The 115,343-nt window shown below is 71.1% G+C and carries 97 protein-coding genes, 3 pseudogenes and 2 riboswitches; of the genes and pseudogenes, 54 read left to right on the top strand and 46 right to left on the bottom strand.

The genetic code is table 11. The features are described 5' to 3' along the window. The first annotated feature begins 19 nt into the window (after positions 1-19). From araA to mmsB (KBX34_RS12120), 7 genes are all read left to right on the top strand, one after another. Positions 20-1,522 (top strand): L-arabinose isomerase, encoded by a 1,503-nt coding sequence (gene araA, locus KBX34_RS12150; protein WP_099851814.1) that lies wholly within the window; start codon positions 20-22, stop codon positions 1,520-1,522. A gap of 337 nt (positions 1,523-1,859) precedes the next feature. After that, entirely contained in the window at positions 1,860-3,962 is a 2,103-nt protein-coding gene (locus KBX34_RS12145) for a family 43 glycosylhydrolase (protein ID WP_210925018.1), read from the top strand. Between the two features lie 415 nt (positions 3,963-4,377). Further along, the gene (locus KBX34_RS12140; RefSeq protein WP_172861988.1) at positions 4,378-5,364 is read left to right on the top strand and encodes a LacI family DNA-binding transcriptional regulator; all 987 of its coding nucleotides are present in this window, start codon (positions 4,378-4,380) and stop codon (positions 5,362-5,364) included. 208 nt (positions 5,365-5,572) lie between these two features. Further along, positions 5,573-7,219, top strand: a complete 1,647-nt coding sequence (locus KBX34_RS12135; protein WP_210793449.1) for a ricin-type beta-trefoil lectin domain protein — start codon at positions 5,573-5,575, stop codon at positions 7,217-7,219. A 308-nt stretch (positions 7,220-7,527) separates the two neighbouring features. Beyond that, a complete protein-coding gene (gene chvE / locus KBX34_RS12130; protein WP_141908591.1) occupies positions 7,528-8,670 on the top strand; it encodes a multiple monosaccharide ABC transporter substrate-binding protein in 1,143 nt (380 codons plus the stop codon). A 79-nt stretch (positions 8,671-8,749) separates the two neighbouring features. After that, on the top strand, positions 8,750-10,288 hold the full coding sequence (mmsA, locus tag KBX34_RS12125) for a multiple monosaccharide ABC transporter ATP-binding protein (protein WP_088947126.1): 1,539 nt from the start codon (positions 8,750-8,752) through the stop codon (positions 10,286-10,288). Next, the gene (gene mmsB / locus KBX34_RS12120) at positions 10,285-11,535 is read left to right on the top strand and encodes a multiple monosaccharide ABC transporter permease (RefSeq protein ID WP_088947127.1); all 1,251 of its coding nucleotides are present in this window, start codon (positions 10,285-10,287) and stop codon (positions 11,533-11,535) included. The genes mmsA (KBX34_RS12125) and mmsB (KBX34_RS12120) overlap by 4 nt, the downstream gene beginning before the upstream one ends. Positions 11,536-11,859: 324 nt before the next feature. Here mmsB (KBX34_RS12120) and KBX34_RS12115 read toward each other — a convergent pair whose 3' ends face one another. Further along, positions 11,860-13,236: a DNRLRE domain-containing protein gene (locus KBX34_RS12115; protein ID WP_210925015.1), complete on the bottom strand. Its 1,377-nt coding sequence runs from the start codon at positions 13,234-13,236 to the stop codon at positions 11,860-11,862. 222 nt (positions 13,237-13,458) lie between these two features. Here KBX34_RS12115 and KBX34_RS12110 point away from each other — a divergent pair, with 222 nt between their 5' ends. Together KBX34_RS12110 and KBX34_RS12105 are read left to right on the top strand one after the other, a co-directional pair. Next, positions 13,459-14,778, top strand: coding sequence for an MFS transporter (locus KBX34_RS12110; RefSeq protein ID WP_374223676.1), 1,320 nt, complete (start codon positions 13,459-13,461; stop codon positions 14,776-14,778). After that, positions 14,775-15,758 carry a PD40 domain-containing protein gene (locus tag KBX34_RS12105; protein WP_210925012.1) on the top strand — a complete coding sequence of 328 codons (984 nt, stop codon included), beginning with the start codon at positions 14,775-14,777 and terminating at the stop codon, positions 15,756-15,758. The genes KBX34_RS12110 and KBX34_RS12105 overlap by 4 nt, the downstream gene beginning before the upstream one ends. Before the next feature lie 48 nt (positions 15,759-15,806). Here KBX34_RS12105 and KBX34_RS12100 read toward each other — a convergent pair whose 3' ends face one another. From KBX34_RS12100 to KBX34_RS12090, 3 genes are all read right to left on the bottom strand, one after another. Next, positions 15,807-16,745: an ABC transporter ATP-binding protein gene (locus KBX34_RS12100; protein ID WP_210925010.1), complete on the bottom strand. Its 939-nt coding sequence runs from the start codon at positions 16,743-16,745 to the stop codon at positions 15,807-15,809. Beyond that, positions 16,742-19,780 carry an FtsX-like permease family protein gene (locus KBX34_RS12095; RefSeq protein WP_210925006.1) on the bottom strand — a complete coding sequence of 1,013 codons (3,039 nt, stop codon included), beginning with the start codon at positions 19,778-19,780 and terminating at the stop codon, positions 16,742-16,744. The genes KBX34_RS12100 and KBX34_RS12095 overlap by 4 nt, the downstream gene beginning before the upstream one ends. A 78-nt stretch (positions 19,781-19,858) precedes the next feature. Then, positions 19,859-20,506, bottom strand: a complete 648-nt coding sequence (locus tag KBX34_RS12090; protein WP_210925005.1) for an ABC transporter ATP-binding protein — start codon at positions 20,504-20,506, stop codon at positions 19,859-19,861. A gap of 273 nt (positions 20,507-20,779) precedes the next feature. Here KBX34_RS12090 and KBX34_RS12085 point away from each other — a divergent pair, with 273 nt between their 5' ends. Both KBX34_RS12085 and KBX34_RS33545 read left to right on the top strand, forming a co-directional pair. After that, positions 20,780-21,946, top strand: coding sequence for a peptidoglycan DD-metalloendopeptidase family protein (locus KBX34_RS12085; RefSeq protein ID WP_231927294.1), 1,167 nt, complete (start codon positions 20,780-20,782; stop codon positions 21,944-21,946). A gap of 64 nt (positions 21,947-22,010) precedes the next feature. Next, entirely contained in the window at positions 22,011-23,384 is a 1,374-nt protein-coding gene (locus KBX34_RS33545; protein WP_247671722.1) for an N-acetylmuramoyl-L-alanine amidase, read from the top strand. Positions 23,385-23,408: 24 nt separating this feature from the next. On the opposite strand, the gene KBX34_RS12075 is transcribed toward KBX34_RS33545, so the two are convergent. From KBX34_RS12075 to KBX34_RS12065, 3 genes are read right to left on the bottom strand one after another with little or no spacing between them, the layout of a single operon-like run. Beyond that, positions 23,409-23,987 (bottom strand): TetR/AcrR family transcriptional regulator, encoded by a 579-nt coding sequence (locus KBX34_RS12075; RefSeq protein WP_210925004.1) that lies wholly within the window; start codon positions 23,985-23,987, stop codon positions 23,409-23,411. Between the two features lie 54 nt (positions 23,988-24,041). Then, positions 24,042-24,707, bottom strand: coding sequence for a hypothetical protein (locus tag KBX34_RS12070; protein ID WP_210925003.1), 666 nt, complete (start codon positions 24,705-24,707; stop codon positions 24,042-24,044). 29 nt (positions 24,708-24,736) lie between these two features. After that, complete coding sequence (locus KBX34_RS12065; RefSeq protein ID WP_210925002.1) at positions 24,737-27,142, bottom strand: PEP/pyruvate-binding domain-containing protein; 2,406 nt, start codon at positions 27,140-27,142, stop codon at positions 24,737-24,739. Between the two features lie 118 nt (positions 27,143-27,260). Between KBX34_RS12065 and KBX34_RS12060 the strand changes: the two genes are divergently transcribed. From KBX34_RS12060 to KBX34_RS12050, 3 genes are all read left to right on the top strand, one after another. Continuing rightward, complete coding sequence (locus tag KBX34_RS12060) at positions 27,261-27,923, top strand: M23 family metallopeptidase (protein WP_210925032.1); 663 nt, start codon at positions 27,261-27,263, stop codon at positions 27,921-27,923. Positions 27,924-27,996: 73 nt separating this feature from the next. Continuing rightward, the gene (locus tag KBX34_RS12055) at positions 27,997-28,227 is read left to right on the top strand and encodes a DUF2188 domain-containing protein (RefSeq protein ID WP_088947139.1); all 231 of its coding nucleotides are present in this window, start codon (positions 27,997-27,999) and stop codon (positions 28,225-28,227) included. A 172-nt stretch (positions 28,228-28,399) separates the two neighbouring features. Next, positions 28,400-31,408 (top strand): fibronectin type III domain-containing protein, encoded by a 3,009-nt coding sequence (locus KBX34_RS12050; protein WP_210925001.1) that lies wholly within the window; start codon positions 28,400-28,402, stop codon positions 31,406-31,408. Positions 31,409-31,496: 88 nt separating this feature from the next. On the opposite strand, the gene KBX34_RS12045 is transcribed toward KBX34_RS12050, so the two are convergent. From KBX34_RS12045 to KBX34_RS12030, 4 genes are all read right to left on the bottom strand, one after another. Beyond that, complete coding sequence (locus KBX34_RS12045; protein WP_157743915.1) at positions 31,497-32,420, bottom strand: hypothetical protein; 924 nt, start codon at positions 32,418-32,420, stop codon at positions 31,497-31,499. Between the two features lie 76 nt (positions 32,421-32,496). After that, positions 32,497-33,042: a hypothetical protein gene (locus KBX34_RS12040; RefSeq protein ID WP_210925000.1), complete on the bottom strand. Its 546-nt coding sequence runs from the start codon at positions 33,040-33,042 to the stop codon at positions 32,497-32,499. 235 nt (positions 33,043-33,277) lie between these two features. Next, positions 33,278-34,300 (bottom strand): DUF4331 family protein, encoded by a 1,023-nt coding sequence (locus tag KBX34_RS12035; RefSeq protein WP_210924998.1) that lies wholly within the window; start codon positions 34,298-34,300, stop codon positions 33,278-33,280. Positions 34,301-34,467: 167 nt separating this feature from the next. Next, positions 34,468-35,727 carry a family 16 glycosylhydrolase gene (locus tag KBX34_RS12030; protein WP_307871379.1) on the bottom strand — a complete coding sequence of 420 codons (1,260 nt, stop codon included), beginning with the start codon at positions 35,725-35,727 and terminating at the stop codon, positions 34,468-34,470. Positions 35,728-36,109: 382 nt separating this feature from the next. Here KBX34_RS12030 and KBX34_RS12025 point away from each other — a divergent pair, with 382 nt between their 5' ends. Further along, positions 36,110-36,508, top strand: a complete 399-nt coding sequence (locus KBX34_RS12025) for a hypothetical protein (RefSeq protein WP_099851843.1) — start codon at positions 36,110-36,112, stop codon at positions 36,506-36,508. 16 nt (positions 36,509-36,524) lie between these two features. On the opposite strand, the gene KBX34_RS12020 is transcribed toward KBX34_RS12025, so the two are convergent. The 4 genes from KBX34_RS12020 to KBX34_RS12005 all read right to left on the bottom strand — a co-directional run bounded on the left by KBX34_RS12020 (position 36,525) and on the right by KBX34_RS12005 (position 41,249). Then, positions 36,525-37,991 (bottom strand): aminotransferase class V-fold PLP-dependent enzyme, encoded by a 1,467-nt coding sequence (locus KBX34_RS12020; RefSeq protein ID WP_210924996.1) that lies wholly within the window; start codon positions 37,989-37,991, stop codon positions 36,525-36,527. After that, positions 37,978-39,663, bottom strand: a complete 1,686-nt coding sequence (locus tag KBX34_RS12015) for an ATP-binding cassette domain-containing protein (protein WP_210924994.1) — start codon at positions 39,661-39,663, stop codon at positions 37,978-37,980. The genes KBX34_RS12020 and KBX34_RS12015 overlap by 14 nt, the downstream gene beginning before the upstream one ends. A 171-nt stretch (positions 39,664-39,834) precedes the next feature. Beyond that, entirely contained in the window at positions 39,835-40,668 is an 834-nt protein-coding gene (locus KBX34_RS12010; protein WP_210924992.1) for an alpha/beta fold hydrolase, read from the bottom strand. Next, entirely contained in the window at positions 40,665-41,249 is a 585-nt protein-coding gene (locus KBX34_RS12005; RefSeq protein WP_210924991.1) for a TetR/AcrR family transcriptional regulator, read from the bottom strand. Before KBX34_RS12005 ends, KBX34_RS12010 begins: the two co-directional genes overlap by 4 nt. A gap of 137 nt (positions 41,250-41,386) precedes the next feature. Here KBX34_RS12005 and KBX34_RS12000 point away from each other — a divergent pair, with 137 nt between their 5' ends. From KBX34_RS12000 to KBX34_RS11980, 5 genes are all read left to right on the top strand, one after another. After that, the gene (locus KBX34_RS12000; protein WP_210924989.1) at positions 41,387-42,565 is read left to right on the top strand and encodes an alcohol dehydrogenase catalytic domain-containing protein; all 1,179 of its coding nucleotides are present in this window, start codon (positions 41,387-41,389) and stop codon (positions 42,563-42,565) included. Positions 42,566-43,096: 531 nt separating this feature from the next. Beyond that, on the top strand, positions 43,097-44,644 hold the full coding sequence (gene mmsA, locus KBX34_RS11995; protein ID WP_099851851.1) for a multiple monosaccharide ABC transporter ATP-binding protein: 1,548 nt from the start codon (positions 43,097-43,099) through the stop codon (positions 44,642-44,644). Then, positions 44,641-45,939, top strand: a complete 1,299-nt coding sequence (gene mmsB / locus KBX34_RS11990; protein ID WP_210924988.1) for a multiple monosaccharide ABC transporter permease — start codon at positions 44,641-44,643, stop codon at positions 45,937-45,939. The genes mmsA (KBX34_RS11995) and mmsB (KBX34_RS11990) overlap by 4 nt, the downstream gene beginning before the upstream one ends. 52 nt (positions 45,940-45,991) lie before the next feature. Beyond that, positions 45,992-47,095 carry a sugar-binding protein gene (locus KBX34_RS11985; RefSeq protein ID WP_210924987.1) on the top strand — a complete coding sequence of 368 codons (1,104 nt, stop codon included), beginning with the start codon at positions 45,992-45,994 and terminating at the stop codon, positions 47,093-47,095. A gap of 169 nt (positions 47,096-47,264) precedes the next feature. Then, on the top strand, positions 47,265-48,470 hold the full coding sequence (locus KBX34_RS11980; protein ID WP_247671735.1) for an ROK family transcriptional regulator: 1,206 nt from the start codon (positions 47,265-47,267) through the stop codon (positions 48,468-48,470). A 25-nt stretch (positions 48,471-48,495) separates the two neighbouring features. Here KBX34_RS11980 and KBX34_RS11975 read toward each other — a convergent pair whose 3' ends face one another. Continuing rightward, positions 48,496-48,840 (bottom strand): hypothetical protein, encoded by a 345-nt coding sequence (locus KBX34_RS11975; protein WP_210924986.1) that lies wholly within the window; start codon positions 48,838-48,840, stop codon positions 48,496-48,498. Between the two features lie 89 nt (positions 48,841-48,929). Between KBX34_RS11975 and KBX34_RS11970 the strand changes: the two genes are divergently transcribed. Beyond that, positions 48,930-49,901, top strand: a complete 972-nt coding sequence (locus KBX34_RS11970) for an ATP-binding cassette domain-containing protein (RefSeq protein WP_210924985.1) — start codon at positions 48,930-48,932, stop codon at positions 49,899-49,901. Then, the gene (locus KBX34_RS11965) at positions 49,898-50,728 is read left to right on the top strand and encodes an ABC transporter permease (RefSeq protein WP_210924983.1); all 831 of its coding nucleotides are present in this window, start codon (positions 49,898-49,900) and stop codon (positions 50,726-50,728) included. The genes KBX34_RS11970 and KBX34_RS11965 overlap by 4 nt, the downstream gene beginning before the upstream one ends. A 130-nt stretch (positions 50,729-50,858) precedes the next feature. Here KBX34_RS11965 and KBX34_RS11960 read toward each other — a convergent pair whose 3' ends face one another. The 3 genes from KBX34_RS11960 to KBX34_RS11950 are packed head-to-tail and all read right to left on the bottom strand — an operon-like array spanning position 50,859 to position 53,163. Next, complete coding sequence (locus KBX34_RS11960; protein ID WP_210924981.1) at positions 50,859-51,848, bottom strand: ABC transporter permease; 990 nt, start codon at positions 51,846-51,848, stop codon at positions 50,859-50,861. Further along, positions 51,845-52,735, bottom strand: a complete 891-nt coding sequence (locus tag KBX34_RS11955; RefSeq protein ID WP_088947159.1) for an ABC transporter ATP-binding protein — start codon at positions 52,733-52,735, stop codon at positions 51,845-51,847. The genes KBX34_RS11960 and KBX34_RS11955 overlap by 4 nt, the downstream gene beginning before the upstream one ends. A 20-nt stretch (positions 52,736-52,755) precedes the next feature. After that, complete coding sequence (locus KBX34_RS11950; RefSeq protein WP_088947160.1) at positions 52,756-53,163, bottom strand: GntR family transcriptional regulator; 408 nt, start codon at positions 53,161-53,163, stop codon at positions 52,756-52,758. Between the two features lie 228 nt (positions 53,164-53,391). On the opposite strand from KBX34_RS11950, the gene KBX34_RS11945 reads away from it, so the two are divergent. Continuing rightward, a complete protein-coding gene (locus tag KBX34_RS11945) occupies positions 53,392-54,660 on the top strand; it encodes an Nramp family divalent metal transporter (RefSeq protein WP_210924979.1) in 1,269 nt (422 codons plus the stop codon). 174 nt (positions 54,661-54,834) lie between these two features. On the opposite strand, the gene KBX34_RS11940 is transcribed toward KBX34_RS11945, so the two are convergent. Next, entirely contained in the window at positions 54,835-55,107 is a 273-nt protein-coding gene (locus KBX34_RS11940; protein WP_099851866.1) for a hypothetical protein, read from the bottom strand. Positions 55,108-55,388: 281 nt separating this feature from the next. Here KBX34_RS11940 and KBX34_RS11935 point away from each other — a divergent pair, with 281 nt between their 5' ends. After that, positions 55,389-56,498 carry a ricin-type beta-trefoil lectin domain protein gene (locus tag KBX34_RS11935; RefSeq protein WP_210924977.1) on the top strand — a complete coding sequence of 370 codons (1,110 nt, stop codon included), beginning with the start codon at positions 55,389-55,391 and terminating at the stop codon, positions 56,496-56,498. A 121-nt stretch (positions 56,499-56,619) separates the two neighbouring features. Here the strand turns inward: KBX34_RS11935 and KBX34_RS11930 are convergent, their stop codons facing one another. After that, entirely contained in the window at positions 56,620-57,585 is a 966-nt protein-coding gene (locus tag KBX34_RS11930) for a hypothetical protein (protein WP_210793620.1), read from the bottom strand. A 146-nt stretch (positions 57,586-57,731) separates the two neighbouring features. Between KBX34_RS11930 and KBX34_RS11925 the strand changes: the two genes are divergently transcribed. The 4 genes from KBX34_RS11925 to KBX34_RS11910 all read left to right on the top strand — a co-directional run bounded on the left by KBX34_RS11925 (position 57,732) and on the right by KBX34_RS11910 (position 61,761). Then, on the top strand, positions 57,732-58,841 hold the full coding sequence (locus KBX34_RS11925) for a hypothetical protein (protein ID WP_247671721.1): 1,110 nt from the start codon (positions 57,732-57,734) through the stop codon (positions 58,839-58,841). Between the two features lie 30 nt (positions 58,842-58,871). Then, a complete protein-coding gene (locus KBX34_RS11920) occupies positions 58,872-59,921 on the top strand; it encodes a nitronate monooxygenase family protein (RefSeq protein ID WP_210924975.1) in 1,050 nt (349 codons plus the stop codon). A gap of 68 nt (positions 59,922-59,989) precedes the next feature. Further along, a complete protein-coding gene (locus tag KBX34_RS11915; RefSeq protein ID WP_210924973.1) occupies positions 59,990-61,075 on the top strand; it encodes a cellulose binding domain-containing protein in 1,086 nt (361 codons plus the stop codon). 14 nt (positions 61,076-61,089) lie between these two features. Further along, on the top strand, positions 61,090-61,761 hold the full coding sequence (locus tag KBX34_RS11910; protein WP_210924972.1) for a hypothetical protein: 672 nt from the start codon (positions 61,090-61,092) through the stop codon (positions 61,759-61,761). A gap of 42 nt (positions 61,762-61,803) precedes the next feature. Here KBX34_RS11910 and KBX34_RS11905 read toward each other — a convergent pair whose 3' ends face one another. Continuing rightward, positions 61,804-63,840 (bottom strand): glycosyl hydrolase family 28-related protein, encoded by a 2,037-nt coding sequence (locus KBX34_RS11905; protein WP_210924970.1) that lies wholly within the window; start codon positions 63,838-63,840, stop codon positions 61,804-61,806. A 219-nt stretch (positions 63,841-64,059) separates the two neighbouring features. Here KBX34_RS11905 and KBX34_RS11900 point away from each other — a divergent pair, with 219 nt between their 5' ends. The 3 genes from KBX34_RS11900 (at position 64,060) to KBX34_RS11890 (ending at position 66,349) form a co-directional block, all read left to right on the top strand. Further along, positions 64,060-65,163: a PIN domain-containing protein gene (locus KBX34_RS11900; protein ID WP_088947169.1), complete on the top strand. Its 1,104-nt coding sequence runs from the start codon at positions 64,060-64,062 to the stop codon at positions 65,161-65,163. Positions 65,164-65,442: 279 nt separating this feature from the next. After that, positions 65,443-65,664, top strand: a complete 222-nt coding sequence (locus KBX34_RS11895; protein ID WP_030335934.1) for a hypothetical protein — start codon at positions 65,443-65,445, stop codon at positions 65,662-65,664. Between the two features lie 523 nt (positions 65,665-66,187). Continuing rightward, positions 66,188-66,349, top strand: a complete 162-nt coding sequence (locus KBX34_RS11890) for a hypothetical protein (protein WP_185755252.1) — start codon at positions 66,188-66,190, stop codon at positions 66,347-66,349. Between the two features lie 370 nt (positions 66,350-66,719). On the opposite strand, the gene KBX34_RS11885 is transcribed toward KBX34_RS11890, so the two are convergent. From KBX34_RS11885 to KBX34_RS11870, 4 genes are all read right to left on the bottom strand, one after another. Next, positions 66,720-67,247 (bottom strand): DUF1062 domain-containing protein, encoded by a 528-nt coding sequence (locus KBX34_RS11885; protein ID WP_307871380.1) that lies wholly within the window; start codon positions 67,245-67,247, stop codon positions 66,720-66,722. A 247-nt stretch (positions 67,248-67,494) separates the two neighbouring features. Further along, on the bottom strand, positions 67,495-68,556 hold the full coding sequence (locus KBX34_RS11880; protein ID WP_088947171.1) for a Gfo/Idh/MocA family oxidoreductase: 1,062 nt from the start codon (positions 68,554-68,556) through the stop codon (positions 67,495-67,497). 102 nt (positions 68,557-68,658) lie between these two features. Continuing rightward, on the bottom strand, positions 68,659-69,324 hold the full coding sequence (locus KBX34_RS11875; RefSeq protein WP_088947172.1) for a response regulator transcription factor: 666 nt from the start codon (positions 69,322-69,324) through the stop codon (positions 68,659-68,661). After that, entirely contained in the window at positions 69,312-70,604 is a 1,293-nt protein-coding gene (locus KBX34_RS11870; protein WP_210924968.1) for a sensor histidine kinase, read from the bottom strand. Before KBX34_RS11870 ends, KBX34_RS11875 begins: the two co-directional genes overlap by 13 nt. Before the next feature lie 279 nt (positions 70,605-70,883). On the opposite strand from KBX34_RS11870, the gene KBX34_RS11865 reads away from it, so the two are divergent. Both KBX34_RS11865 and KBX34_RS11860 read left to right on the top strand, forming a co-directional pair. Further along, positions 70,884-71,261 (top strand): hypothetical protein, encoded by a 378-nt coding sequence (locus KBX34_RS11865; protein ID WP_210924966.1) that lies wholly within the window; start codon positions 70,884-70,886, stop codon positions 71,259-71,261. Positions 71,262-71,334: 73 nt separating this feature from the next. Next, entirely contained in the window at positions 71,335-72,102 is a 768-nt protein-coding gene (locus tag KBX34_RS11860; protein WP_210924964.1) for a TetR/AcrR family transcriptional regulator, read from the top strand. A gap of 14 nt (positions 72,103-72,116) precedes the next feature. On the opposite strand, the gene KBX34_RS11855 is transcribed toward KBX34_RS11860, so the two are convergent. Further along, on the bottom strand, positions 72,117-72,953 hold the full coding sequence (locus tag KBX34_RS11855) for a helix-turn-helix transcriptional regulator (protein WP_307871378.1): 837 nt from the start codon (positions 72,951-72,953) through the stop codon (positions 72,117-72,119). A 130-nt stretch (positions 72,954-73,083) separates the two neighbouring features. Between KBX34_RS11855 and KBX34_RS11850 the strand changes: the two genes are divergently transcribed. Both KBX34_RS11850 and KBX34_RS11845 read left to right on the top strand, forming a co-directional pair. Next, on the top strand, positions 73,084-74,025 hold the full coding sequence (locus KBX34_RS11850) for an SDR family NAD(P)-dependent oxidoreductase (protein ID WP_088947175.1): 942 nt from the start codon (positions 73,084-73,086) through the stop codon (positions 74,023-74,025). Between the two features lie 13 nt (positions 74,026-74,038). After that, on the top strand, positions 74,039-76,201 hold the full coding sequence (locus KBX34_RS11845; RefSeq protein ID WP_210924960.1) for a hypothetical protein: 2,163 nt from the start codon (positions 74,039-74,041) through the stop codon (positions 76,199-76,201). 36 nt (positions 76,202-76,237) lie between these two features. Here the strand turns inward: KBX34_RS11845 and KBX34_RS11840 are convergent, their stop codons facing one another. The 3 genes from KBX34_RS11840 to KBX34_RS11830 all read right to left on the bottom strand — a co-directional run bounded on the left by KBX34_RS11840 (position 76,238) and on the right by KBX34_RS11830 (position 78,328). Further along, positions 76,238-76,633 (bottom strand): hypothetical protein, encoded by a 396-nt coding sequence (locus KBX34_RS11840; RefSeq protein ID WP_210793630.1) that lies wholly within the window; start codon positions 76,631-76,633, stop codon positions 76,238-76,240. Beyond that, positions 76,630-77,079: a hypothetical protein gene (locus tag KBX34_RS11835; RefSeq protein ID WP_210924958.1), complete on the bottom strand. Its 450-nt coding sequence runs from the start codon at positions 77,077-77,079 to the stop codon at positions 76,630-76,632. The genes KBX34_RS11840 and KBX34_RS11835 overlap by 4 nt, the downstream gene beginning before the upstream one ends. A 370-nt stretch (positions 77,080-77,449) precedes the next feature. Further along, complete coding sequence (locus KBX34_RS11830; RefSeq protein ID WP_210924956.1) at positions 77,450-78,328, bottom strand: alpha/beta fold hydrolase; 879 nt, start codon at positions 78,326-78,328, stop codon at positions 77,450-77,452. Positions 78,329-78,465: 137 nt separating this feature from the next. Between KBX34_RS11830 and KBX34_RS11825 the strand changes: the two genes are divergently transcribed. Beyond that, entirely contained in the window at positions 78,466-81,852 is a 3,387-nt protein-coding gene (locus tag KBX34_RS11825) for an AfsR/SARP family transcriptional regulator (protein ID WP_210924954.1), read from the top strand. Between the two features lie 148 nt (positions 81,853-82,000). Continuing rightward, positions 82,001-83,575 (top strand): Na+/H+ antiporter, encoded by a 1,575-nt coding sequence (locus KBX34_RS11820; RefSeq protein WP_210793634.1) that lies wholly within the window; start codon positions 82,001-82,003, stop codon positions 83,573-83,575. 27 nt (positions 83,576-83,602) lie between these two features. On the opposite strand, the gene KBX34_RS11815 is transcribed toward KBX34_RS11820, so the two are convergent. From KBX34_RS11815 to KBX34_RS11795, 5 genes are all read right to left on the bottom strand, one after another. Next, the gene (locus KBX34_RS11815) at positions 83,603-84,346 is read right to left on the bottom strand and encodes an amino acid ABC transporter ATP-binding protein (RefSeq protein ID WP_179783018.1); all 744 of its coding nucleotides are present in this window, start codon (positions 84,344-84,346) and stop codon (positions 83,603-83,605) included. Then, a complete protein-coding gene (locus KBX34_RS11810) occupies positions 84,343-85,122 on the bottom strand; it encodes an amino acid ABC transporter permease (protein WP_210793635.1) in 780 nt (259 codons plus the stop codon). Before KBX34_RS11810 ends, KBX34_RS11815 begins: the two co-directional genes overlap by 4 nt. A gap of 39 nt (positions 85,123-85,161) precedes the next feature. Next, a complete protein-coding gene (locus tag KBX34_RS11805; RefSeq protein ID WP_210924952.1) occupies positions 85,162-86,091 on the bottom strand; it encodes an ABC transporter substrate-binding protein in 930 nt (309 codons plus the stop codon). 132 nt (positions 86,092-86,223) lie between these two features. Next, the gene (locus tag KBX34_RS11800) at positions 86,224-86,361 is read right to left on the bottom strand and encodes a hypothetical protein (RefSeq protein ID WP_210924950.1); all 138 of its coding nucleotides are present in this window, start codon (positions 86,359-86,361) and stop codon (positions 86,224-86,226) included. A gap of 32 nt (positions 86,362-86,393) precedes the next feature. Further along, a riboswitch (SAM riboswitch) is annotated at positions 86,394-86,505 on the bottom strand. An 88-nt stretch (positions 86,506-86,593) separates the two neighbouring features. After that, positions 86,594-88,552, bottom strand: coding sequence for an amino acid transporter (locus tag KBX34_RS11795; RefSeq protein WP_247671720.1), 1,959 nt, complete (start codon positions 88,550-88,552; stop codon positions 86,594-86,596). Between the two features lie 169 nt (positions 88,553-88,721). Between KBX34_RS11795 and corA the strand changes: the two genes are divergently transcribed. Continuing rightward, entirely contained in the window at positions 88,722-89,852 is a 1,131-nt protein-coding gene (gene corA, locus KBX34_RS11790) for a magnesium/cobalt transporter CorA (RefSeq protein ID WP_210793637.1), read from the top strand. Between the two features lie 15 nt (positions 89,853-89,867). Here the strand turns inward: corA and KBX34_RS11785 are convergent, their stop codons facing one another. Further along, positions 89,868-90,059 (bottom strand): hypothetical protein, encoded by a 192-nt coding sequence (locus KBX34_RS11785; RefSeq protein ID WP_141908638.1) that lies wholly within the window; start codon positions 90,057-90,059, stop codon positions 89,868-89,870. A 226-nt stretch (positions 90,060-90,285) separates the two neighbouring features. Next, a complete protein-coding gene (locus KBX34_RS11780; protein WP_210924948.1) occupies positions 90,286-90,801 on the bottom strand; it encodes a 2'-5' RNA ligase family protein in 516 nt (171 codons plus the stop codon). Positions 90,802-90,879: 78 nt separating this feature from the next. On the opposite strand from KBX34_RS11780, the gene KBX34_RS11775 reads away from it, so the two are divergent. Beyond that, positions 90,880-91,389 carry a DUF664 domain-containing protein gene (locus tag KBX34_RS11775; RefSeq protein WP_210924946.1) on the top strand — a complete coding sequence of 170 codons (510 nt, stop codon included), beginning with the start codon at positions 90,880-90,882 and terminating at the stop codon, positions 91,387-91,389. Positions 91,390-91,405: 16 nt separating this feature from the next. Here the strand turns inward: KBX34_RS11775 and KBX34_RS11770 are convergent, their stop codons facing one another. Continuing rightward, on the bottom strand, positions 91,406-92,452 hold the full coding sequence (locus KBX34_RS11770; protein WP_210924944.1) for an NAD(P)-dependent alcohol dehydrogenase: 1,047 nt from the start codon (positions 92,450-92,452) through the stop codon (positions 91,406-91,408). Between the two features lie 169 nt (positions 92,453-92,621). Here KBX34_RS11770 and KBX34_RS11765 point away from each other — a divergent pair, with 169 nt between their 5' ends. Beyond that, on the top strand, positions 92,622-93,041 hold the full coding sequence (locus tag KBX34_RS11765) for an SCP2 sterol-binding domain-containing protein (RefSeq protein WP_099857236.1): 420 nt from the start codon (positions 92,622-92,624) through the stop codon (positions 93,039-93,041). Beyond that, the gene (locus tag KBX34_RS11760; protein ID WP_210924942.1) at positions 93,038-95,098 is read left to right on the top strand and encodes a glycogen debranching N-terminal domain-containing protein; all 2,061 of its coding nucleotides are present in this window, start codon (positions 93,038-93,040) and stop codon (positions 95,096-95,098) included. Before KBX34_RS11765 ends, KBX34_RS11760 begins: the two co-directional genes overlap by 4 nt. Before the next feature lie 30 nt (positions 95,099-95,128). Here KBX34_RS11760 and KBX34_RS11755 read toward each other — a convergent pair whose 3' ends face one another. Beyond that, entirely contained in the window at positions 95,129-95,632 is a 504-nt protein-coding gene (locus KBX34_RS11755) for a DinB family protein (RefSeq protein WP_210924940.1), read from the bottom strand. A 153-nt stretch (positions 95,633-95,785) separates the two neighbouring features. On the opposite strand from KBX34_RS11755, the gene KBX34_RS11750 reads away from it, so the two are divergent. Continuing rightward, positions 95,786-96,706, top strand: coding sequence for a DUF72 domain-containing protein (locus KBX34_RS11750; RefSeq protein ID WP_210924938.1), 921 nt, complete (start codon positions 95,786-95,788; stop codon positions 96,704-96,706). A 24-nt stretch (positions 96,707-96,730) separates the two neighbouring features. Here the strand turns inward: KBX34_RS11750 and KBX34_RS11745 are convergent, their stop codons facing one another. Both KBX34_RS11745 and KBX34_RS11740 read right to left on the bottom strand, forming a co-directional pair. Beyond that, positions 96,731-97,171, bottom strand: coding sequence for a hypothetical protein (locus KBX34_RS11745; protein WP_307871377.1), 441 nt, complete (start codon positions 97,169-97,171; stop codon positions 96,731-96,733). Positions 97,172-97,260: 89 nt separating this feature from the next. Next, positions 97,261-97,890 (bottom strand): hypothetical protein, encoded by a 630-nt coding sequence (locus tag KBX34_RS11740; RefSeq protein WP_210793642.1) that lies wholly within the window; start codon positions 97,888-97,890, stop codon positions 97,261-97,263. Between the two features lie 196 nt (positions 97,891-98,086). Between KBX34_RS11740 and KBX34_RS11735 the strand changes: the two genes are divergently transcribed. Beyond that, positions 98,087-98,257 (top strand): hypothetical protein, encoded by a 171-nt coding sequence (locus KBX34_RS11735; RefSeq protein ID WP_157743920.1) that lies wholly within the window; start codon positions 98,087-98,089, stop codon positions 98,255-98,257. A gap of 42 nt (positions 98,258-98,299) precedes the next feature. Here the strand turns inward: KBX34_RS11735 and KBX34_RS11730 are convergent, their stop codons facing one another. The 3 genes from KBX34_RS11730 to KBX34_RS11720 all read right to left on the bottom strand — a co-directional run bounded on the left by KBX34_RS11730 (position 98,300) and on the right by KBX34_RS11720 (position 101,426). After that, positions 98,300-99,163 carry an alpha/beta fold hydrolase gene (locus tag KBX34_RS11730; protein WP_210793643.1) on the bottom strand — a complete coding sequence of 288 codons (864 nt, stop codon included), beginning with the start codon at positions 99,161-99,163 and terminating at the stop codon, positions 98,300-98,302. Positions 99,164-99,263: 100 nt separating this feature from the next. Next, on the bottom strand, positions 99,264-100,520 hold the full coding sequence (locus tag KBX34_RS11725; RefSeq protein WP_088947193.1) for a hypothetical protein: 1,257 nt from the start codon (positions 100,518-100,520) through the stop codon (positions 99,264-99,266). A 207-nt stretch (positions 100,521-100,727) separates the two neighbouring features. Then, positions 100,728-101,426 (bottom strand): hypothetical protein, encoded by a 699-nt coding sequence (locus KBX34_RS11720; protein ID WP_210924936.1) that lies wholly within the window; start codon positions 101,424-101,426, stop codon positions 100,728-100,730. Between the two features lie 251 nt (positions 101,427-101,677). On the opposite strand from KBX34_RS11720, the gene KBX34_RS11715 reads away from it, so the two are divergent. The 5 genes and pseudogenes from KBX34_RS11715 to KBX34_RS11705 all read left to right on the top strand — a co-directional run bounded on the left by KBX34_RS11715 (position 101,678) and on the right by KBX34_RS11705 (position 108,393). After that, a complete protein-coding gene (locus tag KBX34_RS11715; RefSeq protein WP_247671719.1) occupies positions 101,678-103,735 on the top strand; it encodes a type IIA DNA topoisomerase subunit B in 2,058 nt (685 codons plus the stop codon). 101 nt (positions 103,736-103,836) lie between these two features. Beyond that, positions 103,837-104,091, top strand: a pseudogene (locus KBX34_RS34245) (DNA gyrase subunit A); the annotation flags it as partial. A 171-nt stretch (positions 104,092-104,262) separates the two neighbouring features. Beyond that, a pseudogene (locus KBX34_RS34240) lies at positions 104,263-104,895 on the top strand (LAGLIDADG family homing endonuclease); the annotation flags it as partial. A gap of 147 nt (positions 104,896-105,042) precedes the next feature. Beyond that, the gene (locus tag KBX34_RS34235; protein ID WP_308159640.1) at positions 105,043-107,625 is read left to right on the top strand and encodes a DNA topoisomerase (ATP-hydrolyzing); all 2,583 of its coding nucleotides are present in this window, start codon (positions 105,043-105,045) and stop codon (positions 107,623-107,625) included. A 249-nt stretch (positions 107,626-107,874) separates the two neighbouring features. Continuing rightward, positions 107,875-108,393 (top strand): TrmH family RNA methyltransferase, encoded by a 519-nt coding sequence (locus KBX34_RS11705; RefSeq protein ID WP_210924932.1) that lies wholly within the window; start codon positions 107,875-107,877, stop codon positions 108,391-108,393. Positions 108,394-108,419: 26 nt separating this feature from the next. Here KBX34_RS11705 and KBX34_RS11700 read toward each other — a convergent pair whose 3' ends face one another. Next, positions 108,420-109,055 (bottom strand): alpha-ketoglutarate-dependent dioxygenase AlkB, encoded by a 636-nt coding sequence (locus tag KBX34_RS11700; RefSeq protein ID WP_210925022.1) that lies wholly within the window; start codon positions 109,053-109,055, stop codon positions 108,420-108,422. An 80-nt stretch (positions 109,056-109,135) separates the two neighbouring features. Here KBX34_RS11700 and KBX34_RS33540 point away from each other — a divergent pair. The 6 genes and pseudogenes from KBX34_RS33540 to KBX34_RS11675 form a co-directional block, all read left to right on the top strand. Next, positions 109,136-109,249, top strand: a pseudogene (locus tag KBX34_RS33540) (spore coat protein); the annotation flags it as partial. Positions 109,250-109,471: 222 nt separating this feature from the next. Next, a complete protein-coding gene (locus tag KBX34_RS11695) occupies positions 109,472-110,725 on the top strand; it encodes an acyltransferase (protein WP_210924930.1) in 1,254 nt (417 codons plus the stop codon). Between the two features lie 100 nt (positions 110,726-110,825). After that, entirely contained in the window at positions 110,826-111,176 is a 351-nt protein-coding gene (locus tag KBX34_RS11690) for a hypothetical protein (protein ID WP_210924928.1), read from the top strand. Positions 111,177-111,308: 132 nt separating this feature from the next. Then, on the top strand, positions 111,309-112,079 hold the full coding sequence (locus tag KBX34_RS11685) for a hypothetical protein (protein WP_210793649.1): 771 nt from the start codon (positions 111,309-111,311) through the stop codon (positions 112,077-112,079). A gap of 284 nt (positions 112,080-112,363) precedes the next feature. Then, positions 112,364-112,505, top strand: a riboswitch (cyclic di-AMP (ydaO/yuaA leader). A 232-nt stretch (positions 112,506-112,737) separates the two neighbouring features. Further along, positions 112,738-113,592, top strand: a complete 855-nt coding sequence (locus KBX34_RS11680) for a C39 family peptidase (protein WP_210924926.1) — start codon at positions 112,738-112,740, stop codon at positions 113,590-113,592. 133 nt (positions 113,593-113,725) lie between these two features. Then, positions 113,726-114,478, top strand: coding sequence for an alpha/beta fold hydrolase (locus KBX34_RS11675; protein ID WP_210924924.1), 753 nt, complete (start codon positions 113,726-113,728; stop codon positions 114,476-114,478). A 27-nt stretch (positions 114,479-114,505) separates the two neighbouring features. Here the strand turns inward: KBX34_RS11675 and KBX34_RS11670 are convergent. Next, on the bottom strand, positions 114,506-115,343 hold an 838-nt coding region (locus KBX34_RS11670; RefSeq protein ID WP_210924921.1), incomplete at its 5' end, for a polysaccharide pyruvyl transferase family protein.

The raw sequence follows: 115,343 nt of genomic DNA, 5'->3' as shown, positions 1-115,343 counted from the left end.
TCTCGCGGAAGGCAACCCCATGGCACCACAAACCCAACCCGAGATCTGGTTCCTCACCGGCAGCCAAGGCATGTACGGCGAGGAGACGCTCCGGCAGGTCGCCGAGCAGTCCCGCCAGATCGCGGCCGCGCTCGACGACTCGCCGCAGATTCCCGCCCGCGTGGTCTGGAAGCCCGTCCTGACCAACAGCAGTGAGATCCTGCAGGTCTGCCGGGACGCCGCCGCCCAGGGTGCCGTCGGGGTCATCGCCTGGATGCACACCTTCTCTCCGGCGAAGATGTGGATCTCCGGTCTGGACGCGTTGCAGACGCCGTTGCTGCACCTGCACACCCAGGCCAACGTGCTGCTGCCCTGGAACGACATCGACATGGACTTCATGAACCTGAACCAGGCCGCCCACGGCGACCGGGAGTTCGGGTACATCCAGACCCGTCTCGGTGTGGCCCGCAAGACGGTGGCCGGGCACGTCAGCGACCCGCGGGTCACCGCCCGGGTCGGGGCGTGGGCACGTGCTGCGCTCGGCTGGTCGGCGATGCGGTCGCTGCGCCTGGCCCGCTTCGGTGACAACATGCGCGACGTCGCGGTGACCGAGGGCGACAAGGTCGAGGCGGAGCTGCGGTTCGGGGTCTCGGTCAACACCTACGGCGTCAACGACCTGGTCGAGGTGGTCGGCCAGGTCACCGACGCGCAGGTGGACGACCTGGTCAAGGAGTACCAGGACACCTACCGCATCGGCGGCGACCTGCTGCCCGGCGGCGATCGGCACGACTCGTTGCGGTACGCGGCCCGCCTGGAGCTGGGCATGCGCACGTTCCTGGACGCGGGCGGGTTCCGGGCCTTCACCACGAACTTCGAGGACCTCGGGGGCCTGCGTCAGCTGCCGGGCATCGCCGTGCAGCGGCTCATGGCCGACGGCTACGGCTTCGGTGGCGAGGGCGACTGGAAGACGTCGGTCCTGGTGCACACGCTCAAGGCGATGTCGGTGGGCGTGGACGGCGGCACGTCGTTCATGGAGGACTACACCTACGACCTCACCCCGGGCGAGGAACTGGTGCTCGGCGCACACATGCTGGAGGTCTGTCCGACCATCGCCTCCGATGTTCCCAACGTGGAGATCCACCCCCTGAGCATCGGCGGGCGGGAGGACCCGGTCCGGCTGGTCTTCGACGCCGCGCCCGGCCCGGCGGTGGTGCTCGGTCTGGCCGACATGGGGGAGCGCTTCCGGCTCGTCGCCAACGAGATCGACGTGGTCACTCCGCCGCAGCCGCTGCGCCGGCTGCCGGTGGCCCGTGCCGTCTGGCGTCCGCGACCGGACCTGCCGGTGTCGGCGGAGTCGTGGATCACCGCGGGCGCGCCGCACCACACCGTTCTGTCGCAGGCGGTGGGGGTGGAGGAGTTGCACGACCTGGCCGAGATGAGCCGCACGGAACTGGTCGTCATCGACGCCGACACCCAGCCCCGCCGCTTCGCCGACGAGATCCGCTGGAACCAGGCCTACTACCGGTTGGCGCGCGGCTTCTGACCGATTCGCTCGGAGCGTCCGGAAACGGGTGGTACATCCCTGCCTGCGGGCCGGGGTGGCCACCCGTTCGCGCGTGGTCCTGGCAGGAACGCGGACCGACTGTGTTACGTCTTGACTAACAGCATGTTATCGCTCACAGTCTATAGCCAAGATGGTCGATGTCTTGACTGTCCGGCCATGCGCGCGTTGCACCCCCTCGGTTGCGGCACCTCGTCGCCGCGACGGTCGGGCTGGCGGTGTTAGCGATCACAAGGTCGGACGCGGGTCAACTCGGTGCCCCGCCCGGTGCCGCGGACGCCGACCCAGACCGCTCGGTTCGCGTCAGCAGAGGAGGATCATGCTTTCCATCGGTCGGGTTCCCCGAGGTGCGCCACGTCGGCGCGGGTGGCTGTCGAGACTCGCCGTCGCCGCTATGACACTGGTGGTCGGTGGCGCGGCCGTAGCCGTCGCCTCGTCGCCCGCGTCAGCGGCCACCGTCGACACCAGCGCCTGGTACGTGTTGGTGAACCGCAACAGCGGCAAGGCCGTGGACGTGTACAACCTGGCGACGAACGACGGCGCGCGGATCACGCAGTGGACGCGCAACAACGGCAACCAGCAGCAGTGGCAGTTCGTCGACTCCGGAGGCGGCTACTACCGACTCAAGTCGAGGTTGTCGGGCAAGGTGCTGGACGTCTCCGGCCGCTCGACCGCCAACGGCGCCAGCGTCGTGCAGTGGACCGACAACAACGGCACCAACCAGCAGTTCCGGCTGGCAGACTCGGACGGCGGGTACGTCCGGTTGATCAACCGCAACAGCAACAAGGCGATGGAGGTGCAGGGCGCCTCGACCGCCGACGGCGGCAACATCGTGCAGTACGACGACTGGAACGGCGCGAACCAGCAGTGGCAGCTCGTCCGCGTCGACGGCGGGACCGACCCCACGACGCCACCGCCGTCCGGCACGTACTCGAACCCGGTGGTCTGGCAGGACTTCGCCGACGTCGACATCATCCGGGTCGACAACGCCTACTACATGTCGGCGTCCACCATGCACTACTCGCCGGGAGCGCCGGTGCTGCGCTCGTACGACCTGGTGAACTGGGAGTTCGCCGGTCACTCGGTGCCCCGACTCGACTTCGGCTCGAAGTACGACATGAGCGGTGGTAACGCGTACGTCGACGGGATCTGGGCGTCGACGTTGAACTACCGGCCGAGCAACCGGACGTACTACTGGGCCGGGTGCATCGACTTCGCGCAGACCCACATCTACACCGCGTCCGCCGTCGACGGTGCGTGGAGCAAGCACACCACCATCCCGAACTGCTACTACGACGCCGGCATGCTGATCGACGACAACGACACCATGTACGTGGCGTACGGCAACGGCACCATCAGCGTGGCGCAGTTGTCCGCGGACGGGAAGTCGCAGGTTCGCGCCCAGCAGGTCTACACCACGCCGTCGAGCATCGGCACGCTGGAGGGCGCCCGGTTCTACAAGCGCAACGGCGCCTACTACATCTGGCTCACCCGTCCGGCCAACGGCCAGTACGTGCTGAAGTCCACCAACGGCCCGTTCGGCCCGTACGAGCAGCGTCAGGTGCTGCTCAACCTGCCCGGCCCGATCTCCGGTGGCGGTGTGCCGCACCAGGGTGGGCTGGTGCAGACCCAGAACGGCGACTGGTACTACATGTCCTTCGTCGACGCGTACCCCGGTGGTCGGATGCCGGCGATGGCCCCGATCACCTGGACCGGCGACGGCTGGCCGGTGCTGCAGACGGTCAACGGCACCTGGGGCACCTCGTACCCGAAGCCGAACCTGCCCGCGCCGCCGCGTGCGGTCAAACCGCTGACCGGCACCGACACGTTCGCCGGCACCACCCTCGGCCCGCAGTGGGAGTGGAACCACAACCCGGACAACAGCAAGTGGGCGGTCAACAACGGGCTGAACCTGCAGACCGCCACCGTCACCGGCGACCTGTACAAGGCGCGCAACACGCTGACCCACCGCATCCAGGGCCCCACCTCGACCGCGACGATCGAGTTGGACTACTCCACGATGCGCGACGGTGACCGGACCGGCCTGGCGGTGCTGCGCAACTCGTCGGCCTGGATCGGGGTCCGACGGGACAACGGGTCGACACGTCTGGTCATGCAGAACGGCCTGACGATGGACGGCAGTTGGAACACCACCAGCACCGGCAGCGAGGTGGCGAGCACCGCTGTCTCGGGTGGCCGAATCTGGTTGCGGGCCAACGCCGACATCAGACCCGGGTCGGGCCGGCAGGCGCGTTTCTCGTACAGCACGGACGGGGTCAACTTCACCTCGTTCGGCAACGCGCTCACCCTGGCGAACAACTGGCAGTTCTTCATGGGCTACCGGTTCGCCATCTTCAACCACGCGACCCAGGCGCTCGGTGGCGCTGTCACCGTGCGCCGATTCGACCTGACAACGCCGTGACACCAGTCACAACAGGATCGGTCTGATCCGGTGGCGTGGGCGCGCACGTGCCCGCCGGCCCGTCGAGCCCGCGCCACCGCGTGATGCCGTCGCCGGCCTGCTCCACGCTCTGTCCAGGGAGCGCAGGGCAGGCCGGCGTGGCGTCTGGCAACGACGGAGTACGCCGCTTGGCCGCGTACTTCAGGAGGGGATGCGTTGCGCGGCTCTGGCGCGTTGCGCGGACCCCCTACCGCCGTCCCGTGTTCGGGGCGGTGGCTGGCGTAGACTGTCGGCGATCCAGCGCTGGTCACCTGGGATTCAGCACCGGCGTGGTGACTGAGCGAGGGGGATCGGGCCGGGCCGCTCCAGTCGACGTCGACGGGCTGCGGGCCGGAGATGCAGCGGGGGGAGCGAAATGGCCGTCCACGGTCCCGCGATGACGGACGTTGCTCGTCTCGCCGGTGTCTCCCATCAGACGGTGTCGCGGGTGCTCAACGGGCACCCCAACGTCCGTGAGCAGACCCGGCTCCGGGTTCGCGCGGCGATCGCCGAACTCGGCTACCGTCCGAACGGCGCGGCACGCGCGCTGGTGACCGGTCGATCGCAGGTCATCGGCGTGGTCGCACAGAACACGACGCTCTACGGCCCCGCGTCACTGCTGGCGGCGTTGGAGCAGACGGCCGCCGAAGAGGGCTTCGCGGTCAGCGTCGGCAGCGTCCGCAACCTGGACCACCGGTCCATCTCGGCGGCCGTCGAGCGGCACCTGTCGCACCGAGTCGCCGGCATCGTGGTCATCGCGCCGGTCGAGTCGGCCGGTGAGGCGCTGGAACGCCTGCCGAAGGATGTCCCGCTGGTCACGGTCGACGGTGACCCGAGCCGACCGGTGCCACTGGTGACTGTCGACCAGGTGGCGGGTGCCCGGGCGGCGACGCAACATCTGCTCGACGCGGGGCACCGCACCGTCTGGCACGTCTCGGGCCCGTCCGACTGGTTCGACAGCGTCGGTCGGATCGACGGCTGGCGGGAGGCTCTGCTGGCCGCCGGGCTGGTTCCGCCACCGCTGATGCCGGGGGACTGGTCCGCGGCCTCGGGTTACCGGTGTGGGCAGATGTTGGCGCGGATGCCGGAGGTCACCGCGGTCTTCACCGCCAACGACCATCTCGCGCTGGGCGTGCTGCGGGCGTTGCACGAGTTCGGCAAGCGGGTGCCGGACGACATCAGCGTCGTCGGATTCGACGACGTGCCCGAGGCGGCGTACTTCATTCCACCGCTGACCACCGTTCGCCCGGACTTCGACGCGGTGGCGCGGGCGAGCCTGCAGATGCTGCTGAGCCAGATCGAGTCGGGCACCGGCGGGGCACTACGGCAGACCGTAGCCCCGACACTGGTCTCCCGCGAGAGCGTCGCGCCACCGCGTCGCTGACGCTCGTCCGTCGACGGACTCGGTTGGATTGCCGCAGAGCACTCCTATCGATGCTCGGCAATGCACCGAGGGCAAGGTATTGAACCTCATGAAATGTCGCCGTAACATGATGGGCGTCTCTGTTAACGCTAACAATATTGGCGTCCAGCAATAGGCCCAGCGACCCAAGATCGTAGTCAGGGGCGGGCGCCACCGACAAGGAGGCTCGATGAACCGCATAACCCGAGGTCGTCGCTGGGGGAGCGTACTGGCGGCCGGAGTGCTGCTCGCCGGCGCTCTGGTCGGCCTGCGCGCCCCCGCTGCGCAGGCACTGGACAACGGCGTGGCGCGTACTCCCCCCATGGGTTGGAATTCGTGGAACTCGTTCGGCTGCAACATCAACGAGGCGCTGATCCGGCAGACGGCCGATGCGATCGTCAGCAGCGGTATGCGGGACCTCGGCTACAACTACGTCGTGGTCGACGACTGCTGGTTCAACCCCAACCGGGACAGCTCCGGCAACATCCAGGGCGACCCCAGCCGGTTCCCCAGCGGGATGAAGGCGCTCGGCGACTACCTGCACGCCCGGAACCTGAAGTTCGGCCTGTACCAGGTGCCGGTCGACAAGACCTGCGCGCAGTACTTCGGCGCCTACCCCGGCGCGACCGGCAGCCGGGGCCACGAGGTGCAGGACGCGCGCCAGTTCGCCGCCTGGGGCGTCGACTTCCTCAAGTACGACTGGTGCTCGCCGGAGGGCAGCATCAACGACCAGGTGACCACCTTCGCCAAGATGCGTGACGCGCTGGCCGCGACCGGCCGACCGATCGTCTACAGCATCAACCCGAACAGCATCCACGCCAAGACCGGCCCGCAGCGCAACTGGGGCGACGTGGCGAACATGTGGCGAACCACCGAGGACATCACCAACGCGTGGGACACCGGTCAGAGCAACGGCTACCCGATGGGCATCCAGAACATCATCAACGTGACCGTCCCGCTGGCGTCCTACGCGAGGCCGGGTGGGTTCAACGACCCGGACATGATGGAGGTCGGCCGGGGTGGCATGAACGACACGGAGATGCGCAGCCACTTCGCGATGTGGGCGATCATGGCGTCTCCGCTGATCGCCGGCAACGACGTGCGGAACATGAACTCCGCGACGCAGACCATCCTCAAGAACGCCAACCTGATCGCGATCAACCAGGACTCGCTCGGGTTGCAGGGGACGCAGGTGTCCTTCGACGGCACCCGTCGGGTGCTGGCCAAGCCCCTCGCCAACGGTGACGTCGCCGTCGCCCTGTTCAACCAGGGCGGCTCGACGACGACGATCTCGACCACGGCCGCGGCCGTCGGCAAGTCCGGCTCGTCGTTCACGCTGGTGGACGCGTGGACGGGTGGCACCAGCTCCAGCAGCGGGACGATCAGTGCCAGCGTCCCCGCGCACGGCACCGTGGTGTTCCGGGTCAGCGGTGGTGGGACGACCACTCCGCCGCCGACCACGTCGGGAGCGTTCGCGAGCGCCGCCTCCGGCCGCTGCCTGGACGTTCCGCAGAGCAACACCACCAACGGCACCCAGCCGGTGATCTGGGACTGCAACGGCGCCGCCAACCAGAACTGGACCCTCAACGGGCAGACCCTCCAGGCTCTCGGCAAGTGCCTGGACGCACCCCTCAACGCCACTGCCGGCACCAAGGTGCAGATCTGGGACTGCAACGGGGGAGCCAACCAGCGGTGGGCGATCAACGCCAATGGGACGATCAGCGGCGCCCAGTCCGGGCTCTGCCTGGACGTCAACAACAACGCCACGGCCAACGGCACCACAGTGCTTCTCTGGACCTGCACCGGGGCGGCGAACCAGCGGTGGACGCGGCGATAGCCGATCGGGTCGGCCGACCGACCAGGTCGGGGCAACCCACCTGATCCTCGGAAGTGCCGGTGCCCGCTGACGACAGTCGTCGTCGGCGGGCACCGCTCTCTGCGGGGTCGCGCCGATGACGGTGAGTCGTCGCGTCAACCACTTCCCGCTGACCGACCGCATGACTACGCTCGCCTGGATGCTCCGTTACGAGACCGTGACACCGGTATTTCGGCTCTGGTGTTGACGTGAACTTTGTGAGCGCTAACACTACCCGAAAGATGACAGTTGGCCCCGGCAGTCGCGGGGAGTCCAGAGAGGAGAAGCCCGTGGGCAGGAAATTCCTGGTTGCTCTGGGCAGCGCGGCACTGGCGTTGAGCCTGGCGGCGTGCAGTGGCGAGGGTGCGGGCAGTAACGGCAGCAGCGGGGGTGACAAGCCCAGCGACCTGACCATCGGCGTGTCCATGCCGACCCAGACCTCGGAGCGGTGGATCGCCGACGGCAACGCGGTGAAGTCGAAGCTTGAGGCCAAGGGCTACAAGGTCGACCTCCAGTACGCCGGTGACGACATCCCCACGCAGTCGCAGCAGGTCGACCAGATGATCACCCGCGGCGCGGACGTTCTGGTCATCGCGGCGATCGACGGCACCGCGCTCAGCAGCCAGTTGCAGGCCGCCGCGTCCGCGAAGATCCCGGTCATCTCCTACGACCGGCTGATCCGCGGCAGCAAGGACGTCGACTTCTACGTCAGCTTCGACAACTACAAGGTTGGCGTCGCCCAGGGCACCGCACTGCTCGTCGGCCTCGGCCTGCTGAACAAGGACGGCTCGAAGGGCACGGCCAAGGGGCCGCTGAACGTCGAGCTCTTCGCCGGGTCGCTGGATGACAACAACACCCAGTACTTCTTCGGCGGAGCGATGGACACGCTGAAGCCGTTCATCGAGAACGGCACGCTGGTCGTCAAGTCCAAGCAGACCACCCCCGAGCAGGTCGCCATCCTGCGGTGGCAGCAGGAGACCGCGCAGAAGCGGATGGAGAACCTGCTCACCTCCAGCTACAACGACGGCTCGAAGGTCGACGGGGTGCTGTCGCCGTACGACGGCATCTCCCGGGGCATCATCACCGCCCTGCAGAACGCCGGCTACGGCAGCGGCGCGAAGAAGCTCCCGGTGGTGACCGGCCAGGACGCCGAAATCGCCTCGATCAAGCTGATCAACGACGGTGTGCAGAGCTCCACGGTCTTCAAGGACACCCGCCTGCTGGCCGACCAGGCCGTCAACGCCGCCGAGGCGTTCCTGCAGAAGAAGCAGCCGCAGGCCAACGACTCGGAGACGTACAACAACGGTGTCAAGGTCGTCCCGGCGTACCTGCTGCCGATCGCGACCGTCTACAAGGACGACATCAAGGCGACCCTGATCGACTCCGGCTACTGGACGGCGGAAGAGGTCGCCGCCGGTCAGGCCAAGAAGTAAGCCACCCGTCGGGCCCGGCGATCATCGCCGGGCCCGACGCTGTGGTGTACCGCGTCCGACCTGACAGAGGACAGTGACCATGGACGACACCATCCTGGAGATGCGCCGCATCACCAAGACCTTCCCCGGCGTGACCGCGCTGGAGGACGTCACCCTCGCGGTGCGTCGCGGGGAGATCCACGCCATCTGCGGGGAGAACGGCGCCGGCAAGTCCACCCTGATGAAGGTGCTGTCCGGCGTCCACCCGTCCGGCTCGTACGACGGTGAGATCCTCTTCGACGGCAAACCGATGCAGTTCCGGGGCATTCGCGACAGCGAGGCCAACGGCATCGTCATCATCCACCAGGAGCTCGCCCTGGTGCCGTACCTGTCGATCGCGGAGAACATCTTCCTCGGCAACGAGCGGCGTGGCCGCAGCGGGCTCATCGACTGGAACTTCGCCAACGCCGAAGCGGCGAAGCTGCTGGCGTCCGTCGGGCTGCACGAGAACCCGGTCACCCCCGTCATCCAGCTCGGCGTCGGCAAGCAGCAACTGGTGGAGATCGCCAAGGCGCTGTCGAAGAAGGTGCGCCTGCTCATCCTCGACGAGCCGACGGCCGCACTCAACGACATCGACTCGGCGCACCTGCTCGACCTGTTGCGGGCCCTCAAGGAGCAGGGCATCACCTGCATCATGATCTCGCACAAGCTCAACGAGATCACCGCCATCGCCGACTCGACCACCGTCATCCGGGACGGGCGCGCCGTGGAGACCCTGGACATGAAGTCCGACGAGGTGACCCAGCAGCGCATCATCCGGGGGATGGTCGGGCGCGACCTGGACAGCTTCTACCCCGACCGAGAGTCGTCCCCCGGCGAGGAGGTCCTCCGGATCGAGGACTGGACGGTGCGGCACCCGGTCCAGGACCGGAAGGTCGTCGAGGGCGTCGGCCTGTCCGTCCGCGCCGGCGAGGTCGTCGGCATCGCGGGTCTGATGGGCGCCGGGCGGACCGAGCTGGCGATGAGCGTGTTCGGTCGCTCGTACGGCCGTGACATCAGTGGCCGGCTGTTCGTGCGCGGGCGCGAGGTGCACGCGCGTACCGTCGCCGAGGCGATCGACAACGGCATCGCGTACGTCACCGAGGACCGCAAGCGGTACGGCCTCAACCTCATCGACGACGTGCGGCGCAACGTGTCCGCCGCCGCGTTGGACCGGCTGTCCCGCCTGGGCTGGGTGAACGGCAACGAGGAGATCAAGGTTGCCGAGGCGAGCCGCAAGGAGATGAACATCCGGACGCCGAGCGTCATGGCGGTGGTGGGCAAGCTCTCCGGCGGCAACCAGCAGAAGGTCGTGCTGTCGAAGTGGCTGTTCACCGACCCGGACGTGCTGATCCTCGACGAACCCACCCGAGGGATCGACGTCGGCGCCAAGTTCGAGATCTACACGATCATCAATCGGCTGGTGGCCGCCGGTAAGGCGGTGATCGTCATCTCCTCCGAGCTGCCGGAGCTGCTCGGGATGTGCGACCGCATCTACACCCTCGCCGCCGGCCGGATCACCGGTGAGATGCCGGTGGCCGAGGCGACTCAGGAGAGCCTCATGGAGCTGATGACCAAGGACAAGGAGCTCGTCGGATGACCAGCATCAAGACCCCTTCGACGGAGCGCCCGACGCCCCCGGACAGCACGCCCGCCGCCGCCCTGCACAGCGGGACGAGCGACCTGCGGGCGCTGGTGTTGAACAACCTGCGGCAGAGCGGGATCTACGTCGCGCTGGTCGTCATCGTCGGGCTCTTCGCGATCCTGACCGACGGGGTGCTGCTGAGCCCGGGCAACATCACCAACATCGTTCTCCAGTACTCGTACATCCTGGTGCTGGCGATCGGGATGGTCATCCTGATCATCGGCGGGCACATCGACCTGTCGGTCGGGTCGGTCGTCGCGCTGACCGGAGCGGTGTCCGCCGTCCTGGTGATCCAACAGGGCTACCCCTGGTGGGTGGGCGTCCTCGCCGCGCTCGCCGTCGGTGTCGCGGTCGGTGCCTGGCACGGCTTCTGGGTGGCGTACGCCGGCATCCCGGCGTTCATCGTGACCCTGGCCGGCATGCTGCTGTTCCGGGGCCTCACCCTGCGGGTGCTCGACAACATCTCGCTGTCGCCGTTCCCGTCGGAATACCAGCAGGTCGCGGCGGGCTTCCTCAACGGCCTGCTCGGCGGCAACGGTTTTGACGCTTTCACGCTGCTGATCGGTGCCGTCGCGGTGGCCGGTTACGCGGTGAGCGGCTTCCGCACCCGCGTGGCGCGGATCCGCTACCAGCAACCCGTCGAGTCGTTCCCGCTGTTCGTCGCCCGGGTCGTCGTGGTCGGCGCGGTCATCATGTACTTCGCCTGGCAGCTGGCGCACGCCCGTGGCCTGCCGATCGTGCTGATCATCCTCGCGGTCCTCGTGCTGGTCTACGGCCTGCTCACCCGGCGTACCGTCTTCGGCCGCCAGGTGTACGCGATCGGCGGCAACCTGTCGGCGGCGGCGCTGTCCGGCGTGAAGGTCCGGACCGTCAACTTCTGGATGTTCGTCAACATGGGCTTCCTGGCCGCGGTGGCCGGCGTCATCTACTCGTCGCGGTCGAACGGCGCCCAGCCCGCCGCCGGCAACATGTTCGAGCTGGACGCGATCGCCGCGGCCTTCATCGGCGGTGCGGCGGTCACTGGTGGTGTCGGCACCGTCGTGGGCGCGATGGTCGGTGGTCTGATCATGGCGGTGATGAGCAACGGCATGCAGCTGATGGGTATCGACCAGTCGACCCAGTCGGTGGTGAAGGGTCTCGTCCTGCTCGTCGCCGTCGCCTTCGACGTTTACAACAAGCGCCGGGCCGGCACGGCCCGCTGACGTCGCAACAGCACGACCGTGGCCCCTGCCCGCCTCTGCGGACAGGGGCCACGCGTCAATGGGTGGTCGGTAGGCACACCGTGCCCGCCTCGGCCCCGCGCCGGCACCCGGCACGCTGGTTGAGGGCTTCCCGCGCCGATGCCTGAGCCGCCCCGCGGGGTGCACCCCATCTGTCGGTGGTCCTGTAGAGCTGCCCCATATCCGGGGCAGCTCGACAGGAGTCGGACACACCCAGGGCCTGCCAGGGAAGCGACAGCGAAGCGCCGCAGGGTCGGGCGCGAGACGATCCCGCTGCGCCGCGGACGACGCAGCGGGATCACGCGGTCAGTGGCAGTTGCCGGTGCCGCTGTCGTTGTAGGTCTGCCCGGCCACCGGCACGAACTGCCAGTCGTAGCTGCCGGAGTGCAGGGTGAACTTCAGGACGCCCCACGCCGAGCTGTTGCGCGCCTCGCTGTTGGGCTGGATGGTGCCGAAGCCGTAGTGGCTCGCACCGCCCATTCCGGCGACGAAGCTGCGCATGCCCCGGCTGGCGTCCGCGCCGCCGGAGGGGTTCATCGGCGCGAACCGTTCGTACACGTGGTTGTGCCCCCACACCACGACGTCGGCGTTGTGGTCGTAGAGCGCCTGGTACAGCGGACGCGTCGACGTCGACGGCGCGTGGTTGGAGCTGGACGTGAACAGCGGGTGGTGCCAGTACGCGAGGGTGCACGGCTTGCTGTTGGCCGCCAGGTCCGCGCGCAGCCACTGCTCCTGGGTCGAGCCGGCCGACATGCTGATGTTCGAGTTGAGCGACACGATGTGCCAGTTGCCGAGGTCGAACGAGTAGTAGCCGCGGCCGCTCGGGCCGGCGGACGTACCGAAGTAGTTGTAGTAGCCGGTCGCTCCCGACGTGTTGTAGTCGTGGTTGCCCGGCGACGGGCGGGTGCGCGTCTTGTGTCGACCCCAGGTGGGCTCGTAGTAGCTGCTGAACTGCGACGCGGTGCCGCTGTCGTAGACGTTGTCGCCGGTGGTGAAGACCGTCCCCGGGATGTTGTCGAGCAGCGTCGCCGTGGCGCTGTCGCCGGCACCCGAGTCGGCGATGTCGCCGGCGCCGACGAACACCGGGTCCCCGGACGGGGGTGGCGTGGTCCCGGTGGTGACCACCAGCTGCGGGGCGTCGGCCCCGCTCTCGCGGGTGTCGTAGTAGGCGCCGTCGCCGCTGGAGGAGGTCGCACCGAAGCTGTACGTGCCGTTGCCGGTGACCGCCGCCGTGACGTCGACCTCGTACCAGGTGTTGCCGCTGACCGCGCCGACCGTGCCGAGCGTGGCCCCGTCGATGGTCGGCTGGTTGTTCCAGGTGGTGCCGGTCTCGGACCACGTCGTGTTGGACATGCGGCGGAACGTGCCACCGCCGTCGCTGCCGCTGTTGCCACTGATCGTGCGCAGTCGCAGCTTGGCGCCGGTCACCGTGCCGCTGACGCCGCTCACCGTGAAGCGCAGGAACGAGCGCCGCACCGGCGAGTTGTCGACCACGATCTGCGTTGACGTGCCGTAGTTGGTGGAGGCCGTGTCGCTCTGGACGTAGGTGTCGGCGACCGGCGTGAACGTCACGCTGGCCGCCGACGCCGCGACCGAGCCGGTGAGGACGACGGCGGCGCTGGCGACGACGAGCACCGCGGCCGTTGCCAGCGTCAGCGGTGGGCGGGCGAATCGAATGTCCATCCAGGACCCCTTCTCTGCGGGTGGAGAGCGCAAGGAATGTAGGAAGGCCGATGAACCGACGCACTGCCGCCAGATGAACAGTACGCTCAAACAGCGAAACTTCTCGATGTTTGTCACCTGTTCATCCGTCGCATGTCTGCGTGACGCCCACCGTCCCTTGCGGCCCCTCCGACCCGGTCGCCACGATGGCTGACCGTCAGTCGTCGACCCGAGGAGATGCTCGTGTACCTGTCGACCGTCTCCCGGCCGGCCGCCGAGGAACCCGGACCCGGACCCGGACCCGGACCCGGACCACGGCGCCGGCGGTTCGCGTTGGTCAGCGGCAACGTCGTCGCACTCGGCACGGTCAGCCTGATCACCGACATCTCGGCCGAGATGGTGGCCGCCGTCCTGCCCCTCTATCTGGTGCTGGGCCTGCAACTCAGCCCGGTGGCCTTCGGCGTGCTAGACGGCGTCCACACCGGCGCCACCGCCCTGCTGCGGGTCGTCGGTGGCTTCGCCGCCGACCGGTTCCGGCGGCGCAAGCTGATCGCCGGCATCGGCTACACGCTCTCGGCGGTCGCGAAGCTCGGTCTGCTGCTCGCCGGCCGGTCGATACCGGCGATCGGCGCCGTCATCGCCGTCGACCGGCTCGGTAAGGGTGTACGCAGCGCGCCGCGCGACGCGCTGATCACGCTCTCCAGCCCACCCGAGGCGCTGGGTCGGGCGTTCGGGGTGCACCGGGCGATGGACAGCTTCGGGGCGTTCCTCGGGCCGCTCGCCGCGTTCGCGGTCCTGCTGGTCGTCGGGCAGTCCTACGACGCGGTCTTCGTCACCAGCTTTTGCATCGCCGCCCTGGCCGTGGTCGTGCTCGTGCTCTTCGTCCGCGAGCGTCCGGCCGGTGAGCCGACGGAGCAGCCGAGCGACCGGACCGAGCAGCCGAGCGACCCGACGGTCTCCGTGCGCGAGGCGTTCGGTCTGCTGCGTGGCGGGCCCGCCCGCCGACTGGTGCTGGCCGCGGCGATGCTCGGGTTGGCCACCATCGGCGACGGCTTCGTCTACCTGTTGCTGCAACGCCGGGAGGACCTCGGTCTGCGCTGGTTTCCACTGCTCGCGGTGGGGACCAGCCTGGCCTACCTGCTGCTCGCCGCCCCGCTCGGCGTACTCGCCGACCGGATCGGCCGCCTGCCCGTGGTGATCGGCGGCTACACCGCCCTCGGCGCGACGTACCTGCTGCTGGCCGGTCCGGTCGACGGTTGGCCCCTGATCGCGCTGACGCTGGCCCTGTACGGCGCGTTCTACGCGGCCACCGACGGCGTGCTCATCGCGCTCGCCGGCCCGGTGCTGCCGGCGCGGCTGCGGACCACCGGTATCGCGCTCGTGCAGACCGGGCAGGCACTGGCGTACCTCGTCTCCTCCGTCCTGTTCGGTCTCGCCTGGCAGTCGTGGGGACCGGAGAACGCGATCCGCGCGGCGGCCGTCGCCGTCGCCGGGGTCCTGGTCGGCACGCTCCTCCTGCTGGCCTCCCCGTCCCGCCTGATCACCCGGAAGGTGCCCCGATGACCGTGATGTCGACCCGAGCCAAGATCGGTGTGGTGGTCGCCTCGGCCGTGCTGCTGGGCAGTGTGGCGGCCGGCTATGTGGCCATGGCGGCGGAACCTGCCCCACCGCCGCCTCCCGCCGCCGGCGACCAGGCGGTCACCCTGACACCCGGCCCGCGCCTGTTGGCGATCACCGACCGGTACGTGTCCACCGTCGCGACGGCCGACCCCGCCGGGTCGCGTACGGTCTCCGGCCTGGAATGCCTCCGGGTGTACGCCGCCGCCGGCACCGGTGTCTGCCTGAAGCCGGAGACCGCGTGGTCGTACCGGATGGTCGTGCTCGACGCGGCGCTGCGCGAGACGCGGGCGATCAGCGTGCCGGGCCTGCCGAACCGGGCCCGGGTCTCGGCTTCCGGCCGGATGGTCTCCTGGACGACGTTCGTCGGTGGCGACTCCTACACCTCCAGTGGCTTCTCCACCCGCACCGGCATCCTCGACACCACCACCGGCGCCACGGTGGCCTCGCTCGAGGAGTTCGCGGTCACCCGGGACGGCCGGAGCTACCGCCACCCGGACGTGAACTACTGGGGTGTCACCTTCACCGCCGACGACAACCGCTTCTACGCGACCATGTCGACCGGGGGCAGGAGGTATCTCGTGCGGGGTGACCTCGCGGCCCGTACGGTCGAGACGCTGAAGGAGAACGTCGAGTGCCCGTCGCTGTCACCGGACGGCACCCGGCTCGCGTTCAAGGAGGCGATCGACGCCGACCCGGCGAAGGGTTGGCGTCTCTCGGTCCTCGACCTGGCGACCATGCGGGTCACCGCGACGGCCGAGACGACCAGCGTGGACGACCAGGCGGCCTGGCTCGACGGCGCCACGCTGGCCTACACGTTGCGGCAGAGCGACGGCCGCCCGGACGTGTGGAGCGTCCCGGCCGACGGGTCAGGGGCACCGAAGCTGGTGATACCCGGGGCCGAGTCGCCGTCTCCACTCACCTGACGGAACGTGCTGCACCGACGGCAACGACGGCAACGCGTTCAACCAGGTTCAGACGGCGTGGTCAGGCTCGCCGTTTGCGCTGGCCACCCCGTTGTCTCCGCCGAGGGACGACGGGGCGGCCACGGCGCGCAGAGTGATCGACTCATCGTTGTGGTCGACCTCGAACAACGTCCCGGCCGGGAAGGCCGCCGACGTCTCGGGCGGCAACTGGATCGTCCCGTCACCGGCCACCACGGCGAAGTCCCGGCCGTTACGCCCCTCGGCGCCGACCCGGCCGTCGCGGATGGTGACCGCTCGGCCGAGCTGGGCGCCCACCTCGCCGTCGTGGGTCACCACGACCACTGTGGTGCCCCGCTCCGCGTTGACGGTGGCCAGCGCCGCGAGCACCTCGTCGCGACCGGCCACGTCGAGCTGACTGGTCGGCTCGTCGACCAGGAGCAGGCCGGGCCCGGCGGCGAGCCCCTGCGCCAGAGCGGCCCGCTGGCGCTGCCCCGGGGTCAGGTCGCCCACCCGCCGCGCGCCGGCACCGGCGAGACCGACCAGGTCCAGGATCGCCTCCGGTGGGTCGAGCCGGCGTCCGGCGAGGCGCGCCGCCGGTCGCTGTGCCAACCAGATGTTGCGCGACAGCGACAGGTACGGCAGCAGGTTGCGTTCGGCGCCCTGGAGCACGGTGCCGACCGTGGCTCCGCGCAGGGCGGCCAGACCCTTGGAGGAGAGTCGGGACAGCTCGTGGTCGCCCACGTAGACCCGCCCGGCGGAGGGTTGCATGAGCCCACCGAGGATGGCCACCAACGTGGACTTGCCGGAGCCGGACGGACCCACCAGCGCCAGCATCTCGCCGGCTGCGATGTTGAGGTCCACGCCGGAGAGCGCGACGACGTCACCTGTGGCGGTGGGGTAGATGTGGATCAGCCGGTGGCAGGTGACGGCGACACCCCCGGCCGGCTGTGCGGCGGTCACCGGCTCGTCCTGCCGCGCGGCGGTCATCGACCGCTCCGGCGGCGCACCGAGGCGGCGACGATCCGACCGAGCACGACCGCCGTGAGGGCGAACAGGATGACGGCCGGCACCGCGAACAACAGCAGCCGGCCGACGTCCGGCCAGTCGGGTAACGGGACCGGTGAGCGGCCGTCACTGAACAGACGCTGCCCGCGCCGGGTGAGGAGCCAGATCACCAGGGTGACGAGAGCACCCGACCCCACCGCGAACACGACCGGCCACCCGTAACCGCCACGCACGGCGCGTGGTGGCAACCCCTGCCGGCGGAGCGCCACCAGCATGGCCACCCGGGTGCGCTGCTCGGCGGAGGCCGTCGCCACCAGGCCGGCCGCCCCGATCAGCACCCCGGCCAGCGCGGCGAACACGTTGAAGCGCAGCGCCAACGCCGCTCCCTGCCGATCGAAGTCCTCTCGCACGCGGGTGATCGTCTTCTCACCTCGCACGACCAGACCCTGTGCGCGAAGCCGGTCGAGGACGTCTGCGGGAGCCGACTGCGCCAACCAGACCTCCTCGTTGCCGTTCTGGCTGGCGACGGCGAGTCGGTCCGCGTACTCCAGGTCGACGATGAGGCCGGAGCCACCGAGTCGCGGCAGGCGGTCGGCCAGGCCTCGAACCGACCCGTTGGTCGGTGTCCCGTCGACACCGTCGTACGGATGAGACCCGCCGAGCCCCGTCCCCTTCGACCGGGTCAGGTAGACGGGCAGCGGGAACGGCGCATCGACGACACCGACGCCGGCCGGCCTTGCCCGCCGGGCTTCGGGGATGTCGAGGACCAGCCCCGCCTTGGTCCCGCTCGCGGCGTTGAGAGACGTGTCGTTCGGATCGAGCAGCCGCCACCGTTGCAGATCGGCGAGCTGCGCGCCGGTCAGTACGACAGTCTCGCTTCCGCCGTCGGCTTCGGCGGTGCGCAGCTCCTCGAAGTGGATCTCGACTTTCCGGACCACCACGGGAGCGTCGATTTCGACCTTGACCAGTCGGCATCCCTGCGCGCACTCGGGCACCTGGAGGAAGTAGTCCTTCTGGCCGGGCTGGATGTCGTCGCGGGGGAGGACCACCCGGGTGCCGTTCCTCCCGGAGATCGTGATCGCGAGGCGGACCCGATTCCCGGCGAAGACCTCGGCGTCGAAGTCTGCGGAGAGAGCCATGATGAGCTGTCGCCCTCGCAGCTGCACGGGTGCCCCCGGTGCGGGCGGGTGGATGTCTCGGGCGATGTCCGCAAGGGACACGCCGTAGGACGGATGCGGCGCGGCCACCGTCGCCAGCCGGTCGGAGTCCACGGCCAGCAGCGGTGTGCCGGCCGCGTCGGGCGAACCCGACACCACGGCGGCCATGGCGAATCTCCCCTCGGGATCGACCGCCCGCACGGCTGTCAACAGGTGTGCACGGGAGGTCGCGTCGACCTCGACGACGCGGGGCGCACCGACCTCGACGACCGCCCGGTCGCGGTAGGCGGCCGAGGCGACCTCACTTGTCGCGACGGTGAAGGCGAGCATTGCGACGACAACGGTGAGCAGGGCGATCAGGGGTCGGAACCGCGGTTGCCGGGCCACCTGCACCAGGGCGAGGCCGACCGCCGTCCGGCCGCGCAGGAGCAGCTGCGCACCCACCGCGGCGCCGGCGATCATCGCGACCCGCGCCAGCAGCACACCTGCGGCGAGCGCTCCGGCGACCGGTGCCACCAGCGCGAGGCCGCTGGGCGATCCGCCGGAGCGTAACTGCACCACGGCGGCCACAGCGATGGACACCGCGACGACGTCACCGATGGTCGCCTTCCATCCTCGTACCCGTGCCGGCACCCGGCGCAGCAGGTCGACGACCGGCGCGGACATCATCCGAGCCTGGGCCAGCAGCACTGCGGCGAGTGCGCCGACGGCGCCGATGGTGGCGAATCCGATCGTGGTCGCGTCCACCACGACGTCGACGTGGGTCGGGAGGGTGTGCGCGGCGAGCAGTTGGGCAGCGGCCAGACCGGCCAGGCAGCCGAGGGGAATCGCGACCAGCACGGGCACGGTGTGCTCGCCGATCGCCAGCGCCCACAGTCGTCGGCGCTGCACCCCGCGGAGCAGGAGCAGGCCCTGCTCCGGTCGCCGCTGGTCGGCCGCCGAGCCGACCGCGACGAAGAGGACCAGCCAGCAGAGCAGGACGAGCAGCCCCGCGCCCAGCGCCACACCGTCGGCCAGTTGCCCGCGTTGCAGCGTGACGCGGTCCAACAGACTGGGCAGGGAAGTGCCGGCCCCGAGGCCCTCACGGCTCCCGTCGCGCTCCAGCACCGCGACCGCCGCCTGCAGGTCCTCTATCGATCGACTGTCCAGCAACTGCTCGGTGGCGTAGAGATCGGCCGTCGACCGAAAAAGGATCACCTGCTCGTCGACGAGGGGCGAGGACTCGGCACTGAAGATGGCGTCTTCGGCGCTGCCCGGGATCGACGTGCTGGTCGAGTCCGCCGGGGGTGGCCGGATGAACTCCTCGCCAAGCCAGAACGGGTCCTTCACGTCCAGCGGCTGGTAGATGCCGGCGACCCGCACCGGCACCGCGCCGAACGTGAACTGATCCCCGACGGCGACACCGAGCCGCGCCGCGGTGTGCGTGCTGACCATGACCTCGGGGAGCTCACCCCTGGAGATGGCCCGGGGGCAGGCGCCGGTCACGGTGACACGTTCGCAGACCCCCGCCCGATAGGTCAGGTTCGAGGTCACCGTGCCGGCACGACCGGCGGCGACACCGCCACTCTGGGCGCCCAGGACGACGTCGAAACCGGCCGGCGTCAACTGCCGGACCTTGCCGGCGAACACCGTCCTGGTGGGATCGCCGGCCATCCCCGGATATTCCACGGGATCGGCGAGTCGCGTCCGAAGCTCATTCGGCTGCGCGGTGGACAGTTCGTAGCGCCACAGGGCCTGCCCGGCCGCTGCGACATAGCTCGGTGCGGCCGCTGCGGCGGCGCTGGCGAGCACCGCGAGTAGCAGCACGGCCATGGCCTGTGCACGGCGGGCCGCGATCGCGCCCCAGATGACGGTCAGCATCAACGCCGACGGTATTGGCTCGGTCGCCGGCCCGCTGCCCCGTGCGGGTGGACTGAGACCTGCCGGTTATTCGGGGCCTCAGTCGCGCAGGATCTCCGCCCGGCCCTCGACGAGGTGCAGCTCCGCTTCGCAGGCGGCGGCCACCTCCGGGTCGTGGGTGGCGAACACGACGGCGGCACCCCGGCGTGCCTCGTCGTGCAGCAGATCCAGAACCCGCTGCCGATTGCCCGCGTCCAGTTCGCTGGTCACCTCGTCGGCCAGCAGCAGGCCGCCGCGCAGCGCGAGACCGCGAGCGATGGCCGTGCGCTGCTGCTGGCCGCCGGACAGTTCCTCGACCAACTGGTCGGCCTGGCCGGCGAGACCCAGCCGATCCAACATCGCTGCGGTCTGCTGGCGGGCCTCCGGCGCTGCCACGCCGCCGGCGACCAGTGCCACCTGGAGGTTTTCGGCCGCGGTGAGGATCGGGGCCAGACCGTTGTCCTGCGGGACGAGGACGATCCGCTGCGCAACCGCGTGATCACGGTCGCGTAGCGCCTGCCCGTCGACAGTCACTGTGCCGTCTCGTGGGCGCAGCAGCCCGGCCATCGCGTTGAGCAGGGTGGTCTTGCCGGCACCCGACGAACCGGTCAACGCCAGCACCCGACCCGGACGGACCGTCACCGACACGTCCCGGAGGACGGCCGGCGCGTCGCCGTAGCCGACCGACACCCGTTGAAGAGTCAACATCTGCGCTCGCCCCCTCCGGTACCGGCGTTCCGCACAGTGCCACGGCCGACCGGATCGCGCAATCCTCGTCCACGGGCCGTGCAGTGCGCCAAACCGGCCCGCACGGGCGCGAATCCAGGGATGTAGAAAACCTTCGATGGGTGCGTTGACTTCGACGATTTGCTACATAACAATCAGCGTCAATATCGACGGTTGTCTCTCGGTTGTCATCCGGAAGGAGGCACCCGTGGCGGAAACCGACGGCCCGAAAACCCATCCGAGAGTGAGGCCACGATGAGACACGGTCGACGACTGGTCGGCGGCACAGCCGCGGCCCTGTTGATGGTCACGAGCCTGATCGGGGCGGCGCCCAGCGCCGCCGCCGCGGCCGTCACCCCCGCGCTCACCGCAGCGGTGACCGCAAAGCTGCTCGGCTCCTCCCAGCTGTCCACGGCCGACGCGCGACCGGAAACCCGGATCACCGTCAGCCGCACCAGCGGCCGCTGGGCGTTCGGCACCGCTGTCGCTCTCGCGCCCCGACAGGAGGACGCCCACCCGACCGGGTCGATCTTCCTCGCCCGGTCCGAGTCCGCCGGGTGGCGGATCGCCTTCGACGGCGAGGCCGCCTTCGGCGAACTGGCCGCCGAGTCGCCCCTCATGACGGGTCAGGAGAGGAGCGTGCTTACCACCACGCCGGCCCCGATGTACGCGGGCGGCGACTACCGGACCGGGATGGCCCTGCCGTTCGGCGTCGGCCAGACGTGGACGCTCACCAGCGGCCCGCACGGCTGGGGCGGAAGCGAGTCGCCGTACAGCTCGGTCGACCTGGCCGGCGGCGACCAGGTGGTCCGCGCGGCCCGGGCCGGAACGGCGTACACGATGTGTCAGGGGTGGATCCGGGTCATCCACGACCGGGGCTACTCGACCGACTACTACCACCTGTGGAACAGCATCTCCGTCAACGGCGCAGGTGTCGGCCAGGGCGCGGTCCTCGGTAACACCGGCACCGACGTGACCTGCGGCGGCGCGGCCTACGGCCGCCACGTCCACTTCGGGCTCCGGCAGAACAGCGCGTACGTGCCGATCGCCGGCCACGACATCGGCAAGTGGGTGCTGGCCAACGGCGCCGCCGCCTACCAGGGCGGGGCGCGGCACGGGTCGGCCTGGGCCGGTGCCGGCGCGGGCCTCTACAACTACGGCGCGCTCGGCTTCAACCAGGGGGTGGTCGACGCGAACGGCGGCGGGGTGCTCACCCGACGTGCCGGGCCGGGAACCGGCTACGGCTCGCTCGGCTCGGTCGCCGACGGCGCCACCGTCACCATCTCCTGCTCCGCCAACGGCACCTCCCACACCGGGCGGTACGGCACCACGGCGCTCTGGAACCGGTTGAGCGACGGCAGTTGGGTTTCCGACGCCTACCTGTCGACCGGTGTGAACGGTCCGATCAACGGCTGGTGCTGACGAGTTCGACCACCGAGGTTGGCGGCTGACCGGCCGCCAACCTCAGTCACCGCAAGGAGAGCTGATGCCCGTTCGAAGCTTCCACCGAGGCCGGTTCCTGCTCGCCCTGACCACCGCCCTGACCGGAGTCGTCGCGGTCGCGTCACCGGCCGTCGCGGATCCCGCTGGCACGCCAGTGACGGCCGCCCCGCTGGCCGTCGCGTTCGACACCGCCGCCGCGCGGTACGACGTTCCGCGCGACCTCCTGGTGGCGCTGGGCTACGCCGAGTCGCGGCTGGAGATGCACGCCAGCACACCGAGCGCGGCGGGCGGCCACGGGCTGATGCACCTGGCGAGCAACCCCGGGGTGCGCACCCTGGACGAGGCTGCCACGCTCACCCGGCTCAGCCCGGCCGCGCTGCGTACCGAACCCACAGCGAACGTGCTCGGGGCGGCTGCCGTCCTGCGCTCGTACGCCGATCAGGCGGGCCTCACCGCCGCCGCGCGCGACGACGTGAACGGTTGGTTCGGACCGGTCGCCCGGTACGGCGGTGCCAGCGAGCCGTCGGTCGCGCGGCTCTACGCGGACACCGTCTACGACCTGCTGCGTGCCGGTTTCACCGGGCGCGGCGAGGCGGTGGCCGGGCGGCCGGTAGCGCCCCGGCGAGGTGGCCTGGAGCGGGCCGCCGTGCTCGGCGGGATCGGCACCCTCAGCACCGACTACGGGCCCGCCGCGTGGGCGCCGGCCAGCACGAGCAACTACACAGTGGCCAGTCGACCCGGCAGCCACCCGGTCACCCGCATCGTCATCCACATGACGCAGGGCTCGTACGCCGGCGCTGTCAGCTGGTTCCAGAACCCGGCCGCCCAGGCCAGCGCGCACTACACCTTCCGCTCCTCCGACGGGGCCGTCACCCAGTCGGTGCGGGAGAAGGACATCGCCTGGCACGCCGGCAACTGGACCTACAACACCGAGTCGATCGGCATCGAGCACGAGGGGTTCGTCGACAACCCCGCCTGGTTCACCGACGCGATGTACCGCGCATCGGCCGCGCTTACCCGGAGCCTCACCACGAAGTACGGCATACCCAGGGACCGGGCGCACATCATCGCCCACCGTGAGGTGCCCGGTGCCACCCACACCGACCCGGGCCCGAACTGGAACTGGACCTACTACATGCAGTTGGTGAACGGGGTCACCGGCATCGGCTCCGGCACGGTGAACACCGAGGCGTCCAGCCTCAACGTGCGCTCCGGCCCCGGTGCCAGCTATCCGGTCGTCGGCTCGGTCGCCGACGGCGCCACCGTCTCCGTCTACTGCCAGGCCGTCGGCAGCACGGTCACCGGCCCGTACGGCACGACCGCCGTCTGGAACCGGATCGGCACCAACCGCTACGTCTCCGACGCCTTCGTGCTGACCGGCTACGACGGGTACATCCCGAACGTGCCGCGCTGCTGAGGGCACACCTACGACCGTGACCGCTCAGGCGGTCGCCGACGAGCCGAAGAGCAGGTCCAGCTGGGCGTCCAGCGCGTCCAGCGCCTGCTCGGCGGTGTACTGCCCGCCCAGCAGGTAGAGGCCCAGCCCTTCCATCAGCGCGAGCAGGCCGGCCGCCTCGGCGGCGTCTCCGGTGGGCAGGACGCTGGCGATGAAACTGGTCAGCTGCATGGTGTCGGCGCGCAGGCCGGTCGCGGACGCCGGTCGTACCGCTGTGTAGGCGAGGAAGGCCAGGGCCACCCGCCCGTCGTCACGGGTCCGGTCGTCGAGCGGCAACAGCGCGGCGATCATCGTGCGCAGCAGCAGCCGGGGGGCGGGGTTCTCGCCCAGGCGCGCCAGGGCCTCGGTGACCCGGATCTGGCCGCGTTCGCGGACCACCGCCATCGCGAACGCCATCATCTCGTCCTTGGTCCGGAAGTAGTGCTGGACCATGCCGGCGGACACGCCGGCCTCGGCAGCAACGTGACGGAGGCTGACGGCCTCCAGGCCCTGATCCGCGGCGACCCGCATCAGCGCGTCCGCGATGAGGGTGCGTCGCTCCTGGTGATCGACCTTCTTGGGCATGGCCTCGATCGTTTCACAGTGGGTGACCCGGACACCCCGCCGGCGCGGCGGCGGTCACCGGCTGACGGTGGTGCTCGCGGGGGCGCCGCGCGCGCTGCGCAGGAGGCCGTCCGGGTCGTCGGCGTACAGCCGCAGCTCGTCCACGGGCGTGGACCCGGTCTTCGCCAGGTCGAAGGTCAACGGCCGGCGCAGCAGGACGTCGATGCTCGTCTGGCTGCCGACGGAGACGGACACCACCCGACGGTCGCCTTCCTGCTCGACCTGCACCGACCTGCTCGACGGCAGCGAGCGGTGACGCTTGCGCAGGGCCTCGACGTCGGTCCACGGGATGAAGATGTCGATGCCCGAGCTGAGGCGCACCCGCAGACCCCGGTCGCCCACGATGTGCGGGTGGATCGTCATGCTGGCGAACAGCCCGATCATCCAGAGCAGACCCCAGGTGCCGAGGCCGAGCACGATCCAACGGGCGGGCCGCCACGGCACCACGTGGGTGACGACGACATCGAAGATGGGGATCTCCACCACCGACAGGCCGATGAAGATGCCCAGGATCGGCTTGACCACGCCGAGGTAGCCGAACGGCTCGTCGCCGGGCTCCAGCGGCAGGGGGCGGCGCCGGGCCCAGACGTACAGGCTGCGCCAGGTCGCGGCCTCGGCCTGGGCCGCCCGGCGCAGCAGCGGGCCCACCCGCGCCCTGGTCGGTGCCGTCGTGTCGGTCATGGTCGTCCTTCTCGGTAGGGGGCCAACGGTCAGTGGACCGTGATGGTGCCGGCGCCACCGTCCACGGTGACGAGCTGTCCCGTGGAGATCGTCCGGGTGGCGTCCGGTACGCAGATGACGGCGGGAATGCCGTACTCGCGGGCCACCGTCGGTCCGTGCGCCATGATCGCGCCGGTCTCGGTGACCAGCGCAGCGGCCGTGAGGAACAGCGGGGTCCAGCCGGGGTCCGTGGTCGTTGCCACCAGGACTTCGCCGGGCTCGATGTGGGCGGTGCCCGGATCGTGGACGACCCGGGCGGGGCCGGTCACCCGGCCCGCCGACGCGCCCACGCCGGCGAGCGTCCCGTCGCCGGCGGGCCGCGCCGGCAGCAGGGTCTCCACGTCCGTGCCGTCGGAGAGCAGCGCCACCGGCACCGTCCTGCGACGCAGCTCCCGGCGGTGCACCGCCCGTCGGGCGGTCACGGTCCCGCGCGGATCCACACCCTGGTGTACGGCGGCGTGCACCTCGTCGAGGGTCAGGAACATGATGTCGTCGGGCTGGTCCAGCAACCCCGAGCCGTGCAGGTCGGCGCCGATGAGCAGCAGTTGGCGGCGCGTCTCGCGCAGTGGGTACAGCCCGGCGAACTTGCCGGCCTCGCGCAGGCCGGCCAACGACCGCGCCCGGCGCAGAAGGAAGCCGGCGATGCGGCCCCGCACCGGGCGCCGACGGCGGGCTCGCGCGACCAGTGCCGTCAGCGACGCCTCCGCTGCGGTGGCGGCCCGCTGGAAGCGCTGGTCGGGGCCCTGCCGCGGATCGGTAACCCGCAGGTAGTTGGCGACCGCGGCGAACACCGGCGTGGGGTCCTCCGCCCAGCGCGGCACGCCGAGGTCGACTTCGGCGACGCCCCGGTGACCGTAGACGTCGAGGAAGGTGGTCATGCCGATGTCGGGCAGTGTTCCGCGCAGGTGGCGCGCGGTCAGCTCGGCCGGCGGGGTGTCGAGGAGGAGCTGACGGTGGTTGCCCGCGCCCTGGGCGAGCCGCCACAGGGCCAGGTCCATCTCGATGGTGACGTTGTGCGGCATGCCGCCCAGCACGGTGTGGATCTCGTCCGGGCCGGCGACGCCCTTGAGCAGCGCGGTCGGCAGCGCGGCGGCGAGCATCCCCGCCACGATCGGCCACATGATCGCGTCGGCACTGTCGTCGGAGTCCTGCGCCTGCACGAAGCGCAGCCGGTCGGCGGCGGTCCGCAGGTCGGCGGGGGCGGCCGACCGTACCCTCATCTGCTCGATCGCCTCGAACATGCGCGTCCGTGCTGCCTCCGGGCGGGCCAGAGCCCGCAGGATCCCCACCACCGCGCGGCCGGCCGTCCGCAGCGACGCGGCACCCTGTGCCCCACCGCGCCGGGCCCCGCCGCTGGTTGGGGCGAACCGGGGGTCCGCCAGCACGTGCTGCATCACCGCCTGGGCGCGCGGCCCGAAGTCGACCGCCAGGAGCTTCACCAGTCGCTTGCGGGACGACCTGTCTCGCGCCAGGTCGCTCAGGTCGCCGTAGAGCCGGCCACCGATGTCGACGATGTCGACCCGCACGCCGAGCGCGGCGAGCATCGCGGCGATCTGCGTCCGCAGTGTCGACATGCCCATCGGGGTGACCGGTTGCAGCATGCCCTGGACGTGACCGAACTCCAGGTAGACCCGGGGGAGGGGCTCCCCGGTCCGTGGTGGGAGGGGGAACAGGCTGGTGATCGGCCGGGACTGCAGGAGCCACAGGACGTCGTCGGCGTCGATCGCCCACTCCACGTCCTGGGGGGAGCCGAAGTGGGCCTGCAACCGCTCGCCAGTGGCCCGCAGCTCGGCCAGGTGGGCGGACGTCAGGCATCCCGTGTCGTCGTCTCGTGGGACGCCGTCGAGGACGTAGTGGTCGACGGTCGCCGCGCCGTCCACCACCGTCGTCCCGAGGCCGGCAGCGGCGTCGACCGCCATCTCGTCGCGACGCCCGGTCAGCGGGTTCGCGGTGAACAGCACCCCCGCCACCGTGGGGGTGATCATGCGTTGCACGACGACGGCCATCCGCACCGTCTGATGAACGATCTGGCGGGCGTCGCGATAGGCGGTCGCCCGGTCGCTGTGCAGCGAATCCCAGCAGGTCTCGATGGCGGCGATCAGCTCGGCGGTGCCCGTGACGTTGAGGACGGTGTCCTGCTGCCCGGCGAAGCTGGCGTCGGGCAGGTCCTCCGCGGTGGCGCTGGAGCGCACCGCCACCGGCCCCGCCCCGAGCCGCTCGTAGGCGGCGACGACCTCGGCCGTCGGGATGACGCCGAGTCGGTGGGCCTCGGTGGTGACGCAGAAGCCCTCGGGGACCCGTTCACCGCGCCGGATCAGCTCGCCCAACCCGGCGGCCTTGCCCCCGACCAGGTCGAGCATCTGGGTGGTCGCCTCGGACAACGCGATCACGTGCATGGGGCCCACTCTCGTTGCAATACGACTGCATTGCATCTGACCGTACCCCGTTCACGATGCGACTGCAATGTCTCCTTCGTTCGGGCGGCCGGGAGCGGAAGCGTTGCCGGCGTCTGCCATGCTCGGGCCGGTGACGACCGGCCGCCCCGACACAGCCCGCACCCACCGCCGCCCTCGAAACCGCACTCTCCGGGTTCTCCTTGCGCTCGTCGCGGTGGCGGCCGTTCTCGGCGTCGCGCTGGTCGTGGTGCCGATGCTGCGACCGGCGGGTCCGCGCCCGCTCTTCCAGATGCCGGTCAGCTGCGGCGAGACGTGGCAACTGGGCACCTACCCCGGCCACGACGACTACGACGTCGACCTGTTCCCCACCGAGGGCGAGGCGTGGGGGCGGCCGGTGCTCGCGTCGTACGCCGGCACGGTCACGGTGGCGGGCATAAACGGGTCGCTCGGTGGGCGCACCCCGGACAACCCCGACGGCCCACGGGGACGGGGTGGCGGTTACTGGGTGAAGATCGACCACGGCGGCAAGTGGGAGACGCAGTACCTGCACATGCTCGAACCACCGCTGGTCGAGGTCGGTCAGAAGGTCGCCCAGGGTGAGCAGATCGGGCGGCTCGGCAGCACCGGCAACTCCGGCGCGCCGCACCTGCACTATGAGCAGCGACGCGGCTGGGACAAGGTGGAGACCCACTTCGACGGGGTGCCGTCGACCGTCACCACCGACGACCGCGAATACACGGTCAAGCGGACGAGCAACAACTGCCCTGCGGCCGTCTCCTGAGGACGGCAGTTTGCCCCGGTGTGCCTGGGGGCACTGATTCGGGAGACATTCAGACGCGGGAAGGGAGCCGGCCATGGCCAAGGGTGACGTCGATACCTACCAAGAGGACGGGCAGTGGAAGAACAAGCCGGAGGGCAACGAGCGGGCCAGCAGCACGCATGACGTGAAGGCCGACGCGCAGGCGCAGGGCCGCGAGATGGCCGCCGACCGTGGCGTCGAACACGTGATCAAGAAGCAGGACGGCACGATCGGGGAGAAGAACACCTACCCCCGCAGTCGTGACCCCCGTGACATCGAGGGCTGACACAGCTCGCTTTTCGTCCACTGACCTCCTCGGCATCGCCGGGGAGGTCAGTTGGCTTTCACGGCCTATTGGTCGCCGCTGGGCCGTCCGGCCATCTCCGTCGTACGGGAAATATGGGCGTTTTGGGAGGATATAGTCCAGAACGGGACTGGAGTGAAAGCTGGGAGTGGGCATGTCGTTTTGGGGCCGGCGTCGTCCGACCAGCACCGCGGCGCTGGTCGTCGTCGTGATCGCGGGGGTCCTCGCGTTCGCGCCGCAACCGGCGCGGGCGGCCGGGTCCGTCCTGTTCGACCAGCCGTTTCACAACAACACAGCGAACGGCCTCGGCGCTGTGGCGGTGCCAGGCGTGCCCGGAGCCTCCGCGACCAACGCCGCCTGTCTCAGCGCCTCCGGCAACTCGACCATCGGCCCGCTGCTGAGCTGCCCGACGGCAACCGATCCGCAGGGTTCGGGAAAGCTGCGCCTCACCCCGGCCGTCGCGAACCGGCAGGGCGGCGTGTTCGGTGCGGTGAGTGTGCCCACCTCCCAAGGACTGCATGTCACCTTCAACACCTATCAGTACGGCGGCATCAGCACCGGAGCGGACGGCGTGGCGTTTGCGCTGGCCGCGGTCGACCCCGCCAACCCGCGGTCCCCGGCGGTGATCGGCCAGTCCGGCGGATCGCTGGGCTACTCGGCGGCGTTCAACGGTGGCTCGGTGGGTCTGTCCAACGGCTACCTGGGGATCGGGCTGGACGTCTTCGGCAACTTCAGCAACAGCCTCTACCAGGGCACCGGTTGTATCAACCCGCCCTACATCTCGACCACGAACACGCGGGTCCCCGGCCAGGTGGTGATCCGCGGGCCGGGCCGCAACGGGGTCGGCTACTGCGCGATCAACAGCACCGCCACCAGTACGTCGTCAGCCGCGCTGCCGTTGCGGGCTACCACCCGCGCCGCCTCGGTGGTGCCGGTCGAGGTGGTCGCCAACACCACCTCGTCCCCGTTCACCACCGACACCGGCATCACCGTTCCGGCGGGGGAGTACCGCGTCCGGTTCACTCCGGTGGGCGGGTCGGCGCGGACCTTGGCCGGCAGCCTCCCGGTTGTGTCACCGAGTCTGTACCCGTCGCCGACCTGGCTGAACGCCAGCGGCTACCCCCGGCAACTGGCCTTCGGATGGGTCGCCTCGACCGGCTCGGTCACCGACTTCCACGAGATCGACAACGTTCGAGCGGTGAGCTTCAACCCGGTGCCGGACCTGAACGTGTCGCAGACCAGCTCGGTCGGGGCCACCCCTCAGCCCGGTGATCCCGTCACCTACTCGATCACCGCAGGGGTCGACGCCGGGACCACCGAGACGTCGCCGATCTCTGTCACCCAGACCGCACCCACCGGTGTCGTGCCGCGCGGCGCGTTCGGCTCCGGCTGGGTCTGCGGCGCCCCGTCCGGGCAGAACATCACCTGCACGAACAGCAACGGCCCCTTCGCCGGCGGAACCTCACTGCCGCCGATCACGGTCGTGGCGACCGTCACCGGCACCGGGGTGACGCCGACGCTGATCCAGACCACGACGGTGGCGACCTCGTCCTCGATCGACGCGAACCCCGGTTACTCCACCGTCGCCACGCCCGTGGTGCCGGCTACCGCACCCGGTGGCGTCACCGTCACCCCGGACCAGAGCTCGGTCTCCGGGGGAATCGCGGTCACCGTGGGCGGCAGCAACCTCACCGGAGCGACAGCGATCACCATCGGTACGGCCGCCGAACAGCAGGCCGGCACGTCGGTGCTGCTGTTGCCGTGCACCTCCGGCCCGGCCGCCGGCTGCTTCACCGTGAACCCGGGCGGCACCCTCGGCATCTCCTCCATGCCCGCCCGGTCCAGCCCGGCGACGGTCACGGTCAGCGTCGTCACCCGAGGCTCGGCAGGATCGGCGAGTTACGTCTACGCGTCCGCGCCGGGCACCCCGACCACACCGACCGCCGCAGCGGGCGTCACCAGCGCCACAGTGAACTGGACCGCGCCGCCGGACAACGGCAGCCCGATCACCGGCTACCTGATCACCCCGATCCGCGACGGGGTCGTCCAACCGACCCTCTCCTTCGACGCCTCCACCACCAGCCGCACGTTGACGGGACTGACCGCTGGCGCCTCGTACGCCTTCCGGGTGGCGGCGGTGAACGCGTACGGCACCAGCACGGCCAGCCCGCCCTCGGCGGCCGTGGTCCCGTACACCCTGCCGGGAGCACCGACGATCACCTCGGCCACGGCGGGGACCAACGCCGCCACGCTGACCTGGACCGCCCCGGCCAACGGGGGCTCGCCGATCACCGGCTACACAGTGACGCCCTACCTCGGCGACGTGGCGCAGACACCCCAGGCCTTCACCGGTACCGCCACGACCCGGATCGTCACCGGGCTGACCGCTGGCGCCACGTACACCTTCCGGGTGGCCGCGACCAACGCCGCCGGGACCGGTCCGCAGTCGACCGCCTCAGGGTCGGTCACGGTCAACGCGGCACCGACGTTGACCTTTGCCCCGCCGCCGGCCGGCAGGGCGTACGACCCGTACCAGTACCAGCTGACGGTGACCGGCGGGACGGGTCCCTTCGCCTGGGCGGTGAGCGCCGGGAGCCTGCCCGCCGGGCTGACCCTCGACCCGGTCACCGGTCTGCTCGCCGGTACGCCCACCGTGTCCGGAACATTTCCGTTCACCGTCCGGGTGACCGACTCGTTCGACCAGTCGGCGACCCGAGGAGTCGAACTGGTCATCAGCCCGCTCGGTGGGCTCTCCATCAGCGTCCCGGCGATCTCCCCGCTCGGCACCGCCAGCGCGGGCACGACCGGCGTCTCGGGCCAACTCGGCCCGGTGACAGTGACCGACGATCGCGGGCCGTTCTCCGGAAACTGGGTCAGCGTCGTCTCCAGCACGAGCTTCACCACGGGCTCCGGCTCGGCCGGCGAGACGATCCCGAACAGCAGCATCACGTACGCCTCCGGTGCCGCCCTGACCACCACCGGCGTCGGCACCTTCGTCCCGCAGGCCGGCGCGGTGCTGGACACCACGCGTACGGCCGCCAGGTGGTCCGGCCAGACCGGCGGCCCGAACTCCGTCACCTGGAACCCGACCCTCTGGGTGACGCTCCCGCCGGGGGTGGTGGTCGGCGACTACGCGGCGGCCGTGACGCACTCGGTCATCTAGGGTCCGCGGCGCCGGGGCCGGGTTCTGAGAAACATCACTGCCCGGCCGTTCCTCGGGAAACGGCCGGGCAGTCTGTGTGGACCGGAGGTCAGGCGAGCCGGGTGCGTTGTCGGCGGACGAGATACCAGCCGGCAAGGGTGACGAGCACCAACAGGGCGATCCCGCCGACCGCGTAGACCAACCAGTTCGGCCCGGCGGAGTTCGCGACCACCATCGGCGCCGCGACGGGCAGGCTGATCTTCCCGGTCGCCGTGCGTTCGACGATGCCGCTGGCCAGCTTCGCGCGCACGTCCCAGGTCCCCGCGGGCAGGGCCTGGTTGACCTCGATCTGGACCTGGCCGCTCTGGCCGGGCAGGATCGTCACGCCGTTGGTCACCTTGAACGGGCCGGCCTGGACCGCCGCCCTGGTCAGCGACAGGGTGCCGGTCATGTCCAGCGCGCGCTCGCCGGTGTTGGTGACCTTCGCGGTGATCACCGGAAACTCACCGGGTCCGGGTTCCGCGGCCAGCCCGTCGATGCGGAAGTCCGTCGGCGGCTCGCCACCCGGACCGATGTCGAGGTAGACCCGGATGCCCACCCGGTGGATCTGGGTGATGTTGCCGGTGCGCTCCTTCGCGCTGGTGACCTGGGCCCAGATCGCCCCGTACCGCTCACCCTTCGACGCCTTCCTCGGCACGGCGATCTCGACCTCGACCGGCCGTCGCTCGCCCGGGTCCAGCTCGATCCCGGAGGTCTTCAGCCGGATCCAACCGCTGAGTTCGTTGCCCGCGCGTCCCTCGGGAACGGTGAAGGCGTTGTTCTCGACCGATGCCGCCCCGGAATAGAAATCGATCTTCTGTGACTCGCCGGAGGTGTTTTCCACCTCGACCCGACGGTTGATCGTCGCCCCGGGCTTCAGGTGATCCACGATGTAGACCTGGGCCCGGGGATCCTGCACCCTGCTGGCGGGGATGTCCAGCATGCGGATGCTGATGGCGGCGTCCTCGGCGGGCTCCTGTCGCTGCTCCCGCACGGCAGCGGCTGGTGCCGCCGAAACCCCGAGCGCCACGAGGGCGACCGAGGCCAGCAGCACCAGCCGGCCGAGCGGGTCAGAACACCGAATGTGTCACCGTCCCCGTGTAGACACCTTGGACGGTGCCGACGGGCACGTTCACCACCAGTGTGGGGTTCCAGGTGGCGAAGTTGTTTCCCGTGCCGCCGGTGTGGCTCATCGCCGTCCGGGGGACGTTGACGATCACCTGCTGGGCGGCGGTGGGCTGACCCGGCGTGAAGGTGCCGCCGCCGGCGGTCGCCGTGGCGGGGCCGGACCAGTACAGGACGTTGATGTTGGGGATCGTCTCCCCGGAGCTGCCGCCGCCGGTGACGAAGTCGGTGGAGGTGACGTTGGCGGTCCAGTTGGGGGTGAGCGCTCCACGCTGGTCCAGCACGGTGACCGGGCCGAGTTGACCGGAGATGGTCGTGCCCTCCACCCCGTTGCCGATGTTCGCGGTCGCCGGCACCGTGATCGAGAGACCACCGGCGGCGTCGACGGTGAGGGTCACGACCGTGTCGCCCGTCGTGTCCGCGGCGGCCGGCCCGGCGAGCGCGACGACGGCGGCAACGCCGGCCAAGCCCGCGAGAAACTTTCTACGCATCAAGTCTCCTTGTGTCCTGAATAACCCATGGGAAGCAGTTCGAGCGTAACTACGCAAAAGCCCCATCAGGGGCTGAATGACGCAGGGTCACTCCGGCAGGCGGAGTCGATGCCCGAGCGGGTCATCTGGGGGTGGACGATCCACTCGCTCTCAGCGAAAGTCGGGGCATCCGAACGTTCCGGATACCCCGACTTCTCGGTGAGCGACGGCTCGTGTGCGGCTCGCGGATCTCCCGTCAGGCCGGGACCACGTAGGGGAAGGAGGCGGCACGGGCCGCCTTGGTGACCTCCGGGGTGAGCCCGGAGGTGGTGCCAGTGTTGAGGATCAGGGAGAACATCACCTCGGGCGCGTTGTCCGCCATGGTGCGCCCGTTGCGGATCGCGAAGCCGAAGTTCGCGGCCGTGCCGACCTTGTACGACAGCATGTCGGGGTAGAGCTGTCGGGCGACGCTCCAGCCGTACGCCTGGGGGTCCGGTGCGGTGCCGTTCGCCGCGACGACACCCGCGACGGCGTTGGCGATCTCCTCGCCGTCCTCGGTGAGGTCTTGACTGGGGTGGCGGAAGTTGGCGGGATTCGAGAAGTCGGTGTCGTGCGGCCAGAAGATCGGCCACATCATGGGGTGGCCGGCGCGGTTGATCTGGCGCCAGCCACCGGCATCGGTGGCCAGCAGCGTGCGACACCACACGCCGATCTCGGTGCCGTCGCGCAGCAACGGCTCGTCATGGGAGACCTCAAGGACTATCGACTCCACTGTCGTGCCCGCGAAGCTGTTCTTGGCCTGGTCGACGCGCCACGCTGAGCGGTCCACCATCGACCCGTCCTTCACCGCGCCGTTGATGGTGGCGAGTTCGTCGAGATCGATGAAGAACGGGTCGGCGATCCGCCCGGCCCAGATCCGGACGTTGCCGCCGGTCGTCACCTCGCCGGTGCGCCCCTCCGCGATGGGAGTGCCCATCGCGGCGTCGTCGCGGGCGTCCGCCCCGGTCAGCTCGTACAGCTGGAAGGTCTGCCTGTTGTCACCGTCGAGCTCGCCGAAGGCGAACCGGTAGGTCAGATCCTCCATCTCGGCGCCGTTGACATGGATCTTGATCTCGTAACGGCCCTCGGCGTGGAAGCCGCGCTTGATGTCGGCCTTGGTCACCGAGCTGTTGACGTCCATCACGAACACCGTGGCGCGGTTGCCGTCGAAGACGTACAGGTCGTCGATGTAGAGCTGGCCGCCCTGGGCGGCGAGGGGGGTGTCGAGGTGGTGCGACATGAGTTCACTCCCGGAGCGGCCGAATATCTGGATTAATCCGAACATAGCGGGCAGGAGACACCCTGCCGCGCCATCGGCTGAATCCGGAGTCGCCCGGGTTGGGGCCCGCACGGCGGCGGGCCGCCCGAAGCTGTGCTCGGACGGCCCACTCGTCGGTGCTGGTGTCGTCAGACGCGAGACCACTTCTGGTTGGCGGCGCCGAGGCAGTCCCAGAGGTGCAGCTTGCCGCCGTTGTTGGGGTTGGCTTCCCGCACGTCCACGCACTTGTTGGCGTTGAGGTTGACCAGGTCGCCGGCAGCGTTGGGGGTGAAGCGCTGCGCGGGATTGCCGTTGCACGTGACCAGGTTGACCTCGGTGCCGTTGGCGGTGCCGGCCCAGGCGGGGTCCATGCACTTGCCCATCGCGCGGATGGTCCCGTCCGAGGCGAAGGTCCAGGCCTGCGCGGCGGTGGTGTTGCAGTCCCAGATCTGGAGCTTCGCGCCGTCGACCGGATTGGCGCTGGGGATGTCGATGCAGCGGCCGCTCTGCGCCCCGCGGATCCGGCTGGTGCCGGGAGTCGGGTTGCCGCCACCGTCGGAGGTGTAGCTGGACACTCGGACGTAGTCGACGAGCATCTGCTGCGGGAACTGCGTGGAGCCGTCCGGGTAGCCGGGCCAGTTACCGCCGACCGCCACGTTGAGGATCATGAAGAAGGGGTGGTCGAACGCCCAGCGGTTGCCGCCGAGTCGGGCGGGGTCGACCCGGTGGTACTGCACCCCGTCCAGGTACCAGGTGATCACGTTCGGCTCCCAGTCGACCCGGTAGGTGTGGAAGTCGTCGGCGAGCGGTGCCCCGACGGTGCGGCTGCCGGTGATGCCGCCGCCGCCCGAGTAGCCGGGTCCGTGCACCGTGCCGTACACGGTGTTGGGCTCCCGGCCGATGTTCTCCATGATGTCGATCTCGCCGGCGTCGGGCCAGCCGCCGCCGGTGCCGAGCATCCAGAACGCGGGCCAGATGCCCTGACCGCGCGGGATCTTGATCCGCGCCTCGAACCGACCGTACGTCTGGGTGAAGGTGGCCGCCGACAGGAGTCGGGCCGACGTGTACTCACAGCGCCCGTAGTGGCACTGGTAGTTGCCGGGGTTGTCCCGGCGGGCCGTGATGACGAGGTTGCCCTGGCCGTCGTGGACGGCGTTGCTGGTGCTGTTCGTGTAGTACTGCCGCTCGTTGTTGCCCCAGCCGCTGCCGCCGATGTCGAACCGCCACTTGTTCTGGTCGACAGGCGTGCCGGCGGGGGAGTTGAACTCGTCCTGCCAGCTGATCGGGCCGATGGCGGCCTCGGCCCGGTCGGGATGCGGCGGGACGACTAGCGCCGCGGCGGTCGCGACGAGGGCGGCCGCCATGAGTACGAGAGGGCGGAAACGGAGTCTGGGGCGGGCTGTGAACACGGGAGGCTCCTCAGCGAGGGGGTAGCGGAGGCTGCGTGGCGGAGAGGCGGAGAGCGCTCTCTAGAATGAAGCATGTCGATATCATGACCTTCTGTCAAGACTGTTTCCAATATGCCAACCGTCCGTTACCGCCCGATGCTGCGCAGTGATCGGTGGAGTACCGGTGGGCGACCGGATCACCAGGTCGATCGATGTCTCCGAGGTGGACGGCAGTCGCCGCATCGAAGCAGGTCGCCGCGGTCGAGTACTACTCGATAGCGGTCGAATCGACCCTTCCTATTGCCGTGAGGCGTCCACCCGGGACAGGATGGCGAGGCGAGCGGGAAACCTCCCCGTAACCTGCGCGCTGCTGGTCTCTGTCACAAGGAAGTGGGAGTCAGTCATGAGCGACGCGTCGACGGCGCTGGGTGTGCGCCTCTACCCGGATCTGGTCGAGCGGGGTGGCCTGGCCCCCGCGCTCATCGAAACCGCTGCCCGTCATGGGCTCGATCTCGGCCGGGTCACCGCCCCCGAGCAGGGGCGGAGCCGGTTCACCTGCGCCGAGCTGCACTCCGAGCAGGGCGTGGTCTGCGTGAAGCTGGGTTCGCAGGCCCGATATTTCATGATCGATCTGCGGGTCTCGGGCGAAGTCCTCGCGCGCGGCGACGTCATGGACCTGTTGCAGGTCGCCAAGGTGGCGGCGGCCTGGCAGGCCGGGATGACGATCGCCGAGCTCACCGCCCAGTTCCCGTTCATGGAGGAGATCAAGCACCGCCCGGCGCCCGTGGCCCAGGTCAGCTAGCGCGCCGTCGGTCAGGTCAACACCGCAGCCGGGGCGGCAGAGCAGCCTCGACGCCGACCTCACGGTTCAGCCAGGTCGACTGGACGAAGGCGACGAAGCGTTCCGCGTCGGTCGCGGTGGAGGCCAGTCCGAACGAGACGCGGACCGCGCCGCCCGTCGGCAGCCGCAACGCGGCGAGATACTGGTCGATCGTGTCGACCCGCGCCAACAACCGCCGCCGCAGCGACTCCCTCCTGATGCCGAACGCGCCCTCACCCGCGCCCGGGTTGCAGAAACAGCCGGTACGCAGGGAAAAGCCGGCCGCTGCGGCTTCCCGTGCGACCAACCGCTCGTCGACCAGCGTGCCGTCCGGATGGCGGAGGTTGAAGGTCACCGTCGCGCCGCGCGCCGCACCCGTCGTCGGCCCGTACACCTGGACCAGCGGCCCACCGGTGTCGTGCCGCAGGGTGACCAGCCGCTCCAGCAACCATTCGGTGAGCAGGCCGACGCGGGTGTGCACGAGATCGACGCCGATCGAGTCGAGCCAGCGCAGCCCGAACTCCACGTCCGGGATGCTCAGGAAGTTGAGCGTGCCGTCCTCGAACGCAGACTCGTCATCCATCGACCGGTGCCAGTCGCCCTGCACGCTGACCGCGCGGATCGTGCCGCCGGCGAACCACGGCCGGCGCAGCCGGGCCAGCGCATCGCGCCGGGCCAGCAGCGCGCCGACCCCGGTGGGATAGCCGAAGAGCTTGTACCAGCTCAGACACACGAAATCCGGCCGGACGACGCTGAGGTCCAACCGGTTCGTCGGCGCGAAGGCGGCGGCGTCGAGCAGCACGTCGTACCCGTGCTGGTGGGCCAACTCCACCCAGCTCAGCGGGTGCTGCACGCCGGAGAAGTTGCTCTGCGCCGGATAGGCGAACAACCCCCGGCGGCCCGGACGACCCCACCGTCCGGCCAGCCCGCGCGGACCGGCGTCGAGCACCCTGGTCAGATCCGATTCGGCGACCCGCAGCTCCGGCCCGCTCAGCGGTACGTAACGCACGGCCCCGCCGGCCGCCCGGGCGTACTCCCGGATGCCGTTGACCGAGTTGTGGTTGTCCCAGGTCAGCACCAGCGACGAGGCCCGGCCGAAGTCGTACGCTTCGCCGACCAGCCGGCAGGCGCCGCTGGCGTTCGGGGTGAAGACGACCGCGTACTCGGCCGGGTCGGCGTGGAAGAAGTCGAGCACCGCGCGTCGGGCCGAGTCCACCAGGGAACCTGCCGCCGCGCTGGTGGGGTTCTCCGAGTGGGGATTGCTGTACAGCCCGGCGAGCAGCCGATCGTGGTGTTGGCGTACCTGGGCCTGTGCCGCCACCCCGGCCCCGGCGTAGTCGAGATACACCTGCCCGTCCGTGTCCAGGTGGCGGTACTCGGTGGCGCGCAGCTCGTCGATCCGCCCGGTGGCGGCATATCCCGGCAAGGCGGTCGGGGAGGTGCGCGGCGGCTCAGGTCGTTCCACGGGAGTCCCGTCGTGCCAGCACCGCCCAGGTGGCGCACAGGAAGAGCAGCACGAAACCGCCGAGCACCAGCCAGTTGACCCACACCGGCCGGGAGAAGCTGTCACCGTACGTGGCGAGCAGCGGCGGGCCGAGCGGGGAACCACCGTTACGCCAGAGCTGCTCCACCCCGGCGGTGTGCCCAAGGGCCTCGAACGCCCACCGGTTCGACATCGCGTGGCTGAGCCACTGACCGCCGGTCGCCATGGCGGGCACCGGCAGGATCGCGCCGACGAACAGCACCTGCGGGAAGCAGAGCATCGGCAGCATGAGCGTCGCCTGGGCCGCGTCGGAGACGGCCGCGGAGCACAGCAGGCCGAGGGCGAGCGCCGCCGCCGAGGAGAGCAGCAGGGTCGCGTACAGGGCGGCGAAGTCCCGGCCGCCGACCGGTGGCAGCCGGTCGATGCCGCGCAACACCCCGAGCAAGGCCAGGTCCACCAGGGCCAGCAGCGGAAGCAGCACAGCGACCTTCCCCATCAGGTACGGCGCCAGCCGGACGCCCGCCAGCCGCTCGCGGCGCAGGATCGGCAACTCGGTGCAGATTTGCAGCAGCCCGTAGGTCAGCCCGAAGAAGAAGCCGCCGAACGCGATCCAGAACAGGATCATCACGGTCACCGTCGGGCTCGGCCGGGTCGGGTCGAACGCACCTGGCCGGAACAGCAGCGCGAACATGCCGAGCACCATCAGCGGCGAACCGAGCAGGATCGCCAGGGTCAGCCGGTTGCGGACGACGATCTCCGCGTTGCGCGTGGTGAGGACGGCCCACTGACGCAACCGGCCGACCCGCCGGGGCGCTGGCGCGGAAACGTCGCACTGGTCGGTCGCGCGGACCGGCGGGCCGGCGTCGCGCTGAGCGGCGAAACGGTGGGGCCAGGCGGCCGGGTCGGGTTCCTCGTCGAGGCGCAGATGCACCTCCGCGAGGGACCGCAGGCCGAAGAACTCCCGGGCGGCGGGAGGTGTGCCGGTGAACGCCAGGCGGCCCTGGCGGGTCAGCACCACGACCCGGTCGCAGTGGTCCACGTCGGTGATCTGGTGGGTGGTGAGCACGACTGTGGTCCCCGCGTCGGCGAGGGTGCGCAGCACCCGGAGCAACTCCACGGCGATCGCCGGGTCCAGCCCGGAGGTGGGCTCGTCCAGGAAGAACACCCCGGGCCGGTCGAGCAGCTCGACGGCGATGCTGGCGCGCTTGCGCTCACCGCCGCTGAGCCGGCCCACCGGCACCGCGGCCCGCTCGGCGAGCCGCAGTTCGGCGAGCACCTCGGCGACCCGGTCGCTGATCTCGGTCGGCCCGGTCCCGGATGGGAGGCGTAGCCGGGCCGCGTACCGCAGGGTCCGGGCCAGTGGCAGCTCGCGGTGGATGATGTCGTCCTGGGGCACGAAGCCGATCGCGTGGACCGCGTCGGCCCCGTCGTGTGCCACGGTGCCCGTCGTCGGCCGTCGTACCCGGGCGAGCGTCTCCAGCAGGGTGGTCTTGCCGGCGCCGCTCACGCCGATGACGGCGACGACCTCGCCGGGCTGGATGGTCAGCGAGATGTCGTCGAGGATGCGGCGGCCGCCTGGGACGGTGCGGCCGAGACCGGTGGCCGTGATGCCGACGCCGGTACGCGGGGGAGACGTGGTCTGCTCGGTCGTCATGTCGGGTGCCCGATCCGGTCGGTGGGTGGTCCGCCTGAATATCGTGCCTCGCCGATGCTACGTCCGGTGTGGACCGTGCCGGCCCCGCCAGCTCAGTCGATGGTGATGGCCCACCACCTCGCGCCGGTGGGTGGGTCACCGGTCGCCGTCACGTCGACCCCGAGGTCTCGGCTAGGTCGCCGAGATCTCGGCGAAGAACTGCCGCAGGGTGTCGGCGACCAGAGCTGGTGCCGTCATCGTCGCGAAGTGTGACTGGCCCGGCCAGACGACGTGGCGCGCGGCCGGAATCGTGGCCGCGAGGGTGTGCGTCGTCGTGGGCATCGGCTCCCACGTGTCGGCGCCGGACAGCACGAGAGTCGGCACGGTGATCGAGGACCACCGGGCGATGTCCGTGCTGTCCCCGGCGAGGGCCTCGAGATCGTGCAGCCAACCGATCGCCGACCGCCGCGCCTCGACCGGGTCGGGCGTCCGGTCGCCGGCCGCAGCGGCGAAGGCGGCGACGACCTCAGCCGGAACCCGTGTCACGCCGTTCAACGCCGCTGCCATCGCCCCGGCGTCGTCGCGCTCGAAGGCTGCACGGTACGCGTCGAGCAGGGGTGCGACCTCCGCTCCGGCCGCGAAGAGCGGCGGCTCGAAGACGGCCAGCGAGCGTACGTCGCGCGGATCGGCCGAGGCGGTGTGCAACGCCACTGTCGCTCCGTAGGACGCTCCGACGAGATGGACCGGCTTGCCGGAGGGCTGGCGGGCCGCCGCGATGACGGCGGTCAGGTCGGCGGTCTCCTCCGCGAAGGACTTGGGGCCGGGCGGGACGTCGCTGGGACCGTAGCCGCGCCGGGCCGGCATCCACACCTCGTGGTCGTGGGCCAGGTCGTCCGCGACAGTGGCCCAGGAGTGCAGCCCGCCGCCCGAGCCGTGCACGAGGACGACGGGGTCGCCGGCACCCAGACGCCGGACCACCAGGCGGGTCCCGTCGGCCGACTCGACATGGTGATCGTGACTGGTCACTGTTGCTCCCGCGTTCCGGTCGGCCAGTTGCTCACTGTGGTGTGCACCGCGTCGAGGATCGAGTGCCAGGACGCGTCGACGGCGCGGGGATGCCCGAAGCCGTCCGCCGACTCGAGACTCACGAAACCGTGCAGGGTGCTGCGGACGAATCGCAACGCGTCGGTCAGAGCGGGCTCGTCGAGCCCGTAACCGCGCAGCATCGCGTAACTCAGCTCGATGAGGCGCAGGTGCCCCGTCGAACTCGTGCCGACCTCGGCCGGCAACGGGAGCTGGGTCGCGGCGTACTGCCCCGGGTGCGTGACGGCGAACGCGCGCCAGGCGTCGGCGAACCCGACGAGGGCCTGGTGGCCCGCCCGGCCAGCCACGGCGATCGCGAGTGCGTCGGCGAACCCGGCCGCCGCGCGGATCGCGACCTGCTCGATCAACGCGTCCCGGCTGCGGACGTGCACGTACAGGGCGGCGTCCGAGACGCCGAAATGCCGGGCGACGGCCGCGACGGTCAACCGGGACAGGCCGACCGAGTCCGCCAGCTCGGCTGCGGCGGCCGCGACGCGCGCGCTGGTCAGTCCCTGCCGTGGCATGCCGTTCCTTTGGCTGGCTAGGAAGTAACTTAGGGTACCTAAGATAGCACCGCCGCCAACCCGGTTGCCGATTCCAGCGGCATGAACGGCGCAGTCGGGGGAAGACCGGCCTTCCGCTGCCGAACAGGAGTGCCGGGATGAGAGCCGTCGTCTACACGGGCGTCCGGACCGTCGCCGTGCGGGAGGTGCCCGACGCGACGCTGGAGGCGGAGACCGACGCGGTCGTGCGGATCACCTCCGCCGCCCTCTGCGGCACCGACCTGCACATGTACGACGGACGGACCAGCGCCGAGCCCGGCCTCGTGCTGGGTCACGAACCGTTGGGTGTGGTGCAGGAGGTCGGCAGCGCGGTGCAGACCGTCCGGCCGGGCACGCGGGTGGTGATCCCCACGCACCTGTTCTGCGGGACGTGCGTGATGTGCGCGCGAGGGCTCTCGGCAGCCTGTCTGCGGGCCCGTGCCGAGGGGCCGGGCGCGGCGTACGGCTACGCCGGAATGGGTCCGTACCGGGGCGCACAGGCCGACCTGCTGCGCGTGCCGTGGGCCGACGCCAACTGCGTACCCGTGCCCGGGGACCCGGGGGACGCGTACGAGGACGACTTCGTGCTGCTCGCCGACGCGTTCGTCACCGGGTGGCACGCCGCGGCCACCCTCGCCGGGGTCGAGCCGGGTGACACGGTGGCCGTGTTCGGCGCCGGCACCATCGGTTTGCTGAGCGCGTACTCGGCGCTGCTCCGGGGTGCCCGGGTCGTGTACTGCGTCGACGGTGTCGACGCCCGGCTCGACAAGGCCGGCGAGATGGGCGCCGTGCCGATCGACTTCCGCCGGGGCGACCCGGTCGAGCAGATCCGCGCCGACCGGGCCCGGACCGGGCTGCCGCTCGGCGAGGAGAAGCTGGGCGGGGTGGACAAGGTCATCGACGCGGTCGGGTTCCAGGCCCGTGACCGGGAGCACCCCGAGCGGGAGCGTCCGAACCAGGTCATCGCCGACGCGGCCCGACTGGTCAATGCCGCTGGCGCGATCGCGGTCGCCGGTGTGTACCCGGACCGGGACCCACACCCGGGCCCTGGCGCGGACGGTCACGAGAACCTGGTCGCGCCGTGGGGAGCGCTGTTCAGCAAGGGAGTGGCGGTCCGGTTCGGTCGCACCCACGACCGCCGCTACACCGTCCTGCTGCGGGACCTGGTCGTTGCGGGCCGAGCGCGGCCCAGCATGATCGTCACCCACCACGGCACCCTTGACGACGCTCCCGATTTCTATCGCAGCTTCGACCGCCGAGAGAACGGCGTGATCAAGGCGGTGCTGCGCCCGAGCTGACCGGTCGGATCGCGGTCGACGGCCGCGAATCGGCCTTAATGGGCGTTAAGGCGCGGATCCCTCTCCTGGTGGCGGGCGTGTCACGGCGACCGTCGTCGATCCGGGCCATCCGTAGAGGCGTGGGTCACACCGTTGGTCGAGGGTCGCCGTGGCGGCTCCGAGGAGGCGTCGGCGTCGCGGTCCGATCAAGATCTTTCGATGGTGGCGGGCGCGCGGGTGGGTCGTTGTTTGTCCGGCCGCTGTGGATCACCCCTGGTGGTGGGGCTTGTCAAGGGCGGCTGGAGCCAACGGCGGCGTCGCTGCCATTTGACAACGTTGCCACCGGCGCGCGAGGGTGCCCGGAGTGACTGCGGGGGCGGCTGTGACGGGCGAAGACAGTGTGACGTCTATATTGCCGGATTGTTACATTTTCAACAGGCCCTCGCCTTGCGGATGACCCTCTGGCCGCAATACGTTGCCGTCAACAACAAAACCAAGTGAAGGTTCAACCTTCCGGAGGCAACCGATGACGTTGGCGAGGTGGTACGAGCGATGAGCGACGTGCCCATCCTCCTTGAGATGCGCTCCATCACCAAGGAGTTCCCTGGAGTCAAGGCCCTCTCCGACGTCAACCTGGTGGTTCGCGCCGGCGAGATCCATGCCATCTGCGGCGAGAACGGCGCGGGCAAGTCCACCCTGATGAAGGTGCTCAGTGGGGTCTACCCGCACGGCACCTACGACGGCCAGATCATCTACCAGGGGTCGGAGAGCAAGTTCTCCGACATCCGGGCCAGTGAGAACGCCGGCATCGTGATCATCCACCAGGAGCTCGCGCTCATTCCCGGAATGTCGATCGCCGAGAACATCTTCCTCGGCAACGAACCGCGCAAGCGGGGCGCGATCGACTGGAAGGCCGCGAACCGGATGGCGCTGGACCTGATGGCCCGGGTCGGTCTGCAAGAGGACCCGGACACCCTGATCAAGGACATCGGGGTCGGCAAGCAGCAGCTCGTGGAGATCGCCAAGGCGTTCGCCAAGGACGTGAAGCTGCTCATCCTGGACGAGCCCACCGCGGCGCTGAACGAGGCCGACTCCAAGCACCTGCTGGACCTGCTGCGTGGGTTCCGCTCCCGCGGCATCACCTCGATCATGATCTCGCACAAGCTCAACGAGATCGAGGCGATCGCGGACCAGATCACCATCCTGCGCGACGGCCGGACCGTGGAGACCCTCGACGTCAAGGCGGACGGGGTCGACGAGGACCGGATCGTGCGGGGCATGGTCGGCCGAGAGCTGAGCAGTCGGTTCCCGGACCACACGCCGAAGATCGGCGAGGTCTTCTTCGAGGTTCGCAACTGGAACGTCCGGCACCCGATCTCCGCCGACCGGCAGGTCTGCAAGAACGAGAGCTTCGTGGTGCGCCGCGGCGAGATCGTCGGCTTCGCCGGTCTGATGGGCGCGGGCCGTACCGAACTCGCTATGAGCATCTTCGGCCGCTCGTACGGGGTGTTCGAGTCGGGCACCATCATCAAGGACGGCAAGGAGATCGTCCTGAAGTCGGTCGCGGACGCGATCGACAACGGGCTCGCGTACGTCAGCGAGGACCGCAAGGCGATCGGCCTCAACCTGCTCGACGACATCAAGGCCTCGACGGTGGCGGCCAAGCTGTCCAAGATTTCGCACCGCGGCGTCCTGAGCGAGGTCGAGGAATACCAGGCGGCCGAGTCGTACCGCAAGGAGTTGCGGACCAAGGCCCCGACGGTCGACGAGAGCGTCTCCAAGCTCTCCGGCGGCAACCAGCAGAAGGTCGTCCTGGCGAAGTGGATGTTCACCGACCCGGACCTGCTGATCCTCGACGAGCCGACACGCGGCATCGACGTGGGTGCCAAGTACGAGATCTACGGCATCATCCAGCGGCTCGCCGACCAGGGGAAGGGCGTCATCGTCATCTCCTCGGAGCTGCCTGAGCTGATCGGGCTGTGCGACCGCATCTACACCGTGTTCGAAGGTGCCATCACGGGCGAGATCGCCCGGGCGGACGCCACCCCGGAAAACCTCATGAAGCAGATGACCTCGACGAAGAAGATGGCCACACGATGAGCCGATTGAAGGACCTTCAGAAGAACCTGTTCGGAGGCACCACCTCCAACGCTCGACAGTTCGGAATGATCTTCACCCTGGTGGCGATCGTCGTCCTGTTCCAGATCCTGACCGATGGCCTCACCCTGCGGTCGGACAACCTGATCGCGCTGTTCCAGCAGAATTCCTACATTCTGATCCTGGCCATCGGCATGCTCATGGTGATCGTCGCCGGGCACATCGACCTGTCGGTCGGCTCCGTCGCCGCCTTCGCGGGCATCCTGGTCGCCAAGTCGATGACCGAGTGGGATCTGCCCTGGCCCGCCGCCATCCTGTTCGGCCTCGCGATCGGCGCGGTGATCGGCGCCTGGCAGGGCTTCTGGGTGGCCTACATCGGGGTGCCGGCGTTCATCGTCACCCTGGCGGGCATGCTGCTGTTCCGCGGCGGCAACCAGTTCATCGGTAACGCGAGCACCGTCCCGGTGCCGGAGGGCTTCCGGGAAATCGGCTCCGGCTTCCTTCCGGAGTTCGGTCCGAACACCGGCTACAACAACGCCACGCTGCTGCTCGGTCTGGTCGCGGCGGTGGCGGTGGTGTGGCGCGAGATCCAGGCCCGCAAGACCCGACGGGCAATGGACGCCGACCCGGCGCCGATGTGGATCTCCATCCTGCGGATGGCCATCATGGTCGGCGTGATCGCCTTCGCGGCGCTGCGCTTCGCCAGCGGTCGCGTCGGCACCAGCTTCCCGATCTCCGGCATCATCCTGCTGGTCCTGGTGATCGCGTACTCCTTCTACACCCGCAACACTGCCGGTGGTCGGCACATCTACGCGGTGGGCGGCAACTCCCGGGCGGCCGAGCTGTCCGGCGTGAAGCTCAAGCGGGTCAACTTCTTCGTCATGATGAACATGTCCGTCCTGGCCGCACTGGCCGGCATGATCTTCGTGGCCCGTTCGGCGGCCTCCGGTCCGCAGGACGGCAACGGCTGGGAGCTGGACGCCATCGCCGCGGTCTTCATCGGTGGCGCGGCAGTCGCCGGCGGTATCGGCACCATCAGCGGCTCCATCGTCGGTGGTCTCGTCATGGCCGTGCTCAACAACGGCCTCCAGCTCATGGGTGTCGGCACCGACCGCGTCCAGATCATCAAGGGCCTGGTCCTGCTGCTGGCAGTCGCGATCGACGTCTACAACAAGAGCCAGGGGCGCTTCTCGATCGTCGGGAGCCTGATGCGGCCCTTCCGCCGCGACGACTCCGCCCCACCCGCCTCACCGCCGGACGCGGAGCGCGAGCCCGCCAAGGCAGCGGTGTCCGGCTGACGGCCACCGACCTCTCCACCCGCCTCACCATCTAGAAAGGCAAGTCCTCACCATGCGTAAATTCTTCGGCACGTCGGTGGTGGCCATCAGCGCCGCCGCCATGCTGGCCCTCGCCGGCTGCGGCTCCGGCCGTGACGGCGACAGCGACTCCGGCGGCGAGGCCGCCAAGGGCTTCGCGGCGAACTCGCTGATCGGCGTGGCCCTCCCGGCCAAGACCTCGGAGAACTGGGTCCTCGCCGGTGACCTGTTCACCAACGGCCTCAAGGAGGCCGGCTTCCAGGGTGACGTGCAGTACGCCGGCGCGTCGACCACTGTCGCCGACCAGCAGGCTCAGATCACCGCCATGGTCACCAAGGGTGCCAAGGTCATCGTCATCGGCGCGACCGACGCGGCGCAGCTGTCGACCCAGGTCGCGGCGGCCCACCAGGCCGGCGTGAAGGTCATCGCCTACGACCGGCTGATCACCAACACCCCGGACCTCGACTACTACGTCGCGTTCGACAACTTCAAGGTCGGCCAGCTCCAGGGCCAGGCCCTGCTGGAAGGCATGAAGGCCAAGAAGCCGAACGGCCCGTACAACATCGAGCTGTTCTCCGGCTCGCCGGACGACAACAACGCCGGTGTCTTCTTCAACGGCGCGATGGACGTGCTCAAGCCGGAGATCGACAAGGGCAACGTGGTCGTCGCCTCGGGTCAGAAGGACGTCAAGCAGACCGCCATCCAGGGCTGGAAGGCCGAGGGTGCGCAGGCCCGCATGGACCAGCTGCTGACCTCGACCTACGGCAACAAGGAGCTGGACGGCGTCCTCTCCCCGAACGACACGCTGGCCCGCGCCATCCTGACCTCGGTCAAGGGTGCTGGCAAGCCGACCCCGGTCGTCACCGGTCAGGACTCCGAGGTTGAGTCGGTCAAGTCGATCGTCGCTGGCGAGCAGTACATGACGATCAATAAGGACACCCGCAACCTGGTGAAGGAGACCATCAACATGGTCAAGGCTCTCCAGGCCGGTAACGCCCCGCAGGTGAACGACACCAAGTCCTACAACAACGGCAGCAAGGTCGTCGACACGTACCTGCTCCCGCCGGTCGCCGTCACCAAGGCGAACGCGGCTGAGGCGTACGCCAACGACCCGAAGCTCGCGCCGCTCACCAAGTAATCACCGCACGGTAGGCAGCAACGCCGATGGGTCCCGGATCTCCTCTTCCGGGACCCATCGTCGTCCTGACAGCCCCGCACCACCCGGCACCGACCCGGAAGGAGGTCTGACCGTGGCGTCACCCGTCCGGTCCAGGCCAGCCGGCGTCGGCCGCAACACCGACTCCCCGCTGCCGTCCGTCCCCGGCGCCAGCCAGGAGGAGATCCGGCGACAGAACCTCGGCGCCGTGCTGCGCTACGTCCACCTGCACGGGCCGACGTCCCGGGCCGAGCTCACCGGTCGGCTCGGCCTCAACCGCAGCACCATCGGCGCCCTCGCCGCCGATCTGGTGGCCAGCGGACTGGTCACCGAGGAGGCACCCACCACCGCCCGCCGCGCCGGCAGGCCCTCGCTGGTGGTCAGCCCGCGCTCCGACCGGGTCTACGCACACGCCCTGAGCATCGACGCCGACCGGCTGCGCGCCGCCCGGGTCGGTCTCGGTGGGCAGATCCTCGATCTGCGAGAGATCCCTCGACCCGGTGGCATGTCGGCGATCGACGCCGTCGGGCCTCTCGCCGACCTGGTCCGTGACATGGAACGCTCCGTGGCCCCCGACGCGCTGCTGGTCGGCGGCGCGGTCGCGGTCACCGACACCACCCGGGAACCGGACGGCAGGATCCGGATCGCCGGCGTGGACGAGACGCTCGGCACCGCGCTGGCGGCGGAGTTCCGCGCCGGCCCGGGTTTCGTGGCCGGTGACCTGGCCGACATCGCAGGCCTGGCCGAGCACGTACGGGGTGTGGCGGTGGGCATCGACGACGTCATCTACCTGCACGGCGACCGGGGCATCAGTGCCGGCATCATCGTCGGCGGTCGACTGATCATCGGCCACCGTGGCCACAGCGGCAAGGTCGGCCACATGGTCGTCAACCCGAACGGTCTGCCCTGCGGCTGCGGCTCACGCGGCTGCTGGGAGACCGAGATCTCCGAAGCCGCGTTGCTGCGGCACGCGGGCCTGGACCCGAGCGACCGTGGGGCGGTGGCCGAGGTGCTGCGCGCGGCCGCCGAAGGGGACCGGACCGCCCGGGAGGCGGTCGAGCAGGTCGCCGACTGGCTCGGCTTCGGTGTGGCCAACCTGGTCAACGTGGTCAACCCGGACGCCGTGGTGTTCGGTGGAACTCTCCGCGACATCTTCACCGCGGGTGCCGAAGTGGTACGCGATCGACTCGACACCATGCCGCTGCCGGCCTCCCGCGAGCACCTGCGGCTGCGCGCGGCGGCCCTGGGCCGCGACGCCGTCCTGATCGGCGCCGCCGAGTTGGCGTTCGACAAGCTCCTGGCCGACCCGCTCAACGTCGGTGTCGTCGGCCAGGCCGCGAGCACTGAGCCCGCGTAGCCGCGACTGCCCCGTCGGTGAACCGTCAGGGAGCCGGCACCTCCTCCACCACGCTGCTGCCGCTGCCCGGCCGGGACTCCCACGACCAGGTCTCGTGCAGCCGGACCCGACCGTCGGGCAGCACCGACACCTCCGAGACGCAGTGCCCCGAGGACGTCTGACCGTCGGTGTTGAGCTGGACGTACCGGAAGTCCAGTCGGTCGCCCGTACGGGTGCCGACCAGGTGGCCACGTCGGATGGACCCGCCTGCGTACTCGGCCCACACCTCGCCGGCCCGCTCGTGGTACGCGAACACGGTCTGCGTGCCAACCTCGCCGGCCACCACGTCCGCCAAGGCCCGGAACCGCCGACCGTCCAAGGAGATCGTCATCTGCCGAACCTAATCGAGGCAACGTTCCCGTATTCCCTACCGTATGTTGTACGGTAACGGCGGTTGGACGCCTGCGGGAGGGGAGCGCTGTGACGACGAGAGACGACGCGATAGTGGCGGAAGGGCTGCGTAAGCGATATCGGGACCGCTACGCGCTGGACGGCTTCGACCTGCGGGTGCGGCCGGGCACCGTGTGCGGCCTGCTCGGCCCGAACGGGGCCGGCAAGACCACCTCGGTACGGATCCTGTCCACCCTGCTGCGGTTGGACGAGGGCCGCGCCGAGGTCGCCGGGTTCGACGTGACCCGCCAGCCCGACCAGGTCCGCTACCGCATCGGGCTGGTGGGGCAGCATCCCGCGCTCGACGAGGCCCTGAGCGGCCGGCAGAACCTTGTGCTCTTCGGCCGGCTGTTCCACCTGGGTCGCCGCCGGGCCCGGCAGCGGGCGGTCGAGCTGCTGGAACGCTTCGGTCTCGCCGACGCGGCCGAGCAGCCGGTCAGCACGTACTCGGGGGGCATGCGCCGTCGGCTCGACCTGGCCGCCGGCATGATCCTGGCTCCCGCGGTCCTCTTCCTCGACGAACCCACCACCGGGCTGGACCCGCGTGGCCGCAACGAGGTGTGGGAGTCGGTCCGGGAGTTGGTGCGCACCGGCACCACAGTGCTGCTCACCACCCAGCACCTGGACGAGGCCGACCAACTCGCCGACCGGATCTCGGTGGTCGAGGCCGGCCGGGTGATCGCCGAGGGCACCCCGGACGACCTCAAGACCCAGCTCGGCGGCGATCGGATCGAGGTGGTCGTCGCGGCCCCGACCGACCTCGCCGCCGCCGTCGCCCAGGTGCGCCGGGTGGCCGACCGCGAGCCGACGGTCGACGCGGACCGGCGGATGGTGAGCGTCCGAATCGGCCACCAGGCCGGTGCGCTCGTCGACGTGTTGCGGGCGCTCGACGCCGTGAACGTCCCGGTGGCGGACGTCGCGCTGCGCCGTCCCACCCTGGACGACGTGTTCCTGCACCTCACCGGGCACCGGACCCGGACCGCCGAGGAGGTGGCGGCATGAGCGCGACGAGCATGCCGGCCCCGGCGGTGGACCTGACGCCCGGCCGGCCCGCACTCCTGACCGACAGCGGCACCCTGATCTGGCGCGGCCTGGCCCGGTGGCGACGTGATCCCGGCCCGCTGATCGCCTCGCTCGGCTTCAACATCCTGATCGTGCTGATGTTCGCCTACCTGTTCGGTGGCGCGTTGCAGGTGCCCGGCGGCGGCAGCTACCGGGAGTTCCTGATGCCCGGCATGTACGTGATGACCATGGTGTTCGGCATCAGCCTCACCACGATCGCCGTCGCCGAGGACCTGGAGCGCGGGGTGACCGACCGGCTCCGGTCGATGCCCGTCTCACCGCTGGCCCCGCTGGTGGCCCGGGCCGTGGCCGACATGCTGTTCGCCCTGGTCACCCTCGCGGTCCTGCTGTTGACCGGTCTCGCCATCGGGTGGCGTGCGCACGGCGGGGCCGGTGCCACGCTCGCGGCGGTGGGACTGATCCTGCTGCTGCGCTTCGCCCTGATCTGGGTCGGCATCTTCCTCGGCCTGGTCACCCGCGGGCAGACGGCCGTGGTGGCCGTGCAGACCCTGGAGTTTCCGCTCGGCTTCCTCTCCAACGCGTTCGTCGCACCGTCCACCATGCCCGCGTGGCTCGGTGCGGTGGCCGCCTGGAACCCGCTGTCGGCAACCGTCGGCGCGACCCGCGAGCTGTTCGGCAACCCCGGTTGGGGCGGTGACTCGTGGGCGGCGCAGCACTATCCGTGGCTGGCGGTGCTCTGGCCGGTCGTCCTGGTCGCGGTCTTCCTGCCGCTCTCGGTCGCCCGCTACCGGCGACTGGCCGGCTGACCCGCTCGACGAATGCGCCCCCGGTGGTCGACCCACCGGGGGCGCGGTCCGTTGGCGACGGGCCGGAATCCGACTGTGCTGACGGGTGCTCGTCGAGGCCCCCGCCCCCCGACGAGCACCCGTCGCCCCGCTAGGCGATCCGGCGGATCCGGCGCACCGCCAGATAGAGCAGGAGCACGGCGAGGGTGACGAAGACGCCCGTCTCGATGCCCTGGAACAGCCAGAACCGGTCCGCCGGTTGGTACAACTGCCAGTTGTACGCGCCCGGCTCAAGTCCCAGTTCCGCACCGCAGACCCGGCCCTCCGGCCCCTTGCCACCCGGCGGGCACTGGATCCGGCCGCCCTCGGCGATCATCGTGCCGTCGGGGTTCCGGACGCCCTGGGCGAGGATCCAGTCTCCCCGGCTCATCTCCGGTGGCCCTTCTCCCTCGATCGGGAAGGTCTGGGTGCGGGCCGGCTGGTAGTGCCGTCGGGCCAGGAGCTCCACCGCCGCCCGTACGCCGATGAACCCGGCGAGGGTGATGCCCATGGCGGGCAGCATCCGCTTCCAGACGGTGCCGGCGAAGACGCCCAGCGCCACGGCGAACAGGGTGTACCCGATCGGGACAATGCCCTGCAGGTCGAAGACGATCATGCCGAACCGGCCCTCGTACGCGGCCTGGGTGAGCGGGTCGACCCACCACGACATGCCCAACCCGTAGACCGCCGCGAGGATCACCACGGCCGCGCTCACCAGCCCGAACTTCACCAGAGCCCAGCGGGTGCGGCCGACGCCCTGGGTCCAGACGAACCGGTGCGTGCCGTGCTCCACCTCGCGGGCGACCAGCGGGGCACCCCAGAACAGGCCGACCAGCGCCGGCAGGGTGATCAACAGCACGGCCACCAGGTTGAGGCTGCCGTACTGGTTGCCGAAACGCCGGAAGCCCGCGTCGCAGGCCTCCCGGGTCGCCGTCGCCACATTGGTGTCCGCGAGCTGGCGTGCGCAGTCCGTCAACCCGAGGTCGGCGAAGGTGTGCCGCATCGCCAGGCCGATCGGCACCAGCAGAGCGGCGAGCGCCGCGAGCCCCAGCAGGGTGTAGAACGCCTGCTTGCGGTGTTGCCGCCAGGTCAGCCAGATCATGCTGCCACTCCCCACTCGCTGTGACTGGTCTGCGTGGTGCCGTCGGCCAGGTAGGCCAGCACGACGTCCTCCAGGCTCACCTCGCGGACCGTCCAGGCCGGGTCGGTGACCGGGCCGTCGGTGCGGACCAGCAGCGTGGACTGCCGGTCGGTGTGGCTGGCCCGGACCACGGCGGCGACGCCCCCGATGACGCCGCCGTCGTGCCGAGGGCCGACCAGGTGCCGGTGCCCGGCGACCAGGTCGTCGACCGTGCCGGTGAGCTGCACCTGGGCAGAGTTGAGCACGATCAGGTAGTCGCAGACCCGTTCCAGGTCGGCCAGCAGGTGCGACGAGAGCAGGACGGTGGTGCCGGAGTCCGCCACGCTGCCCATCAACGACTGGAGGAACTCCCGCCGGGCCAGGGGGTCGAGGCTGGCCACCGGCTCGTCGAGCAGCAGCAGCCGGGGCTGCTTGGCCAGCGCGAGGGCGAGCGCCACCTGGGCCCGTTGGCCGCCGGAGAGTTTGCCGACCGGTCGGTCCGGTGGGATGCCGAGCTGCGCCAGCCGCTGGCGGGCCAACGCGGCGTCCCACCGCTTGTTCAGCTTGCCGCCGGCGATGACCAGTTCGGCGGCGGTGAAGTCCCGGTACAGCGGGGTGTCCTGGGCGACGAACCCGATGTCGGCCAGGCCCTCCGTGTCGCCGTACGGGGATCTGCCGAAGACCCGGACCGCGCCCGCATCGGGCCTGAGCAGGCCGACGGCCAGGTGCAGCAGGGTGCTCTTGCCCGCGCCGTTCGGGCCGACCAGCGCGGCGATCCGACCGGCCGGCAGGTGCAGCGAGCAGTCCCGCAACGCCCAGGTGCTGCCGTACCGCTTGCCCAGCCGGTCGGCCTCCAAGACCATGTCCATTCTCTGTCCTCTCGTTCCGCTCATGCGTGCTCCTTGCGCGGGACGTCGTCGGCGAGGGTGGCGCGCAGGGTGGTCTCCACCAGGGCGATGACGTCCTCGGCCGTGAGGCCGGCGGCCTGCGCCCGGTCCAGCCAGGCGACCAGGTCGTCGCGTAGCTCGGCCTGGTTGGGCAGGGAGGCGCCGGCCAGGGTGCGCTGGACGAACGTGCCCACCCCGGGTCGGCCGCCGACCAGACCCTCGATCTCTAATTCCCGGTATGCCTTCAGCACCGTGTTCGGGTTGATCGCCAGGGATTGCGCGACGTCCCGAACCTTCGGCAACTGGTCGCCCGGCGTCAGCAGGCCGACCCGCAGAGCCTGTTTCACCTGCTGCACGAGCTGCATGTAGGTGTTCACCTTCGACCGGCTGTCCAGTACGAACTCGATCACTCGCGATGATCCTTCCTGTTGTCCTACGACAGTAGGACTAATAGACAGCTTCATCGGCGGCCGGGGCGCTGTCAAGGCCGGCGCGGCGTGTCCGCTCCGGTACGGCGCGTCACAGGCGATGTCCCCGCATGTCGACGGCGGTGGCACCGGCAGGCCAGAGGTTGGCACCGACGGGTCAGCCCGAGGGGAAAGGACCGGCAGCAATCCGTGTGGACGGGAGGGTGTGCGATGGCCACCAACGAGCTGACGACGTCGAGGGCGACTCCACTACAGGTGGCCCGCGCACGTGGGCGGGTACGCGGCCGGTTGATCCTGCTCGGCCCCGCGTTCGTCGCCGCCGTGGCGTACGTCGACCCGGGCAACTTCGCCACCAACTCCGCCGCCGGCGCCCGCTACGGCTACCTGCTGGTCTGGGTTGTGGTCGTGGCCAACCTGATGGCGATGCTGGTGCAGACACTCACCGCGAAGCTGGGTCTGGCCACCGGGCGCAGCCTGCCCGAGCTGTGCCGGGAGCGGCTGCCCCGGCCGGTGAACCGGGTGATGTGGGTGCAGGCCGAGTTGGTCGCCATGGCCACCGACCTGGCCGAGGTGATCGGCGGCGCGGTCGCCCTGTACCTGCTCTTCGGCATCCCACTGCTGCCCGGCGGGCTCATCATCGGCACCCTCGCGTTCGCCGTGCTCGCGCTGCGGTCGCGCGGATTCCGCGCCTTCGAGATCGCCATCGCGGTGGGCCTCGGTGTGATCGTCCTGGCGTTCGCGGCGAACCTGCTCGCGGCCAACTCCGATCCGGGATCGGCAGTGGCCGGCCTGGTGCCTCGGCTCCAGGGCACCGACAGCGTGCTGCTGGCCGCCGGCATCCTCGGTGCCACCGTCATGCCGCACGTCATCTACGTGCACTCCGCGCTGACCCGCGACCGCATCCCCGCCACCGACGACACCGAGCGTCGGATCCTGTTCCGTGGCCAACGCGCCGACGTGCTGCTCGCCCTGAGCGCCGCCGGCGCGGTCAACCTCGCCATGCTGCTGATCGCCGCCGCGAGCTTCCGTGGCGGCGGCCCAGGTGGCGCGGACAGCCTGGAGGGCGTGCACGCCGGGCTCGGCCAGACCATCGGCACCGCCGCGGCGTTCGGCTTCGCCATCGCCCTGCTGGTGTCCGGGCTCGCCTCCACCAGCGTCGGCACCTACGCCGGGGAGGTGATCATGCAGGGCTTCCTGCGGCGGCGGGTCCCACTGCTGCTCCGCCGGCTCGTCACCCTGCTGCCCGCTCTGGCCGTGCTCGCCATCGGTCTCGACCCGACCCAGGCGCTGGTGCTGTCCCAGGTGATCCTGAGTTTCGGCATCCCGTTCGCGCTGATCCCGGTGGTCGCCTTCACCCGCCGACGCGACCTGATGGGCAACCTGGTCAACCACCCGCTCACCACCGCCGCCGCGTCCCTGGTGGCCGTCCTGGTGGTCGCGCTCAACGCCTTCCTGCTCTGGCAGGTCGTCGCCGGTTGACCCTGGCTGGCCGGCTTCGCCGGTTGGTCGGGCGTGGCTGGTTGAGCCGAGCCTCCGGGTGCGACGTCCGCACGAGCGTGATGCCTGTGAGTCATCTTGATGACTCACAGGCATCACACGCGTTGGCGGCCCTGCCCCCCCCGGTGTGGACGGCCGGGCCGGCGGCGTGCATGGTCAGGTGCGACGGCCCTCGTCGCGGGTGGGGATTTCCTGGCGCTGTTCGAGGGCGTCGGCCGGGTTGGCGTCGGCCGGCAGCGACGTCGCCTCCTCGAGCGTGCCCGCCGGGAGCGCGCCCTGCTCGGCCAGATCCGCCTCGGACGCTTCCGGGTCGACGTCACCCGACACCCGGTCCGGCGGCCCGTAGTCGACGGCGTTCTGCCGCTGCTCTTGGGCATCCGCCTCCGGGGGCGGAAACGTGTCGCCCTGATCATCCCGGTACGTGCTCATCGGAGCCTCCTGACCGGCGGGTGTCGACATGCCGCCGGGCTGCTGCCTACCCGCCGCTGCAGCTGGCACGCCTGGGTGGAGGCGCCTCGTCAGTCAGCCCGGACTGGCCTGCGGGACCGTTCGGCGCAGCCAGCGCGACGTTCGGCTCGCGCCCGTGCCGTTCCCTGTCCCGGGCACCCCGACGATCGTCAAGCATCAATGGATGCGTCGGGGCGTTGCTGGTTCTCGGCGGACCGCACCCCTCCGAGGTCCCGGACCACCTGCGAGGAGAGGGAACACCCATGCGATGGAACGCACGACGAGCCGCTGCCGGCGGCTTCGGACTGGTCCTCGGCGCCGTGCTGGCGCTGGCACAGGTCGCGCCCGCCCAGGCCGAGTCGAACGGCGGCGTACGCGTGATGCCACTCGGTGACTCGATCACCGACGGGTACAACGTGCCCGGCGGGTACCGGATCAACCTGTGGCAGCGCCTGGCCGGTGGCGGTTACACGGTCGACTTCGTCGGCTCGGGGTTCAACGGGCCGGCCAGCCTCGGTGATCACGACCACGAGGGTCACTCGGGCTGGCGCATCGACCAGCTCGACGCCAACATCGTCACCTGGTTGCGGGCCACCGACCCACGCACCGTGCTGCTGCACATCGGCACGAACGACGTGAACCAGAACTACGACGTGGCCAACGCGCCGGCCCGCCTCTCCGGTCTCATCGACAAGATCAGGTCGACGGCCCCGGGTGCGGACATCTTCGTCGCCACCATCACACCGGAGTCCGACCCGAACCGGGAGGCCCGGGTGCAGGCGTACAACGCGGCGATCCCCGGCATCGTGGCGCAGAAGGGCAGCAAGGTGCACCTGGTCGACATGCACGCCGCGCTCACCACCGCGGACCTCGCGGACGGCGTCCACCCCAACGCCGGCGGGTACGACAAGATGGCCGCCCGCTGGTACGACGCGCTGCGCTCGGTGCCCGACAGCCTGGTCCAGGCGGGCGGGCCGCCGGTGGGCACCCCGGTCGGCCTGGTCAATCCCACCTCCGGGCGTTGCCTGGACGTCTCCGGCGCCAGCACCACCGCTGGTGCCCCCACCATCATCTGGGACTGCCACGGCAACACCAACCAGCGCTGGACCCGTACCGCCGCCGGGGAACTGCGGGTCTACGGCGACCGGTGCCTGGACGTGAACGGCGGAGCCAGCGCCGACGGCACCCGGGTGCAGATCTGGACGTGCAACGGCACCGCCGCGCAGCGCTTCACCTTCCGCACGGACGGGACGATCGTGCTCACCTCCGCCGGCAAGTGCGTGAGCGTGACCTCCGCCGGCACGGCCAACGGCACGACCACGCAGCTCCTGACGTGCAACGGCACCGGAGCGCAGCGCTGGTCCACCCGGTAACGGACGCCCGCGTCGGGTCGGTGACGGCGAACTCTCCCCGTCGCGGCCGGTCCCACGCCGTACGCCGGTGGGACCGGCCCTGGGCGGCCCGTGACCGGCGCGCGGTCGCGGCCGGCGGCGGTCAGCCGACCGGGGCGGCGGACCTGGCGTCCCGGCGGGCTCCGGCGGCCAGCCCGAGCGCCAGCAGCACGCACAGCGCGCCGACCAGGAAGAGCAACGAGGCAGCCGGCTGGCCCAGCCACTCCCAGAACGGGTGCCACGCCGGGTGCGGCTCGCCGAGGTGGTGGCGCAGCAGCTGCGGGGCAGCCAGCAGGACCGGCAGCCACCACAGCACCACGGCCACCCCGGCCAGGACGTTCACCGTGCCGCGTCGACGTCGTCCCTCGGTGCGCCGGCTGGCCCATCCGAACACCCACCAACCCGCCACCGCCCCCAGCAACGTCCCGAGCACCCCGGCGGGGACCACCAGGGGCGGTGGCGCGCGGCGCAGCTCGACCGACAGGTAGGGGGCGTCGACGGCGGTCTGCGACGAGACCGAGGCGTTCAGGATGGTGTCGCCACGCCGGGCGAGCAGTGTGGTGTCGGTGATCGCCCGCGGAGTGGCACACGTCTTGTCGGCGCAGGTCGTGCCCTCGGTCACCTGCGGGTCGTACACCTGCCAGCCGGCACCGGTCAGGCGCTGCCGGGCCACCGCGACGATCTGCTCGGTGGGCACCGGCGGCGCGCCGAGGGCGGCGGCGCTGGTGGCGCTCTCCTGGTATTCCCCGCCGTCACCCAACACCAGGGTCTTCACGGTGGTCAGACGCAGCGCGTGCCCGTAGACCACGAAGAGCGCGGGCGGAGTGTCGATCTCGCCGAGGCTGTGGCCGGGAAAGACCGTGGCCAGAACGGCGCCGGCCTCGGCCCGGTCGGGTTGCGGCCGGGAGGTCTCCCAGGCGGCCCGACTGACCAACGCGCCGGTGAAGAGGCCGCAGATGATCGCGGCGAGCGGCACCCAGGCGACGGCCGCGCCCGTGGCCGGACGGCCGAGGCGGTGCAGCGGCAGCCACCCGAACCGGCGGGCCGCGGAGGTGTCGGTCCCGGGCATGGCCACCCTCCAGATCCAGAATGAGGCGGAGCGACACTACATCCACCAGGGGTGCGGGCGCGTACCCCCGATGACCGCCGCCGGTGGCCGGGATCGGCCAGGATGGGCGGGTGGCCGGGTCGCGGCCGCGACGAGGAGGGTGGGCGATGCGGGTACGCGGGCGGTTGAGGTGGGGGCGAGGTGCCCGTGTCGGGGCGGTGCTGGCGGCCCTGCTCACCGGCGTGGTGACACCTGCCGTGCTGCTCACGCCAGGGGTGGCGGGCGCGGCGGCGGCCGGTGCGCCGGTGTGCCAGATACGCGACGACCGGCTCAAGGAGATCTCCGGGATGGTCGCCACCGACGACGGGTACGTGGTGGTCAACGACGGCGCCGACGACGAGGCCCGCCGCCGGATCTTCTTCCTCGACCAGCGCTGCGCGGTGGTCCGCACGGTGTCCTACCCGTCCCAGCCCCGCGACACCGAGGACCTGGCCATCGGCCGGGACGGCACCGTCTGGGTCGCCGACATCGGCGACAACGACCGCTCCCGCACCAGCGTCGCGGTGTGGCGGCTCGCGCCTGGGAAGGACAAGCCGGTGCTGCACCGGATGGCGTACCCGGACCGCCCGCACGACGCCGAGGCGTTGCTGCTCGACTCGGACGGCCAGCCCCTGATCGTCACCAAGGGCGGCAGCGGCACGGTCTTCCTGTACGCGCCGAGCACCGCGCTGCGGCCGGGCGCGACGACACCGCTGGCCCCGGCCGGCCAGGTGGCCCTGCCTATGACCGACACCAGCAACCCGTTCTCGTTCATCGGGCGGGGTGTGGTCACCGGCGCGGCGAACGCGCCGGACGGGCGTCGGGTGGTGCTGCGCAGCTACGCCGACGCCTTCGAGTACGACGTGCCCGACGGCGACGTGGTCAAGGCGTTGACCTCCGGCAACCCGCGGATCACCCCGTTGCCGGACGAACCCCAGGGCGAGTCGATCACCTATAGTCGCGACGGCAGGTCGTTGCTCACCGTCTCCGAATCCGCCGACCAGCCGCCGGGGACCCGCCCGACGATCCTGCGTTACCCGGCCACCGACGGGCCGGTCACCGCCGCACACCCGACGGGGTCCGCCGCCCCGGTGTTGCCCACCGCCGTCCGTCCGATCGCCGAGGACACCATCGGCCTGGGCGGCCGGACCTGGCTGCTGGTGGCTGGAGGCGGGACCCTGCTGGGCCTGCTGGCACTGGCCGGTGTGCTGCGGTGGAGGTACACCGCGCGTCCGTGAGTGGGCGGGTCGTTGCGGCAGGATGGGTGCATGTCCGTGCTGTCCACGTTGCGTCACCCGATCGTCGCCGCCCCGATGGCCGGCGGCCCGTCCACGCCGCCGCTCGCGGCAGCCGTCTCCGCGGCCGGTGGGCTGGGCTTCCTGGCCGCCGGGATGATCGACACCGGCCGGCTGGTCGCCGACGTCGCCGAGGTCCGTGCGCGCACCGACCGGCCGTTCGGCGTCAACCTCTTCCTGCCCGACCCCGGCGGCGTCGACGAGGCCGCCATCCAGGCGTACGCGCAACGGCTCGCCCCGCTGGCCGCCGAGCGCGGGGTGAGCCTGGGCGTACCGGTGGGCGGCGACGACGCGTACCCGGAAAAGCTGGCCGCGCTGCTCGCGGACCCGGTCCCGGTCGTGTCCTTCGTGTTCGGGCTGCCCGATCGGGCGGTGGTGGCCGCCCTGCGCGAGCGGGGCACCGAGGTGTGGGCCACGGTCACCCGCCCGGACGCCGCGACGGCCGCCGCGGGCCTGGGGGTGGACGCGGTGGTGGTTCAGGGCACCGAGGCCGGTGGGCATCGTGGCGGCCTGCCGGACGACGACGACTACGCGGTGCTTCCGTTGCTCCGCCTGGCCGCCGCTGGGTGCGACCTGCCGCTGGTGGCGGCGGGCGGCATCGTCGACGGCCCCGCGGTGGCCGCCGTGCTGGCTGCCGGCGCCGCCGCCGCGCAGCTCGGCACGGCGTTCCTGTGCTGCCCGGAGGCGGGCAGCTCGCCGATGCACCGGGCGGCGGTGGCCGGTGCCGCGCCGACCGCGTTGACCCGGTCGTTCACCGGCAAGCGGGCCCGTGGCGTGGCCAACGACTTCCTGCGTCAGCACGACGCGGCAGCGCCGATTGGCTACCCCCAGGTGTTGCACCTGACGCGTCCGCTGCTCGCCGCCGCCCGCCGCGACGGGGACGCGTCGGTCGCCAACCTGTGGGCCGGGCAGGCGCACCCGCTGGCCCGGGACCTGCCGGCGGCCGAGGTGGTCACCGAGGTGAGTGCCGGGGCGCGGGCGGCGCTCGCCGCAGTGCTCGAGCGGTCGACCCGCTGGGGATGACCAGGACGCCGGCAACCAGCTGTGGCGGGCCGGGGCGGGACGGACCGGAGACCCGTTAGAGTCTCGCCGTGATCGAGATCGGTGCGCAGGTCGAGCTGTCCCACCCACCCGACCGGGTCTGGCTCGCACTGACCGATCGGCAGCTGCTCGGCCGGTGGTTCGCCGACGCCGACACGGTGGAGGGCATACCGGACCGGCTCCTGCTGCGCACGGCCGGGTTGCCTGGCTTCGAGGCCAACGTCGAGGTCGAGGTGACCGAGCGGCGGGAGCCGGAACTCCTCGTCCTGGCCTGCGACGAGGCCGGCCGGCTCAGCGAGCTGACCTGTGCGGTCACCGCCACCCGGCAGGGCTGTCGGCTGGAGATTCGGGAGGTCACCACGCACGGCGCGTGGTCCGCCGAACAGCACGATCCACGCGCGCAGCAACTCCGGCAGGCGCTGACCGTACGGTTGCCGGCGATCCTCGACTGGCTCGCCTTCCAGCAGGTCGATCTGCGCCGCGGCGACGGCGGGATGACGGCGGAACTGCCGTTGGTCGGCGTGTCCGGTGGGCCCTCCCGTGCCCGTCGCCGTCGCCGGCAGGTGGCCGCCGCGCTGGTCGGGGTGGTGGCCGTCGGAGGGGTGGCGGCGTGGGTGGCGCTTCCGGCCGAATCGGAGCAGCGCGCCGCGCCGCCCGCGGCCCCGTCGCCGTCGCCGTCCGCGACACCCGTCGAGGTCGCCGCCACGCCGCGGCCGACGACCTCGGTACGCCCTTCGCGAACGGCCGCGTCGCCGACCGCCCGTCCGAGCCGGAGCCCGTCGGCGAAGCCCTCGCCGACCCTCACGTCGGCGCCGCCGCCCCCACCGCCGCTGACGGCCAGCTACGACACCGACTCCAGCCGCCTGTTCGGCTACACCGGCGAAGTGGTGCTCGGCAACCGCGCCGCCACCGCCGTGGACGGCTGGGTGGTGGTGGTCAGCCTCGCCGACGGCAGCACCGTGGACGACGTCGACGGCGCGGACTGGCGACAGAACGGGCGGTCGGTCACCTTCACCGGGGCCGCTGTGCCCGCCGGTGGGTCGCAGACGTTCCGCTTCGACGTACGCGACAACCGGCCGAAGGCCCGGGAACCGGAGACCTGCACGGTGGACGGCAACCCCTGCGCCGGCCTCTGACCTAGGCTGCGGTCATGGCACTGCTGCACCGGGCCACGCTGCGCCCCACGAAGCTCGACCTGCTGGCGGCCTGGCTGCCCAGCCAACCCTGGTTCCTCGGGCCGACCGACGTCGCTGGTGAACTGGCCGGCGTCACCGGCGGTCTGACCGGCGCCGATGTGGTGAGTCGGGGCGCGTTCCGCTTCGACGACCCGGCCGACGAGGTCGGCATCGAGACGATGCTGGTCGGCACCGCCGACGGGCCGGTCCACCAGGTCCCGCTCACCTACCGCTCCGCGCCCCTCGACGGTGCCGACGACTGGCTAATCGGCACCACCGAGCACTCGGTGCTCGGCACGCGCTGGGTGTACGACGGCTGCGCGGACCCGGTCTACGCCGCCGCGCTCGCCCACGCGATCCTCGCCGGCGGTGGCCAGGCGGAGCAGTACTTCGAGGTGGACGGTCGGCGTGAGGTGCGTGAGCCGACCGTGACGATCGCCGTCAGCGGCGCCGGGGACGCCGACGCGCCGCCGGTGGGCGCCGTGCGTCAGGTGGTCGACGAGGACAACACCACCATCGTCACCGACTCGGCCGACCTGGTCGTCGTCCGTCGGCCGGGCGCGGGCGACGCCACCGGGCCCACCCTGCTCGGCAGTTGGAACGGGCAGCCGACGAGCGTGCCGCTGGCGTACGCCAGAACGCGGTGAGCGTGCGGTGGGCGGCCCGACGAGTCGGACCGCCCACCGCGTTCACCACTGCGCCGGAGGCGGGGGCGGCGACACGGGCGGCCGGTCGTCGCAGGTGATGGTGTTGGGCAGCAGCCACGGGGCGAGCCAACCGCCGTCGTTGCCGCCGAGGTCGGTCAGTGTGAACTCCGAACCGGCCGGGGTGAAGTGGAACGAACCGCAGTTGTTGACGCCGACAGCGCCCACGTTGCGGGCGTCCACGTTGGCGAACGAGGCGGACCCCGCCGTACGGGCGCTGAGGACCGAGGTGCCGGTGCCGTCGACCCGGACGTCCCGGAACCGCACGTTGCTGATCGAGTAGAGGTCCTTCACCGGCCAGTCGCTGACCAGCATGATCGCGTTGTACGTGCTGTCGAGGTATGCGTCACCGGTCACCTGGACGTCAGCGTCGATGCTCCGGTCCAGGGCGAAGATCCAGATCGCGCCCAGCCCGATGTTCCAGTTCAGCTCGTACGTGCCGGCGCGGGCGGTGGTGTTGTTGGTGAACCGCAGGTGCCCGGTGAACGGCTCCGCGCCGAAGCGGGAACCCGCGTGGATGGCGCTGCCCTCGCGGACCGGGTCGGCGACGAGGTTGTGCGAGACGGTGGTGTCCGTGCCGCCGTAGATGGCGATGCCGTTGGCCAGCGTCGGTGACTGCACGGTGTTGTGGTCGAACGTGTTGCGCGCGTTCGCCGCCTTCTCCGACCACATCGCCAGGCCGTCGTCGCCGGTGTTGCGGACGAAGTTGTGGGCCACGACGGAGTCGGTCACACCAGTGTGGAAGTTGAGCGCGTCGGCGATCTGGTCGACGATGATGTTGTTGGTGACCCGGACGTTGCGCATCGGCCCGTCGAACCACACGCCCACCTTGGTGTGGTGCAGGTAGAGCCCGTCGATGGTCGAGTCGCTCATCGCGCCACCGATCGCGTTGACCTGGTCGGTGTCGATGCGTTCCCGGACGTCTCCCTCGATCGCGAAGCCGGAGAGGTGGACGTTGCGGCTGCCGCCGTCTGCGGCGTCGCGGCCGTAGAACCCGACGCCGGTGTGCACCGAGCCGTCCGGTGCGGGGGTCGGCAGGGCGACCTCACGGCCCTTGATGATGGTGTGCCAGTTGCCGGCGCCCTCGATGGTCACGTCGTCGACGGTGATGTGCCGGTTGACCTGGTAGGTGCCCGGCGGGATGTAGACCTTGAGGTGGGTGCGCCTGGCGAAGGCGATGGCCCGGTCCAGCGCGTCGGCGGAGTCCCGCCGGCCGGTGGGATCGGCCCCGAAGGCCAGCACGTTCGCCGCGAGCAGCCGGACGTGCGGCGGCGCGACCAACTCGGAGTCGAGCAGGTCGATGACGGTCCAGGCGGCGGCGCTGCCGGGCGGCGCGGTGAGCCGGATCTTGTCGCCGGCCCGGTAGGTGCGGCCGAGCAGGAGCCGCTGCTCGTCGTAGAACTGGCCGGGCCGGAACGGCGTGCTGATGCTCGGGGCCGGCGTGGTGGCCGACGGCACGCACTGGCACTCGGTGATCCACCAGTCCGGGTGCAGCAGCCCGGCCTGTGGGTCGTTGGTGAACGGGTACTGGTTGTAGAGCCACGAGTACTGCGACGTGAGCGTCATGGTGCGCACGTGCTTGCCGTTGACCGCGACCCGCAACGGAGCGGTGATACCGCCGCCCTGCGGCGCGTCCGGGATGCTGTACCGCACGGTGATCCCGTTGGCCGCGCTGGGCAGGACGAACTCCACGTACTCGCCGGGGGTGAGCCGGACCGCCCGGCGGCCGGAGGCCTCCGCGGGCAGGGTGTAGGCGGACCGGTCGGGGCCGATGACCTCGCCGGTGGTGCGGGCGTTCTCCGCCTCCTGCTCGACGAAGTCGACGTCCGCGCCGCGCCCGGCGACCAACGCCGTGTCGAGAGCGGCCCGGGTGACGACCGGCTGGGAGCCGGCGGACGCGGGTGGACTGGCGGTGGCCACTGTGGGCCCGGCGACCAGTACGGCGAGGCCGGCCGCGAGCGCGACAGCGGTGCCGCCGGGCCGGCCGGGGCGTCCCCGCGCCGGCATGAGGCTGCGAAACATCGGTGACCCTCCTGGGTGGGTGGTGGTGGAGGTCCGCCCGGCGTTCCCCCGACGCCCGACATTGATCGTCATGATGCAGCACCACACATCGCACTGCAAGACGTCTATCGAACAATGAAAATAACGGGCTATCAGGCCGCAAGAAATGGACGGTCGTCGAGTTGAGGTCTCGCGCGTCGCCTGCCCCGCCCAGCTCACGCCGGGCGTAGGCTGGCCCCCGTGGATCAAGAAGACCGGATCGCCCTTTTCCTCGACTACGAAAACCTCGCGTTGGGCGCACGCGACAACCGTGGCGGCGCGGACTTCGACTTCCGGCCCATCGCCGACGCGCTGGCCGAACGAGGCCGTGTCGTGGTCCGCCGTGCGTACGCCGACTGGTCGTACTTCGACGAGGACCGCCGGATGCTCACCCGGTCGCACGTCGAGCTGATCGAGATCCCGCAACGGATGGGCGCGTCCCGTAAGAACGCCGCGGACATCAAGATGGCCGTCGACGCGATCGAGCTGGCCTTCGAGCGCGACTACATCTCGACGTTCGTGATCTGCAGTGGCGACAGCGACTTCACCCCGCTGGTGCACAAGCTCCGCGAGCTGAACAAGCGGGTCATCGGTGTCGGGGTCGAGGGCTCCACGTCGGCACTGCTCCCACCGGCCTGCGACGAGTTCCTCTACTACGACCGGCTGGAGGGTGTGGACATCCCGCCGACCCGCAGCCGACGGGGCCGTTCCAGCCGGCCGGCCGGCACGGACCAGCGCCCGCCCGAGCCGGAGCAGGAGCTCGAACGGGAGCGCGAGCCCGAGGTGGACCGTCGACCCGCCGGCGAAGAGCCGGGACGGGACGTCGACGCACTCGCCGTGCTGGTCGCCCAGACCGTGGCTGGGTTGCAGGGCAGCGCCAACGGCGACGTCACCGCCTCCCGGCTCAAGCGCACCCTGCTGCGCAAGGACCCGACGTTCAGTGAGTCCGACTACGGCTTCCGCACCTTTGGGGAACTGCTGCGGCACCTCGCCGAGCAGACCGTGATCGAGCTGGCCGAGGGCCCCGCGAAGGGTGACCCCGAGGTCTCGCTGCCCGAACACGGCGACCGGGAGGTGGCCTTCGGGTTGCTCCGCGGTGTGGTGGCCGAGCTGGGCAGCAGCGGCAACCCGGTGGCGCTGTCCGGGTTGAAGAACCAGCTGCGCCGGGCCCGCCCCGACTTCAGCGAGAAGAAGCTCGGCTACCGCAGCTTCCTCCAGTTTTGCAAGGCCGCGGCCACCGGGGGAGTGGTCGATCTGCGCTGGAGCCCGGAAGCCGACGACTACCTGCTCACCACCCAGGGATGAGCACCGCCGCCGATCACTCCCTGTGATGTTCGCATCACAGATGAGGGCCGCTCGCCGCACCCGGCCCCTCGGGGCAGGGAGGGTCGGCAAGCGGCCTGACCGGTGTACTCAGCGATATCTCATATCCGCCTGATCCGCCACTCAGGGCGGGAAGGATCCGCCCTCGCGGTTCCTCCCTGTCACCAGATCGGTCGAAGTACGCCTGAATTATGGCTATCGCCCTGGTATCCACCCGCCTGCGCCGTACCCTCGACGCAAAAATTGCTATACGGTCGGCGAATGAAGGTCGAGGAGCATTGGTGGAACGGAGACACGACCCCGCGCGGGCGCCGGGACGTGTATATCCGTACTGACGGGCAGGGTTGGGAGGTCCGCGCCCAGATCGGTGGGGCGTCGGGTCGTGAGCGGGTGCAGCAGTGCCCAAGCCGGGCCTCGGCGGCCATCCTCGCCGACGCCTGGCGCGGCACCCACCCTTCCTGGCGCGAGCTAAAGCAGCGCTGATCCGGCTCCGGGCCGGGCCGGCAACGCTCCTGGGCTCCAGCCCGGCGCGCTCGCCGGCCGGCCCGGTGCTCGGTACCCAATGGTCCGGCGTTCGGCGCGCAGTGGTCCGGCGTTCGGCATCCGGTGGTCCGGTGCTCGGGCTCCGGTGGTCCGGTGCTCGGCACCCAGCCAACCCGCCTGCGGTCGGCCGCCGACGACGTCTTCACCGCTTCTGCGACATGACCTGCGCGACGTTTCCCGCAGGTGCCGGCACACAGTCACGTTGCGACCGTCCCGATCGAGGCAGCCGCCTGTTTCCTGAGGGCCGCGGTCGCCGAGGACGGTGGGTCTTCTCGGTCGGTTTGATGCGCAGTGGCGTCTGTGTACCGGTGTCCCCGCCGTCAGGCCGGGTACTCGGAGGTCCCCGATCGCGGGTGCTCGGAGGTCCCCGATCGCGGGTGCTCGGAGGCGCCCGGTCATGGGTGCTCGGAGGCACCCGGTCGAGGGTGTCGGAGGTTCCCGGTCGCGCCCGATGGAGGTCGCCATGTCGCACGGTCCCGACGAGGAGAACCCCAGGCTCGACAAGGAGGTCCGGGAGGCCGAGCGTCGGCTCGGCGACGACGCCAAGCCGTCGGACGACGCACTGACCGACGACGACGCCCGGGTGCCGGACGACGCCCCCTCCGAGCAGGACCCGGGCACCTGAGCCGGACGAACCGTCCGTGAACCCGACACGTGCGCTCCCGACCGATCCGGCGCCGGCCGCCCGCCCGTCGGCGATGCCGCCAGCCCCGCCCGTCAGACCCTCCGCCCGCCTGCCCGTCAGGCCGCCCGCCCGTCAGGCCACCGACTCTCAGGCCACCGACTCTCAGGCCATGATCGACTCGGCTTTCTTGAAATCGGGGTATCGCAGGCGGTCTGACACCGCGACTTCATGAAAACCGAGTCGATCAACCGCACGCCGGCAACCCGAGACGGGCAAATCGGGTGACGTGCTGTCGGCGGTGCGGGTGGAACGCCCACGGGCCTGCCCTGCGGAAGATGCCGGACAGGCCCGTGGTCGTAGGGAAAAGCGGTCAGTGCTTGAGGGTGAACGTGAAGTCGCCGGAGAGCTTGCCGTTCAACCGGACCGCCGAAACGAGCTTCCCCTGGACGATCAGTCTCTCGACCTCGCCTCGGGTAAGACCGCAACCTTCAGCGATCAGTCGTACTGGTCGGACCGGGATCCGCGCCGCGAAGCGGACCGAGACGTCGATCGTCTCGCCGTCCGGGTGATCCGATCCGCCGGTGTCGAGGCGCCAGGCGCCAGTCCAGTCGAGGGCGATGCGGTTGGCGCGCTGCACGTCCGGATCCTGGAGCAGATCGGCTGTCAGTCCAGGGTCGTTGCCGTGCAACCGGTCCAGCAACTCCGGTGGGATGGTGCGAACTGTCATTCGCTCCAGGACGGTGAGCTTTGCCGTCTCCCCGCAGGCGGTGCAGAGCGCGAGGAGCCAGACGTCGATGAGTTTGTGGTTGGCGTTGACTCGAAATTTGCCGCTTGGCCGGAGGCGTTCGGACGCGCACGAGCGGCAACGGCGGTTGATGAGTGGCAGGCAGGTGGGCACGACGGCCCAGTTTCTGAGCACAGAGGTACACCGGTTTCAGTGAGAGGTCCGCAGCAAAAAGCGGCGCGGCGCACACGGCGCGACGCGCGACAGATCAGCGCTTGGGATGTCTCACAGGGTGTACAACGGCACGTCCTTGCCTAGACGACCTGGTTGCGCGCACGGTAACGGCGCCCAGCGGCGCCGATCCACTGGTTTTCGAGCGCTTCAGGACCGTCCGACCGGACAGGTGCCGGTTACGACAAGGTCAGACGGTGGGGACCGGCAGCACCGCGCCTTCGACCGCGGACCGGTGGGCCAGCTCGATCAGCTCGACCGTGGCGACCGAGTCCCGTGGGTCCACCGGCATCGGCGCGCCGTCGCGCAGCGCCGTCGCCACCTGCGCGTAGAAGCTCTGGTACGCACCGGGTTCCGTCGGCACGGGTCGGAGGTCGCCGTCGACACCGAGCTTGCCGTACCGCTCCGGCGGGACCTCGCCCCAGCCCGGCTGGTCCGGCCGGCCGCCGTCGTGCAGCGCCGCTTCCTGCACGTCCAGCCCGTACGTCGTGTAGCCGGCCCGGTCGCCCAGCACGCGCAGGCGGGGGCCGAGTTGAGCGGTGACCGCGCCCATCCACAGGTGCGAGTGGACCCCGTTGGCGTGGGTCAGCGCCACGAAGGCATCGTCGTCGACAGCTGCGCCCGCGCGGCGACGGTCCACCTCCGCGTAGACGCGGTCGACCCGGCCGAAGAGCTGCACCGCCTGATCGACGAGGTGGGCGCCGAGGTCGAAGAGTGCGCCGCCGGCCTCCTCGGGACTGGCAAGCTCCCGCCAGCCCGGCTTGATCGTCGGACGGAACCGCTCGAACCGGGACTCGAAGCGCAGCACCCGCCCCAACTCGCCCTGCTCGACGAGGCGGCGGGCGGTCAGGAAGTCGCCGTCCCAACGCCGGTTCTGGAACACCGTCAGCGGCACCCCACGCTCGGTCGCCTCGTCGACCAACGTGCGACCCTCGGCAGCAGTCGCGGCCAACGGCTTGTCGACGACGACCGGCAGGCCGGCTGCGAGCGCCGCCCGTGCCATCGGCACGTGCAGCCGGTTCGGCGTGGCCACCACGACCAGGTCCAGAGCGTCCGGCGTACGCCAGAACTCGTCGGCGTCGTCGACCAGGCGGGCGTCCGGGAAGTGCTGCCGGGCCTGCTCGCGCCGCTGCGGGTCGCGGGTCACGATGGCGTCGAGCCGCAGCCCGGGCGTCGCGGCGATCAGCGGTGCGTGGAACACCCGGCCCGCCAGCCCGTACCCCAGCAGGCCAACCCGCAGCGCCTCCGCCATGCCGTGCCCCCATCTCCCTGGTCCGCGCCCGACGTGGCGGCGGTACCGCTGAGGAAAACCTATCGCCCCGAGCGGCCCGACCCGATCTCGGCCCGACGCTGGTCAGCTCGCCGGGTCGGCCCGCAGGTAGGTGAGCACCGCGAGCACCCGACGGTTGGTGTCGTCGCTCGGTGGCAGGTCGAGCTTCAACAGGATGTTGCCGACGTGCTTGCCGACCGCCGCCTCGGTGACGTGCAGCCGGAGGGCGATCGAGGCGTTCGACCGTCCCTCGGCCAGCAGCGCCAGCACCTCGCGCTCCCGGGCGGACAGCGCGGCGAGCGGATCGCGGGGGCGGTGCAGCAGTTGCCGGACCACATCCGGGTCGATGGCGGTGCCACCGGCCGTGACCCGGCGCAGCGTGTCGACGAACTCGGTGACCTCGGCGACCCGGTCCTTGAGCAGGTACCCCACCCGTTGGCCGTCTCCGCTGTCCAGCAGCGCCGCCGCGTACCCGGTCTGCACGTACTGGCTGAGCACCACGACCGGCAGGTGGGGTCGCTCGGCGCGCAACGCGACGGCTGCGCGCAGCCCGTCGTCGCGGCGGCCGGGCGGCATCCGGATGTCGGTCAGCACCAGGTCCGGTTCGTGCTCGCGGGCGGCGTCGAGCAGGTCCGGCGCGGAGCCGACCGCAGCGCAGACCGTGAAGTCGAAGCGGGTCAGCAGCGCGACCAGGCCCTCCCGCAGCAGCACCTCGTCCTCGGCGAGCACCACCCGGGTCAGCGACGGCACGGCAGCTCCACCCGGACCAGGGTAGGCCCGCCGGGCGGGCTGGACAGCAACAGCCGTCCGTCCACTGCGGCGACCCGGTCGGCGAGACCGGTGAGGCCCGTACCCCGGGTCGGGTCGGCACCGCCCCGGCCGTTGTCGGACACCTCGACCACGAGGTCGCCACCGGCCCGGGTGAGACGGACGTCCGCGCTGGTCGCGCCGGAATGCCGGACCACGTTGCCGAGAGCCTCGGACACCACGAAGTACGCGGTGGTCTGGACGATCTCCGGTAGCTCGTCGTCGAGGTCGGCGCGGACGGTGACCGCGACGGTGGCCGCGTCGGCCAACTCGCGTACGGCGCCGGCCAGGCCGAGGTCGGTGAGGCTCTGCGGCCGGATGCCGTGCACCAACTGGCGCAGCATCACCATCAGGCCCCGGGCCTGCTCGTGCGCCACGGCGAGCGGCCGGGCGGCGGGGGAGTCCTCGGGTACGTCCAGTCGGGCCAGGCCGAGCTGAAGGGTGAGGCTGGTCAGTCGCGGCTGCGCGCCGTCGTGCAGGTCCCGTTCGATCCGGCGGCGTTCGGCCTCGTACGCGCCGACCAGCCGGGTGCGGGACCGGGCGACCTCGCGCAGCGCCGCGGCGTCGACCGGCGAGGCCAGCGCCCACCGGGCCACGGCGGCCTGGGCGGCGGCGAGCAGACCGACGGCGTACCAGAGCACCGGGATCAGCAGCACGCCCACTATCGCGTACGGGATGGCTTCGCCTGTGGTGTCGATCGGCTGCCAGATCACGACGGGCTGGTTGGAGTCGCCGGCCAGCCAGGGGCTGGTGATCATCCCGAGGTCGAGCAGCACCACCACCAGGAACACCCAGTACGCGACCGGGGCGACTCCGCCGAGCCAGAACAGGTACGCCACCTCCCGCCACCCGGCTGCACTTCGGTAACGGGCGGCCAGGCCGGGCCACGGTGACGTGGGCAGTGGGCGGCCGTCGACAAGCCCCAGCCGCCACCGCTCGATGACGGCCACCGGGAAGCTCATGAGCGGCGCCAGCGCCAGCAGGGTGAGACTGCCGACCGCCAGGAACAGCATGAGCGGGATGCTTGGCGGCCGGCCGTGCAGCAGCAGCGCGTTGAGGGCGGCGAAGAGGGGCGCGCCGATGACGAGCAGCCCGACGGCGAGCACGCCCGCGATCGGCAGTGTGCTGACCAGATAGGCCAGCGCCCGCCATGGCCAGGCGGAGACCAGCCAGTCGCGGCGACGCAGCGCCCTGGCCAGGTGAGAAGGGCTTTCCGGGGTCATGCAAGAGACGCTAATCGGGGACGACCACGCGCCCCAGCCGTCCAGATCCACTTCCCGGGGTATGCCCAGCACTACCCACCGAACGGCGGTGCGGCGCTGTCCGACGACAGCGAGGCCAGCTGACCCGGGCGCGCTGGCCGTTGCGCGTCAAAGCGGCGTCACGATCGCGCCGATTGGCGTAGCGGAAGCGTGAAAGCCCTGGTCGGCGGCGCCCCGTCGCTGTGTCATTGCCTTCGGCGGGCCCGAGGTACGGGTCTCTGCCCTCGCCGGAGGCGTGCTGTGGTTGTCGATCAGGAGCAGAAGACCGCCATGGTCGGCGGGTCGACCCCGACCGGGGTGAGCGTGGCGATCGGTTGGACGGTGCTGATCGGCGCCGCGCTGCTCGCCGGGGCGCTGTTCTCCCCGGCCGAGCTGCCCGCTCGGACGCTGGTCATGTCTGTTGTCGCCGGGGCGTACGCGGCGGTGGTGGCCGATCTTCGCGCGGTCGTCGCGGTGACCGGGCTGGGCATGGCGACCTTCGTCGGCTTCCTGGCCAACCGCTTCGGTGATCTGAGCGCGGGCGGGGACGCCTGGTCGTACGCCGTGGTGATCGCCTTCGCGGCCACGCTCGGCGCGGGTTACCGCTGGTTGCGGTCGGTGCCCCCGGCGGCCGAGTGACCGCCGGCAGGGCCGGGGTGCGGCCAGCCGCGCGGCGTACGTCGTACGCCCGCGTTGTTAGGATGGCCGCACCATGGCGAGTGAGCGCAAGGCGACCGCGGACCCGGCCCGCAGCCTGGCCATCCTCTGGCGCACCCGGGAGCCGACCAGCCGCAGCGCCGGGCCCGGCCTCAGCGTCGACCGGATCGTCCGGGCCGCGATCGACATCGCCGACGCGGAGGGTCTCGACGCGTTGACCATGCGACGCGTCGGCGAGGCGCTGGGCGTCGGCACCATGTCGGTCTACACGTACGTGCCGGGCAAGGCCGAACTCGTGGACGTCATGGTCGACACCGCGTACGGCGAGATGCCGCGACCCGCTGTCGAGGGTGACTGGCGGGCCCGGCTGGAGCGGATCGCCCGCGACAACCTGGCGCTCTACCAGCGGCATCCCTGGATGCTGCGGGCCGAGACGACCCGACCGGTGCTCGGCCCGCACCTGCTGGCCAAGTACGACTACGAGCTCGGCGCGGTCGTCGACATCGGTCTCAGCGACGTCGAGATGGACGCGGTGCTCACGCTCGTCCTCGGCCACGTGAAGAGCGCGGCGCGGGCCGCCTCCGAGGTGGTCGACCTGGAGCGCCAGTCCGGCATGACCGACGGCCAGTGGTGGCAGTCGCACGCGCCCTGGCTGGAGACGTTCATGACGGCCGGCAGCTATCCGATCGCCTCCCGCGTCGGCACCGCAGCCGGTCAGCAGCACGGTGCCGCGTACGGCCCGGAGTACGCCTTCGAGTTCGGTCTGCAACGCGTCCTCGACGGGATCTCGGTGGTGGTCGCCGAGCGGGCGGCCAGCCGGTGACCGGCCCTGCAGAGCTAGCCTGATCCGTCGCCGTCGCCCGCCGCGCTTCGGGCCAGCCGGGCGAGCGAGCGCGCCGACGGGCCACCCGGCTCGGCGTGGTAGACGACCAGCGACTGGGTGGTGCCGCTGATGGTGAACTTCTCGTAGCGCAACTCCAGCTCGCCCACCTGCGGATGCCGGAACACCCGTAGACCACCGCCCGCGCGAACGGTGACGTCGTGTCGGGCCCACAACCGCCGAAACCGCTCGCTGCCGGCCGTCAGCTCCTCGACCAGCTCGGTGAGCCGGGGATCGTCCACCTCGGCGCCGACCTGTGCGCGCAGGCCGGCCACCGCGTTGGCCGCGACGGCCGTCAGGGCCGGGTAGAGCGCCGGCACGCTCGGGTCCAGGAAGACCGCGCGCAGGAGGTTCACCCCGGCCGTGAAGATCGGTGCCAGCGCGGTCGCGAGGGGGTTGGCGAGGAGCACGTCCAGGTGTCGCCCGTGCACGAAGGCGGGGGTCTCGCTCCACGAGCCGACCAACTGCCGGATGCCCAGGGGCACCCGCTCCTGCCGGCGCGCAGCCGGACGGGCCGGCGCCGGCCGGGCCAGGCCGTACAGGTGTGCCGCGGCCTCCGCGTCCAGCATCAGTGCGCGGGCCAGGGCATCCAGCACCTGCGTCGACGGGTGCCGGTCGCGGCCCTGCTCCAACCGCAGGTAGTAGTCGACGCTGATGCCGGCGAGCAGGGCAGCCTCCTCGCGCCGCAGGCCGGGCACCCGCCGACGGCCGTGCGCGGGCAGCCCGACGTCACCCGGCCTGATCAGCTCGCGCCGGGCACGCAGGTATTCGCCCAGCGGGCCGGCTGTGCTCACCCGCTCATCGTAGGAGCCGCCACCGGTGCCCATCCTGGTCCTGCCAGTCCCAGGAAAAGCAGGGATCCGGCTGGCACCGGCCGCCTGGGTGACAGTGTCGGGGTAAGCGTGATCGAGAGACGGGACAGCAATGACAACTCGGATCAGCACTCCCTTCGGTTTCGCCTCGACCGCCGACGAGGTTCTCGCCGGTGTCGACCTGACCGGCAAGCGGGCCGTCATCACCGGAGGCGCCGCCGGCATCGGTGTCGAGACGGCCCGTTCGCTCGCCGCCGCCGGCGCCGAGGTGGTGCTCGGGGTACGCCGGGTCGCCGCGGGCGAGCAGGCCGCCGCCGACATCGCCGCCAGCATCGGTGCGGACCGGGTCAGCGCCCGCGAGCTGGACCTGGCCGACCAGGATTCGGTACGCCGGTTCGTCGCCGGCTGGGACCAGCCCCTGCACATCCTGGTCAACAACGCGGGGATCATGGCGCTGCCCGAGCTGGAGCGCACCGCCGAGGGCTGGGAGATGCAGTTCGCCACCAACTTCATGGGGCACTTCGCCCTGACCGTCGGTCTGCACGACGCCCTCGCCGCGGCCGGTGGCGCCCGGGTGGTGTCGGTCAGCTCCAGCGGGAACCTCTTCTCCCCGGTGATCTTCGACGACCTGCACTTCGCGTTCCGGCCCTACGACCCGCTGCTCGCGTACGGGCAGTCCAAGAGCGCCGAGGCGTTGCTCGCGGTCGAGGCGACCCGCCGCTGGTCCGGCGAGGGCATCCACGCCAACGCGCTCAACCCGGGCGCGATCGCCACCGGGTTGCAGAAGCACACCGGCGGGCTGCGTACGCCCAAGGAACGGCAGAAGACCCCGCAGCAGGGTGCCGCCACCTCGGTGCTGCTCGCCGCGTCCCCGTTGCTGGACGGCGTGGGCGGTCGCTACTTCGAGGACTGCGCCGAGGCGGCGGTCGTCACCGAGCGCCCTGCCGACTACACCGGTGTGGCCGCGTACGCAGTCGACCCGGGTAACGCCGAACGGCTCTGGAATGTCGCGTCGGACCTGATCTCTCATCGCGTCGGCACCACCGGCCGCTGAGTACGACGCGCCGATGGATGACACGCCGCACCAGCAGCGGCCCGGTCGGCACGACGTCGTGGAGTTGCGGGTCCACGGCGTGTCGGGGGCGCGACCGGAGCAGGTCCTCGGTCGGGCGCACGTCCGGCAGGTCGCGGGTGACGACAGCGGTGGTTTCCACCGCGCCGCCGAATCGGAGGACGCCGAGCCCGACGGTGTGACGCTGGAGGCGTACCGGTGGGGTGACCTGCCCTCCGGCACCGTGGCCCGGACGCTCTCGCTGGTCTTCCTGTTGCCGTTCATGCTCAGCAACGTGGCGGTCTGGATGCGGCCGACCGGCCGTCGCAGCGGCGCCGGGGTCACCGTGCTGTGCCGGCTCCTCGCCCTGAACCTCACGGTGCTGTACGTGGTGTCCATCGGCGGGGTGGCCCTCGACCTGCTCGCCTGGCGGTGTCTGGGCGCGGCCCGGTGCCGTGGTCCCTTCGACACCATGGCGGGGTTGGACGGACGGGAGGTCGGGCCGCGGTTGGCGGTGCTCGCTCTGCTGCCGATCGCCGCCGTCGCCTTCCTCCGGCTGCTGGGCACCCGTCGGCCCCGTCCGGCCGGCAACCCGTTGTGGGCCGTCGAGCCGATGGTGGGACGGCTGCGCGCGGTCCACGTCGCCGCCGCGCTCGCGGTGCTCAACCTGATGCTGCTCGTGGCCCGGACCGCCAGCGGTGCGACGGCCTCGACTACGGTGCTGCTGGCGCTCAGCGCGGCGGTGCTGGCGGTCTGCGCCGTTCTGCTCGCCGTCCCCGGCCTGCTGGACCGGGCGGCGACCATGCGGATGGTCACCCGGACCGCCAGCACGGTGGGCGCGGTGGCCGTTGCTCTGAGCGTGGCCACCCTCGTCGCCGTCGCCCTCGACGAGCGCCCCTGGCCGTCGTCGGACGGGCTGCCGGGCTACGACGAGGTCGTGAACTGGGCGCTGCTCACGCAGATGACGCTGCTGGTGGCGCTGAGCGGGCTGGTGCTGTGGCACCAGGGCCGGGGAGGCCGCCGCAACGCGCTGCCGCGGGGGCTGGGCGCGGCGGTGGTCGCGGCCATCGCGGTCGGCCTCGGCAGCGCGTTCGCCGCCAACCTCGTCTACCAGAGCGGCAACCTGCTCGGCGGCTACCGCGGCGACGGTGGGCCGCCGCTGCCGTACCAGTGGACGCTGTTGGCCTTCTTCGTGCACGTCATCGCGGGCGTGGTGTTGTGCGGTGGGCTGACCCTCCTGTCGCGACGCCGCCGGTGGCGGGCGGCGGCGGCGATCACCGCCCGCGACTTCCCGGCGGTGGGGCCGGAGGGCGCCGAGCGGCTGCGACAGGTGACGAGGGCGGTCGCCCGCGCGAGGTTCGTCGAGTGGCTGGGACTCCTCGCGATCACGTACGCGGCCCTCTCGGTGATCGGTCTGGCCACGAGTCTGTTGAGGCTGACCGACCTGGCGCCGGACCAACTGGCGTGGCGTGTCCTCGGGCTGCCAGCCGGGGCCGTCGGCATGGGTCTGGCCCTGGGCAGTTATCTCGTCGCCGCGGTGCTGGTGGCCCTGATCCTCGGAGGCGTGTTCGCCTACCGCACGGCGTGGTTCCGCCGGCACGTCGGCATCCTGTGGGACCTGGGTACCTTCTGGCCCCGGGCCGCGCACCCGTTCGCACCGCCGAGCTACGCCGACCGTGCGGTGCCGGAGCTGGCCGACCGGATCACCCACTTGACCGAGCGGCACGACGGGGTGCTGCTCTGCGGGCACAGCCACGGGTCGGTGCTGCTCGCCCTCGCGGTGCTGCGGCTGCCCCCGCGGGTACGCCAGCGCGTCGTCCTGCTCACCTACGGGTCGCCGCTGGACCGCCTGTACGCCCGGCTCTTTCCGGCCTATCTCAACGAGACGGTGCTCCGCGCGGTGGGGGACCGTGTCGAGTGGCGGTGGCTCAACCTGTGGCGGGACACCGACCCCGTCGGTGGTTGGATCTTCGCCCCACACCGGCCCGGCGATCCGCCTCCGGACCCCTCCGACCCGGCCGGCCGGGTCGACCGGCGGTTACGGGATCCACAGGGCCTGCTGCCTCCTCCGGGGGAGCGCCGTCCGCCACCGGTGCGGGGGCACCATCCGGGCGAGTCCGATCCCGAGTTCCGGGCGGCGATGGGCGAACTCGCGGCACGCCTCCGTCGCGGTGACTGAGGCTTCCTGGCCGGGCAGTGCGAGGTCCGGTGCTGTTCAGGGATCCTCGGGTGAACGATCGGTCTCCGCCACCATGGCTCGGACCTTGCGCAGGGTGGCGTCGGGCGACTGGATCGCGGCCCGCCAACGGTCCAGCGTCCGGGTGAGCACCCGGACCGCGAACTGCAACTTGTTGACCTGCTCGCGGAGCACGCCCAACTCGGATCGTGCGCTGAGCGCCTCGCCCTCCAACTGGGTGATCCGGGACTGCAACGGCTGCACCAGGGTGAGTGCGGCCTCGGTGAGGGTGTCGGCGGCGTCGGCCCTGAACTTGCCCCGCTGCACCACCACGGTGGCGATCGCGGCCAGGCCGGTGCCTCCGCCGAGGATGGCGAGCACACTGAGCGCCATCTGCACCCAGTGCGGTGCGACTGGCGGCGGGGAGCTACTCACGTGGCACCTGCCGGCACCTTCTCGTAGCCCACGATCTCGCAGGCCCGCACCAGGCGGCGCAGGTCGACGGCGATCTGCGCCGCCCGCCAGAGCGACCCGATCGTCACCGCGATGACGAACGACGTCGCGACGATGGACTGTCGGCCCGACATGGCCACCACGGCCACCGCGTACATGCCGGTGATCGTGCCGAGCACCAGCACGGACGCGAGTTCGATGCCCAACCCGGTGGAGAGCCGGCCGGGCCACACGATGCCCAGCAGCCCGCCCACACCCACCGCGATGAGACCCAGCTCCCAGGCGACCTGGATGGGCACCGGCATTGCCGTCTGCACGGAGGTCGGCCGGACCTCGAGGGTCATCATCAGCACGCCACATACGGGTGCCGCGGCCAGGACAGCGATCTCGTACGGCTGGTGGCGGGATCGGATACGGAGGTTTCCCACGGCAACTCCTTGGTCGAGGACCGGCGTCCAGCAGCGGCCGGTGGGCCGGTGCCGTTCGGGGGGTCGCGACTGTGGAGCGGCGGTTCCGTGCGGCGTGGCCCGTTGGTGCGCTGCCTGTGGACGGTCGTTGAGCGAGAAAGCTGCGACTCGCCGTCGTTGGCTGCCGATATCTGCCTGTGTAGCACCGATGACCGGTTGTCGTCCACCAGGTGCAACGTCGTGTTAACGCAGGTCAGAGCCCATTCCGGGCCGGATTCGACCGTGTCGGGTCGCCCGGAGCGCAGCGACCCGACCACACCATCACCTCGGTGACGAAGAGTGTCGGATATCTTGCCGAGGGTGACAATGGTGCGATCGGGTCGCCGATCGGTCAGCGGGCGAGCAGCGCCCGCAGCGCCCGGACCACCTCGGCGGGTGCCTCCTCCGCCATGAAGTGCCCGCAGGTGACCGTCCGATGCTCCAGATCCGGAGCCCAGGCGCGCCACACCGCGGCCGCGTCGTAGCCCAGCGCGGCGCCCCAGTCCTGCTGGAGCACGGTCACCGGCACCCGCAGCTGATTGCCGGCCTCCCGGTCGGCGGTGTCGTGGGTGACGTCGATGCCGGCCGACGCCCGGTAGTCGGCGACGATCGAGGTGACCGCCTCCCGGGACGCGCGCAGGTACTCCGCCCGTACGTCCGCCGGCATCGCCTCCGGATCACGGGTCCAGACGTCCAGGAAATGGCCGAAGAAGGCGTCCGGGCTGCCGCCGATCAGCGCTTCCGGCAGACCGGGCGGCTGTGCCATCAGGTACAGGTGGAACGCGACGGCGGCGGAGGTGCCGTGCAGCACCTCCCACGTGTCGAGGGTGGGCACCACGTCGAGCAGCGCGAGATGGCTGATCACCTCCGGGTGGTCGAGACCAGCGCGGAACGCGACCAGGGCACCACGGTCGTGGCCGGCCAACGCGAACCGTTGGTGGCCGAGCGCGGCGGCCAGCGCCACGACGTCGGCGGCCATGGTGCGCTTGGCGTACCCGTCGCCGTCGGGGTCGAGGGGCTTGTCACTGTCGCCGTAGCCTCGCAGGTCGGGGCAGATGACCGTGTGGTCGGCGGCCAGGTCGGCCGCGACGTGCCGCCACATGAGGTGGGTCTGCGGAAAGCCGTGCAGCAGCACGATCGCCGGCCCGGAGCCGCCCACGGCGACGTTGAGCGTCACACCGTCGGCGACTGTCACGCGGCGGTAGTCGAATCCGTTGATCCTGGGGTCCACGGGAAACCTTCCTGGTGAGCGGTGCCGGCAGGGGCGGTGGCCCTCGCCGTCGTACCTGGTCGAGCCTGCGCGGTGGTGATCAGCAGGCGATCAGTGCCGAGTCAGTGCGGTCCGCCCGGCGCGCCTAGATTGATGCCATGACCAGGCAACCGGCGGCACCGGACGCGGTGACCTTCGGCGTCCTCGGGCCGGTGACCGCCGTGACCGCGCGTGGCCCGGCCCCGCTGCGCGGGCACCGGCAGCGCCTGGTGCTGGCGCGGCTGCTGATCGCCCACGGGCGGGTGGTGCCGGTGGAACGTCTCGTCGACGACCTGTGGGAGGTCGCAACCGACGGCGCGGTGGGCGCCATCCGCACCTTCGTCGCTGACCTGCGCCGGGCCCTGGAGCCCGACCGACCACCCCGGCAGCCGCCCCGGATCCTGGTCACCGAGCCACCCGGGTACGTGCTGCGGGCCGCCCCGGACGCGGTGGACGCCGGACAGTTCGAGGCGGCCGTCGGCGAGGCGGGCCGGTTGCTGGCGGCGGGACGTCCCGCGCCGGCCCTGGCGACGCTCGACGGGGCAATGCGGCTCTGGCGCGGGCCCGCGTACGCGGACTGCGCCAACGAGCCCTGGGCGGTCGCCGAGATCAACCGGCTGGACGAGTTGCGGATGCTGGCCGTCGAGCGGCGCGCGGAGGTGCTGCTGGCCTTGGGTCGGCCCGACGAGGCCGCCGCCGACCTGCCGGCCCACCTGGCCAGCTATCCGCTGCGCGAGGATGCCTGGCGGTTGCTCGCGGTGGCCCGCTACCGCGCCGGGCGACAGGGCGACGCGCTGGCCGCGCTGCGCGAGGCGCGACACGCCCTGGTGACCGAGCTGGGCGTGGACCCCGGACCCGAGCTGCGGCGGTTGGAAGCCGACATCCTGGCCCAGGCGCCGCACCTCACCCCGACGCTCGACGACGAGGCCACCCCCAGCGCCGTGCGACCCGTCGAACCGGGTCCGGCGCGGCAGCGCCCGTTCGTCGGTCGGGACGCCGAGCTGGATCGCCTGCGGCAGGCCGCCGAGGCCGCGTCCCGCCGCCGCGAACCCACCCTCGCGCTGCTCAGCGGCGACCCGGGGGCCGGCAAGACCGCGATGGCCGAGACCCTCACCGAGCGGCTCGCCGCCGAGGGCTGGACCACGGCATGGGGACGCAGCCCGGAGTACGAGGGCGCGCCGCCGGCCTGGCCGTGGACCCAGATCACCGACGCGCTCGCCGGACCGGCCGATGCCTGGCCGGCCGATGGCCTTGTTGCCGACGATGGCTCGGGTGATCCCGCCGGGACGCGCTTTCGCCGACACCGTGCGGTGGCGTCACTGGTCTCGGCGGTCGCCGACCGCGGGCCGGTGCTGCTGGTCCTCGACGACCTGCACCGCGCCGACGGCGACACCCTGGACCTGCTGACCGCCCTGCTCACCGGCCCGCAGCCGGCCACCGGGCCGGTCTTGATCCTCGGCACCTACCGGGCCACCGAGATCAGCCCCGAGCTGACCGCCGCCCTGGCCCGCGCCGCCGGGCTGGAGCCGATCCGGGAGTATCTCGCCGGCCTGCCCGTGTCGGCGACCGACGAGTTGGCCCGAGCCGTCGTCGGTGCGGCACTGGACCCGGCCACCGCCCGGTTGATCCACGATCGCAGCGGCGGCAACCCGTTCTTCGTCCGGGAACTGGCCCAGTTGTACGCGAGCGAGGGGGAGGCAGCGCTGGCCGCGGTGCCGCCCGGGGTGCGCGACGTGATCCGGCACCGGTTGGCGCAGCTACCCACGCCGACGCGTACGGTGCTGCGGCAGGCAGCCGTGCTCGGCCGGGACCTCGACCCGGAGGTGCTCGGTGCGCTGGCCGGTGACCCCACCGCCGTGCTGGACGCCGTCGACCGCGCCCTGCAAGCCGGTTTCCTCACCGAGCGGGAGCCCGACGGGCGGCTGCGCTTCACCCACATCCTGGTCCGCGACACGCTCTACGCCGACCTGTCCACGCCGCGCCGCGCCGCCTGGCACGCAGCCGTCGCGGAGGTGCTGCGACAACGGGAGCCCGTCGAGCCCGCCGCGCTCGCGCACCACCTGCTCCGCGCCGGCGGACCGGTCGCCGCCGGTCGCGCTGCGGCGTACGCCCGCACAGCCGCCGAGCAGGCCGAACGGGGCGGTAACCCGCACGAGGCCGCCCGCCTGTGGGGGCAGACGATCGAGGCGTACGACCGCGCTGGTGCGGGCGAGCAGCGCGAGCGGTTGACGGCGTTGCTCGGTCTGGGACGCGCGCTGGCCGTGACGGGCCGCCTGGCCGAGGCGCGGCGACGGCGTGCCGAGGCGATCGCCGCCGCCGAGTCTGTCGACGATCCGCTGCTGATCGAGGAGGTGCTGGCCGGCTTCGACGTGCCCGCCATCTGGACGCGCAACGACGACGACCTGCTCTCCGGGCACATCGTCCGCGCTGCCGAGCACGCCCTGACCACTCTCGGCCCGACCGGTTCGGCGCGGCGCAGCCGGCTGCTGAGCACCCTCGCGCTGGAGCTGCGCGGCACCACCACCGACCGGGGCCGCCGTGCGGCGCACGAGGCCGAGACGATCGCCCGGACCGTCGGTGACCCGGGGCTGCTGGCCTTCGCGCTCAACGCCCGATTCATGCACTCCTTCGACAGCGTCGGCCTGGCCGCAGAACGGGCCCGGATCGGCACCGAACTGGTCGACCTGGCGGCCCGGCACCGGCTGGTGACCTTCGAGGTGCTCGGTCACCTCGTCCTGGTCCAGGCACACTGCGCGCTGGCCGACCGGCCCGCTGCCGATGCGCACTCCCGCGCCGCCGACCGCCTCGCCGAACGGTACGAACTGCCGCTGGTCGGCGTCTTCACCAGCTGGTATTCGGCACTGCGCCTGGCTCTGGACGGCGACCCGGCCGCGGCGGCGGACGCGTACCGGTTGGCTGCCGACCGGCTGAGCGCCGACGGCATGCCGGGCCTGACCCGCGGGTTGCTCCCGCTCGCCCTGCTCGGCCTGCGGCTCGTCGAGGCCGTCGGCGGTGACCGGCCGCACGCCAGCCCGGACCAGCCGATCCCCGGACCCGACGATGCGGGCTGGGCGGACGGGCCCGGCGGTGCCGGTTGGGCAGATGGGCCCGGCGGTGCCGGGTGGGCGGATCTGGACTGGGGGCCGCACGAGCCGTGGGTCCGGCCCTTGCTGCTGCTCGCCGACGGTGACCGGGACGCTGCCGAGGCGGCCCTGCGGACTCTTCCGGACGGGCCGCACGATCTGCTGCGGGAGGCGCGGCTCTGCCTCGTCGGCCGGGCGGCGCACGCCCTCGGAGACCGGGTCACGATGGAACGGGTCTACGTCGAGCTGCTCCCAGCGGCGGATGAACTGGCCGCCGGCAGTGGGGTGCTCACCGTCGGCCCGGTGGCCGGGCACCTCGCCGCCCTGGCCGACGCGCTGGGCCGCGACGAGGAAGCGGCCGCGCACCGCCGCGCCGCCCGCGCGGTCACCGCCCGGGCTCGCGCCGCCACGCCGGCGCTCTGACCGCCCGGGCCCGCGCAGTCCCCCCGCGCCCTGGCCGCCGCCCGCTGCCGGCGGCGACTTGCCGATTCGCGTCGGAACCCCGCGGCGGGTGCGGTCAGATGGAACCACCGGCGCGGCCACCGTCGGCCGTCGATCAAGGGGGTACGCCGTGGAGGTGCTCGTCCTGATCGTGGTGCTGGGCGCGACCGTCCTGATCGGCACCACCCTCGGCGGTCGGTACCGGGTCGCCCCGCCGGTCCTGCTCATCGCGTTCGGGGTGCTGCTCGGCCTGACGCCGCCGCTGTCCGAGGTGACCCTGGAACCCGACCTGGTGCTGCTGATCTTCCTGCCGGCGATCCTGTACCGGGAGAGCCTCACCATCAGCCTGCGCGAGATCCGGGCCAACCTGCCGGTGATCGGGCTGCTGGCCGTGGTCCTGGTGGTGCTCACCATGGTCACGGTGTCGTTCACCGCGCAGGCGTTCGGGGTGAATCCCGCCGCGGCCTGGGTGCTCGGCGCGGTCCTCGCCCCGACCGACGCGGCGGCGGTCACCGGTCTCGCCAAACGGCTGCCCCGGAAGCTTCTCACCACCCTGCACGCGGAGAGCCTGATCAACGACGGCACCGCACTGGTGGTCTTCGCCGTGGCCGTGGGTCTGCTCAGCCAGAGCGCGGAGCCGGGCGTGCTGGGCATCGGCGAGGAGTTCGTCGGTGCCAGCGTCGGTGGCGTGGTCGCCGGTCTGCTGGTGGGCGCCGCCGTGGTGCTGATCCGCAAACGGCTCGACGATCCGCTGCGCGAGGGCGCGCTCAGCGTGCTGACACCGTTCGGCGCCTTCCTGCTGGCCGACTCGGTGCACGCCAGCGGTGTGCTGGCGGTGGTGGTCGCCGGCCTGGTGCTGGCCTATGCCGGCCCCCGGGTGATCCGCGCCCGGTCCCGGGTGCTGGCGTACGCGTTCTGGGACCTGTCCACGTTCCTGATCAACGGCGGTCTGTTCGTCCTGCTTGGCACGCAGATTCCTCGCGCGGTCCGGGGCATCACCAGCACCTCGGCCCAGCGGGCTCTGCTGATCGTGGTGATGGTCACCCTGGCCGTCGTCGGCACCCGCCTGGCATTCGTCTACCTGACCGCGCAGGTCGCGAAGTTGCGGCGCCGCCGGATCCTCGACCCGAGCCAGGGGCCGTCGAGCTGGCGGGTGGGAACAGTTGCCGGCTGGGCCGGTTTCCGGGGCGCCGTGTCGCTCGCCGCGGCCCTGGCCGTCCCGACGATGACGGCCTCCGGTCGACCGGTGGTCGAACGAGACCTGATCATCTTTGTCACCGCGCTGGTGATCGTGCTGATCATGCTCATTCAGGGCACCACCCTGCCGCTGGTGGTGCGCTGGGCCCGGCTGACCGGCGACCCGGAACGCGTCGACGAGACCCGCAACGCCCGCCGACGGGCCACGGAGGTGGGCCTGGCCGCTCTTCCCCGGGTCGCCGCCGAGATCGGCGCCCAGCAGGAGGCGGTGCAGAGGTTGGAAGCCGAGTACCAGCGGCATCTGGCGGACCTCAACGAGAGTGGCGGGAGCACGGCCGAGGAGCGCCGGCTGGAACGCAGGCTGCGCCTCGGGGTCCTCGCCCACAAGCGTCGGGAGGTCACCCGACTGCGGGACAACCGGGAGATCGACGATCTCGTGCTTCAGGAGCTCCAGGCCGCGCTGGACAACGAGGAGATCCGGCTGCTGGGTCGCGGGCCCAACGAGTGAGGACCTGCGCCCCGGCTCCCGGTCGGCTCAGAGCACCTGGGCGAGGAAGCGGCGCAGCCGAGGATGCTCGGCCCGCTCGAAGACCTGCCCGGGCGGACCGGCCTCCAGCACCACGCCCCGGTCCATGAAGGCCACGGTGTCGGCCACCTGCCGGGCGAAGCCCATCTCGTGGGTGACCACCACCATGGTCATGCCAGCGGCGGACAGGTCGGCCATCACCGCGAGGACGCCCTTGACCAGCTCCGGGTCGAGCGCGGAGGTGGCCTCGTCGAAGAGCATCACCTCGGGTCGAAGTGCCAGCGCCCGGGCGATCGCGACCCGCTGCTGCTGACCGCCGGAGAGCTGAGCTGGTCGGGAGTTGGCCTTGCCGGCCAACCCCACCAGCTCCAACTGGGCCCGTGCCACGGACTCCGCCTCGTCCTCGCCGAGCTTGCGGAGCCGGCGCAGCGCGAGGGTGACGTTGCGCAGCACGCTCATGTGCGGGAAGAGGTTGAACTGCTGGAACACCATGCCGACCCGCTGCCGCAGCGCGTCCGGGTCGTCGCCCAGCACGCTGCGTCCGTCCAGCAACACGTCGCCACGGTCCGGCTCGATCAGCCGGTTGATGGTGCGCAGCAGTGTGGACTTACCCGACCCGGACGGGCCGATCACGCAGGCTGTTGCTCCGCGCGGCACCGTGAGGTCGACGCCGCGCAGCACCCGGTTCGGCCCGAAGGCGAGGTGCACGTCGCGGACGTCGAGGCTGACCGAGGTGGTCGTGTCGGTGCTCATCGCCGGTCTCCTTCGGTCGGGGCGTACGCCGGGGTGGTGTCTTCGTCGTCCTCGTCTGTCGGCGCGGCGGCCGGCCGACCGTTGCGCAGCCGTCGGTCGATCCAGTTGACGACGTGCGTCAGCGGGACGGTCAGCGCCAGGTAGAACACCCCTGCCAGCAGCAGCGCCGACTCGTTGCCGGTGGTGGCCGCGTAGTCCTGCCCGATCCGGAACAGCTCCCGCTGGCTGGCCACCAGCCCGAGGAAGTAGACCAGACTGGAGTCCTTGATCAGCGCGATGAGCTGGTTGACCCAGGCCGGCAGCACCCGCCGGATGCCCTGCGGGATGATCACCAGCCGCATCGAGTCGGACCAGGAGAAGCCGAGAGCACGGGCACCCTCCAACTGGGCGGCCTCCACCGACTGGATGCCGGAGCGGAAGATCTCCCCGATGTACGCGGCGGCGATGAGCGACAGCGCCAGGATCCCCAGCGGGTAGGGGTCCGGTCCCCAGACCTGCATGCCCAGCGGGGCCAGCCCGACGCCGATCAGCAGGATCGTGGCCGCGGCCGGCAGGCCACGGAACACGTCGGTGTAGACCCGCGCCGGCCAGCGCAGCCACCGGCTGCGGGAGATTCCGGCGACGGCCAGCAGCAGGCCCAGCACCGAGCCGAGCAGGGCGGCGGAGACCGCCAGGATCAGCGTGTTGGGCAGCCCGACGGTCAGCATCTCGGGCAGAGCCTCGCCCATCGCCTCCCAGTCGAAGAAGGTTTCCCACAGGGTGCTCAACGGATCCATCGGTTGCCTCTCCTACCGCCCTGCTCGCTCGTCACCGGTTCAGGACGCGGTCGACGCGGACGCCGACGGCGCAACGGACGCGGACGCTGACGGCGCAGCGGACCCGGACGCCGACGGCGCAACGGACGCGGACGGTGCCGCCACGGTGCCGCTGCCCGGCGTGAAGTCCGCCGGGATCGGCCGGCCCGGGTAGTACTGCGCCTGCAACCGGCTCCACGTGCCGTCCGCGATGACCTCGTCGAGGCCCTTGTTCAGCGCCTCGCGCAGCTTGTCGCTGCCCTTGGCGACGGCGTACGCGGTCGGCGCCGGGCTGAGCTGCTTGGCAGCCACGGTGATCTTGCCGTTGCTGTCGGCGGCCGACTTCTCGCCGATCTCGGCCGGGGCGATCCACGCGTCGGCGGTGCCGGCCTTGAGCTGGTTGATCGCGCCGTTGTAGTCCGGCACCCGCACCGGGTCGAGCTGCTTGCCGCTGGCGTAGTCGTCCTGGACGGTGCCCTGCACCACCACGACCCGCTTGCCGGCGAGCTGGTCGAAGCCGGTGATCGGGGAGCCGGCCGGGACGTCCAGACCGAAGTAGCCGAAGTCGTAGCCGTTGCCGAAGTCGACTGTCTTCTTCCGCGCCTCGGTGATGGTGATCGAGGAGCTGCCGACGTCGAACTTGCGGTTGTTGACCTGGGAGAGCAACGCGGAGAAGTCGGTGCCGACGAACTCCACGGTGAGGCCGAGCTTGCCGGCCACGGCAGTCAACAGGTCGTTGTCGAAGCCGGTGAACTTCCCGTCCTTGAGGAAGACGTTCGGCGGGGCGTCGGTCAGGGTGCCGGCCCGCAGCACGCCCGGCTGGGCCAGGCCGTACGGGTTGGCGGTGGCGTCGGACGAGCTGTCGTCGCCGCAGGCGGTGAGCGCGCTGGCGGCCAGGATGGCGGCCGCGCCGAGGGCGGCGGCACGGGTCAGGGCAGGAAGAAGTCGCACGGGTGTCTCCGAGAGGTCGTGTCTCGGCACGCACGGGTGTGCGTCGCCGACGGTGCGCCCGATGGGCGTACCGGTGAGGGAGAGGGTTCGGGAGAAGTGCTGCGCTAGTGCGTCATGCCGCGACAGGCGGCGCTAGTGCGTGGTGCCGCGACAGGCGGCGCTGCACATTCGCATCATGTCCACGTGCCGTCGCCGGGTCAGTGCCGGCGAGGGCCAACCGGCGCGGAGTTCCGCGACGTCGGTCGGTGGGGTGGTGCTGAGGATGCGCATGGTTCTCCCGGGTCTGTGCTGACCTGGGTGCCAGGCCACGCTTGCACCGACGTCGTGCCGGTGCCTGGTCTTCACCCGGGGCACCCCACCGCGGAGGAGGGTTGCCGGCCAGCGAGCCGGGGCTTCGCGCTGGCGCTCATGACCTGGGCCGAGGCTAGCAGCAGGCACCGGTGGATCGTCCAGTCGTTATGACCACGCTCACCGTGCGCGAAGGGGTGCCCGGCCCCGCAGGTCAGCCGGCGTGTACGTGCGGCCGGCGGCGCGGGTCGGGCTCCTGGCGGCGCAGGATCTCCCGGGTCACCGAGGCGATCGCACCCTGCCCGAACGCCAGGTAGCGCAGGATGTTGCGGCCCGGGCTGCCCTCGCTCCACTCGAAGTAGATGTGTGGGCGTCGCCGGCTCCGGTCGCGGATCTCCAGCAGCAGGGCGGCGAGCGCGGTGGGAACCGAGGAGCTGGCCAGGCTGAGCACCGGAAAGCGGTGGTCCGCCATGCTGCCGCGGACCAGCAGCTCGGTTTCGAAGTCCGAGGGGTCGGTGACGTGCACTTCGACGAAGATGACGTCGCTGTCGTCGGGGAAGTCGTTGTCCGCCATGGTCTGTGCCAGCTTGGCGCGGTACTCCGCCACGTCCCGGTGGTCGGGTTCGTGCGCGATGAGGCGGATCCGCCGCCCGATGCGCTCGTCGATCATCCGGGTCGCGACCGGGTCCAGCTCGACCTGGTTGACCCGCAGCTCGTAGGCCCGGGACAACCGGGAGAGCACGGAGACCACGATGATCGCGCTGATGAAGCAGGCCGCGATCTTGACTCCGTCGGGGCGTTCCACCACGTTCGCCAGTGTGGTGTAGATGAAGATCACCGCGATGGTTCCGAACGCGATGGTGCGGCCGTGCTGCCGTCGCCGTCTTGCCGCGAGCGTCACCGCCGTCGCCGCCGACGTGATCAACACCAGCACCCCGGTGGCGTACGCGCCGCCCTGCGCGTCCACGCTGGCCTTGAAGAGGATCGTGATCAGGAACGCCACCGCGGTGAAGACCAGCACCAGCGGCCGGACCGCACGCGCCCAGGTGGGTGCCATGCCGTAGCGCGGCAGATACCGGGGTACGAGGTTGAGCAGACCGGCCATCGCCGACGCCCCCGCGAACCAGAGGATCCCGATGGTGGACAGGTCGTAGACGGTGCCGAACACCTCCCCGAGGTGCTCGTGCGCCAGGTAGGCCAGCGCCCGGCCGTTCGCCGGCCCACCCGGCTGGAAGGCCTCCGGCGGGATCAGGACGGTGGTCGTCACGCTGCTGGTGATCAGGAAGACGCTCATGATCACCGCAGCGGTGGTGAGCAGCCGGCGCGCGCCGCGGATCCGGCCCAGCGGGCGCGCCTCGGAGTCCTGCGGGTCGCCTCGTACGCTCGGCATGACGGCCACCCCGGTCTCGAAACCGGACAGCCCCAACGCCAGTTTCGGGAAGACCAGCAACGACAGCCCGACCACCATCCAGGGATCGCCGTGCCCGGTGCTCAGCGTGGTCGTCCAGTCCTCGACGGCGCTCGGGTGCGTCACCACCCGCCACAGCGAGTCGACCATCACCACCGCGTTCAGCCCCAGGTAGAGCGCGACCAGGACGACGGCGATCCCGATGGCCTCGGTGAATCCCTTGAGGAACACCGCGCCCAGCAGCGACACGAGCACCAGCGTGACCAGCACCTCGTGTCCCTTGAGCCCGCTGGGCCAGAACGGGTTCTCGTCGATGTGCGCTGTCGCGTCGGCCGCTGAGAGGGTGATGGTGATGATGAAGTCGGTGGCCGCGAAACCGAGCAGCACCAGCACCAGCAACTTGCCCGGCCAGTAGCTCAGCAGGCGTACGAGCATCGCGATGGAACCCTCGCCGTGTGGGCTCTCCACCGCCACCCGCCGGTAGACCGGCAGCGCGCCCAGCAGTGTCACCAGCACCAGCACCAGGGTCGCCACCGGCGAGAGCGCCCCGGCGGCCAGCGCCGCGATGCCCGGCTGGTAGCCGAGCGTCGAGAAGTAGTCGACGCCGGTCAGGCACATCACCTTCCACCACGGGTGGTGCCGGCGCTCCGGCGGTCGCCCGTGCGGCCCCGGGTGCTGCACGGGCTGCTCCGAGCCGGTGCCGAGCAGCCACCTGCGCAGCCGGCCCGCGCGTCTGTCGACCTCCACCGGAGCGTCCCCCGTCATCCCGCCCATGGTCACCGTGAGTATCCGCCCGTCGTACGGTGCCCGTCCGCCGGTGCGCGGAACCCAGCGGCCGCCGCAGCGGGTTTCGGGCCCGGGGCAGGGGGGAAGCAGCGCCCCCGGGTCGGCGGGCGTGCGCCGTGCCGGGCGTCGCCGGGGGAGGGGACTGGGCATGGTCGGTGGCCGTCGCTTCCGCCCGGGTGGTGGCTTCGGTCGCCAACTCGACGAGTACGAGACCAGGATCGGCGTGCCGCCGTCCACGGACTCGTCCGCTGCGCCGGCCGGCGGGCTGGTGGACAGCGCGGTCTACATCCGAGGCCACCGGTTCGCCTCGCCGTCCGGCCTCGCCGAGACGTACCGCTGCCTGCAGGAGCAGGACGGCGCGATGGCCTGGATCGGTCTGTACCGGCCCGACATCGAGCAGATCACCTCGCTGGCCCGGGAGTTCCGGTTGCACGACCTGGCGGTCGAGGACGCGATCAACGCCCACCAGCGCCCCAAGCTGGAACGGTACGGGGAGACCCTGTTCGTGGTGCTGCGCGCCGCCCGCTACGACGACCTGCGCGAGGAGGTCGAGTTCTCCGAGCTGCACCTGTTCATCGGGCCGGGCTTCGTGGTCACCGTCCGGCACGGTGAGGCACCGGACCTGGCCGCGGTGCGGCGGCGGTTGGAGACCGAGGCGCACATGCTCGCCCGGGGCCCGGAGGCGGTGCTGTACGCGATCCTCGACCAGGTCGTCGACGGGTACGCGCCGGTGGTGGCCGGGCTGGAGAACGACATCGACGAGATCGAGACCGAGGTGTTCGGTGGCGACCCGAACGCGAGCCGGCGCATCTACGGCCTCAGCCGCGAGGTCATCCAGTTCCAGCGGGCCGCCCGCCCTCTGCTCACGGTGCTCGACGCGCTGGCCGACGGCGCCGGCAGCGGCAGCGAGGACGAGGAGCTACGCCGCTACCTGCGCGACGTGACCGACCACCTGACCCAGGTCGTGGAGCGGGTGGACGGGTTCCGGCACCTGTTGCAGAACATCCTCACCGTCAACGCCACGCTCGTCTCGCAGCAGCAGAACGAGGAGATGCGCAGCCTCACCGCGGCCAGCTACGCGCAGAACGAGGAGCTGAAGAAGGTCTCGTCCTGGGCGGCGATCCTGTTCGCTCCCACGCTCATCGGCACCGTGTACGGGATGAACTTCGTCCACATGCCGGAGTTGAACTGGCGCTTCGGCTACCTGTTCGCGTTGTTGCTGATGCTGTTGGTCTGCGGCACCCTCTACCTGATCTTCAAGCGGCGCGGCTGGCTGTGAGCCGCGCGGCCGGGATCACTCGATGCCGCGCAGGATGTGCCGTTCGTCCTCGACGTCGTCGTCGCCGGCACTGATCCGGCCGAGCAGCACGGCGGCGGCCCAGATCGTCAGTGGCGTGGCCGCCCCGGTCATTCCGCCCCCGGTCCGGTCGTCCCGGGTCTGGCTCCGCTCCGCGCGCGGTGGCCTGCGCTGAGCCTGCATAGGCACTGCCTCTCCTCGTCGAAGCCGCCTCGGCGACACGGGGTGCGCCCGCGCCACCGGCCGGGCCACCCGCGCTCGGGCAGGTCACCACCGGTACGGCATCCATGTCGAACCATCCCACGTCGGGCCGCGTCACCACCGCTTGTTTTCAGTTTCCCGACTGTCGCCCGCCAAACCGGACATTTTGTGGGTGCCTCCCGCGCCCGTCAGGGGGCAGACCCCTGAACAGTGCTCAGGGCAGTGGGTGGGCGATGCCGCGCGCGTGGTCGGTGAGCGCCGCGCCGACCACGGTCGCGGCCAGTGGCAACACCTCCAGACAGCGCCGCACCGCGGCGGCCATCAGCGCGTTCGGCACCCGCATGGAGAGCGTGCAGTGCGGCACCCAGCGACCCGGCTGGTAGTGCTCGGCCAGCGGGATGCCGGCGGCGGCGAGCCGGTCGGACACCAGGCGTTGGTGGGCCAGCAGCTCCGGGGTGGGCGCCGGGCCGAGCCAGAGCACCCGACCGACGAACTGGCCGGCGTGTTGGAAATCGAGGCGCAGCGGGGCCGCGACCACCGTCCCGCGCAGCGCCTCGGCGACCTGCTCCGGGTCGAAGCGGGGCGCCACCGCGAGGGAGACGTGCGGTCGGTGGCGCCGCTCCAGCAGCGAACGCATGCTCTGCACGCCCTCGGCCTCCAGCGCGTCCCACAGCACCCGGATGCGGCGGCTGGCGTCCGGGTCCAGATACAACTCCAACGCCGCGACCATTCGATCACCGTAGCGGCCGAGGTTTGAGCACCCGTCTCCGGCGGTACCTGGTGCGAAACCGACCAGGAGGCGTGCCCGGTGGACGTGAGTGACCTGCTGACCGAGACGTACGACCGGCTGCCCGACCTCGTCCGCGCGGCGGTCGACGGGCTCAGCCCGGAGCAACTGCGCCACGAGCCCGGGCCGGGCACCAACTCGATCGGTTGGCTGGTCTGGCACCTCACCCGGGTGCAGGACCACCACGTCGCCGACCTGCTCGACGCCGAGCAGATCTGGGTGAGCGGCGACTGGGCGGGCCGGTTCGGCCTCACCGCCGACCCCGACAACACCGGCTACGGGCACTCGCCCGCGCAGGTAGCCGCAGTGCGACCGGAGAGCGCACAGGCGCTGATCGACTACTACGAGGCGGTCGCGTCGCGTACCGGATCGTTCGTGGCCGGTCTGCGCCCGGCGGACCTGGACCGGGTGGTCGACGAGGCGTGGGACCCGCCGGTCACCCTCGGCGTCCGACTGGTCAGCGTCGCCGACGACGACCTGCAACACGTGGGCCAGGCCGCCTACGTACGCGGCCTGATCAAGGCCGGCTGACCGGGGTCCGCCGGGCTCAGGGCACGATCACCGCCCGGCCGTCCAGTGTGCCCTCGCGCATCTGCCGGTACGCGTCGAGGGCGTCGTCCAGGGCGAAGGTGGTGGTCCTCGGCCGGATCAGGCCACGGGCACCCAGATCGAGCACCTCGACCAGCTCCGGGCGACTGCCCCAGTAGGTGGTAGCGATGCTCACCTCGTACGGCACGGAGAAGAACGACACCGCCACGGTGCCCCCTCCGATGCCCACGATGGTCAGGTCACCGACGGTGCGGGCCGCCGCCACACCGAGCGCCATGGTGGCGTCCGCACCGACGAAGTCCAGCACCACGTCGGCACCCCGACCGCCGGTTGCCTCGCGGATCTCCTCGGCGGCGGTCGGACCCGACATCACGGTGCGGTCGGCGCCGCACTCCTCGGCCAGCCGCAGCGCCTCGGCGCGGGTGTCCACCGCGATGACCCGCGCGGCTGTGGTGGCCTTGAGGATCTGCACGCCCACATGCCCCAGCCCGCCAACCCCGATGACCACTGCCGTGCTGCCCGGCGGCAGCTTCGCCCAGGAGCGCCGGACGGCGTGGTATGGGGTGAGGCCCGCGTCGGTCAGCGGCGCGGCGTCCACCGGATCCAGCCCTTCGGGAAGGGGTACGACGTGCCGGGCGTCCGGGACCAGCTCGAACTCGGCCATGCCGCCGTCCAGTCCGAGCCCGCCACCCCCGCTCGGCACCGGTGCACCGGCAGGGTTCTCGCAGTACGGGTCGACGCCGACCCGGCAGCGGGCGCAGGTGCCACAGCCCCACGGGCCGAAGACGGCTACCGGTTGCCCGACGGACAGCCCGGTCACGCCGTCACCGAGGGCGTGCACCCAGCCAGCGTTCTCGTGGCCGAGGGTGAACGGTGGGTTCCAGGGCATGGCGCCCGGCTCGAAGTCGTCCATCAGGTGCAGGTCGGAATGGCAGGCGCCGGCGCCGCCGATCCGGACCACCACCTGACCCGGCCCGGGCGTCGGATCGGGGACCTCGACCAACTCCGGTTCCGACTTCCACTCCTGCAACCGCAGCGCGCGCATCCGATGCTCCCGTCCGTCCTGACTCTCGGCTGGACCGGTGGCTGCCCGCTCTGCCGCCGCGCAAACGGGCCGCGGCGGGCGCAAGCTCGGTGGCCCTCATCCCATGCGGGTGAACCGGCGTCACCCCGGCGCCGGTGATCCTGCGGAGAACCGTGGGGAGGGGAACCTGATGCGTACGACGGCGGAGCAGTACCTGCGACAGCTGGATTCCGGCCGGCGCCCCGACCTGCCGGAAACGACAGCGGGCACACTGCGGCTGGACGTACGCGCCGACGGCTGCACCGACCACTGGTATCTGACCATCTCCGACCAGCACGTCAACGTGGCCCGCTCGGCCGACGACGCCGAACTGGTGGTCCGGGCGGACCGGTCGGTCGTCGACCAGATGGTCAACGGTGAGCTGCATCCGGGCGCGGCTCTGCTGCGCAACGAGCTGACCGTGCAGGGCAACATCCAACTGTTGATGCTGCTGCGGCGGATCTTCCCGGGGCCGACCGGCGCCCGCCATCCGCGGGAACTCGGCCGGGCCGCGTTGGCGCGCCGGGCACCGGAGCGGGACGCGGTGGCCACCCGGGAGGCCGGGCGGTGAGGCAGGAACTGCTCCACGTGATCGCCGGCAGCGTGTTCGCCAACAGCGACGCTCAGGGCGACATGGAGGTCGACCCGCAGCAGCCGGTCGGTCTCTTCGCGTTCGACACCCGCTTCCTGTCCCACTGGGTGCTCAGGATCGACGGCGAGCGGATCAACGCGCTCTCCCGCGACGACATGACGTACTTCGAGACCCGGTTCTTCCTGGTGCCCGGCGCGGCGAGTCACTACGTCGACGCCGACGTCTCGATCATCCGACACCGGTCGATCCACGACTGTTTCCACGAGAAGATCACCGTGCTGAACCACTCGGCGCAGCCCGCCGAGTTCACCGTACGGATGGAGATGGGCAGCGACTTCTCCGACATCGCCGAGCTCGGGCTCCGGCAGCGGACCATCGAGGCCACCGCGGACTCGGCGAACAACCGGCTCGTGCTGCGCTATCAGCGGGACCGGTTCGTCCGCCAGACCACAGTGCGAAGCACCCTTCCCGTCGAGGTGGACGAGGGGGGAATGACGTTCCGGATCCGGATCGACGCCGAGGGGCAGTGGGAGACGGACCTGCACGTCGCCATGACCATGGGCGGCGAGGACGGCCAGGACATGCGCGCCCACCTCAAGTCGCACCAGTGGGCCGTGCGGACCGGGATGCGCGAGGACCTGGCGGACTGGATGGACCGGGCGCCGCAGCTGGTGGCCGAGCGCCGCGGGCTGGAGGAGATGTACCGGGGCAGCCTGGCCGACCTGGCGGCGCTGCGGTACAGGCCGTTGTCGTACGACGATCGGGTGCCCGTCGCGGGTCTGCCGTGGACGATGTGGTTGTGCGGACGGCACAGCATCATCACCAGCCTCCAGACGTTGGCGTTCACCCCCGAACTGGCCCCCGCGACGCTGCGGATGCTGGCGCTCATGCAGGGCGGTCAGCTCGACGACGACATCGACGAGGAGCCGGGCAAGATCCTGGCCCATCTGCGCTACGGCGAGTCCGGAGCGTTCGGCGACCGGGTGAACGCGCTGTACTACGGCTCGGCGGACACCACCCCGCTCTTCGTCGTCCTGCTCGACGAGTACGAGCGCTGGTCCGGTGACGCGGACCTGGTCCGCGAGCTGCGCCACCCGGCCCGGATGGCGTTGGACTGGATCGACGAGTACGGCGACCTGACCGGGGACGGCTACGTGCGCTACCAGCGTCGCAACGAGCGGTACGGTGCGATCAACCAGGTCTGGAAGGACTCCCCGGAGTCGATCACCGACGCGAACGGCCGGCAACCCGCCTTTCCCCGCGCCACCTGCGAGGTGCAGGGCTACGTCTACGACGCGAAGATGCGTGGCGCCCGGCTGGCCCGGGAGTTCTGGGGTGACCCCGCGTACGCCGACCGTCTGGAGCGGGAAGCCGCGGCGCTGAAGGAGCGCTTCAACCGGGACTTCTGGCTGCCGCACCAGGAGTATTACGCGTTGGCCCTCGACCCGTACGGTGAGCCGGCCGACGCGCTGTCATCCAACATCGGGCATCTGCTGTGGAGCGGGATCGTCCCGGACGACCGCGCCGAGGCGGTCGCCGAGCACCTGGTCGGGTCGCGGTTGTTCGGCGGTTGGGGGGTGCGCACCTTCGCCACCGGGCAGCGGTCGTACAACCCGATGGGCTCCCACCTGGGCGCCGTGTGGCCGGCGGACAACGCCCTGATCGCCGCCGGGCTGCGCCGCTACGGCTTCGACACCCAGGCAGGCACCATCGCGGCCGCCATCTTCGACATGGCGCAGACCCTCGGTGGGGCGGTGCCGGAGATGATCGCCGGCCACGAGCGCCGGCTGACGAAGTATCCCGTCCAGTTGCCGGCGGCCGGGCGCCCGCAGGCGTGGTCGTCGGGTGCGCTGCTGATGCTGCTGAGCACCATGCTGGGGCTGCGACCCACCGGCGACAACCTGCTGGTGAACCCGTCGGTGCCGGCCGGCTTCGGTCGGTTGGACCTGTTGGACATCCCCGGTCGTTGGGGTCACTCCGACGCCTACGCGAGGGACCGGAGCACCGCGCACAGGGCCCGTCCGCGGGAGCGCTGAGACCCGCGCGGCCTTCGGTGAGCGGCTCGGTCAGCCCATGGTCCTGGCGCCGTCGATCGACTCCCGCAGGATGTCGGCGTGCCCCGCATGCTGGGACGTCTCGGCGATCAGGTGCAGCAGCACCCGACGAACCGTCCAACTCGCGCCCGGCTCGAACCACGGCGCCTGCGGCAGCGGGTGTGCCGCGTCCAGGTCGAGGGTGGCGACCAGCTCGTCGGTCTGGGCAGCCACCTCCTGGAATCGCTCGACGAGCCCGGCCAGGGTCTCGCCCGGCTCCATCCGGAACTGACCGACCCAGTCGACGGCCTCGCGCTCCATCGCCTCCGCGCCGCCCACGGCGAAGAGCATCCAGCGGTGCTCGATGCCGGCAACGTGCTTGACGAGGCCACCGAGGCTGAGCGCGCTGACCGTGGGACAGGTGGCCGCCTGCTCGTCGGTGAGCCCGTCGACGGTCTGCAGGAGGAAACCGCGATGCCTGCGCAGACTCTGCAACAGGTCGGCCCGCTCACCGGTGAGCTGCTCCGTGCTGGTCATGCCGCCACCCTTCGTCGTTGTGCGCTCGACACCCGAAATCTCATCCGGTGTCACCGTAGGACGAGGCACCGACACTTTCCGGGCGCGACACCGGGGCGACGCGCGACCCGCCAGCGGTTGCCGATCCGCGCCAGCGGCCGTCCACTGAATGACATGGGTGTAATCAAGGTGGGCACGTCGTCCTGGGCGGACCAGTCGCTGCTGCGCTCGGGGTGGTACCCGCGCTCGGCCAACACACCGGCCCGTCGACTGGGCTTCTACGCCGGCCGGTTCCCGTTGGTCGAGGTGGACACGTCCTACTACGCCGTCCCGGTGCCCGAAACCACGCAGGGGTGGGTCGACGCCACCCCGGACGACTTCACCTTCGACGTCAAGGCGTTCAGCCTCTTCACCGGCCACCCGACGCCGGTCGCCGCGCTGCCCCGGGACCTGCGCCCGGCGGGCGGCCCGAGCCGGATCCGTCGCCGGGACCTGCCGCCGGAGGCGTACGACGAGTTGTGGACCCGGTTTCGCGCGGCCCTCGACCCGATCGCGGCGGCCGGCAAGCTGGGTGCGGTGCTGTTGCAGTTCCCACCGTGGCTGGCCCGCGGCGTCGCGGCCGAACGCCGGATCGTCGAGCTGGCGCAGCGCTGCCGGCCGTGGCGGGTCGGCGTGGAGTTGCGCCACCGGTCCTGGTTCGACGGTCCGGCCGGGGCGGACACACTGGACCTGCTGCGCGCGCACGACCTGTCCCTGGTCTGCGTCGACATGCCGCAGGGGCATCCGTCGTCGGTGCCACCGATCCTCACCACGACGGCGGAGCCGGCGATCGTCCGGTTCCACGGCCACAGTGCGGCCTGGCGGGACGGCGACAAGCAGGAGAAGTTCCGGTACGCGTACGCCGAGGACGAGCTTCGGCACTGGGCCGGTCTGCTGGCCGAGCTGGCCACCGAGGCCGACGACCTGCACGTGCTGTTCAACAACTGCTGCGCCGGGCAGTCCCAACGCGACGCCAACCGGCTGGCGCAACTGCTCGCCGGGACGATGATCGCGGATCAGGCTGTCCCGGCCCGGGCGGCGTCGCCCACCGGTTGACGATCGGGAGGGCCGGCGTTCGGGTCAGGAGCGCCGGCCCCGGGCGCGGAACGCGTCCTGCGTCGACTCGCCGATGTCCGCGTCGTCGGGGAAGGTCCGGCCGCTGGGCGCCGGATCGGGTGGGGCACCCGGACCGGCCATCGTCGTACGGGTCGGCTCCACCGAACCGAAGCCGTGCCGTCCCGCCGGATCGGACGGCCCCGCCGGGGCACCCGCGCGTCGCTCTCCGCGCCGCCCCTCGGGCACCGCGGTCTCCTCGCTGCCCTCGTCCATCGGTGAATCCTCATCCGTGCCCCAGGGCGCGTCGGCGTCGAAGCCGTCGCTGGTGCCCCACGGCTGCGACGCCTCCGGCTCCTGCCGGTCGTTGTCGCCGCTGCGTGCCTCGTACGCCGCCATGGCCACCCCGCTCGTCGGTCCGCCGCTACCGGCGGACGGTGTGCCGTCTCCGCCCACCGTCGTCGCCACCTGGCCTGCGCGGCGCGTCGATGAGCCTGCGTAGGGCCAGCCAGCGCCCCGCCGTCGAGGTGGCGGCGGGACGCCGGCCGGCCCGACGTTCAGCGTCCGGCCATCGCCATCGGCCGCTTGCCGTTGCTCATCCCCGCCATCTTGATCATGGTCTTCGAGGCGCTCTTCATCCCGCCGCCCCGGCCGAGCATCCCCCGGAACACCTGCCCGGGCTTCTGCTGCTCGCCCATGTACGCGGTGACCACCACCAGGGTCCCGGTCAGTGCCGGAATGGCCCACTGGAGCAGCTTCATCTGCCGCTGCGAGGAGGCCACACTGGCCGGAGTCTGGTGGTTCGGTTCGGTGGCGCCGCTCACCGACGGGCCACCCGCCTTCTCCAACCGCATGCCGATCAACCGGCTGTAACCGGTCACCGCGAGGGCCCCGATCGTCAACGCGGTCTTGATGACGCTCGTCCGGGCGACGCCGGACTGGGCCGCCACCCGTGGGCTCTCCGTCACCAGCTCGCCCACCGCGCCGGCCAGGTGTGCGCCGATCGCCGCCGCGTTGACGGGGGTCCACCTGGACCATCCCGCCGAGGCGACCGGGAGTCGCTGGGTCGAGTCGCTGATTTTCGCCGCTGCGCCGTTGACACCGAAGGCACCCATGAGGGAGCCGCCAAACCAGGCCGCCAGGCCCAGATCGTGCATCGAGCGCAGTGCGGTATGCCGTTCGGACATGTGATCCCCTTCCGCCGTGTCGGGCGCTGCGGCTTACCCGCCGGTCGGGCGGCTAACCCCGCCCCGTGCGGGCCGATCCACCCCGTACCGGGCAGCCAGGGGACGTTGCGGGCGCCGCTGGGCCGTATCGCGCAAGCAGGAGTCGTCCGCGCGGTGGCGGGTAGATCCCGAGCGACGCCGACGAGAGGGGAACGCGATGTCGCAGCCGGACGAGAGCCGGGAGAAGACCCCCAAGACAGACGCTGTGCTCATGCACCCGGACAACGACCCGCACAAGAACACCGCGGAGGTCGCGCCGCGCAAGGATCACGCGGCGATCCAGGTGGAGCGCGACGATGAGTTGGTGCCGCTGGAGCGGGACGAGTGAGTCGGCCGGCCGGGCCGTCGCACGGCGACCGGCCGGTACGACTCAGCGTGGCGGCAGGTCGCCGGCGAACTCGGCGACCCGCCGCGCCAGCGGTGCGCCCGCGCGGACCCAGGTGAAGTGGTCCAGCGGCGCGCCGGCCTGGGCCACTGTGTAGCGCTCCCGGGTCACAGGGGCCGTGGCGAGCTTCTCGCAGAGGTTGTCCACGGTCTCGTGGGGGGTGAACTGGTCGTCGTCCACACTGACGGCCAGCACCGGTGTCCGCACCGCGCGTACCGCCGCCTCGGTGTCCGTGCCGTTGAGCCGGGGGAACCGGCCGGTGCGCGCGGTGTACGCCCAGTCGCGGATCACGCCGCGCGCCTGCCGGCCGCCGAACCCCCACCCCGGCCACACGCCGAGCAGCGCCGTGGTGGCAGCGATCCCCTGGGTGTACGGCAGCACGCCGAGGCCGCGCCGACCCGGATAGTTGCGCCAGTACGGGATGCCGACAGCGATCAGCGCCAGCCCGTCCACCTCGTCGCCGCCGTGCAGGGCGAGGTGCAGCAGGGCGGCCTGCCCACCGAGCGAGTGCCCGACCAGCAACCGGGTGCGCCCGTCCAGTCGTGGCTTGAGCGCGGCCAGCACGGCGCCGACGTCGGCGGCCAGCTCCGGGTAGCCGTACCGGTCGGCCCGGCTCGGCGTGGGGGTGCTCGCCCCGGTGCCACGCAGGTCGGCGACGACCACGGCCAGCCCGGCGGCGCGCAGCTCGGCGGCGAAGGGCCGGTAGTAACGGGCGCGGACGCCCATCGCGGGCCAGATCACGGCGACCGGCGCATCCGTCACACCGGTCGGCTCCGGATAGACCTGCACACCCAGCCGACCACCGTCGACCTCGACGAACTCCTGCGCGTACTCCGGGTCCCCGTTCACCGGCCCAGCCTACGGCCTGACGTTACTGGCGGGTAGCCGCAGGTGGTCGGACACGACGGAGGCCCCGCCGATCGGCGGGGCCTCCGGGACGGCGATGCGGTCAGGAGACGGAGATCGTCCCGTTGCCGGCGCGGACGCAGGCCACCGACCGGGCGCTGGTGGAGGCCGCGCCGCTCAGGCACTGGCCGAGCACCTGGTGCCCGGTCGCGTTCGGGTGCCACGACTCCTGGCAGGTCTGGAAGTAGCTGACGCAGGTGTTGGCGATCCGCTGGATGGCGATCTTGTCCTTGCCGGCGAGGCTGGTGACGAAGGTGCCGGTCGCGCCGTCCTGGAGCCGGATCGGCGTGGCGAGCGAGCCCGTCGGGCTGCTCGTCTGCTCACAGAGTCGGGCGCCGTTGAAGGCCTGCTGCACGTTCAGGTACACCAGGTCGTCGCCGGGGAACTCGGCCGCCAGAGTGTCCCGGGTGGACTTCACGATGGTGCCCAGAGCCTGCGAGAAGCGGTGCCCCGGGGCCAGGCTGGCCCGGTGGATCGGGCAACCGGCCGCGTACCGCTCGGCACCCAGGTCGCGGAACTTGTCCCGGGTGTCGTCCCGGCTGTCCTCCTCGTGGAACTGCGGGTTCAGGTCCAGCGGCAACGGGTTCGTGTAGTCCTGGAACACCACCCGGTGCTGTCCGTCCGCGTCCACCTGGTCCAGGGTGGTCAGCAGCTGGCGTACGGCGGCGGTGGTCTCCGCGGTCGCGGCGCTGATCTGCGCTGCGGTGGCCAGGTCGGCGTCGCTGCACGGCTTCTGCTCCACCGGGCCACCCAGGTACGCCCAGAACTCCCACCAGCCGGTCCACGCGTCGGCGATGAACCGGTTGGCGCACTTCTCCGCGACGCTGCCGAACGTGAACGAGCTGTTGTTGGAGCCCAGGCCGATCAGCACCAGGTCGATGTCCTGGGTCTGCGCGACAGCGCGGAGCTGGTCGATCTGCGCGGCCACCGTGCGGCCCTTCTCCCGGGCGGCGGAGGCGGTGGCGATGTCGCGTGGCTGGCCGCCGGAGCAGGCCAGGTTGAACCGGTTCTGGATGCCCGGCAGGTTGGCCTTGTTGAGCGAGGCGTTCGCCGACCGGTGGCAGAAGAACGCGTTGTTGTTGGCCGCTGTCCAACCGGGGAAGCCCTGGGCGACCCCGTTGACGTCGACCACCGGGGTGTACGCCCCGGCGCCCTCGCCGCTGATGAAGCTGTCCCCGAGTGCCACCGCGGCGGTGGGCAGCGCGGCGGACGCGGGTGCGGGCAGCGCGACGGCTGTCGACAGCGCGGCCATGGCGATCGTTAGTCCCGCGGCGAGCGCGGTACGGCGGAACCTGGGCATGGGGCCCCCATCCATCGAAAGATGAAAGATTCTCTGAGAGCGAGATCAGATCACCCCTGTGCGACGGGCGTCAATGGCCCGTAACAGAATCGTTCGATGAAAGACATGCGCGTGTAGACGTGCCGTGCGCCTCGCCGAGGCGGACCAGCACTTCCGGATGACGGTGGCCGTCGACCACGCCGGCCTTCGCCGGGTGGCCGCGCCGAGCTACCTGCGGCTCAGGTCGCCGCCGCGCTTGAGCACGGCCGCGCCGGCGGCGTTCAGACCGACACCCCAGAGCAGCAGTACGCACAACCACTGCGCCCACCGCAGCACTGTCATGTCCCCCGAGAGCAGGTTGCGGACACTGCCGAGCGGGGTGAGCCACGGCTGCGCCGGACGCAGGGCGTCCACGGCGCCCAACAGCCCGAACAGGCCCAGCGGCAGGACGATCGTGGCGAGGAACGCGACCACCGTCGACCGCAGCAGCAGACCCAGCCCGGTGCCGACCAGGCCGGCGACGACCTGCACCAGCACGCTGCCCACAGCGACCGTGCCGGCGTGCCGCCACGGCTCGTCGGCGACGTCGGCAGGGGAGAGCGCCAACGTCGCCGCGCAGATCAGCACCCCGACGACACCGATGACCACGGCCGGCAGCCCCACAGCGAGCACGCTGGGCAGGACCGGGGCGGAGCCGGGCGCCCGTCGTAGGTCGCGCACCAGCAGGATGCCGAAGAGCGGCGTCACGACCGACATCAGGCTCTGGACCGTCTCCGAGAGCGCCGCGAACGTCCGGTCGGCGGGAGCCGCCGCCGCCACCAGCGCCACCGCGTACAGCACACCCGCCAGCACGGTGCCCACGAGCAGCCACCGCCGGGCGCGGGTGCCGAGGGAGCGTCGCAGGGCGTCACGTGTCGTCTCGTCCATCCCGGTCGCCTCCCGACGAATGCCCTCGACCAGCCGCGATCATGAGAGCGTACCGACGCCGGTGCCTCTGCGTGGTCCCGTGATCACCCGCAGGCTGTTTCCTCGCTCACGTCCGGAGGCTCCCGCGCGGCGGGTCGCGCGGGCCCTCCGGGAGTTGTCCTAGCCTCGGGCTAGGCTCGCTGCGGCGCGCCACGCCGGCTGATGTCGCCGGTGACCGGCTGCACACCGCCGAGACCGGGGAGTACGACCAGTTGACCGCAGAGCCTGACACCCTGTACGGGGCCGATGACCTCACCCACCTTGAGGGGCTGGACGCTGTCCGCAAGCGGCCCGGCATGTACATCGGTTCCACCGACAGCCGTGGCGTGGGTCACCTCGTCAACGAGATCCTCGACAACTCCACCGACGAGGGTGTCGCCGGTCACGCCAGCACCGTCGAGGTGATCCTGCACGCCGACGGCTCTGTGCAGGTCGACGACGACGGCCGGGGCATCCCCACCGACGTGCATGCCAAATCCGGCATCTCCGGCGTCGAGCTGGTGCTCACCCGGCTGCACGCCGGCGGCAAGTTCGGCGGCTCCGGCTACAAGACCTCCGGCGGCCTGCACGGCGTCGGCGCCTCGGCGGTCAACGCGCTGTCCCGCCGGTTCGACGTGACCGTCCGCCGGGCCGGAAAGATCCACGCGATGTCCTTCCGGCACGGCGTCCCGGGCATCTTCGACGGCGACGGGCCGGACGCGCCCTTCACCGCCGGCCCCGGGCTCCAGGTCGTCGGCGCGGTCAAGCGCGGCCAGCGCACCGGCACGTCGATCCGCTGGTGGCACGACGCCCGCTACTTCGAGACCGGCGCCGCGCTCGACGTCGAGGCGGTCCGCACCAAGCTGCGCAACACCGCCTTCCTGGTCCCCGGCGTGACCTACCTGCTGCGCAACCTGACCGGCGAGGCACCCACCGAGGAGCGGTTCCACTACCCCAACGGGCTCAGCGACATGGTGGAGTTCCTCGCCCCGGCCGGCGACCGGCCGGTCTCCGGCACCCTGCTGGTCAACGGCGAGGGGACCTACCGGGAGAACGCCGCCGACGCCAACGGCGTCATGCAGTCCAACGTGCAGCGGCGCGCCGAGGTCGAGGTGGCGTTCCGGTGGGGCACCGGCTACGAGCGCACCGTCGAGTGCTTCACCAACACCATCCGCAACGCCCACGGCGGTACCCACCGCAAGGGCTTCGAGCGGGCCCTCGTCCGCAGCCTCGCCGACGCGATCCGCAACACCCGCGGCCTGCTCAAGGCCAAGGAGGAGCCGCCCACCCTCGACGACGTCCTGGAGGGGATGACAGCGGTGGTGCACGTGCGGATCCCCGAGCCGCAGTTCACCTCGCAGACCAAGGACGAGCTCTCCACCACCGGCATCACCAAGGTCATCCAGACGCAGGTCGACGCGCACGTCAAGGCCTGGCTGGAGGACCGGCGCACCAAGGCCGAGGCCCGCACGGTCCTCCAGAAGATCGTCGACGCGGCCCGGGTGCGGCTCACCCAGAAGCAGCAGAAGGACGCCGCCCGGCGCAAGACCGCCCTGGAGGGCGCGTCCATGCCGCCGAAGCTGGTCGACTGCCGGGCCACCGGCATCGACCGCAGTGAGCTGTTCATCGTGGAGGGCGACAGCGCACTCGGGACGAGTCGCATGGCCCGATCCTCGGAATACCAGGCGCTGCTGCCGATCCGCGGCAAGATCCTCAACGTGCAGAAGGCCAACCTCCAGCAGGTTCTGGACAATGCCGAGTGCGCGGCGATCGTCCAGGTCCTCGGCGCGGGCTCGGGGCGCACGTTCGACCTCTCCGCACTGCGCTACGGCCGGGTGCTGATCATGGCCGACGCCGACGTGGACGGCGCGCACATCCGTACGCTGCTGATCACCCTCTTCGCCCGGTACATGCGCCCGCTGATCGAGGCCGGTCGGCTCTACGCCGCGATGCCGCCCCTGCACAAGATCACCACCAAGGGGCGCAGCCCGCAGACGGTCTACACCTACACCCAGGCCGAGATGGAGACGACGGTCCGCAAGCTGGAAAAGGCCGGCAAGCAGATCGTCACGCCCATCCCGCGCTTCAAGGGTCTCGGTGAGATGGACGCCGACGAGTTGTGGGACACCACGATGAACCCGGCCACCCGCGCCGTACGCCGGATCACCCTCGACGACGTCGACGCCGCCGAACGCATCCTCGAACTGCTGATGGGCGAGAAGGTCGAGCCGCGCCGCAACTGGCTGATCGACTCCGCCGACCGCGTCGACCGGGATGCGATCGACGCATGAGCGAGCGACAGCGAGCGAATTTCGATACAGCGCGATGGTGTCTCATGCCGTTGCGAAGCGACGGCATGAGCGCTTTTTTCGTTCCGATGGAGAGCTGAGTCATGGCACGCCGTAAGGAAAACAAGGTCGACCTCTCCTCGTTCGACCAGGCCGGCGCGCGGGTCTTCGACAACCCGCTGGTCACCGAGGTGTCCGACTCCTACCTGGAGTACGCGTTCTCGGTCATCCACTCCCGCGCGCTGCCCGACGCGCGCGACGGCCTCAAGCCCGTGCACCGGCGCATCCTCTGGTCGATGTACGAGCAGGGCTACCGCCCGGATCGCGGGCATGTGAAGTCCGCCCGAATTGTGGGTGACTGCTTCGTCGCCGGCACACTCGTCTCGACGCCCGCTGGCCTTCGGACCATCGAGGAGATCGAGGTCGGTGACCTCGTTCTGGATGGTGCTGGCGCACCAGTGCCGGTGACCGCTGTCTATCAGAATCCAGTGTCCGACCTCGTGCGCGTGACCTGGAGCAACGGGCACACGATGCTCGTCACGCCGGGCCAACGCTTCCGCGTGGTCGCCGATGACCTTTCGGTTCATTGGGTGGAGGCTCGGGACCTCCCGGGGCGACTGGCGTTGGCGTACGGCAGCCGCCGAAATGTGGTGTCAACACCGACCGGCGACATCTACGACTATGTGCGCGGGCTGCTGGTAGCCGAGGGCTTCCCAGTGCACCGATCTTGCGCGGCGGACGGTCGGGTCCGGATCCACATGTGTGACATTGAGCCGCTCGATGTCGCCCATGGTTGGGCCATCGCCAGTGGGCTGAACGTTTCCCGAGGAAAGCGTGAGGCCGAGAATCCGCTGCACCGCGACCAGCACATTCTTACCTTCAGCCGACACGAAGGACTGCTAGAGGCCACGCGGCCGCTCAGCCGCGACAAGCGTGTGCCCGCCGACATCATTCGCGACCGGTCGGCCTGGGTGCCATTTCTCGCCGGCTTCTTCGATGGAGACGGCTACATTCGTAAGCGTTTTCGGGAGGTTGTCTTCGTCAGTACCAGCGAGGTGCTGGTGCGGCAGATTTACGCCATGCTTGCCGACCTGGGGCTACATGGGCACCATTGGACCAGCGGTCGTGGCTCACAGGAGCACCCTCTTCATGGCCTGTCGGTCAGCGGCCGGGACGCCTCGGATCTCGCCCGTCTTCTGCTGCCGTGGGTGCGGATCGGTTACAAGCACGACGACTTGCAACGGGTCGCCGAGATCGACTACCAGTACGGCGGCAAGCAGGGCAATGACCGGCTGCCGTACGCCCCGGTCATGGCCGCGTTCACGGCCGCGCACCAGGGCGGCGGGTGGTTTCGGGACCGGGATGGCCAAGCGTTCCGCGACTCCCTGTCGGCTAGCGGCGGACCGAAGGTGCGATATGGCAAGGACCGCAATGGCGTCCCGCTCGCTGAACGATCTTTCCAATTGGAGCGTGCGGTACGAGACGGCTGGATCCGCAAACTCCACCGCCTCGGTTCACCGCTCGCTTCTCGGCTGGACGCGTTGGTCGGTGGATCCTTCCTACGGGTCACCTCGGTGGAGCCGGTGTCGCCCGACGTCACCTACGACATTCAGGTCGGCAGCGACGAGCACGCCTTCGTTGCCGAGGGCTACGTCGTCCACAACTGCATGGGTAAGTACCATCCGCACGGCGACACGGCGATCTACGACGCCATGGTTCGCCTCGCGCAGGACTTCTCGCTCAACGTGCCCCTCATCGACGGGCATGGAAATTTTGGATCTCCAGACGATGGCCCGGCTGCCTCGCGTTACACCGAAGCACGAATGTCCCGTGAGGCCATGCTGCTCGTCGGTGAGCTGGGCGAGGACACCGTCGACGTCGAGCCCAACTACGACGGGTCACTGACCCAGCCGACAGTGCTGCCGGCCGCATTCCCCAACCTGCTGGTCAACGGCGCGTCCGGGATCGCGGTCGGGATGGCCACCAACATGATCCCGCACAACCTGGGCGAGGTCGTCCAGGCGGCCCGCTGGCTGATCAACCACCCGGACGCCACTCTGGACAAACTCATGGAGTTCGTCCCCGGCCCCGACCTGCCCACCGGCGGCGTGCTGCTCGGCCTGGACGAGGTGCGCCGGGCGTACGAGACCGGGCGCGGCGTGGTGCGGATGCGCGGCAAGGTGGAGATCGGCCCGATCGAGGGCAGCCGTGGTCGCCAGGCGATCACCGTGGTCGAGCTGCCCTACGGCGTCGGCGCGGAGAAGGTCATCGCGGCCATCACCAACGAGGTCACCAAGACCAAGCGTCTGACCGGCATCGCCGACGTCAAGGACCTCACCGACCGGGAGAGCGGCACCCGCCTCGTCGTCGAGTGCAAGGTGGGCGTCAACCCGCAGGCGCTGCTCGCCGACCTCTACCGGTTGACCCCGCTGGAGCAGTCGTTCGGCGTCAACAACCTGGTCCTGGACGGCGGTCAGCCGCGCACGCTGGGGTTGAAGGCGCTGCTGGAGGTCTTCCTGGCCCACCGCTACGAGGTGGTCACCCGGCGCACCTCGTACCGTCGGCGCAAGCGGCAGGAGCGGCTGCACCTGGTCGACGGTCTGCTGATCGCCCTGCTGGACATCGACGAGGTGGTCCGGCTGATCCGGGGCAGTGACGACGCGCAGGCCGCGAAGGACGGGCTGATGAGCCGGTTCGGCCTGTCCGACATCCAGGCCACCTACATTCTGGACACTCCGCTGCGCCGGTTGACGAAGTTCGACCGGATCGAGCTGGAGGCCGAGCAGGAGCGGCTGCGCGCCGAGATCGCCGAGCTGAGCAAGATCCTCGACGACGAGCGGGTGCTCAAGAAGTTGGTCTCCGACGAGCTGGCCGCCGTGGTCAAGCAGTTCGGCACCGAACGGCGTACGACGCTTGTCGACGGTGACCTCAAGGAGGTGCTGGCCGCGTCCGTGCCGGCCGGCCCGCTGGAGGTCGCCGACGACCCGTGCCAGGTGATCCTCTCCGCGACCGGGCTGGTCGCCCGGACCGCGGCTGAGTCGGAGGAGAGCTCCGAGGGGCGCCGACGCAACGGCCGGGTCAAGCACGACACCGTACGCGCCATCGCGCACTCCACCGCCCGGGGTCGGGTGCTGCTGTTGACCAGTGCTGGCCGGGCCTTCAAGGTCGACGTCCTGCCGCTGCCGGTGTTGCCGGAGCAGGCCGGCACGGTGTCGCTGCGAGGCGGGATGTCCGCGGCCGAGCTGGTGCCGTTGGAGGCGGGGGAGACCGTCGTCGGCCTGGCCCCCCTGGGTGGGCAGGCGGAAGGCTCGCCGGGGCTGGCGCTGGGCACCCGGCAGGGCGTGGTGAAGATCTGCGCTCCGGAGTGGCCGGTGCGCTCCGACGAGTTCGAGGTGATCGGTCTGCGCGACGGTGACGAGGTGGTCGGGGCGACCTGGCTGACCGATGGCACCGAATCGCTCACGTTCGTCACGTCGGAGGCGTCGCTGTTGCGCTTCCCCGCCGGGCTGGTTCGTCCGCAGGGCCTCAAGGGCGGCGGGATGGCCGGCATCAACCTGCCGGCCGGTGCGCGGGTGACGTTCTTCGGCGCGGTCCGCACCGACGACCCGGGGCACGGCGAGCCGATGGTGGTCACCTCCACCGGGGCGACGGTCAAGGTGACGCCGTTCAAGTCGTACCCCGCGAAGGGCCGGGCGACCGGCGGCGTGCGCGCGCACCGCTTCCTCAAGGGTGAGACGGACGTGGCGGTTGCCTGGGTGGGCCCGCGCCCGGTCGGCGCGACCGGCACCGGCGATCCGGTGGAGCTGCCGGCGGCGGACCCCCGCCGCGACGGCAGTGGCTTCGCGGTGATGCTCGGCCCAACGGTGGTAGGCCACCTCATCGAACGCGACTGACCCCCCAAACCCGCCGCCCCCCGGGGCGTGCGGGGTGTCCCGACCTCAAGATCCGCGCAACTTCGGGGGAGTTGCTGCCTCCGACATGCCGCAGGCAGCTCTTTCCCTGAAGTTGCGCGGATCTTGGCGTCTGAACGCGGTCCGTGCGCGGGGTATGGTGAGGGTTCTTGTTGTCGGTGATGGCCTGGGTGCGCCGCCAAGCACCTCTCACATGATCTTTCTTCTGTCCGGCGGAGTCGCCGGCGCGGCGTGAGCGCCGCCATCCGGGTCCGGCCAAGGCGTGAGCTGCGTGCCGCCCGCCGACCCCGCCAGCATCGCTGCTGGGGTCATCTGATCGCCGCCCCGCTCTGGCCGCTGCACGGCGCGAACCTGGGCACCCTGCTGCGCACCTGTGACGCGGTCGGTGCCTGCCTGGCCGTGCCGCCGTTCCGGTGGGTGGACGAGGCTCTGGCCCGGGGCAACACCCTGCGCCGGCCGGGCTGTGTCCACCGGGTCGGCAGCCCGCTGCGGTGGCTGGCCGCCGAGCGGGCCGCCGGCTCCCGGATTCTCGGGGTGGAGTTGGCCGACGAGGCCGTCCGACTCGGTGACCTGCCCGCCGCTCGGGGGCGCACCGTGGTGCTGCTCGGGCACGAGTCGACCGGCATCCCGCCCGAGGCACTCGAGCACCTGGACGCGGCCGTGGAGATTCCCATGGTCGGTCACGGCCAGAGCCTGAACGTCGCCGTCGCCGGGTCGCTGGTCCTCTACAGACTCGCCGGCCTGCTGTAGGGCAGGCCGGGGCGGCGCCGACGAGGTCAGGCGACGTTGACGGGGCGGAACTGCACGCTGACCCGGGGGCCGACGGGGCGGGTGGTCTTCGGGATGGCATGTTCCCAGGTGCGTTGGCAGGAGCCGCCCATCACGATCAGGTCGCCGTGGCCCACCGGGAAGCGCAGGCTGCTGCTGCCGCCGCCACGTGGGCGCAGCAGCAGAGGGCGGGGTGCTCCGAAGGAGACGATCGCGACGATGGTGTCGGTGTGTGCTGACCGGCCGATGGTGTCGCCGTGCCAGGCGACGCTGTCCCGTCCGGAACGGTAGAGGCACATGCCTGCGGTGACGAAGGGCTCGCCCAGCTCGGGCGCGTAGTGCCGGGTCAGCTCCGCCCGTGCCGTGGTGAGCACGGGGTGGGGGAGTTGCCGGTCGCCGCCATACCAGCAGAGCAGGCGGGGCACGTCGACCTCGGTGTCGTACATGGTGCGCCGCTCGGCTCGCCAGGGGACCTCGGTGAGCAGGGTGTCGAGGACGGCGTCGGAGCCGCGCACCCAGCCCGGGAGGTGGTCGACCCAGGCGCCCGGGCTGAGCTGGTGTCGTCGGATCTGACCGGGCAGTGCCCCCAGGGCCGGCTCGGCGTCGGCGAGGTCGAGCATCGACGGCTGGTAGGCGGCCTGCATCATGCGGCCACCCTAGCAGTCCTTTCGTACACCCGTGCTATTCCTGTGCCATGCGGATCCCTCAAGATCGTGCTCGATCCCAGATCATCCGGCCGGTCCCGCCCACCACCTCGCTACCGAAGCTGATCACCGAAGCTGACTTGGTGGTCAGCGCCGCAGGCACGTCCACCTGGGAACTCCGCTGCCTCGGCGCACACGCCCACGGATGGTCCGGTCCGCCACCAGGGCAGCCTGTGCCTACCCATTCCGCGTTGGCCGGGGTGGAACGCGTCCGATTCACCCGGGAGTGCCCCGGGTAGGGTGCCCCGGGTACGGCCCCTTCTGGGCCGTCGCGGGCGTCGCCGTCGCGCCGTCCGACGTCGTACCGAGGAGGACACGCACGTGCTGGTGACCTTGCCGAGCGTCGGGATCCCAGCATGACGAGCGCCGCCGCGGCGACGGCTGCCCGGCCCACCCCCGCGCCGGCCCGGCTGCCCTCGCTGACCGGGCTGCGCTGGATCGCCGCGTTGCTGGTCTTCGGATTCCACGCGGGCACCATGCGGATCATCGCCGAGCCGGACTACAAGGCCGTGGTCGACGCGCTGTTCACCCTCGGCCTGTCCGGGGTGCAGTTCTTCTTCATCCTGAGCGGTTTCGTGCTGGTCTGGTCGGCCCGCGTAGGCGACTCCCGGCGCACCTTCTGGCGGCGACGGGTCGCCAAGATCTATCCGAATCACCTGGTGCTGTGGGGGGCGGCGCTGCTGGTCGCCTGGTGGTTCGCCGACCCGGTCCTGCCGGCGGTCGCGCTGGAGAACCTGCTGTTGTTGCAGGCCTGGGATCCCCGACCGGGCTGGTTCTACAGCATCAACACCGTGAGCTGGTCGCTCTCCTGCGAGTTCTTCTTCTACCTCTGTCTGCCGTTGGCGCTGCCGCTGCTGCGCCGGGCCCGGCCGAAGCTGCTCTGGGTGCTGATCGTCGCGCTACCTCTGCTGATCCTCGCGCTCTGGCCGGCCCAGCACCTGGTGCCGGAGGCGAGCCGCTGGTGGTTCACGCAGATCTTCCCGCCCGTACGGTCGCTGGAGTTCTGGATGGGCGCGGTGGCGGCCGAGCTGATGCGCCGTGGCCTCTGGCGGGGCCCGGGGCTGACCGCAGCCAGCGTGATCTTCCTGGCCACCTGGGTGGCAGCGGCAGAATGGATTCGCGCCGAGCTGTGGACCACGCTGCTCGCGGTGGCGTATCTGCTGGTGATCACTGCCGCCGCGGACGCGGACGTCCGAGGTAAGCGTTCCCCATGGCGGTCCCGACCGGTGGTCTGGCTCGGCGAGGTCTCCTTCGCCTTCTACCTGGTGCACGTGCTGGTGATGACGAGCGTGCTGCGCTGGAGCGGTGACTGGGGGACGGGCTTCCAGGGCTGGCGTGGCCCCGTCGCGGTGCTCGGCTTCCTACTGGTGAACCTGGTCCTCGCCGGGCTGCTGCACCGCTTCGTCGAGACCCCGATGATGCGCCGGCTCGCTCCACGCCGCCCGGCCCGCCAGGTGGCCGTCCCTCAGCAACGCACCGCCAGTATTGAAGTCAACGGCCGCGAAGACCGCACCGCCGATGCCGTCGGGACCCAGGCCCAGGCCGGCGAAGCTGCCGTCGGCGACGTCGAGCAGGCCAGCAGTCGATCGACGTACGTCGACTTGCGCTGAGGCGTCCGCACTGGTCAGCGCGGTCGGCGCGGTCGGCGCGGCGTACGCCGACACGCCCGTGGTCGATGCGCCCGGCCCGGCGTGACGGTAGCGTGGGGGCGTGCTTCCGGTCGCGTTCACCTGTCCCCTGTGGTGGGTGGCGCGCTGGGCGACACGGGTGCTGACCAGCCTCGCCGTCGTCGCGGCCCTGGCGCTTGGCGCAGGCCCGGCCTCGGCCGCCGCGCCAACGCCGACCGCCGCGGCAACGCCGACCGCCGCGCCGACGCCGACCGTGCACGCGGCCCCTGCGGTCGCTGAGGGAGCCGCCGAGAAGGCCTTCCCGGTCTGCTCAGTCGACTCGCACCCGGCCGTGGTGGCCGGAGTGCCGCTGGTGTGCGCGGCCAGGTCTGAACGGCTGCCCCTCGTGGACGGTCCGAGGAGCTGGGCGCCCCGGGCTCCACCCGGGCGCTGATCCACCGGGACGAGCGTCCCGTCGCCGCGCCCTGTCGATCCACCCGTCCCGCACCTCGCCGATCCGTGGCCCACCGTGGCCCGGTGGCCGGTGGGGCTCCCACCGCATTGTTCTCTCCCCGAGGTGCCGACCATGGAGACCGTCGTCTTCTACCAGTTCGTGACCGAGGTGCCGCAGGCCGCCGCCATCTGGTCAGCCCTGTTCCTGCTGGCACTGGGCGTACTCGTCGTGCTGGCCGCCCGCCCCGAGCGGGACCGGCCAACGGACGACCCGGCCCCGGCGGCGCCCACCGCCCGGGAGTTGGCTGAGGCCGAGGCCGTCGACCTGCGCCGGTACGCCGAGGAAGTGGCCGTCGCCGCGGCCGGCGCGGGGCAGAACGCCCGGCGGCGACGGGCTTCCTGGCTGACCGCTCAGGAGGAGATGGAGCGGGCCTGGGGCGGTTACGACGAGGCGGACGCGGCGGCGCGTCGCTTCGCGGGGGCCGGGGCGCTGCCCACCCCGCATACCCCCCGCACCCCCGCCGAGTACGCCTCCCGGGAGCGCTACCTGCATCGCGCGGCGGCGGCGGCGCACTGGCGGGGCGACCTGACCATGGCGCAGTTCGGCGACGTGTTCGGGCACCGGCACGGTTGGGATCCCCGGCGGCACCCGGTCGAGCAGGAGGTGCTGCTGAGCCGGGCGATCCGGGACGCGAGGCTGGCCGACTACCAGGCCGCAGCCACCCGGGAGCGGGCCGCCTGGCGGGACGCGGAACTGGCCGCCGAGTCGGCCCGCACTCTCGCCGAGGAGGCGTACGCGGCAGCGGCCCGGCTGCGGCCGAACCCGGTACCCGCCCGCCGGGCGGCTACCCGGGCGTTCCGTCCCGCCCTCGTGGCACGTTGGCGCCCGGCTCGCGCGGGTTGAGCCCGATCCGTTATGTGAGCCCGGTCATGTCAATGGCGAATCGGGCGTCGGGCACGATTGGCTCGATTGTCCCCGTGATTGTGGCCGCATAATCGGCGACCTGTCCGGTTGTCGCCCGTTGGCGTCACCGTAACCGCTTGTCCCATCGAGTCACGTCATCGGCAATACGCGCAGAAATTGTCGCGCCGATTGGGGTTTACGCAGGTGAACCCGGCTTGGCAGGGTGAGAGCCGGCCAGTACTGTCGTCCCGTCCGGTGCGGTAACCGTTCGCAAGAGGCGACGCCGCGCCGACCCGCTCAATCGTGATCTACGAACCGGGGACCCATCAGTAAGTCCGGGGTGAATCCGCGAGCCACGGCCCGCGGTAGGGCGATCTTCCCGCCCGAATCCGTCAGCTAACCCGGTAGGCGGTGTCGGAAGGAGTTCCATCCTCGTGCAGCACCTTTCCACCCCTCGGTTGTTCCTTCGCCTCCACGGCGTAGCGGTGCCCCCGCTCATTCGTCCAGTGACGGTGAGCTGACCCCCCGGGTCATCGCCTAACCGCCCGGCCGCGCCGGGCGTTCCCCTGAGCGGTTCACCATCCGCGGACCATCGTCCGCGCGCTGGCGCCTGCCCGGATGCCGGTCCGGCCCCGGTGTGCCGCTCTCCCCCCGATCCGTGGAGGACCCCGTGAAGCACACCCTGAAGCGTCAGCTCCGCCGCCTCACCACCGAGCGTCCGTACCAGATCGTTGTCGCCTCCGCCGCGGCCCTCGCCATCGCCACCACCAGCGGCGCCCTGGTCACCAGCGCCGACGACGCCCCGGCCAGCCAGCACACCGCGACCACTGTCGCCGAGATGCGCAGCGACACCGCTGCCTCCCGCAGCGAGGCGCGCGATGCGTCCCCCTCGGCCAGCACCGCACCGACCACCGCCGCCCCCGCGCCGGCCACCAGTGCCGCGTCGCCCGCAGCCAAGGCCAGCAGCAACCCGGACCTGACCCGTAAGCCGGAGCGGCCGAAGCCGCCGGCGACCAAGGTGCTCGACTACGACTACGAGGCGCAGAACACGTACTACAACTGCGGCCCGGCTGCCACCCGCAACGCTCTCAGCGCCGCCGGAATCGACCGCACCCAGAACGAGCTCGGCGCCGAGTTGGGCACCACCGAGATGGGCACCAACTCGGCCCTGGACACCACCCGGGTGCTCAACGCCGAGGTGAAGGGCTCCCCGTACCGGACCCGGATGTTCGCCGGCGCGCCCAGCCCGGCCCAGATGGACCAGCTCCAAGCTGACGTCGTCAAGGCCATCACCGACGGCCGTGGCGTGGTCGCCAACGTCGTCGGTGACGCCACCGACACCAACGGCGGCTGGCACTCCTACGGCGGCGGGCACTACATCGCCGTGGTGGGTTACAAGGACAACGGCCGGACCGTGCGAATCGCCGACTCGGCCAACGCGGCCGACCCGTCGTACTGGATCACCACGATCGACCTGGCCAACTGGATCGCCAGCCGGGGCTACTCCGCCTGACCCAGGCACGTTGACCGCTTCGGGCGCCGTCCCCCACAAGGGGCCGGCGCCCGCGGCGTCTTCACCGAGCGGTCAGGCCTGCGCCGCATCGACGACCCTCGTACCTGGTCGCGAACCGTGGGAGACTGCGGCCGTGGTGGATGAATCAGGTGGCCGGGCAGGCCGTGGGCCGATCCTGTTGCTGCTGCACGGGATGGGGGCGACCGGGGACGTCTGGCTGCCCTGGGCCCCACTGCTGAAGCAGCACTGGCCCGGGCGGTGGCTGGCACCGGACCTTGCCGGTCACGGCTGGTCGGCCCCGCTGCCGTCGTACTCCTTTGATGGGTTCGCCGGCCGGATCGCCCACGGCCTGGTCGCCGACGACCGGATCGTCGTGCTCGGGCACTCGCTGGGCGGGGTGGTCGGCCTGGCGTTGGCCGCCCGCGCCGCCGGGATGCCGGTGGAAGCGGTGGTCGGGCTGGGCATCAAGGCGGTCTGGTCACCCGACGAGCTGACCCGCGCGGCCGAGCTCGCCGCGCGCCCGGTGAGCTGGTTCGCCAGCCGCACCGAGGCGGCCCGCCGCTACCTGCGCGTCTCCGGGTTGGTCGGCCTGGTCCCGCCGGATCATCCGGTGGTGGACGCCGGGTTGCGTCAGGTCGACGGCCGGTGGCGCCTCGCCATGGACCCGACAGCCTTCGGCGTCGGCGAGCCAGACCTGGCCCCGTTGCTGGCGGCGACCGACGTGCCGGTGGTGCTGGCCCGTGGCGAGCACGACCCGATGGTCACCGACGAGCAGCTAAGGGCGTACGGCGTACCGGTCGTCACGCTGCCCGGTCTCGGCCACAACGCACACGTGGAGGACCCGGCTGCCGTGCTGGCGCTGCTCGACCCGTACCGACGCGGGTGAGCTGGATGAAGCGGACGCGGTGGCTGGTCACCTGGCTCCGAGCATCCGGCGGACCCGGCCGGCGACGGCCTGCTTGACCCGCACGCGCAGTGACCGCGCGTGGAGGGTATTGACCTCTGTCTGGAGCGTCCGGGTTTCGTCCCGCAGCCACTGGATGCGCGTCAGCAACTCCTCGGGAGAGTAGGCGGAGACCGGCCGGACCGCAGGTGGGTAGACGGTCTGGCGGACCTGCTCGTCGAAGCGGGTGGCGCTGTCTCCGTCGGCGAACGAGAGGCCGAGGTCGTGCTTGGCGAGGAACGCGGTGATCCGTGCGAAGCGCTCCTTGTGGCCCTCGTTCAGGGCCGTGTAGTCGGCTTCCGCATAGAGTTGGGCAGCGTCGACGTCGGCCGGCGCATCGCGCAACAACCGGTGCGGGATGTCGAAGTATCGGGCCAGCTCCAGGGTGCGCGAGTCGTGCGCCAGCAGATAGCCGGGGATGCCCGAGATCAGCGCCGTGATGGTGCCGTGGATCCGGGTGCCGAAGGCGAAGTCGAACCCGGAGAGATAGTCCATCCAGGGCCACGGGTCCATGAACATCCGCACCTTGTCCTCGACGAAGAGCGGGTGCGAGGTGTGGATCGGCATGTCGGCGGTCTTGCCCCGCAGCTTCGGCGCGTCGCCGTAGAGCAGGGTGCCGAGGGTGTAGAGGTCCTGTGCCACGTAGCGCAGGTTCGGGTAGCGCTGGTGGTGGTGCAGGATGAGGGGGGCCAGCGCCTTGACGTACGGCGAGATGACGAACGCGAGCCGGTCGTCGATGCCCAGGGTCGCCTTCGTCTTCTCGATGCGCAGGCTGTCGCCGTGTAGGAACATCGACGGGCAGCCGATC

Origin of the sequence: Micromonospora sp. M61 (genome assembly GCF_018070245.1) — a bacterium.
GTDB classification, from domain to species: Bacteria; Actinomycetota; Actinomycetes; order Mycobacteriales; family Micromonosporaceae; genus Micromonospora; species Micromonospora zamorensis.
This window is presented reverse-complemented; position numbering and strand designations above follow the sequence as displayed.

Excerpts from the sequence above, each read along its gene's own strand:
- KBX34_RS12005 (WP_210924991.1), bottom strand. The coding sequence starts at position 41,249 with ATGCCACGGCAGGGACTGACCAGCGCGCGCGTCGCGGCCGCCGCAGCC.
- KBX34_RS11755 (WP_210924940.1), bottom strand. The coding sequence starts at position 95,632 with ATGACCAGCACGGAGCAGCTCACCGGTGAGCGGGCCGACCTGTTGCAG.
- KBX34_RS12015 (WP_210924994.1), bottom strand. The coding sequence starts at position 39,663 with ATGACGACCGAGCAGACCACGTCTCCCCCGCGTACCGGCGTCGGCATC.
- KBX34_RS11860 (WP_210924964.1), top strand. The coding sequence starts at position 71,335 with ATGGCGAGTGAGCGCAAGGCGACCGCGGACCCGGCCCGCAGCCTGGCC.
- KBX34_RS12060 (WP_210925032.1), top strand. The coding sequence starts at position 27,261 with ATGCTCGGGCCGGTGACGACCGGCCGCCCCGACACAGCCCGCACCCAC.
- KBX34_RS11685 (WP_210793649.1), top strand. The coding sequence starts at position 111,309 with ATGGAGACCGTCGTCTTCTACCAGTTCGTGACCGAGGTGCCGCAGGCC.
- KBX34_RS12140 (WP_172861988.1), top strand. The coding sequence starts at position 4,378 with ATGACGGACGTTGCTCGTCTCGCCGGTGTCTCCCATCAGACGGTGTCG.
- KBX34_RS12040 (WP_210925000.1), bottom strand. The coding sequence starts at position 33,042 with ATGCGTAGAAAGTTTCTCGCGGGCTTGGCCGGCGTTGCCGCCGTCGTC.
- KBX34_RS11735 (WP_157743920.1), top strand. The coding sequence starts at position 98,087 with ATGTCGCAGCCGGACGAGAGCCGGGAGAAGACCCCCAAGACAGACGCT.
- KBX34_RS33545 (WP_247671722.1), top strand. The coding sequence starts at position 22,011 with ATGCCCGTTCGAAGCTTCCACCGAGGCCGGTTCCTGCTCGCCCTGACC.
- KBX34_RS12085 (WP_231927294.1), top strand. The coding sequence starts at position 20,780 with ATGAGACACGGTCGACGACTGGTCGGCGGCACAGCCGCGGCCCTGTTG.
- KBX34_RS11850 (WP_088947175.1), top strand. The coding sequence starts at position 73,084 with ATGACAACTCGGATCAGCACTCCCTTCGGTTTCGCCTCGACCGCCGAC.
- KBX34_RS11880 (WP_088947171.1), bottom strand. The coding sequence starts at position 68,556 with ATGGCGGAGGCGCTGCGGGTTGGCCTGCTGGGGTACGGGCTGGCGGGC.
- mmsB (WP_210924988.1), top strand. The coding sequence starts at position 44,641 with ATGAGCCGATTGAAGGACCTTCAGAAGAACCTGTTCGGAGGCACCACC.
- KBX34_RS12090 (WP_210925005.1), bottom strand. The coding sequence starts at position 20,506 with ATGTTGACTCTTCAACGGGTGTCGGTCGGCTACGGCGACGCGCCGGCC.
- mmsB (WP_088947127.1), top strand. The coding sequence starts at position 10,285 with ATGACCAGCATCAAGACCCCTTCGACGGAGCGCCCGACGCCCCCGGAC.
- KBX34_RS11930 (WP_210793620.1), bottom strand. The coding sequence starts at position 57,585 with ATGCCCGGGACCGACACCTCCGCGGCCCGCCGGTTCGGGTGGCTGCCG.
- KBX34_RS11725 (WP_088947193.1), bottom strand. The coding sequence starts at position 100,520 with ATGCCCAGGTTCCGCCGTACCGCGCTCGCCGCGGGACTAACGATCGCC.
- KBX34_RS12095 (WP_210925006.1), bottom strand. The coding sequence starts at position 19,780 with ATGCTGACCGTCATCTGGGGCGCGATCGCGGCCCGCCGTGCACAGGCC.
- mmsA (WP_099851851.1), top strand. The coding sequence starts at position 43,097 with ATGAGCGACGTGCCCATCCTCCTTGAGATGCGCTCCATCACCAAGGAG.
- KBX34_RS11795 (WP_247671720.1), bottom strand. The coding sequence starts at position 88,552 with ATGACGGGGGACGCTCCGGTGGAGGTCGACAGACGCGCGGGCCGGCTG.
- KBX34_RS11955 (WP_088947159.1), bottom strand. The coding sequence starts at position 52,735 with ATGGACATGGTCTTGGAGGCCGACCGGCTGGGCAAGCGGTACGGCAGC.
- KBX34_RS11975 (WP_210924986.1), bottom strand. The coding sequence starts at position 48,840 with ATGACGATCTCCTTGGACGGTCGGCGGTTCCGGGCCTTGGCGGACGTG.
- KBX34_RS11910 (WP_210924972.1), top strand. The coding sequence starts at position 61,090 with ATGGCACTGCTGCACCGGGCCACGCTGCGCCCCACGAAGCTCGACCTG.
- KBX34_RS11890 (WP_185755252.1), top strand. The coding sequence starts at position 66,188 with ATGTCGCACGGTCCCGACGAGGAGAACCCCAGGCTCGACAAGGAGGTC.
- KBX34_RS12100 (WP_210925010.1), bottom strand. The coding sequence starts at position 16,745 with ATGACCGCCGCGCGGCAGGACGAGCCGGTGACCGCCGCACAGCCGGCC.
- KBX34_RS11765 (WP_099857236.1), top strand. The coding sequence starts at position 92,622 with ATGCGTACGACGGCGGAGCAGTACCTGCGACAGCTGGATTCCGGCCGG.
- KBX34_RS11720 (WP_210924936.1), bottom strand. The coding sequence starts at position 101,426 with ATGGACGAGACGACACGTGACGCCCTGCGACGCTCCCTCGGCACCCGC.
- KBX34_RS11770 (WP_210924944.1), bottom strand. The coding sequence starts at position 92,452 with ATGCGCGCGCTGCGGTTGCAGGAGTGGAAGTCGGAACCGGAGTTGGTC.
- KBX34_RS11870 (WP_210924968.1), bottom strand. The coding sequence starts at position 70,604 with ATGACCCCGGAAAGCCCTTCTCACCTGGCCAGGGCGCTGCGTCGCCGC.
- KBX34_RS11845 (WP_210924960.1), top strand. The coding sequence starts at position 74,039 with ATGGATGACACGCCGCACCAGCAGCGGCCCGGTCGGCACGACGTCGTG.
- KBX34_RS11960 (WP_210924981.1), bottom strand. The coding sequence starts at position 51,848 with ATGATCTGGCTGACCTGGCGGCAACACCGCAAGCAGGCGTTCTACACC.
- KBX34_RS11750 (WP_210924938.1), top strand. The coding sequence starts at position 95,786 with ATGGGTGTAATCAAGGTGGGCACGTCGTCCTGGGCGGACCAGTCGCTG.
- KBX34_RS12055 (WP_088947139.1), top strand. The coding sequence starts at position 27,997 with ATGGCCAAGGGTGACGTCGATACCTACCAAGAGGACGGGCAGTGGAAG.
- KBX34_RS11895 (WP_030335934.1), top strand. The coding sequence starts at position 65,443 with ATGAAGGTCGAGGAGCATTGGTGGAACGGAGACACGACCCCGCGCGGG.
- KBX34_RS11700 (WP_210925022.1), bottom strand. The coding sequence starts at position 109,055 with ATGCAGGCCGCCTACCAGCCGTCGATGCTCGACCTCGCCGACGCCGAG.
- KBX34_RS11935 (WP_210924977.1), top strand. The coding sequence starts at position 55,389 with ATGCGATGGAACGCACGACGAGCCGCTGCCGGCGGCTTCGGACTGGTC.
- KBX34_RS11825 (WP_210924954.1), top strand. The coding sequence starts at position 78,466 with ATGACCAGGCAACCGGCGGCACCGGACGCGGTGACCTTCGGCGTCCTC.
- KBX34_RS12050 (WP_210925001.1), top strand. The coding sequence starts at position 28,400 with ATGTCGTTTTGGGGCCGGCGTCGTCCGACCAGCACCGCGGCGCTGGTC.
- KBX34_RS11985 (WP_210924987.1), top strand. The coding sequence starts at position 45,992 with ATGCGTAAATTCTTCGGCACGTCGGTGGTGGCCATCAGCGCCGCCGCC.
- KBX34_RS12035 (WP_210924998.1), bottom strand. The coding sequence starts at position 34,300 with ATGTCGCACCACCTCGACACCCCCCTCGCCGCCCAGGGCGGCCAGCTC.
- KBX34_RS11905 (WP_210924970.1), bottom strand. The coding sequence starts at position 63,840 with ATGTTTCGCAGCCTCATGCCGGCGCGGGGACGCCCCGGCCGGCCCGGC.
- KBX34_RS34235 (WP_308159640.1), top strand. The coding sequence starts at position 105,043 with ATGGCCGCGTTCACGGCCGCGCACCAGGGCGGCGGGTGGTTTCGGGAC.
- KBX34_RS11695 (WP_210924930.1), top strand. The coding sequence starts at position 109,472 with ATGACGAGCGCCGCCGCGGCGACGGCTGCCCGGCCCACCCCCGCGCCG.
- KBX34_RS11920 (WP_210924975.1), top strand. The coding sequence starts at position 58,872 with ATGTCCGTGCTGTCCACGTTGCGTCACCCGATCGTCGCCGCCCCGATG.
- KBX34_RS11810 (WP_210793635.1), bottom strand. The coding sequence starts at position 85,122 with ATGGATCCGTTGAGCACCCTGTGGGAAACCTTCTTCGACTGGGAGGCG.
- KBX34_RS12145 (WP_210925018.1), top strand. The coding sequence starts at position 1,860 with ATGCTTTCCATCGGTCGGGTTCCCCGAGGTGCGCCACGTCGGCGCGGG.
- KBX34_RS12135 (WP_210793449.1), top strand. The coding sequence starts at position 5,573 with ATGAACCGCATAACCCGAGGTCGTCGCTGGGGGAGCGTACTGGCGGCC.
- KBX34_RS12000 (WP_210924989.1), top strand. The coding sequence starts at position 41,387 with ATGAGAGCCGTCGTCTACACGGGCGTCCGGACCGTCGCCGTGCGGGAG.
- KBX34_RS12115 (WP_210925015.1), bottom strand. The coding sequence starts at position 13,236 with ATGGACATTCGATTCGCCCGCCCACCGCTGACGCTGGCAACGGCCGCG.
- KBX34_RS11740 (WP_210793642.1), bottom strand. The coding sequence starts at position 97,890 with ATGTCCGAACGGCATACCGCACTGCGCTCGATGCACGATCTGGGCCTG.
- KBX34_RS12075 (WP_210925004.1), bottom strand. The coding sequence starts at position 23,987 with ATGCCCAAGAAGGTCGATCACCAGGAGCGACGCACCCTCATCGCGGAC.
- KBX34_RS12070 (WP_210925003.1), bottom strand. The coding sequence starts at position 24,707 with ATGACCGACACGACGGCACCGACCAGGGCGCGGGTGGGCCCGCTGCTG.
- KBX34_RS11965 (WP_210924983.1), top strand. The coding sequence starts at position 49,898 with ATGAGCGCGACGAGCATGCCGGCCCCGGCGGTGGACCTGACGCCCGGC.
- KBX34_RS11925 (WP_247671721.1), top strand. The coding sequence starts at position 57,732 with ATGCGGGTACGCGGGCGGTTGAGGTGGGGGCGAGGTGCCCGTGTCGGG.
- corA (WP_210793637.1), top strand. The coding sequence starts at position 88,722 with ATGGTCGGTGGCCGTCGCTTCCGCCCGGGTGGTGGCTTCGGTCGCCAA.
- KBX34_RS12105 (WP_210925012.1), top strand. The coding sequence starts at position 14,775 with ATGACCGTGATGTCGACCCGAGCCAAGATCGGTGTGGTGGTCGCCTCG.
- KBX34_RS12065 (WP_210925002.1), bottom strand. The coding sequence starts at position 27,142 with ATGCACGTGATCGCGTTGTCCGAGGCGACCACCCAGATGCTCGACCTG.
- KBX34_RS11780 (WP_210924948.1), bottom strand. The coding sequence starts at position 90,801 with ATGGTCGCGGCGTTGGAGTTGTATCTGGACCCGGACGCCAGCCGCCGC.
- KBX34_RS11800 (WP_210924950.1), bottom strand. The coding sequence starts at position 86,361 with ATGCGCATCCTCAGCACCACCCCACCGACCGACGTCGCGGAACTCCGC.
- araA (WP_099851814.1), top strand. The coding sequence starts at position 20 with ATGGCACCACAAACCCAACCCGAGATCTGGTTCCTCACCGGCAGCCAA.
- KBX34_RS11940 (WP_099851866.1), bottom strand. The coding sequence starts at position 55,107 with ATGAGCACGTACCGGGATGATCAGGGCGACACGTTTCCGCCCCCGGAG.
- KBX34_RS12025 (WP_099851843.1), top strand. The coding sequence starts at position 36,110 with ATGAGCGACGCGTCGACGGCGCTGGGTGTGCGCCTCTACCCGGATCTG.
- mmsA (WP_088947126.1), top strand. The coding sequence starts at position 8,750 with ATGGACGACACCATCCTGGAGATGCGCCGCATCACCAAGACCTTCCCC.
- KBX34_RS11815 (WP_179783018.1), bottom strand. The coding sequence starts at position 84,346 with ATGAGCACCGACACGACCACCTCGGTCAGCCTCGACGTCCGCGACGTG.
- KBX34_RS11945 (WP_210924979.1), top strand. The coding sequence starts at position 53,392 with ATGGCCACCAACGAGCTGACGACGTCGAGGGCGACTCCACTACAGGTG.